Source organism: Ancylobacter vacuolatus (assembly GCF_030813595.1).
In the GTDB taxonomy this organism is placed as follows: domain Bacteria; phylum Pseudomonadota; class Alphaproteobacteria; order Rhizobiales; family Xanthobacteraceae; genus Ancylobacter; species Ancylobacter vacuolatus.
Window position 1 is genome coordinate 55312 of sequence record NZ_JAUSUH010000011.1, and the last position, 112507, is coordinate 167818.

Here is a 112507-nt window from a genome sequence, read left to right on the forward strand (position 1 = left end):
GAATACCGGCATCGTCAAGGCGCTCGGCGCCGTGCCGGACCGCTGGGTGTTTCCGATGGCGATGCTGCGCAAGCTGCGCCTGGAGGGCAAGGGGCCGTTCCCGCTCTCGCCCGAAAGCCCCTATGCGCAGGTGATCGAAATCGAGGGGCCGCACGGGCCGGTGCCGCTGCGCATCCTCACCCCGCCGGCCCCGCCCAAAGGGGTCTATCTCCATCTGCATGGCGGCGGCTGGTGCCTCGGCTCGGCGCGCGAGAATGACGGGCTGAACCATCGCTTCGTCGAGCGCACCGGCTTTGCCGTGGTCTCGGTCGACTACCGGCTGGCGCCGGAAATCCCCTATCCAGCCGCCCCGGACGATTGCGAGGCCGCCGCGCTCTGGCTGCTGCGCGAGGGGCCGGCGCGCTTCGGCACCGACCGCTTCGCCATTGGCGGGGAATCGGCCGGCGCCAATCTCTCGGTCGCCACGCTGCTGCGCCTGCGCGACCGGCACGGGCTCACCCCTTTCCGCGCCGCCAATCTCAATGCCGGCGCCTATGATCTCGCCCTGACGCCGAGCGCGCGCAACTGGGGCGACGAGCCGCTGGTGCTGAACACGCGGGACATCAATGTCTTCGTCGGCCATTATCTGCGCGAGGGCGGCGATGTCGCCTCCAGCGATGTCTCGCCGCTGCATGCCGATCTCACCGGCCTGCCGCCGGCGCTGTTCACCATCGGCACCCGCGACGCGCTGCTCGACGACACGCTGTTCATGGCGCCGCGCTGGCTTGCCGCCGGCAATGGGGCGGAACTCGCCGTCTATCCCGGCGGCTGCCATGTCTTTGTCGGCTTTCCCGGCTCGCTGGCCGACCAGGCGCTGGCCCGCATCCACGCCTTTATCGGCACCTGCTGAAGCTAGAACGGCTCGCCCTTCGGGGGCAGCGGTGCCGGCGGCCCGTCCGGCGGCAGGTCCTTGCGCAGGCGCTCGACCATCTCGACGAAGCGCCGGAAGGCATGTTCGGCAAGGTCCATCGCCTGGTCGAGACGCTGGCGCGCCTGTGCCGGCAGCTCCCCGTCGGCCCCGGGCGAAGGTGCGGCGGCGGGCGGCGAGGCGTCGGGGCGAGCCGCGTCGGGGCGAGCCGCGTCGGGCGGCGTCGCGTCGGGGGGCGTCGTCTGCGGCGGGGCCATGATGTCGGGCACGCCGGCACCGCCCGAGGCGCGGTTCTTCTCCAGCGCCGCGAGGCGGGCCTGCAGCCGGCTGATTTCCGCCTCCAGCGCGGCGCGGTCGTCCGGCACCGCCTCGCAGGCCCAGCCGCCGGCACGCTGGGTGCAGAACGACAGGGCGCCGGTTTGCGTGTCGAGCCGCATCAGCCCGCCCTCCACCGTCTGCACGGTGAAGCGGACCGGTTCGGCGGCGGCGGGATCGGCCGGCTGCGCCTGCGCACCGCCGGCAACCAGAACCGCGCCCGCGAGAAGCGCCGCGCGCCCCAGACTTTTCACTGAACCGTTGGTCCGCCGCATGCTTCGCCTCCTTCGCCGTCCGGGGCGGGGCGCTCTCAGCGTCAAGGCGTGAAAGGCGCCCGCCCGCTGGTCAACGCACCGTCGAGCAGTTCGATCCGGTCCTGGCCCCAGAACACCTCGCCATCGAGCACATAGGCAGGCGAGCCGAACACGTCAGCCTCGATGGCGGCATCGTGATTGGCCTGGTAGATCGTCGCGGTGCGGTCCTGCGCCGCGGCCTCCAGCAGTTCGGCCGGCAGGCCGAGCTCCGCCAGCACGGCGGCCAAAGTCGCCGGCTCGGCCAGGTTTTCCTCGCGCTGCCAGACACCGGACATCATCCGCGCGGCCAACGGCCCCACATCATGCCCGGCGATCTGCGCCGCGATGATCAGCCGGTCGGCCGGCTTGGGATCGAACGGCCAATGGGCCGGCTTGATGTTGAGCTCGATCCCGCGCGCCTCGCGCCAGCGCTTGAGCTCCAGCAGCCGGTAGCGCTGCCGGGCCGGGTGGCGCTTGGCCAGCGGCAGCCCGCCGGTTTCGGCGAACAGATCGCCCAGCTGGACGGGTAGGAAATTCACCCGCGCGCCATGGCGGCGCGCCAGAGCGAGGAAAGGGTCATGGCCGATGAAGGCCCAGGGACTGACGACGGAGAAATAGTAGTCGATGGAACGGGACATGCGGGCACTCGGCAGAGCGGGTTGATCTGGACCTTGCCGCCCACGCTAAAGCACACTGGCGCCGGTGGGAATGCACACCCCACAAAAGCGAACGGCGCCCATTGGGGCGCCGCTCAAGGTTCGACGAGGAAGAGGATGAAAGCTCAGGCGGCGCTGCGGGCGGAGAAGGCGGCAACCATCTGGCGCAGTTCGCCAATGGCTTCCTCGATCTCGACCTTCTGCTGCTCCAGCAGGGCGAGCTGCTCGACGCATTTCTCGGCGGTGAGGGCGAGGCCGCCGGCCGGCACCGCGCTGCCTTCGCGCAGGGCGACCATGGCCTTGATCTCCGCCAGGGTGAAGCCGAGCTTCTTGCCCTTGAGGATGATGGCGAGGCGGGAGCGCTCGGCGGCGCTGTAGAGCCGGGTGAGGCCTTCGCGACGCGGGGCGAGCAGGCCCTTGTCCTCATAGAAGCGCAGGGCGCGCAGCGTCACGCCGAACTCGCGGGCGAGATCGCCAATGGTGAAAAAACCGCTCTCGCCTGACGAAGCGAGGGCGATGTCGGTGGTGCGTTCGGCCTCGTAGGAGGTGAAATCCATCTGGGCAACTCCGGGAAAACGACGGGTAACGCGACAGCGATGTTGCCCCACTCTCGCAGACAGGTTGCCGCAAGGGGAGAAAGTCACACCCGACGTTAGGGAAACTTACTGTTAAATGGAAATCTATCCGATTGATTTCATGTCGTTTTTTTGATTCCTCCTCTCGCCCTCCCCGCCCGCGCTAAGCGCCTCACGGCCGGTTTAGCCGGAGGTCTGGTCGCCCGCCGGCAGGGCGACGCGCCCCGCCGAGGCACGGGATGACCGCCCCGCCCGGCGCGCAGAGGGGCTACCCGCCGCCGGGGGCGGACCCGTGCGGCGTGGGGGTCGTTAACGCGCCCTTTACCAAGATTCGTAACAGTTGCGGCAGGCAGCCTCCCGCGGTCGCCGCGGTGATTCCTGCCGCCATTCGTGCCGGAGCGACGGAGACCAAGGTGAGGCAAGAGGCCCCTTCGACAACCGGACAGATCGCTCCCGAAGCGTGGCGTGCCATGGGCGAGGCGGCCCAGAGGGCTGGGCTGCCGCTCGACCAGTGGCTGCGCGGGCAGCTGATGGGCACCACCGCCGCCGGCACGCCGCCGGTCGGCATTGACGGGCTGAACAATTTGGCCGAGCTGCGGCGGCGCATTGAAGAACTCGCCGGCCAGATCGGCCGGACCGACCTTGCCGCCCCGGCCGAGCGTCCTGTCGCCTCCCCCCCGGCCGAGGCGCCCGCACCGCAGCCGCCAGCCCGCGTCGCGGCGCCGGAGAGGCCGCGCGCACCGTCTTCCACCGGCTCAGCCTATGCCGATGAACGGCTCGCCGCCGCAATGCGCGAGATCGACCAGCGGCTGGAGGCGCTTCAGCTCAGCCGCCGCCGCGTGGCGACGCCCGAAGAAGCCCCCAGCCCCGCCGCCATCGAGGCCGCCGTGGCCGAAATTGCCGCCCGCCAGAGCGAACTGGATCGCGACGGCCCGCGTCGGCGTGGCGAGAGCCCCACGAAACGGCACGAGCCCACGCCGCGGGAAGCTTTCACACCCGCCGCGCCGACGCTCGCCTCCTTCGTGCCCCCATCCTTTGAGCCCGAACCCCTCGTGCCGGAGGCGGCGGAGCGCCCGCCGGCCCCCTCCCCGGCGCCGCTGCCACAGGAGGCGCTCACCGCCCTCCAGCACGAACTGTCCAGCCTGCGGCAGGCCGTCGCTACCCTGGCGCCGCGCCAGGCGGTCGACGAGCTCCAGCGCGTGGTGCAGCAGCTGGTCGAGCGGGTCGAGCGCTCCGACACGCACGACGAGGGGCTGCGTGCCACGCTGGCCGCGCTGCGCGAGATGATCGGCGGTCTCCGGCTGCCCGAGCCGCCGGACCTGCTGCTCGGGCGCATCAGCGCGCTGGAACGCAAGATCGACATCGTCAATGCCAAGGTGGTGGACGGCGCCACCGTCGCCCGCCTGCAGGCGCAGATCAGCGAGATTCGCGAGCTGCTGGCGCGGGCGCTGTCGTCGGATTCGGTGCGGCTGCTGGCCGAGCAGGTATCGCTGCTCGCCAGCCGCGTGGCCGAGATGGCGGCAAACGAGGACGAGGCCCTCCGCACCGCCTTCGGTTCGCTGGAGCGGCGCATCGAGACGCTGTCGGACCGGATCGGCACGCCCTCTCCCCTGCCGCTCGACGACCTGCTGGGCCGCCTCGACGCCATCCAGAGCGATCTCGCCAGTGCCCGGCACGAGCTGCCCGCCGGCATGGAGACGCTGATCAGGGGCCTGTCCGAGCGCATCGAGCGCATCGAGCGGCCGCTGCCGCCGGTGGATGACGGCGCCCGCTTCGAGGCGCTCAGCCGGCAGATCGAGGAACTTTCGCGCCGGATCGGCGCCGGGATGAGCGAAGCCGGGCTCGGCGGCACGGAAGCCTCCCGCCCGCTTGCCAGCCAGCTTGCCGGCCAACTTGCCGGCATCGAGCGGGCGGTCAACGACCTGTTCATTCAGATGGAAGAGACGCGGGCGAGCCTGCTGGCGGCCTCCCGCCCTCGCCCGCCCTCCGGTTCCGGCGGCGAGCCCGACAGCGTCACCGCCCTCATCCGGCGAGAGATCGCCGCGCTGGAGGGAAGGCGCACGGCCGAGAAGCCGACGGAGCGTGGGTCCGTCTCCGCCGCCGCCGAAGCGGCGGTCGCGGCCGAGCTGGCCAGCCTCGCCGCCGCGCCTGCTGCGCCACGCCCGGCCGCACCGCACCCTGCCGCACCGCACCCGCTGAAGGCCGGCGCGGCGGCCGCGCAGGAGGTTGTGTTCACCCCGGCGCCGGCCTCGATCCCGAAGGCGTTCGAGCCGCAGCTGATGCGCGCCGCGCTGGAAGCGCTCAGCCGCACCTCCGCCGCAACCCGCCGCACCGTGGCACCGGTCGCCGAGATCGAGAGCGAAACCGCCGCCCCGGCGGCGCCGGACGCAGCGGGCGACAACGCCCCGCGCCGCACCGCCTTCATCGCCCAGGCCCGGCGCGCCGCAAGCCCGGCGGCGAGCCCCGTGGCCAGCCACGCCGCCAATCGGCCCCAGCCGGGCGCCCCGGTGGAACTGCGCAGCCATATCGGCACGCGCGCGGCCCCCCCGCCCGGCCGCTGGCTGGCGCGCATCCGCGCCACGCTGGTGATCGCGCTGTGCGGCTCGGCGCTGGCCTATGGCTCCTGGCACCTCGTGGCCCAGCTGCGGCAGGAGCAGCTGCGCGCCGCCGGCCCCGCCACGGTGCCGGGGCCCGAGGACATCACCGGCTCGGTCGGTGGCACCGCCCCGCGCGCCCCGGCCGCTCCGTCCAGCCTCTTCTTCTCGCGTTAAAGCGTGATCCGAGCCGGATCAGCGGTCCGGCAGGCAGGCATGGTGGGCGATGCGGTAGGTGCGCGCCGCCCCCACCAGATGCGCGTCGAACGCGCCGCCGAACAGGCCCGCCAGCGCCGCGTCGCGAATGTTCAGCCCGCCGGCATAGGCGCCGAGCGCCGGCATGACGAGGCGGCCCCCATCGGTGGCGAAGCAGCGCCGGCGCAGGCTGCGCCCGCGCAGCACCAGCCGCGCGACGGGATGGAAATGCCCGGCGATCTCGCCGTCCCCCGCCTCTGCGGCAGGCTCGTGGCGCAGCGTCAGCCGTCCGAGCTTGAGCTCCCCGGCATGCAGGCCGCCGATGTCCGGCATCGGCTCGGGATCGTGATTGCCGGCGATCCACACCATGTCGCGCCCGCGCCCCAGCAGGGCGAGGCTGGCGCGCTCCTCCGCGCCGAGCCGGCCGGCGCCGCCGCGATCATGGAAGCTGTCGCCCAGCGCGATCAGCGTGCGCGGCAGCCACCGCGCGACCATCCGTTCCAGCAGCGCAAGCGTGGCGCGGGTGTCGTAGGGCGGCAGCGGCACGCCGCGCGCGGCGAAGGCGGAGCCCTTTTCCAGATGCAGATCGGCGACGATCAGCGCCCGCTCGGCCGGCCACCACAGCGCGCCGGCCGGGTCGAGCACGAGGCGCGCGCCGGCGAGGCCGATCTCGCTCTCGCCCACACGCTCATCGGCGGGGCCCGCTGTCATCGTCGCCGGCACGCATCGCCTCCCTGATCAGTTCGTCCTCGGCCTCGGCCAGCAGCGCGTCGGACGCGCCGCCCGCGACCATCTCCCGGCCGATCTCCAGCATAACAGGCACCGCCAGCGGCGAGACGCGCGTCAAAGCGAGATGGTCGATTCGGCCCTTTACCCGCGTGAGCATGTCGGAGAGCCGGCGAATGTCCAAGAGCCCGGTCGCCGCATCCGCCCGCGCCGCGCGCAGCAGCACATGGCCCGGCTCGTGCCGGCGCAGCACGTCATAGACGAGGTCGGTCGACATCGTCACCTGGCGGGAGTTCTTCTCCTTGCCGGGAAAGCGCCGCTCGATCAGCCCGGCGATGACAGCGCACTGGCGGAAGGTGCGCTTCATCAAGGCGGATTCCGCCAGCCATTCCTCCAGATCGTCGCCCAGCATGTCGGCGTCGAACAGCGCGTCGAGCGAGAGGCGGCCCTGCGCGATCGCCAGCGACATGTCGGAGACGCCGTAGATGACAAGCGCATAGTCATTGGCCATGAAGCCCAGCGGGTGCAGCCCGGCGCGGTCCAGCCTTCGGGTCAGCAGCATGCCGAGCGTCTGGTGGGCGAGCCGTCCCTCGAACGGGTAGGCGACGAGATGGTAGCGGTCGCCGCGCGGAAAGGTCTCGACCAGCAGATCTTCCCGCCCCGGCAGGCGCGAGCGCAGCTTCTGCAGCTCCAGCCAGTCGCGCACCTGGCCCGGCAGGCTCTGCCATCGCTCGGGCTCGGAGAGCAGCGCCCGCACCCGCGCGGCGAGGAAGGTGGAGAGCGGGAACTTGCCGCCGGCATAGGAGGGCACCCGCGGCTCCTTGGCGCTGGTGCGGGCGACGCGGACCTCGTTCTCGTGGATGGTCAGATATTCCAGCACCTCGCCGGCGAAGACGAAGGTGTCGCCCGGGCTCATCGTCTCGACGAAATACTCCTCCACCTCGCCGAGCACCCGCCCGCCGAAGCGCGACTTGGCGCTGGCGAGCCGCACTTTCAGCATGGTGGATTCGACGATGGTGCCGACATTCAGCCGGTATTGCTGCGCCACCTGCGGGTTGGCGACGCGCCAGCGGCCGTCCTTCATCTGGCGGATGCGGGCGAAGCGCTCATAGGCGCGCAGCGCATAGCCGCCATTGGCATTGAACCCCACCACATCGTCGAAGTCGGCGCGGGCGAGGTCGGCATAGGGCTCGGCGGAGGTGACTTCCCGGTAAAGATCGTCGGCGTCGAACGGGGTGGCGCAGGCCATGCCGAGCACATGCTGCGCCAGCACGTCGAGCGCGCCGGAGCGCACCACCGCGCTGTCCTGCGCCCCCGCCCGCACCGCTTCCAGCGCGGCGCGACATTCCAGCACCTCGAAGCGGTTGGCCGGCACCAGAACCGCGCGGCTCGGCTCGTCCAGCCGGTGATTGGCGCGGCCGATGCGCTGCATCAGCCGCGAGGAGCCCTTCGGCGCGCCGACATTGACCACAAGGTCCACCGCGCCCCAGTCGATGCCGAGGTCGAGCGAGGAGGTGCACACCACCGCCTTCAGCTTGCCCTCGCCCATCGCCGCCTCCACCCGGCGGCGCTGCGAGACGTCGAGCGAGCCGTGATGCAGCGCGATCGGCAGGTTGGCGTCGTTGATGTGCCAGAGCTCCTGGAACAACAGTTCCGCCTGCATGCGGGTGTTGACGAAGACCAGCGTCGTGGTGTGCCGCGCGATCAGGCCGTAGATCTCTTTCAGCGAATGGCGCGCCGTATGCCCGGCCCAGGGCACATGGGCGGCGCTGTCGAGCATCGAAAGATCCGGCGCGGCGCCGGGATCGGCGATCACCAGCTCGCCCATTTCGCCGTTCCCGCGCTGCGGCACCAGCCAGCGGCGCAGCGTGTCCGGGTCGGCCACGGTGGCGGAGAGGCCGACCGTCTGCGCCATGGGGGCGATCGCGCGCAGCCGGGCGAGGCCGAGGCTCAGCAGATCGCCGCGCTTGGAGCCGGCAAGCGCATGGAGTTCGTCCAGCACGATGCGCTTCAGGTCCGCGAACAGCGGCTCGGCATCGTCGGAGGCCAGCAGCAGCGCGATCTGCTCCGGCGTGGTGAGCAATATGTCAGGCGGGTCGCGCCTCTGGCGCTGGCGGCGCGAGGCCGGGGTGTCGCCGGTGCGGGTCTCGATGCGGACGGCCAAGCCCATTTCCTGCGCCGGCCGTTCCAGATTGCGGGCGACATCGACGGCCAGCGCCTTCAGCGGCGAGATGTAGAGCGTGTGCAGGCCGGGCGGGCGGGCGCTGTTGCGCGGGGTGGGACGGCCGGCGAGCTCGACGAGGCTCGGCAGGAAGCCGGCCAGCGTCTTGCCCGCGCCGGTGGGGGCGATGAGCAGGGTGGAGCGGCCCGCGCGGGCCTGCGCCAGCAGTTCCAGCTGGTGCGCGCGCGGCGCCCAGCCCCTGCCGGCAAACCAGCTGCGGAACGGCTCGGGCAGAAGATCGTCGGGCGCGGCATCAATGTCAGGCACGGCAACAAGCTAATGCCTCGGCGCGCAATTGCGAGGGGGGGAGGCCGCGCCCGGCCCGCCGGCGACGGCTAGATATCGACGCCCTTGCCCGGCCCCGCCGGCAGCGCCGTTGGCGCGAGACGGTCGATGTGCGTCCACAGTGCCGTGGCGGCCGCGCCGATTTCCTGCGCGGCATAGTGCCAGACGATCAGGCTGAGCGCGATATTGAGTGCCGCCACCAGCGCCGGCCCTTGCCACGCCCGGTCATGCAGACGCTGCGGCTGCTGCGAGACCTTCAGCCCGATGATGGCCAAAGCGGCGATGGGCGGGCCGACCAGCAGCGGCACCCACGCCAGAATGCGGGCGATCTCCAGAAGGCTCAGGCTGCCGAGCGGCCGCCCGAGCAGCGTCGCCACGGCATTGCTGACGACCCCGCTGCCGGCGAGTTCGGCCACCGGGATGACCGCCCCGCAATTCTCGCACACCGTCGTGCGGGCGGCGATGCGGAACCCGCAGGCCGGGCAATGCAGGCTGGTGCGTAGGCGCTCGACGCTCAACGAAGGATCCCCGCGGCGAGATTGCGGAGATAGCGCTCGTTCATGGCCTTGGCGGTCTGGTAGGCGTCGATCCACGACCAGATGTTGATGATCCATCCGAGAAGCACGAACCAGAGCAGAATGCAGGCGAAGAACATGAGAATGCCCTTGCCGATCTGCCCATTATACAGCTGGCCCAGCCCGACGATGAGAATGGAGAGGATCAGCGCCGTGCCGGCGGATTTCGGCTTGGCGATGCCCGGATCGAGGATCACCACCTGCTGGGGGCGCGGCTCGCTGGTGATGTTGTTCGTCACCTGAACCACGGTGGCACCAGCCTCCGCCCGCACCGGACCCGCGGGCGGCGGGGCAGGCAGAGCGGCGCGGGGGAACAGCGAGACGAGCGCGGGGTCGTCGACCGCCCGGGTCCAGGTCTCCGCTCCCAGCCGCACCACCTGCGTCTCGGCACCGACCCGCTCCTCCTGGGTGAAGCCGCGCAGCTGGTGGCCGGTGAAGGGGCCGAACACCTGGCCGTCGAGATGGACATACCATTCGCCGTCGAGCGGGTGCGGCGGCGGCTTCGGCACCGCCGCGCCGAGGCCAGGCGCCGCCGGAGCGACGGGATGCGTGCCGGCCGGCTTGTTCTCATTGTCCATGCGTCCACCCCACCCTTTGGTACCATCATTCTGCGGGGCCGCGCGCGCGTCAACCAGAGGGGCAGGAGAGATGGGGGACATCTTGGGGTCGGCGTAGCGCGCCCCTCACCCCTCGCGCAGCGCCACCACCACGAGCCCGGCGACCGGCTGGTCCTTTTCCTTGCGCACCGACACCGGGTCCAGCGTCAGCGGCGTCAGCCCGGCGGCGATCAGGGTGGCGCGGACATAATCCCTTGCATGGGCGAAGCGCAGCGTGGCGCGCAGCAGCACGTCCTCGCCGTCATGGGTCTCGGTGGTGAAGGCGAGCAGCCCACCCGGCTCCAGCACGCGGCGGGTCTCGGTGAGGATGGGGCCGAGATCGTCGAGATAGCAGAAAGCGTCGCCGGCGAAGACCAGATCGACCTCGCGCGCCGGGCGCCCGCGCAGGAAGGCGACCATCTCGCCGGCCACCAGCGCGTCATAGATGCCCCGGCGCCTGGCATGGGCCACCATGTTGGGCGAGAGATCGACGCCCTCCATCATGCCGATGCGGTCGACGAGGCGGGCGCCGACCAGCCCGGTGCCGCAGCCGAGATCCAGCCCGTGCGCGAAGGCGTAGGGCCGGCGAAGGCGGGCGCAAGCATCGGCCAGCGCCGCGTCGATCACCTCCGGCCCGCGATAGTCGAGCCGGGCCAGCGCCGCCTCGAAGCGGTCGGCATATTGGTCGAACAACACCCGCACATAGGCCGGGCTCATGCCCGCCACCTCGCCCTCCAGCCGGGCGAGGCGCAGCGTGGCGCCCAGCGTGTCGGCGGGATCGAGGGCGAGCACTTCCTCGAAGGCGACGCGCGCGCCGGGCGTATCGCCGGCCGCCTCGCGCGCCTCGCCGAGCAGGAACCAGCCCGGCGCGTACTGGCCGGCGCGGGCCACCGCCTCGGTCAGAAGCTCGGCCGCGTCGGCGGCATTGCCCTCCTCCAGCAGGGCGCGCGCCCAGTCGATCCGGCGATCGACCGTGGGGTCGCCGGAGGAAAGAATGAGCCGGCCGGAGGCCATGGGCGGGATGTCTCGCGAAAAAGCTGGAGGGCGCCCTATATAGGTTCCACCATGCGCCCGGAAGAGCTTCTCCACACCACCCCACAGGGGCTTTATTCGCCGGCCGGCGACTTCTTCATCGACCCGACGCGGCCAGTGGCGCGGGCGCTGATCACCCATGGCCATTCCGACCATGCCCGCGCCGGCCATGGCGCCGTCATGGCGACGCGCCAGACGCTCGACATCATGGCCATCCGCTATGGCGAGGCCTTCGCCGGCACGGTGCAGGCGGCCGATTATGGCGCACGGATCGAGGTCAACGGCGTCGGCGTCGGCTTCCATCCCGCCGGCCATATTCTCGGCAGCGCGCAGATCGCGCTGGACTGGCGCGGCTGCACCATTGTCGCCTCCGGCGACTACAAGCCCGGCGCCGACCCCACCGCCCTGCCCTTCGCGCCGGTGCCCTGCCATGTCTTCATCTCCGAGGCGACCTTCGGCCTGCCGGTGTTCCGCCATCCCGCGCCGGCCGACGAGATCGCCAAGCTCATGAGCTCGCTGGCGCTGTTTCCCGAGCGGGCGCATCTGGTCGGCGCCTATGCGCTCGGCAAGGCGCAGCGGGTGATGGCGCTGCTGCGCGCCGCCGGGCACGACCGGCCGATCCTGCTGCACGGCGCCATGGAGAAGCTGACCGCCTATTACCGCACCCAGGGCATCGATCTCGGCGAGACCCGCCCCGCCCGCGACGCCGGCCCGGCTGAGCGCGCCGGGGCGGTGGTGCTGTGCCCGCCGGGCGCGTTGGCGGATGTGTGGTCGCGGCGCTTTCCCGATCCCGTCACCGCCTTCGCCTCGGGCTGGATGCGGATCCGCGCCCGCGCCCGGCAGAACGGCGTCGAGCTGCCGCTGATCCTTTCCGACCATGCCGACTGGGACGAATTGCAGGTCGCCATCCGCGCCACCGGCTGCGAGGAGCTGTGGGTCACGCATGGGCAGGAGGACGCGCTGGTGCACTGGGCGACGCAGGAAGGGCTCCGCGCCCGCCCGCTGCACATGGTCGGTTATGGCGAGGAAGAGGGCGAGGGCGCCACGCCGGACGCCCCCGCCGACGCGCCGGCCCCCGATGCTCCCGCTGGCGTCAACCCGGAGGTGGCGCCGTGAACCGCTTCGCCGCCTTGCTCGACCGCCTCGCCTATGAGCCGCGCCGCAATGGCAAGATCCGGCTCATCGCCGATTATTTCCGCCACACGCCCGACCCCGAGCGCGGCTGGGCGCTGGCGGCGCTCACCGGGGCGCTGTCCTTCCGCAATGCCAAGCCCGGCCTCATCCGCCAGCTCATCGGCGAGCGCACCGACCCGGTGCTGTTCGCCCTCTCCTATGATTATGTCGGCGACCTCTCGGAGACGGTGGCGCTGATGTGGCCGGCGCCGCACGGCCTCAACGACACCGAGCCGCCGTCGCTCGAAGCCATCGTCCACGCCTTCACCCATATGGGCCGCGCCGAGATGCCGGCGGTGCTGACCTCCCTGCTCGACCGGCTGGACGAGACCGGCCGCTGGGCGCTGCTGAAGCTCATCACCGGCGGCCTGCGCATCGGCGTCTCGGCGCGCCTCGCCAAGACCGCGGTGGCGGCGCTGGGCGACCACGCGCCGGATGCGATCGAGCTGGTCTGGCCGGGGCTGGCCCCGCCTTATGCGGAGTTGTTCGCCTGGGCCGAGGGGCATGGGCCGAAGCCCGAAACCGAAGACCCCGCCCCGTTCCGGCCGGTGATGCTCTCCCATCCCTTGGAGGAGGCGGATGTCGAAAAACTCGACCCGGCCGCTTTCCGCGCCGAATGGAAATGGGACGGCATCCGCGTGCAGGCGGCACGCGCCGCCGGGCCGGACGGGCGGCATGTGACGCGGCTCTACAGCCGCACCGGCGAGGATATCTCAGGCGCCTTCCCCGACCTTGCCGAGGCGCTGGCCTTCGACGGGGTGGTGGACGGCGAATTGCTGATCCTGCGCGAGGAACGGGTGCAGTCCTTCAACGTGCTGCAGCAGCGGCTGAACCGGAAGACCGTCTCGGCCAAGCTCATGCTGGAGTTCCCCGCCCATATCCGCGCCTACGACCTGCTGGTCGATGAGGGCGAGGATCTGCGCGAGCAGCCCTTCGACGCCCGCCGGGCGCGGCTGGAGGCGCTGATATCAGCCCATCCGGCGGAAGGACGGCTCGACCTCTCCCCGCTCGTGCCCTTCCCGAGCTGGGACGCGCTGGCGCAGGCCCGCGCCGACCCGGCCGCCCATGGTGCCGGCGCCGATGCCGAGGCGGTGGAAGGGGTGATGCTGAAGCGCGCCGACAGCCTCTATCTGCCCGGCCGCCCCAAGGGGCCGTGGTGGAAATGGAAGCGCGACCCGCACAGCGTCGATGCCGTGCTGATGTATGCCCAGCGCGGCCACGGCAAGCGCTCCTCCTATTATTCCGACTACACGTTCGGGGTGTGGACGGGAGAGACCTCCGGCACGGGCGAACTGGTGCCGGTCGGCAAGGCCTATTTCGGCTTCACCGATGCCGAGCTGATCGAGATCGACCGCTTCGTGCGCCGCCACACGGTGAACCGCTTCGGCCCGGTGCGCGAGGTGGTGCACACGCCGACCGAGGGGCTGGTGGTGGAAGTGGCGTTTGAGGGGCTGGCCCGCTCCACCCGCCACCGCTCCGGGCTCGCCATGCGGTTTCCCCGCATCGCCCGGTTGCGCTGGGACAAGCCTCCTGGCGAGGCCGACCGGCTGGAGACGCTGGAGAAGATGATCGGTGACGAAAGCCATGCTCCCCGCACGCCCGCCGCCGTGCTAGGGAAGCAGCGTTCGCCTGCCGGGGAAATGTGAGTCATGGCCGATAATCAGCTTGCCCGCTGGATGGGCGGTTCGCCCTTCTGGGTCCTCCTGCGGCTCATCGCGCTCTCGGTGGTGGTCGGCGTCATCCTCGCCGCGCTCGGGCTCGACCCGTTCAACATTCTCTCCAGCATTGAGAGCCTGCTGCGGCATCTGTTCAATTTCAGCTTCGAGGCGATCGAGCGGCTGTGGCGCTATTTCGTCCTCGGCGCCGTGATCGTGATCCCGCTCTGGCTGATCCTGCGCATCGCCAGCCGCGGCCGCTGATCCCGTGAACGTCACGGTCGCTGGCCGGGTCGAAGTCACGTCCCGGCGCTTCCTCGCCATCGCGCTGCCGGCGACGCTGGCGCAGATGACCACGCCCGTGCTCGGGCTGGTCGCGACAGGCGCCATCGGCCGGCTGGGCGATGCGGTGCTGCTCGGCGCCGTGGCGCTGGGCGCGCTGCTGTTCGATTTCGCCTTCTGGATCTTCGGCTCGATCCGCATGGGCACGGCCGGCCTCACCGCGCAGGCGCTGGGGCGCGGCGAGAGCGTGGAGCTGCGCGCCGTGCTGATCCGGGCGCTGCTGATCTCAGCCGCCATCGGCCTTGTCCTCATCGTGCTGCACGCCCCGCTCGCCGACCTCGCCTTTCTCGGCATGGGCGCCAGCGAGGGGGTGCGGAGCGCGGCGACGGTCTATTTCTCCATCCGCATCCTGTCAGCGCCCTTCGCCATCGGCAATTTCGCCGTGCTCGGCTGGCTGGTCGGCATCGCCCGCACCGATATCGGCCTCGGCCTGCAGATCCTGATCGCCGCCGTGAATGCCGTGGCGACGTTGCTGCTGGTGCTGTGGTGGGATTTCGGCATTGCCGGCGCGGCCATCGCCAATGTGCTGGCGGAGATCACCGGCACGGCGTTCGGCCTCCTCGCCGCCGCCCGGCTAGTGGGGCGCGACTGGCGCGTGCCGTGGCGCACGGTGATCGCCCGCGCCCGGCTGATCGAGACGGTGGCGGTGAACCGCGACATCATGATCCGCACCGCGCTGATCATGAGCGTGATCCTGTTCTTCACCGCGCAGGGGGCGCGGCATGACGACGTGACGCTCGCCGCCAATGCGGTGCTCTACAACATCGTCATGGTCTCGGCCTTTTTCCTCGATGGCTTCTCCACCGCCGCCGAGCAGATCTGCGGCCAGAGCGTCGGGGCGAAGGACCGTGCGGGCTTCCGCCGCGCGGTGCGGCTGGTGCTGTTCTGGGGCTTCGGCTTCGCCGCGCCGGCCACCGCGCTTCTGCTGGTCGGCGGCGGGCCGCTGATCGACCTGCTGTCAGCGAATGAACAGGTGCGCGAGGTCGGCCGCGCCTTCCTGCCGCTGGCGGCGCTCACCCCGCTGCTCGGCGTCGCCGCCTTCGCCTATGACGGCATCTATGCCGGCGCCACCTGGGCTCGCGACATGCGCAACATGATGATCCCGGCGGTGGCGCTGTTCTTCCTCGCCTGGTGGCTGACGCTGCCGCTTGGCAATAGCGGCCTGTGGCTCGCCTATCTCACCTTCATCGCCGGGCGCGGGGTGTTTCTCGCGCTGCGGCTGCCGGCGCTGGAGCGGGGCACCTTCGGCTAACCCGGGAACGGCGCCGCCACCAGCTCGCGCGCGCGACGCCCGGTAAGCGCCGTGAGCGTGGTGTTCTCGCGCGTGAGCTTTACCTGCAGGCCCTGCTTGATCTTGTCCACCAGGCCCAGCCCCTCATAGACCAGCCCGGAATAGAGCTGGATCAGGCTCGCCCCGGCCTCGATCTTGGCCAGCGCTGTGGCGGCGCTGTCGATGCCGCCGACGCCGATGAGCGGGAAGGCGCCGTCCACACGCACATAGGTCTCGGCCAGCATGCGGGTGGAGAGGGCAAAGAGCGGCCGGCCCGAGAGACCGCCGGTCTCGCCCTTGAAGGGCGAGCGCAGGCTCGGGGGGCGGGAGAGTGTGGTGTTGGAGACGATCAACCCGTCGATCCGCCGCCGCCGCGCCACACTCACCACGCCGTCGAGATGCGGCAAAGCCAGATCGGGCGCGATCTTCAGCAGCAGCGGCACGCCGGGCGCGGCCTCATCACGCGCCGCGATCACCCGCGCCAGCAGCTCGTCGAGCGCGTGCTCCTCCTGCAGGTCGCGCAGGCCCGGCGTGTTGGGCGAGGAGACATTGGCGGTGAAATAGCCCGCCACCCCGGCAAAGGCGCGGATGCCGGAGACGTAATCGGCGGCACGGTCGGTGGAATCCTTGTTGGCCCCGACATTCACCCCGACGATCCCCGGCGCCCCGCGCTTTGTGCGGGCGGTGAGGCGGGAAAGCGCCGGGCCATGGCCGCCGCTGTTGAAGCCATAGCGGTTGATCACCGCGCGGTCCTCGACCAGGCGGAAATTGCGCGGGCGCGGATTGCCGGGCTGCGGGCGCGGGGTGATCGTTCCCACCTCGACGAAGCCGAAACCGGCGCCGAGCATCGCGTCCGGCACTTCCGCCTCCTTGTCGAACCCCGCCGCCAGCCCCACCGGGTTGGCAAAGGCGAGGCCGAAGGCCGAAACGTTGAGGCGTGAATCGTCCACCGGCGCCGCGCGCGGCGGCAGGCAGGCGAGCGCGCGCAGGGACAGGCCGTGCGCGGTCTCCGGGTCCAGCATCCGGGCGAAGGGAAGGGCGAGGTCGAGCAGGCGGCTCATGGGATCAACCTTCCAGCGCGGGGAACACATGCCGCCCGTGCGAGCCGAGCGGCAGGTCTCGCACATAGGCCACGGCGTCGAGGGCCAGAGGGCCGTAGAGATGGGGGAACAGGTCGCCGCCGCGCGAGGGCTCCCAGCGCAGCCGCGCCGGATCGAGCCGCTCGGTGCGGATCGCGACCAGCAGCAGATCGTCCTGCCCGGCAAAATGCTTCGCGGCGGTCTCCGCCACCTGCCCGGCGGTGGAGAAATGGATGAAGCCATCCGCCACATCCACCGGCGCGCCGTCGAACCGTCCGGCGCTCTCGGCCGCCTGCCAGAGCGTGCGCGGCGCGATCTTGTAGATGAGGCTTGCCTGCGCTGCCGCCATGTCCATCTCCCCCCGCTTTGCCGTCGGGGTCCGTCCTACAGGGCCCCGGCCGCACTGGCAACGCGGCGCCAGGCGTGGATGATCGCCTGCGCCGAGAGGCGGATATCGTCATCGGTGGTCGAGCCGCCGATCACCGACAGCCGCAGGATCCAGCGCCCCCGCCAGGAAGCCCCGGCGGCGAAGCAGGTGCCCTCCTCCTGCACCGCCGCGAGGGTGGCGCGGGTCAGCGCATCGCCGGCGCCCTCGTCCGCCGCACCGCCGAAGCGCACCGCCACCTGGTTCAGCACCACCTCGTTCAGCACCATGACGCCCGGTTCCTGCGCCAGCAGGTCCGCCAGCCGCCGCGCCTGCGCGCAATGGCGCTCGACCATGGCGGCGATGCCGGTGCGGCCGAAATGGCGCAGCAGTGCCCAGGTGGCGAAGCCGCGGGCCCGGCGCGACAGCTCCGGCACGTAATGGGAAGGGTCGCGCTCATGCTCGCTCACCGGCGGCAGATAGCTCGCCGCGATCGTCATCGCCCGGCGATGGGCGCCCGCATTGCGCACGATGGCATAGCCGCAATCGAACGGCGTCTGCAGCCATTTATGGCCGTCGGTGGCCCAGGAATCCGCGCCCTCGACGCCGTTCGCGAGGGGCGCGCGTGTGGGGCAGGCCCGCGCCCACAGGCCGAAGGCGCCATCCACATGCACCCAGCCGCCGCGCGCATGGGCCAGAGGGACGATCCGCTCATGCGCATCGGTGGCGCCGCTATGAATGTGCCCGGCCTGCGTCACCACGATCAGCGGCGCGCCCTCGGGCACGTCGCGCGCCAGTCTCTCCGCGAAGGCATCCGGCTCCATGACGCCCTGCGCGTCGGCCGGCACGCGGATCAGGCTCGCCTTGCCGAAGCCGAGATACTGCAGGGCGGAAAACACGCTGGCATGGGCCTCTTCGCCGATCAGCACCCGCACCGGCGGGGCGCCGAACAGGCCCTGCGCCTCCACATCCCACCCCGCCCGCGCCAGCACCTCGCCGCGCGCGGCGGCGAGGGCGACGAAGCTCGCCATGGTGGCGCCGGTGACGAAACCGACCGAGCTTTCCGCCGGCAGGCGCAGCACTTCCAGCAGCCAGCGCGCCGCCACGGTCTCGGCAGCGGCGGCGGCGGGCGCGGCGAAGTGATTGGCGGTGTTCTGGCCCCAGGCAGCGGTCAGCCAGTCCGCCGCGACACCGACCGGGTGGGAATTGCCGATGACCCAGCCGAAGAAGCGCGGCCCGGTGGCGGCGTGCAGGCCCGGCTCTGCCCGCGCCACCAGTGCCGCCAGAACGTCCGGTGCCGCCTCGCCCTCCTCGGGCAGTGGGTCGTCGAAGGCGGCGACGCAGGCGGCATAGCCCGCCTCGGCGCGCTGGTGCGCCGGCAGCGCCGTGCGATAGGCAATGGCTTGGTGCGCCGCCGCCAGCAGCAGCCGCTCCGTGTCATCGTCTGGCGCGTCGTCGCGTGTCATCCCGGCCCCTGCCCCGAAAGGGCAGCCATCCTAGGCAGCACGCGCGCCCTGTCCAGCGCCGGGCAAGGACGGCGCGCAAAGGGCCGCGCAGCGGCTGGACAGCGGCAAGAATAGGGTATAATTCCTATCCATCCGATAAAATTCCGAGCGGCGAATCATGCTGAGCCACGCGCATATCTGGCGCGCCCTGGACACGCTGGCGGAGCGGCTGGGCCTCAGCGCCTCGGCGCTGGCCCGCCGCGCCGGGCTGGACGCTACAACCTTCAACCGCTCCAAGCGCGAGGCGCCGGACGGGCGGCCGCGCTGGCCCTCCACCGAGAGCATCGCCAAGGTGCTGGCCGCCACCGGCACCAGCCTCGACGAGTTCATGGCGCTGATGGACGGCGCGGGAAGCGGGCGCCGCGCCATCCCGCTGATCGGCTTCGCGCAGGCGGGCGAAGGCGGCTTTTTCGACGATGCCGGCTTCCCGGTCGGCGGCGCCTGGGACGAGATCGCCTTTCCCAATGTCGGCGACGAACACGCCTATGCCTTGGAGATATCAGGCGATTCCATGCTGCCGCTGTACCGCGACGGCGATATTGTGGTAGTCTCGCCGGCAGCGCCGATCCGGCGCGGCGACCGGGTGGTGGTGAAGACCCGCGAGGGTGAGGTGCTGGCCAAGGAGCTGAAGCGCCAGACCGCCAAGACCGTGGAACTGCGCTCGCTCAACCCTGAGCATCCCGACCGGCTGTTGCAGGACGGCGAGATCGCCTGGATCGCCCGCGTGCTATGGGCGAGCCAATAGCCGCGCAAGAAAACGGCCCCGCTGGGGGGCCGTCTCTCGAAATTGTCTGTCGCCTGCGGTCAGCAGCGCACCGCCACGCGGCGGCCATAGCGATCATAGGCGTAGCAGTCGCCGGGCGAGGTCGCCGCGCCGATCAGCGCGCCGGTGCCGGCACCCACGCCCGCCCCGATCGCCGCGCCGGTGCCGCCGCCGGCGATGCCGCCGATCACAGCTCCCGTGCCGCCGCCGATCAGCGCGCCGCCGGCCGCGCGGCGTTCGGTGGTGGTGCAAGCAGCGATGCTGAGCGTGGCCAGCGAAAGCACAACGATCTTGAGCATGATCCCTCTCCTTTTGAGCATGCCGGACCTGCCCAGCAGATCACGACGGCAATTCCCCGATGTCGACGGCGCCCCGCGCCACCGCGTCGGCTGCGGCGGAGCACTTAGGGGGTAACGTGTTCTGCGCCTGCCAGTTCCACTGTCATGGAGTATGAGTAGGATCACGCTTCCAAAACGCCGTCGCGCCGATTATGCTATAAAAATAATAGATTTCTCACGGGAGTTCGTCATGACCATCCGCCTTGGGGACGTCGTTCCCGATTTCACCGCCGAGACCACCGAGGGCCCGATCCGCTTTCATGAATGGCTCGGCGATTCATGGGGCGTGCTGTTCTCGCACCCGAAGAACTTCACCCCGGTCTGCACCACCGAGCTCGGGCAGGTGGCACGGCTGAAGCCGGAATTCGACCGCCGCCATGTGAAGGTGATCGGCCTCTCGGTCGATCCGCTCGACGCGCACGCCAAATGGGCGGAAGACATCGCCGAGACGCAGGGCTACGCCCCCAATTTCCCGCTGATCGCCGACCCGGACCGCACCGTCTCGGGCCTGTACGACATGATCCACCCCAACGCCTCCGACACGATGACGGTGCGCTCGGTGTTCGTCGTCGGGCCGGACAAGAAGCTGAAGCTCTCCCTCACCTACCCCGCCAGCGCCGGGCGCAATTTCGACGAGATATTGCGGGTGATCGACTCGCTCCAGCTCACCGCCCAGCATGCCGTGGCGACGCCGGCGAACTGGAAGGACGGCGAGGACGTGATCATCGTCCCCTCGGTCAGCGACGAGGCGGCGAAGGAGAAGTTTCCCGGCGGCTGGAAGACGCTCAAGCCCTATCTGCGCATGGTCCCGCAGCCGGGGAAATGAGGGCGGCCGCCTCTTGCGAGAGGCACCGTCTTCCCGCCGGAACAACGTCATCCCCGGGCTTGACCCGGGGAGCCACGAACGTCGGGTCAAGCCCGGCCATGACGGCGTGAGGCGGTGTCACGCGATCCCGGATCGGCCTTGCGGCCGTCCGGGATGACGGTGCCGTGCGGCACCCCCCTCAGGGCGCCAGCGGCTTGCGGTACTGGATGAAACCGGTGCGCTCGGCCACGCTATTATAGAGCCGCTGCGCCGTCAGGTTGGTCTCGTGGGTGAGCCAGTAGACCTTCGGGCTGCCCTTGGCCGTGGCGTCGGCCGCGACATGCTCGATCAGCCGGCGGCCGAGGCCCTGCCCGCGCTGGCTCGCGTCGACATACAGGTCGTTGAGGTAGCACACCTCGCCCACCGTCCAGGTGGAGCAGTGGAACAGCCAGTGCGCCAGCCCCACGGCCTGCCCACCGGCATCGAAGGCCAGCGCGCCATGCACCGGCTCGGCAGGGTCGAGCAGGCGCTGCCACGTCGTCTGCGTCACCTCGTCCGGCAGCGTCGCCTCATAGAAGACGAGATAGGCCTGCCAGAGCGGCAGCCAGAGAGCATGATCGTCCGGGTTAAGCGCGCGTATCTCTGTCATGTCACCACCATGCCCGCGGCGAGATCGCTGCCGCGTAAGAACTCATCCGCCGCCATCGCCCGGCTGCCGGCCTTCTGGACCTCGACCAGCCGCACCGCCCCCGCCCCGCAGGCGATGGTGAGCGCCGCGTCCAGCAGCGTGCCGGGCGCGCCTGTTCCCTCGACACGTGTCGAGCGCAGCACCTTCACCCGCGTGCCGGCGAGATCAAACCACGCGCCGGGGAAGGGCGAAAGGCCGCGAATATGGTCGTGCACCGCCTGCGCCGGCCTTGCCCAGTCAATCCGGGTCTCGCCCTTGTCGATCTTGGCGGCATAGGTCACGCCCTCGGTCGGCTGCGGCGTGAAGGAGAGCGCCCCGCGCTCCAGCGCCGCCAGCGCCCGGCCCATCAGGTCGCCGCCGACGATCATCAGCCGGTCGTGCAGCTCGCCCGCCGTCATGTCAGGCCCGATGGTGACGCGCTCCACCAGCCCGACCGGCCCGGTGTCGAGCCCGGCCTCCATCTTCATCACGGCGACGCCGGTCTCGGCATCGCCGGCCATGATGGCGCGCTGGATCGGCGCGGCGCCGCGCCAGCGCGGCAGCAGCGAGGCGTGCAGGTTGAGGCAGCCCAGCGCCGGCAGATCGAGAATCTCCTGCGGCAGGATACGCCCATAGGCGACCACCACGGCGGCGTCCGCCTCATGCGCGGCGAAGGTCTCGGCCGCCTCCTGCGTGCGCAAGGTCGACGGGGTCAGCACCGGAATGCCGAGCCGCTCGGCCGCGCGGTGCACCGGCGAGGGCACCAGATCGAGCCCGCGCCGCCCGGCCGGCGCCGGGGCGCGCGTATAGGCCGCCACCACCTCGTGGCCGGCGCCGACGATCTCGACCAGCGTGGAAACCGCGAAATCGGGCGTGCCCATGAAGACGATGCGCATGCGGCTCTCCGCTGGAATGTGGAAACGAAGCGTCGCGAGCGGCGGGGGTCAGTCCCCGACCCGCTCCTTCTTCGCCAGCTTGGTGAACTTGGTGATCACCCGGTCGCGCTTGAGCTTGGAGATATGGTCGATGAACAGCACGCCGTTGAGATGGTCGATCTCGTGCTGCACGCAGGTGGCGAGCAGGCCATCGGCGTCGATTTCCTGCGTCTCGCCATTGAGGTCCATATAGCGGACCTTCACCCGCGCCGGGCGTTCGACATCGGCGTAATATTCCGGGATCGACAGGCAGCCCTCGGAATAGACCGACAATTCCTGCGACGAGGCGATGATTTCCGGGTTGATCAGCGCCAGCGGGTGCTTTTCGCGCTCGGCCTCCTCGTCGTCGGCGCCTTCGGCCCTGGCTTCGCGCGGGCCGACATCGACGGTGACGATGCGTTCGGGAATGCCGACCTGGATCGCCGCCAGCCCGATGCCGGGCGCGTCATACATGGTCTCGAACATGTCCTCGACGATCGCGCGCACGCGCGCATCCACCCGCACGATCGGATCGGAGAGCTGGCGCAGGCGGGTATCGGGGAGGATCACGAGCGGACGTATCGACATGCCGTCCAGATAATCGCTGGCCGAGCTTCGGTCAACGGAACGAATGCACGGTTCCGGCGGGATGTTCACTCTACGTTCGCGTGCCGTGTCGAATCTGCTAGAAGCGGATCATGGATCAGGTTCTGTTCGTCATCGGCGCGCAGCCCGTGACGCTGGCGCAACTGCTGGCCGGCGCGGGCGCGCTCGCCTTTCTGCTGCTGGTGGCGGTGCTGCGCGCGGTCTCCCGCAGCGCCCGGCAGAACGCCGCCGAGGCGGACGAGCAGGCGCGCCGCGCCGAGGAGCTGGAGGAACGCCTCGCCGACCTCGCCCGCACGCAGGCGGAAACCATCGGCCGGGTGCAGTCCATGGCCGAAGTTCTGGCGCACCGGCAGGGCGAACTCGCCCGCGCGGTGGCGGAACGCCTCGACGCCTCCTCCCACCGCATGGGCGAAAGCCTGGCGCGGGCCAGCGAGGCGACGCATGAAAACCTCGCCCGGCTCAATGATCGCCTCGCCATCGTCGACCAGGCGCGGGCCAGCCTTGGCGAACTCTCGGGGCAGGTGATGAGCCTGCGCGAGACCCTCTCCAACAAGCAGGCGCGCGGCGCCTTCGGCGAGGGCCGGCTGCAGGCGATCATCGCCGACGCGCTGCCGCGCGACAGCTTCGCCTTCCAGCACACGCTGGGCAACGGAAGGCGCGCCGATTGCGCGATCTTCCTGCCCGGCGACAAGCGTCCACTGCTGGTCGATTCCAAATTTCCGCTGGAGGCGATCACCGCCTTTCGCGAGGCGCAGACGCCGGAGGCCCGCAAGCCGGCCGAAGCGCGGCTGAAGGGCGATGTCGGCCGGCATGTGAAGGACATTGCCGAGCGCTACCTCGTCAGCGGCGAGACGCAGGACGTGGCGCTGATGTTCGTGCCGTCGGAATCGGTCTATGGCGAGCTGCACGAGCATTTCGACGACATCATCCAGCAGGCGTTCCGCGCCCGCGTCATCCTCGTCTCGCCCTCGCTGCTGATGCTGGCGGTGCAGGTGGTGCAGTCCATCTGCAAAGATGCCCGCATGCGCGAGCAGGCCGACCTCATCCGCGCGGAATGCGGCAAGCTGGTCGCCGATGTGGTCCGGCTGCGCGAGCGGGTCGGCAATCTGCAGCGGCATTTCGGCCAGATGAACGAGGATGTGGCGCAGGCGCTGACCTCCGCCGACAAGATCGCCAAGCGCGGCGAGCGGATCGAGCAGCTCGAATTCGAGGCGGATGGGCCGGCCGGCGATCCCGGGCTGGCGGAGTTGCTGCCGACCCTCCCGCTTTCCACATCTTCGTTACGCGGCGCGGCGGAATAGCGCGCCGGTCTTTAATCCGTCCAATTCGCAAGGACTGGCTTTTCTGATAGTTTGATAGAACGTTTCTATCGTTACGTCTCAGAAAGCCTCCCGCGTGATCGACCGTTTCGAACTTCTGCTCGCCCTCGCCAAGGAGCGCCATTTCGGCCGCGCCGCCGAGTCCTGCGGCGTCACCCAGCCCACCCTCTCGGCCGGCCTCAAGCAGCTTGAGGAGCAGTTGGGCGTGCGCCTGGTCGAGCGCGGCTCGCGCTTCATCGGCTTCACCCCGGAAGGCGAGCGGGCGCTGCAATGGGCGCGGCGGGTCATTGGCGATGTGCGCGCCATGCGGCAGGAAATCGCCGGCATGCGCAAGGGGCTTTCCGGCCATCTGCGCATCGCCGCCATTCCCACCGCCATGCCGATGCTGTCGGAACTCACCACGCCATTCCATGCCAAGCATGCCGATGTGCGCTTCACCCTCATTTCCGCCTCCTCCAACGAGGTGCTGCGGCTGATCGAGAATCTGGAGGCCGATGCCGGCATCACCTATCTCGACAATGACCCGCTCGGCCGGCTGAAGACCGTGCCGCTCTACAAGGAGGGGTACCGCTTCCTCACCTCCGTCGACGCCCCGCTGGGCGACCGGGCCAAGGTGACGTGGGAAGATGTCGCGCAGGTGCCACTCTGCCTGCTCACCCCCGACATGCAGAACCGGCGGATCGTCGACAAGCAGCTCGCCGAGGCGGGCCACGCGACGATTCCCATGCTGGAGGCCAATTCCACCATCGCGCTGCTCTCGCATGTGCGGACCGGCAAATGGGCGAGCGTGGTGGCCAACACGCTGGCGGACGTGTTCGCCTTTCCCCCCAGCATCCGCTCCATCCCGATCGAGGGGCCGGAGGTGCTGCACCAGATGGGCCTCGTCGTGCTCGACCGCGAGCCGATGACGCCGATCGTCGCTGCCCTGCTCACCGAGGCCCGCGCCGTCGCTCCGGGACTGACCGAGCGGATCTGACGCGCGCCGCCGCGCAGGGCGACACCGGAGGGCGCTCCGATCCGCTCACGCCCTGCGCCGCGGCGCCTCCGGGCCGATCTGGGAAGCGACCGGCGGATAGACCGGCCCTTTCTCAAGTATCACCAGCGAGTCGTGGACGTGAATGCCAGTGCAGCGCTCGCTCACCGCCGGATGGATCACCCCGTGCCGATGATACCAGCGGTGCATGTCGGCGATGACCTCGCCGACATAGCGAAAGAAATTGCGCCGGCTGCGATAGCCTCCGCCAAAGTCGCGCCAATAGGCGGTGTGCAGGTCCTCGATCATATAGAGCCCGCCGTCGGACAAACGGCCGAAAAGCGTCTCCAGCGTCACACGCAGATGGCTCATCCGGTGGCTGCCATCGTCGAGCACGATGTCGACGCCGCCCATCTCGTCGACGACGGATTTCAGGAAGGCCGTGTCATCCTGCGACCCGATCCGGACCGCCCCGGCGACTCCGTCATACTTGATGCATTCGGGGTCAATATCGATGCCGTAGATGATGGCGTCAGGGCCGAAATACTTACGCCACATCTGCAAGCTTCCGCCCTTGCTGACGCCTATCTCCAGAAATCTTACTCTACTCCCTCGAAACGGGGAAAAATATCTATCGTATAATGGAATGTAATGATGCCACTTATGAACAACACCCGCTTCATTATCTGAGAAATATCTCAGCAAATCCCCTTTATAATCATATTTACGTGCAATATCATTGTGAACATCTTCCACGTCCGTATAAGAAAATTCATAAGCACTTATTTCACTAGGAAATCTCTTCCGTTTCCACTGAACAATGACATCTGGAATAAAAGGCCTAATTTTCGCCCTGACACTCATATGCATTTACCTTCACCGACGCCCTCATGGACCACCATCCTACACGCGCGTGGGCTGGCAAACAGACAGATCGCCACATCTGGCGGAGGCCCGGCTCACTCTCCTGCAGCGCGGGCGGAACTGTCGCCGGTCTGAACGGTTTACCCCGCGACGCGGCGCATGCCGCGAAACGACGTGGAGGCTTACATGCTGGGTTGGGCGCTGACCTTTCTCGTGGTGGCTCTGATCGCCGCCGTTCTCGGCTTCGGCGGCATCGCCGGAACCGCCATCGAGATCGCCAAGATCATCTTTTTCGTCGCCATCATCCTGTTCCTGGTGTCGGCGGTATTCGGCTTCATGCGACGCGGCCGGGCGCCCTGACCAGGCGCGCAGCCGGATCGGCACCGAACGCAAGACGCCCCCGGCGGCAAACCGGGGGCGTTCTCGCATCAGGGGCGCGAGCTGAACGCAAGACGCCCCCGGCGGCAAACCGGGGGCGTCCTCGCGTGAGGGGCGCGAGCTGAACTGGAATGTCTTTTAAGGGCTCGGTCGTCGGAATAAGGCGGGTGCGTGCGTCGACAGTGCCGCCGCTCAGGTGCGCTCGGCGGCAAGAACCGCCCGCGTGGTCTTGTCGGGACCGAAATCGCTGGCATCGTCCAGCGCCAGCATTTCCCCAAGGCGCTTGCGTGCCCGGTTCACCCGGCTCTTGATGGTGCCCACCGCGCATTGGCAGATGTCGGCGGCTTCCTCATAGGAAAAGCCGGAGGCGCCCACCAGCACCAGCGCCTCGCGCTGGTCGGAAGGCAGCTGTTCGAGGGCGGCGCGGAAATCCTCGAAATCCAGATGGGTGTTCTGGTCGGGATTGCTGGTCAGCGTGGCGGCGAACGCCCCATCGGAATCAGGCACTTCCCGCCGGCGCTTGCGGTATTCCGAGCGGAACAAATTGCGCAGGATGGTGAAGAGCCAGGCCGGCAGGTTGGTCCCCGGCCGGAAGCTGGAAATATTGGCGAAGGCGCGCAGAAGCGTCTCCTGCACAAGGTCATCGGCGCGGTCGACGCTGCCCGACAGCGATATGGCGAAGGCTCGCAGGTTGGGAATGGCTGCGATGATCTCGTCGCGCAATGTCGGATCGAATCTGCTCACTTGCGCCCTCCGCCCTCGCCGGACGTGGGGTCCGCCTTGTCGAGCTTGGAAAGCAGGTCCATGAACCGGTCCGGCACGCCCTGGCGCACCACGTCGTCATACATGGCCCGCAGATGCTGGCCGATCTTAGCCTGGATATCGCTGCCGAGGACGGTTTCCTTACCGCCTTCATGATGCGAGGAGAGCCCACCCGCCGCAGCGGACGCGCTCTCGGAATGATCGTCACTCATCAGTTTCTTTCCCGACATTGAGCCCCCGGAATGGTCGAGAGGAGTTGGCTCCGTCGCTACATACGCAGTCACAACGGGCCAGTTGCGAAACGGTTCCGGCCAATTGTCGATGTGACGCATAAATTTTTCGCCTACCCCGGAACCGATCGGTCCATGATGCGTTATCAGGCGCTTCACACATGCAGCTTCGGGGAGACGCGAGTGAGCACTTCTCAACTTGTCGCGCAGCACCTGCCCTTTCTGCGCCGCTATGCGCGCGCACTCAGTGGCAGCCAATCGGCTGGCGACGCCTATGTCACGGCCATGCTCGAGACCCTTATCGCCGATCCCGGCACGCTCGACCGGACCGTGGATCCCCGCGTGGCGCTCTACAGCCTGCTCACCCGCCTGTGGGATTCGGTGACCCTGAACGCGCAGGTGGACGCCGCCCCCGCCCCGCTGCAGGGCGAACGCCGTCTCGGCCACATCACGCCGGTGGTGCGGCAGGCCTTTCTTCTCGTGTCCCTTGAAGGGTTCTCGGAGGAGGAGGCGGCCAGCATCCTTGAGATCGACGTGCCGACCCTGCGCAATTTGGTGGAAGATGCCGGGCGCGAACTGGCGGCCGAAATCGCCACCGACGTGCTCATCATCGAGGACGAGCCCTTCATCGCGCTCGATCTGGAAGGCCTCGTGGAAGGCCTTGGCCACCGCGTCACCGGCATCGCCCGCACCCACACCGAGGCGGTGGACCTGGCCCGCCGCAAGGCGCCCGGCCTGATCCTCGCCGATATCCAGCTGGCCGATGGCTCGTCCGGGCTCGACGCGGTGAACGAGCTGATCGAGAAGACCGAAGTCCCGGTCATCTTCATAACAGCTTATCCCGAGCGCTTCCTCACCGGCGTCCGCCCCGAGCCGGCCTTCCTGATCGCCAAGCCGTTCCAGCCGTCGACCGTCGCCGCCGTGATCAGCCAGGCGCTGTTCTTCGAGCGACGCGCCCGCCCCCGGGAGCAGCGCGCCACCGCCTGAGCGCAGATAAATGCCCCTGCCTGACATCGCTTTCGTCGACAACGCGGCACGCTGGATCACGGTCCTGTCGTCGCTGGCGATTTTCGTGGGGCTCGTGCGGCTGCTGCACGTGCGCCGCAATCTTTCCCTGCGCACGCGGCTCCTGGGTCTGCTGCTGGCGACCCTGGTGCTGATGTTCGGCCTGCTGTCGCTGCTCGTCATCTTCGACACCGGCGACACCTTCCCGATGGCGCCGACGGCGGTGCGGCTGGGCATCGGCCTGCTGAACCTGCTCGGGGCGGTGGCGCTGTGGTCGAACTACGCGGCGCTGCTCGACATGCCGACGCCGCGCCACGCGGTGAGCGAGCAACGCCGGCTGACGCTGGAGCTGGCCACCGCCCTGCAGCGCTATGAGATGGCGCTGCGCGGCTCCAATGTCGCGATCTTCACCCAGGATCGCGAGCTTCGCTACACCTCGGTCAGCAAGCCGCTCTTCGGCTTTCCGGTCGAGCAGGTGCTCGGCTCCAGCGATGCCGACCTGCTCGGCGAGGCACAGGCGCAGGCGCTGACCCTTTTGAAGCGCGAGGCGCTGGCCACCTCATCCTCGCGCAAGGGCGAGATCGAGATCGAGGAGGCCGGCCGCAAATGCTGGTACGACATCCATATCGATCCGCTGCGCGATCTCGCCGGCACCACGGTGGGGCTGACCGGCGCCGCCGTCGACGTCACCGAGCGCAAGGAGAATGAGCAGCATCTGCGCCTTCTCATGCGCGAACTGACCCACCGCTCGAAGAACCTGCTGGCGGTGATCCAGGCCATGGCGCGGCAGACCGCCCGCCATGCCGGCTCGATTGACGGTTTCGTGGAAATCTTCAGCGCCCGGCTGCAGGCGCTGTCCAAGTCGCACGACCTTCTGGTGCAGGAGAGCTGGTATGGCGCCTCGCTCGCCGACATGGTGCGCTCCCAGCTCGGCCACCATCTCGACCGCGAGAACAGCCAGTTCACCATTAAGGGGCCGAACCTCTTCCTCAAGCCGGAAGCGGCGCAGAATATCGGCCTCGCCATTCACGAACTGTCCACCAATGCCGCCAAATATGGCGCGCTATCGGTGCCGACCGGCCATGTTGATATCACCTGGGCGCGGCGCACGCCGGAGGCCGGCGGTGGTTTCGAGCTGGCCTGGCACGAGCGCGGCGGGCCGCCCGTCACCAAGCCGGCCGGGCGTGGCTTCGGTTCGCTGGTGATCGAGCGCAATCTGGCGCGCGCTCTTGATGGAACGGTCGAGCTCGACTTCGCGCCCTCCGGCCTCGTCTGCACCGTCAGCGTGCCCGAGAACCACCTGATCCCGGACCGCTGAGCGCACCGGTCCGGCCCTTCCGCGACGGTTTCCTCGGCGACGCCTTCTCCGCCCGCGCGCGAAAACGTGATCGCGGGCGGGAACGCGATCCCTTCCCGCGCATTAACCTTAAGAAGGCGGCGACACGGTCGCCGCGAGATTTCACCGAAGCAAACGTCTGCGGACAAGCTCCGGCGGCGGCGTGGTTCACGTCGCCCTGCCGATGGCGGCTGCCTGCGGATACCAGCCGGAAGGGGAAGCCGTGATGACGGGCATCGACAGCATCTTCAAGGGTTCCGCCTATCTTATCGGCGCCGTCACCGGCGTCGCGCTCATGGTGCCGCTCACCGCCGGCGCCCTCGCCACCGGCTCGATGACGCGGCTGGCCCCCCAGGCCATGGCGATCGACGCCTTCGGGCCCGGCACCGGCGCAATGCAGTCGCATCTCGTCAACCGCACCGCCAAGGCCTCGCGCTTGGATAGCGCGCCGCGCCCGGCGGCCGCCTCCCCCGCTCCGAGGGTGACCGTGCCGGCCCGCGCGCCCGCACCCGCGCCCGCCGCGACGCCGGCAAGGGCCATCGTCAACAATCTGCCCGAGCCGGCCCCGGTGACGCCGAGCCGCGCCACGCGGACCCCCAAGGGCTGCCTCTCGGCGCTGGGCGTGACGAAGTCCAGTCTATCGACTGAGGAGCTGACGGTCTGCGTCGCCGATGCCTCGATGATCAGTCGGGGCTGACGTACTCTTAACTATATACCTCTCGACGCAAATTGAAAAATCGTCGGAACTTCTGGCAAGGTATTTCGTTTTTTCTACAGACGGTTGAACGATCGACCTGACTTAAGAAATCTTGAACCACGACGGAGAAGACGATGACCAGCAAGCTTGCGACACTCACCGCCGCCGCTGCACTGGCGCTCGCCCCGGCGGTTGCCTTCGCCCAGAGCCCGGCTCCCCAGACCACCACGCCGCCGGCCGCCAGCCCGGTGCAGCCGGATGCCGGCAATCCGCAGGCCCCGGCTTCCGAGATGCCCGCGACCACTCCCACCCCCGGCACCACCGATAGCGCCGCCCCCGCAACCTCGGCGATGGCGACCCCGGCCATGCCGAAATTCGTCAGCGCGCAGAGCTCGGGCCAGTGGCTCGGCTCGGACCTGACCGGCACTGAAGTGGTCACGTCCAGCGATGAGAAGCTCGGCTCGATCAGCGACGTGCTCGTCGAGCGCGATGGCAGCATCGTCGCCGTGGTGATCGATGTCGGTGGCTTCCTTGGCCTCGGCGCCAAGCCGGTTGCGGTGTCCTTCGACTCGCTGACCGCCACCCCGACCGATGATGGCGAGAAGGTAGTCGTCACGCTGACCAAGGAAGAGCTGAACGCGGCGCCGGAGTTCAAGAGCCTGGAGCAGGCCCGCGCGGAGACGCCCAGCACCGGCGCCACCACGACCACCACCAACTGATCCAGCCCCTAACGGTTCGGCCGCCGCGCGCGGCCCTCGCCTAGCGACCGCCGGCGCCAGCCGTGCCGTCAGGATGGACATGCCCGGCCCTCGCGCCGGGCATGTCTCGTTCAAGGACCTTGCCCGGCCCTCGCGCCGGGCAGGTCTCGTTCAAGGGCCTTGCCCGGCCCTCGCGCCGGGCATGTCTCGTTCAAGGATCTTGCCCGGCCCTCGCGCCGGGCATGTCTCGTTCAAGGATCTTGCCCGGCCCTCGCGCCAGGCATGTCTCGTTCAAGGACCTTGCCCGGCCCTCGCGCCGGGCATGTCTCGTTCAAGGACCTTGCCCGGCCCTCGCGCCGGGCAGGACTCGTTCAAGGACCTTGCCCGGCCCTCGCGCCGGGCAGGTCTCGTTCAAGGACCTTGCCCGGCCCTCGCGCCGGGCATGTCTCGTTCAAGGACCTGGCCCGGCCCTCGCGCCGGGCAGGTCTCGTTTTTGCCTATGGCAGCGCACGATGACGGCGCGCGCCGGATCGGGTAAAGCGGGTATCCGACCAGCCGGACCCCGCCATGACCGAACCCCGCCGCCGCCCCGACCATCCCTTCAAGGACCTGTTCGACATCGACGCCATGCGCGTCGAGCTCGGCGCGCTGGCGCGCGAGGTGCTTGGGCGGGGACAACCCGGCCGCGAGATCGAATTGCGCACGCAATTGGCGCGTCGACTGAAGGCCGCCTATCAGCACGGCCACCAGGTCGCCGAGCGCTGGCTGATGGTGGAAGGCTCCGGCCGGCGCTGCGCCGAGCGGCTATCGCGGCTGCAGGACGAGATCATCACGCTGGTGCACGAGCTGGCGGTGAAGACGCTCTACCCCTCCGACAACCCCTCCACCTCCGAGCGCATGGCGATCGTCGCCGTCGGCGGCTATGGCCGCGGGCTGATGGCGCCGGGCTCGGACACCGATATCCTGTTCCTGCTGCCCTACAAGCAGACCGCCTGGGGCGAGAGCGTCGCCGAGGCCATTCTCTATGTGCTGTGGGACATGGGGCTGAAGGTCGGCCATGCCACGCGCTCGGTCGACGAGTGCATCCGCCAGGCGCGCGGCGACATGACCATCCGCACCTCGCTGCTGGAAGCGCGGCTGCTGATCGGCGAGCGCAAGCTGTTCGACGAGCTGGTCGAGCGCTTCGACAAGGACGTGGTGCAGGGCACGGCGGTGGAATTCGTCGCCGCCAAGCTGAACGAGCGCGAAGAGCGGCTCAAGCGCGCCGGCCAGTCGCGCTATGTCGTCGAGCCCAATGTGAAGGACGGCAAGGGCGGCCTGCGTGACCTGCACACGCTGTTCTGGATCGCCAAATATGTCTACCGCGTGCATGAGACGCGCGAACTGGTGGCCAAGGGCGTGTTCACGCCGGAAGAAGCCAAGATCTTCCGCCGCTGCGAGAACTTCCTCTGGTCGGTGCGCTGCCACCTGCACTTTCTCACCGGCAAGGCGGAGGAGCGCCTGTCCTTCGACCTGCAGCGCGAAATGGCCGAGCGCCTCGGCTACCTCGCCCATCCCGGGCTGAAGGATGTCGAGCGCTTCATGAAGCACTATTTCCTGGTGGCGAAGGACGTCGGCGATCTCACCGCCATTGTCTCCGCCGCGCTGGAAGAGCGCCACGACAAGCCGGTGCCGCGTCTCGACCGGATGATCGCCCGGCTGCGCCGCTCGGGCCGGCGCACGCTGAAGGAAAGCGCCGATTTCATCGTCGACAATGACCGGATCAATGTCGCCGATGCCAGCGCCTTCGGCCGCGATCCGCTCAATCTCATCCGCATCTTCCATCTCGCCGGCAAGCACGGGCTGAACTTCCACCCCGACGCGATGCGCCTCGCCACGCGCTCGCTCAAGCTGATCGACCACACGCTGCGCGAGAGCCCGGAGGCCAACCGGCTGTTCGTCGAGATCCTGTGCTCGAAGGAGAGCCCGGAAATCGTGCTGCGGCGGATGAACGAAACCGGCGTGCTCGGCCGCTTCATCCCGGAATTCGGCCGCATCGTCGCGATGATGCAGTTCAACATGTATCATTCCTACACGGTGGACGAGCACCTCATCCGCTCCATCGGCGCGCTCTCGCGCATCGAGCGCGGCGACCGGCCCGATTACGGCCTCGCCAACGAGCTGATGCCGACGATCAAGAACCGCCAGCTGCTCTATATCGCGGTGCTGCTGCACGACATCGCCAAGGGCCGGCCGGAGGACCATTCCACCGCCGGCGCCCGCGTCGCCCGCCGGCTGTGCCCGCGCTTCGGCCTCAGCCCGGTCGACACCGACACGGTGGCCTGGCTGATCGAACAGCACCTCACCATGTCGACCATCGCCCAGTCGCGCGACCTCTCCGACCGCAAGACGATCGAGAACTTCGCCGCCGTGGTGCAGAATCTGGAGCGGATGAAGCTGCTGCTCATCCTCACCACCGCCGATATCCGCGCCGTCGGGCCGGGGGTGTGGAACAACTGGAAGTCGCAGCTGCTGCGCACGCTCTATCACGAGACCGAGCCTGTCATCACCGGCGGCTTCTCGGAGAGCAACCGCAATCTGCGCGTCGCCCGCGCCCAGGCCGAGCTGCGTACCGCCCTCACCGATTGGGATGCCGCCGCGCTCGACGCCTATATGGGGCGCCACTACCCCACCTACTGGCTGCAGACCGACCGCACGCACCAGATGGAGCATGCCCGCTTCATCCGCGAGACCGAGGAACGGGGCAAGGCGCTGGCCACCCGCGCCAAGACCGACCCCAAGCGCGGCATCACCGAGCTCACCGTCTTCGCGCCCGACCATCCCAAGCTGCTGGCGGTGATCGCCGGCGCCTGCGCCAGCGCCGGGGCGCACATTGTCGACGCCCAGATCAGCACCACCACGGATGGGCGGGCGCTCGACACCATCTCGCTGACCCGCGCCTTCGAGCAGGACGAGGACGAGGTGCGCCGCGCCGACCGCATCGCCGGCGCCATCGAGAAGGCACTGGCCGGCGAGATCAAGCTCCCCGAGGTGGTGGCCCGCCGCATCCCGAAGCGCCCGCGCGCCTTCACTGTCGAGCCCGAGGTCACGCTCAACAATTCCTGGTCGAACCGCCACACCGTGATCGAGGTGTCCGGGCTCGACCGGCCGGGCCTGCTCTACGGGCTGACGCAGACGCTCTCGCGGCTCAACCTCAACATCGCCTCCGCCCATATCGCCACCTTCGGCGAGCGGGCGGTGGACGTGTTCTACGTCACCGACCTGATGGGGGCGAAGATCATGGGCGCCGCCCGCCACTCCGCCATCCGCCGCGCTTTGCTGCAGGTGCTCGACGCCGACGACGAGGCCAATGCGGCGTGAGGCCCCTTCCCGAAATGGCCCCTTAACCCCCGCTTAAAAGCCCTGATTTAGAGTTCGTTTACCGGCTCAACATCAGGTGCCCTCGGGGGCGGAGGTTCATGTTCGGACGACGCGGCGACAGGGAGAGACGCGAACCGGTGCTGGGCACGCCCGGCTTCGACGGCGACCTGCGCCTGAATGCCGACGACCGCCCGACGATTCCGACCGCCCCGCTGGAGCGCGAGCGCGCCCGCACCCCGCGCAAGGCGCCTCCGAAAGCGCTGCCCACGCCGCGTCCGCCGGCGCAGTCCAGCCGCCGCAACCGACATGACGACTGGTCCGACGCGGAAGAGGCCGATTACGAGGACGAGCCGCGCAGGGCCCGCAGCAGCCGCAGCCGTGACCGGGACCGCGATGACCGACGCAATCGCGACACCGGCCGCGGCGGCGGGCGCCGCCGCAAGCCCAGGCGCGGCCTGTTGGGCCGGCTGGTCTATTGGGGCGTGGTGCTCGGCCTGTGGGGGGTGATCGGGCTCGCCGGCCTCATCTTCTACGAGGCCAGCCAACTGCCGCCGATCCAGAATCTGGCCATTCCCGACCGCCCGCCCACCGTCATCATCCAGGGCGCGGACGGGCAGGCGATTGCCACGCGCGGCGAGATGGGCGGCACCAATGTGCCGCTGCGGGCGCTGCCGCCCTATCTGCCGCAGGCTTTTGTGGCGATCGAGGACCGGCGCTTCTACTCTCATTTCGGCCTCGACCCGCTGGGCCTGGCCCGCGCGGTGGTGGTCAACCTCACCCAGGGGCGGCTGCGCGAGGGCGGCTCGACCCTGACCCAGCAGCTGGCCAAGAACCTGTTCCTCACCCAGGAGCGCACCCTCTCGCGCAAGGTGCAGGAGCTCATTCTCTCGCTGTGGCTGGAGGCCAAATACTCCAAGAACGAGATCCTCGAACTCTATATGAACCGCGTCTATTTCGGTGCCGGCGCCTATGGGGTGGAAGCCGCCGCGCAGCGCTATTTCGGCGTGTCGGCGCGGCAGGTGTCGCTCTCGCAGGCCGCCATGCTCGCCGGGCTGGTCAAATCCCCCTCGGCGCTCGCCCCCACCCGCAATCTGGAGGGCGCGCAGGCCCGGGCGGAAGTGGTGCTGGGCGCGATGCAGGAGGCCGGATTCATCACGCCGGAAATGCGCCAGACCGCGCTGGCCCGGCCCGCCACCGTCGCCAAGGCGCAGGGGCCGGATTCCTACGGCTATGTCGCCGACTGGGTGCTGGAGCAGGTGAAGACGCTGGTCGGCCCGGTGACGCAGGACCTGATCGTCCAGACCACCATCGACCCCGCCCTCCAGAGCGCCGCCGACAAGGCGCTGAAGGACGCGCTGGCGAAATCAGGCAAGAAGCTGGGCGTCGAGCAGGGCGCGCTTGTGGTGATGGACACGGGCGGCGGGGTGCGGGCGCTGGTCGGCGGGCGCTCCTATGAGGAGAGCCAGTACAACCGCGCCGTCACCGCGCGCCGGCAGCCCGGTTCCTCGTTCAAGCCCTTCGTCTATCTCACCGCGATGGAGCGCGGCCTGACGCCCGAGACCGTGCGCGCCGACGCGCCGATCCAGCTCAAGGGCTGGAAGCCGGAGAATTTCTCGCGCGAATATCGCGGCGCGGTGGACCTGAAGACCGCGCTGGCGCTCTCGCTCAACACCGTCTCGGTGCGGCTGGCGCTGGAAGTGGGGCCGGACGAGGTGGTGAAGACCGCGCACCGCCTCGGCATCCATTCCAAGCTGGAGCCCAACGCCTCGATCGCGCTCGGCACGTCCGAGGTGTCGGTGCTGGAGATGGCAAGCGCCTATGCGCCCTTCGCCAATGGCGGCGTCGGCGTCACGCCGCACATCATCGAGCGGGTGCGCGACAAGAGCGGCACCCTGCTCTACGCCTATGCCGAGGCCGGGCGCGGCCTGGTGATGGCGCCGCCGCATGTGGCGATGATGAACCGCATGCTGCAGGACGTGCTCACCATCGGCACCGCCCGCCGCGCCGATTTGCCGGGCTGGCCCGCCGCCGGCAAGACCGGCACCAGCCAGGATTACCGCGACGCCTGGTTCGTCGGCTATACCGGCCGCTTCGTCACCAGCGTCTGGCTCGGCAATGACGATTCATCGCCGACCAAGAAAGCCGGCGGCTCCGGCCTGCCGGTGGACATCTGGAGCCAGGTGATGAAGGTGGCGCATAAGGACCAGCCGGTCGTCGCCCTGCCCGGCACCGACCTTGCTGCCCCCGTCGCCGGCGGCCAGCTGCCGCCCGGCGTGGTGCCGGAGGAGCCGGTTGTCACCGGCGGCCCGCAGCGCGCCCCCGCCGCCCCGCGCCCGAGCCTCGACAACTGGCTGCTCGACAAGCTGTTCGGAAGTGGCTGAGGCGGGTAGTTCTCTCGTCATCCCGGCCGCGCTCAACGTCATCCCCGGGCGTGACGCGGCGCGGGCGCGCCTATGTCAGTCGCCCGCCCCGTAGCGGTGCAGGCCGGCGCCGTGCTTCTTCAGCCAGGCCTCGGCGGCGTGGCGTTCGGGGAACAGCGCGTCCACCGTCGCCCAGAAGCGCGGCCCGTGGTTCATCTCGCGCCGGTGCGCCACCTCATGGGCGGCGAGATAATCCAGCACCGAGGGCGGGGCGAGGATCAGCCGCCACGAGAAGGAAAGCGCGCCGGCACTGGAGCAGGAGCCCCAGCGGCTCGCCGTGTCGCGCAGGGTGACGCGGGCGAGGCTGACACCCAGCGCGCGGGCATGGCGCTGGGCCGCCTCGACCAGATCGCGCCGCGCCTCGCGCTTGAGGAAATCGCCCACCCGCCGCGCCACATGCGCGCCATCGCCGGCGACAAAGAGCATGAACTCGCCGTCCTCGCTGCCGGTCCACACCGTGCCGCGCGCGTCGGGCCGATGGACGATGCGGTGCGGGGTGCCGCGCAGCGGCAGGAGCGCGCCGGGGGCGAAGAGCACCGCCTGGGGCAGGCGGGCGAGGCGCACCTCCACCCAGCCGGCATGGCGGCGGGCAAAGTCCAGCGCCTCCGGCAGCGTGCCGCGTGCAGGAAGGGTGAGCATCACGTCGCGCGTCGCCGCCCGGACCCGCAGCGTGTAGCGCCGGGCGCGCGGGTTACGGCGCAGCTGGACGACGACCTCCTCGGCCGTCAGCCGCAGCGTGAAATGGCCGGGCTCAGGCGCGGCCGGTGTCTTGCGTCGGGCGGAGGTGAGGGCGCGGAAGAGCATGAAACGACCGGGCCGGGAAAGTTGGTCCCAATTATGGCACCGGCTGGCACGCAGGCGCCAGCCTCGTCCTTCGCCCGCCCGTCAGGCGATGCGGGCGCGCCTCAGCGCGCGAGGCGGCGCCGGTTGCGGTCCTGCACCGGCTGATAGGCGATGCGGGCGTGATAGGCGCAATAGGGCAGGCCGGTCTTGGAGCGGCTGCCGCAATAGTGGAAATCGCCCTTGCCGGGGTCGCCGACCGGCCAGCGGCAGGTGAACTCGGTCAGGTCGAGAATGGTGCAGCCCCCGCCCATCGGGATCACCTTGGCGATCGGGTCGGCCGCGACCTCGGGCTCCGGCGCCGTCACCGTCTCGACAACAGGCGCCAGCGCCGTGTTGCCCTGCACCATCGGCCGCATGACCTGGGTGGTGGCGGCGGGACGCGGCTTGCGAGGACGGGGTGCCGGCGAGGCGGCTGCCTTGGCGCGGCCGGAAAGGCCAAGCCGATGCACCTTGCCGATGACCGCGTTACGGGTCACGCCGCCGAGTTCCGCCGCGATCTGGCTCGCCGAGAGTCCTTCCGACCAGAGTTTCTTGAGCAGCTCGACGCGCTCGTCCGTCCAGTTCATTGCATGGCCTCCTTCGTGCCGACCGGGAGGCGGAATCCCTCACCCCTTCGGCAAGTCAACTTGCCGAAGCCAACGCCCGCAAACGCCACCAGGGAATTGCCGCCGCACGAGATGTCGTATCTCACTGGGGGGATGCTACAATATGCGCGGACTCGGGGCGAGTAGGTTCAGGGCCGAAACGATCGTTTTCCCCAGCTAGAGTCCGCGCTGCAACACTCCCCTGTGAACGAGAGTCGCATCAAGCACTTGGCAGCGCCCTGCTCGCGGGCGCCGGGGCAACCTTTAGCATTCCGGCGCACATCAGCCATGCGTGAGCGTGGGAACTCAACGGATTTCTTCCGGTTTGTACGACACGCTCGGCCATTGCCTTTTGCCGTGGCGACGGGTGTGGGGGGGGGGTGCATCCCGCTCTCAGTGAAGATGTCGATCAATCCGCGTGCCAAGGTGGATCTTCGAGGCCGAGCAGGAATAGCGCGCGCCGCCCGCAAGGCCCGGCGGCAATTCGCGCCCGCAAGGCCGGCCTAATATTGACCACACGTCCCCAATAGATAGAATTGCCGCCATCGGGTGCCGCCCCCGCAAGGGCGGCACGTTTCGTTTTGGGGCAGGCGCAGGCCGATCAGGGGCGCCGCAAGCTTGAGAGAGGGAGGGGCGCGGTGATCACCCCGATCCTGCCGACCTATAACCGTGTCGACCTCGTCTTCGAGCGGGGCGAAGGCGCCTGGCTGTACACCAAGGACGGCGAGCGTTATCTCGACTTCACCGCCGGCATCGCGGTGAACGTGCTCGGCCATGCCCATCCTTATCTCGTGGCGGCGCTGACCGAGCAGGCCGGCAAGCTCTGGCACCTGTCCAATCTCTTCCGCATCGAGGGCGGCGAGCGCCTGGCCGCGCGCCTTGTCGCGGCGACCTTCGCCGACACGATGTTCTTCACCAATTCCGGGGCGGAGGCGCTGGAATGCGCCATCAAGATGGCGCGCAAGTACCATTCCGCGAATGGCCGGCCCGAGCGCGCCCGCATCATCACCTTCGAGGGCGCCTTCCACGGCCGCACGCTCGCCACCATCGCCGCCGGCGGCAACCCGAAATATCTGGAGGGCTTCGGCCCGGCCATGCCCGGCTTCGACCAGGTGCCGTTCGGCGATCTCGACGCGGTGAAGGCGGCGATCGGCCCCGAGACCGGCGCCATCCTCATCGAGCCGGTGCAGGGCGAGGGCGGCGTGCGCGCGGCCCCCTGGGCCTTCCTGCGCGAGCTGCGGGCGCTGTGCGACGAACACGGCATGCTGCTCATCCTCGACGAGGTGCAGTGCGGCGTCGGGCGCACCGGCAAGTTCTTCGCCCATGAATGGGCCGGCATCACGCCTGACATCATGGCGGTGGCCAAGGGCATTGGCGGCGGCTTCCCGGTCGGCGCCTGCCTCGCCACGCAGGAGGCGGCCAAGGGCATGACGGCGGGCACCCATGGCTCGACCTATGGCGGCAACCCGCTGGCCATGAGCGTCGCCAATGCGGTGCTCGATGTGGTTCTGGAAGAGGGCTTCTTCGAGCGCGTGCTCGCCACCTCCACCCGGCTGCGCCAGCGCCTCGCCGAGCTGAAGGACCGCCACCCCTTGGTGATCGCGGAAGTGCGCGGCGAGGGGCTGCTGCTCGGCCTGCGCACCGTGGTGCCGAACACCGACCTCATCGCCGCCATGCGGGCCGAGGGCATGCTCGCCCCCTCGGCGGCGGAGAATGTGGTGCGCCTGCTGCCGCCGCTGACCATTGGCAATGCCGAGATCGACGCGGCGTTCGAGAAGCTCGACGCCGCCTGTGCGCGGATCGAGCAGGGCCTGAAGGCCGATACCGCAAAGGGAGCGGCCGCATGAACGCGATGAATCCAGGCACCGTGAAGCATTTCCTCGACCTCGACCAGCTGCCGGCCGGGGATCTGCGCGCGGTGATGGAACTGTCGAAGGACCTCAAGAGCCGTCGGCGCGAAGTGGCGCTGGAGAAGCCTTTCGCCGGCAAAGTTCTGGCGATGGTGTTCGACCAGCCCTCCACCCGCACACGCATTTCCTTCGACCTCGCCATGCGCCAGCTCGGCGGCGAGACCCTCATGCTGACCGGCGCCGAGATGCAGCTCGGGCGCGGCGAGACCATCGCCGACACCGCCCGCGTGCTCTCGCGCTATGTCGACGCGATCATGATCCGCATCCTCGACCACGCCGCGCTGGCCGAGCTGGCCGCGCACGCCACCGTGCCTGTCATCAACGGGCTGACGCGCGAATCCCATCCCTGCCAGGTGATGGCCGATGTGCTCACCTTCGAGGAGCATCGCGGGCCGATCACGGGTCGCACCGTCGCCTGGACCGGCGACGCCAATAATGTGCTGGTGTCCTGGGTGCATGCCGCCCAGCGCTTCGACTTCGCGCTGAACGTCGCCACCCCGCCGGAGCTTTCCCCGCGCCCGGCGCTGGTGAACTGGGTGCGCGAGACCGGCGCCAAGGTGAGCTTCGGCCACGCCGCCGAGGCGGCGGTGGAGGGGGCGGACTGCGTCGTCACCGACACCTGGGTGTCGATGGGCGACGCCGAGGCCGAGCGCCGGCACAATCTGCTCAAGCCCTACCAGGTCAATGGCGCGCTGATGCGCCGGGCGGCGCCGGACGCGCTGTTCATGCACTGCCTGCCGGCCCATCGCGGCGAGGAAGTCACCGACGAGGTGATGGACGGCCCGCAATCGGTGGTGTTCGACGAGGCGGAGAACCGGCTGCACGCGCAGAAGGGCATCCTCGCCTGGTGCCTGGAAGGCGCCGCCGGCTGAGCCGACACGGAAGGCCTACCCTGCCACGGCAGGGGCGGGCCGCGCCGCATGCCCGAACGCGGCGGCCCCTCGCAGAGTTCCCCTCGCGCTCCTATATGGGCGGGCGACATGACAACACATTCCGCTTCCCCCTCCCCCGCCCCCCGTGGGCCCGATCCGCGCGCGGTCGATGACCGCGTCACCCCGTTCCACATCGACGGGCTCGATGTGCGCGGGCGCGTCGTGCGTCTGGGCACCAGCCTCGACGCCGTGCTCGCCCATCATGACTACCCCGCCGCCGTCAAACGCCTGCTGGGCGAGGCGGTGGCGCTCACCGTGCTGCTCGGCTCGACGCTGAAGATCCAGGGCCGCTTCATCCTGCAGACCCGCACCGACGGGCCGGTCGACCTGCTGGTGGTGGATTTCACCGCCCCGCACGATGTGCGCGCCTATGCCCGCTTCGATCTGGAGCGGCTGCAGGCGATGCAGGCCGGCCTTCCCGCCGGCGCCGGCTTCGACAGCGGCGCGCTGCTCGGCCATGGCCATCTCGCCATGACCATCGACCAGGGGCTGAGCGTCAACCGCTACCAGGGCGTCGTCGCGCTGGAAGGCGGCGGGCTGGAAGCCGCCGCGCACCAGTATTTCACCCAGTCGGAGCAGATCCCCACCCGCGTGCGCCTCGCCGTGGCGGAGGAGATGCGCCCGGGCGGGGCGCCCTCCTCCTGGCGCGCCGGCGGGCTGATGGTGCAGTTCCTGCCCACCGAGGGCGGGCGGGTGCGCCCGGTCGACCTGCATCCCGGCGATGCCCCGGAAGGCACCGATCTTCCCGAGACGGAGGAGGACGATTCCTGGGTCGAGGCGCTGTCGCTGGTCGGCACGGTGGAGGATGTCGAGCTGGTCGACGCCGATCTGTCCAGCGAGCGGCTGCTGTTCCGGCTGTTTCACGAGCGCGGCGTGCGGGTGTTCGAGACCGAAAACGTGGTCGCCAAATGCTCCTGCTCGCGCGACCGGGTGATGAACGTGCTCGCCAGCTTCACGCCGGAAGAGCGCACCAGCCTGGTCGAAAACGACAAGATCGCCGTCACCTGCGAATTCTGCGGCCGCACCTACGACTTCAAGGCCGAGGAGATCGTCGACGTCGCTGAGGACGGCTCCGGCGACAGCGACGCCGCGGCGCAGGGCTGAAGCGCCCGGTCCCTCCCGCACAACCTCATCCCCGGGCTGGGCCCGGGGATCCACGGCTTGGCCGTCAGATGCGGCGCTGCGCGCCGAGGGACCTTGCCCCCTACCCCACGCACTCCGCGATGAGCCCGGCGAGAAACCGCTCGCAGGCGCGCAGCTGGCTGATTTCGATATATTCGTCCGGCTTGTGCGCCTGGTCGATCGAGCCCGGCCCGCAGATGATGGTGGGAATGCCCTGCGCCTGGAAATGCCCGCCCTCAGTGCCATAGGCCACCGTATAGGTGCGGTTCTGGCCGGCGAGGCGCAGCGCCAGAAGTTCGGCTTCTGACCCGGTTTCAGGCGCCAGCGGCGGCACCTTGTAGATGAAATCGGTGGTGATCGCCGCGTCCGGCGCGGTCTCCAGCAGGCCGGGCAGCACCTTCTCGCGGCCGAAGCGCTCGAAGCGCTCCAGCAGCGCGTCCTCGTCGAAGCCCGGCAAGCCGCGCACATTCCAGCGGATGGCGCATTGGCGCGGCACGATGTTGCCGGCGGTGCCGCCATTCACGACAGTCACCTGCACGGTGGTGCTGGGCGGGTCGAAGCGGCCGGTGGGATCGCCGGCCTCGATCAGCTCGGCGCGGATGCGGTCGAGCTCGCCGATCAGCGCGGCGGCGGCGAAAATGGCGTTGGCCCCCAGCTGCGGCATGGAGGAATGCGCCTCCCGGCCGGTAACGGTGGTGAGATAGGCGAAGCCGGATTTGTGCGCGTCCACCACCCGCATCGAGGTCGGCTCGCCGACAATGCACGCGCGCGGCAAGGGCAGGTCCACCCCCAGCCGGCGCACCGCCGGCACCACGCCGGTGCAGCCGATCTCCTCGTCATAGGACACCAGCAGATGGATCGGCGTCGCCAGCGGCGCCGCCACCATTTGCGGCACCATGGCAAGGCAGCAGGCGAGAAAGCCCTTCATGTCGCAGGCGCCGCGGCCATAAACGCGATCATCGAGCGGCGTCAGCGTGAAGGGGTCGGTGCTCCAGGGCTGGCCGTCCACCGACACCACGTCGGAATGGCCGGAAAGGCACACGCCGCCGACACCGGCCGGGCCGATCGTGGCGAACAGGCTGGCCTTGTCGCCGGCCTCGCTCGGCACGATGACGCTCTCGACGCCGAACGCCGCGAGGTAATCGCGCACGAAGGCGATGAGGTCGAGATTGGAATTACGGCTCGTCGTGTCGAAAGCGACCAGATAGGCCAGAAGTTCCTCGGTCGTCGTACGTACGGCCAGCATGGAGAATCCCCGTCGCGAAGTGAGCGCCAGCATACCGGGTTATGCTGCAGCGCCCAACTAGCGCCGCCAGAAACTCGGCAGGAAGAGCACGAGAACGGTGAACAGTTCCAGCCGCCCCACCAGCATGCCCAGCGACAGGAGCCAGATCACGCTGTCCGGCAGGCTGGCGAAGTTCTGCGCCGGGCCCACCACCGGGCCGAGGCCGGGGCCGACATTGGCCAGGGCGGTGATCGAGGCGGAGAACGAGGTGATGAGGTCAAACCCCAGCACGTTGATGGCGATGCCGATCAGCAGGAAGGTGGTGAGGTAGAGAAAGGCGAAGGAGAGCACCGAGGCCACCACATCGTCACCGATCGGCTTGCCGCCATAGAGCACGGGAAACACCCCGTTGGGATAGATGACGCGCCGGAGATGCTGTTTCAGCGCCGAGCCGAGAATGGCGATACGAAAGCTCTTCATGCCGCCGGCGGTGGACCCGGTGCAGGCCCCCAGAAACAGAACGATGAAATACAGCGCCTCGGTCGGCGGGCCCCAATTGGTGTAGTCGTCGGCGACGAAGCCGGTGGTGGACATGATCGACACCACATTGAACAGGCCGTTGCGCAGCGCCGTCTCGCCCTGGTTGATCTGCCCGCCCACCTGCTGAATGGTGGAGATCACCGTGAACAGCGCCACCAGCGACAGGAACAGCCGCACCTCCGGATTGGCCAGCACGCGGCTGAAGTCGCCGGCCAGCACGCGCACATAGAGCACGAAGGGCAGCGAGCCGGAGAGCATGAAGAAGATGGCGGCATATTCGATCGCCGGGCTGTTGAAATAGCCGATCGAGGCGTCGTGGGTGGAAAAGCCGCCGGTAGAGATCGTCGCCATCGCATGGGCGACGGCGTCGAACACGCTCATGCCGCAAAAGGCATAGGTGAGCGCGCAGGCGAAGGTGAGGAAGAGATAGGAGGCGAGGATGCCCTTGGCCATCTGCGCCGCGCGCGGCAGCATCTTTTCCGATTTGTCGGAGGATTCGGCGCGGAACAGCTGCATGCCGCCGATCTGCATCATCGGCAGTAGCGCGATCGCCATGACGATGATGCCGATGCCGCCATACCAGTGCAGGAAGGCGCGCCAGATCAGCAGGCCGGGCGGGCGCTTGTCGAGGCCGCCAATCACCGTCGCGCCAGTCGTGGTCAGCCCGCTCATCGCCTCGAAATAGGCGTCGGCCAGCGACAGGTCGCTCTCCGCCCACATGAACGGGATCGCGGCGAAGGCGGAAAGCAGGACCCAGCTCAGCGTGGTGAGCACGAAGGCCTGGCGCAGCGACAGCCGCTCCACCTCGCCCGAGCGGCCGGCCAGCCACAGCGACAGGCCGACGAACACGGTGATGACGGAGGAGGCGGTATAGGCGAGGAAGTCGCCCCGGCCGGCGACGAGGTCGACCAGCGCCGGAATCATCATCATCGTGCCGAGAATGGCGAGCAGGACGCCGAGAATGGCGGCGATCGGGCGAAAGTCGATCACGGGATCAGAAGACCGTTCGGCGCGGCGGGAAGCTCACGGCGTGGAAGCTGCCGCCACCATAGCTGCTTCGCCGCAGGGCCGGAAGCGCCAAGCGCGCGCCGCCACCCGCTTAGTTCAGCGTGCGGGCCTCGCCCGGCACATCGAGCGAGAAGGCCGGCACCGCGGCCTCGAAACCCTCGCCGGCCGTCGTCACCAGGCTGTAGCTGCCTTCCATGATGCCGGTGGAGGTCGGCAGCGGCACGCCGCTGGTGTATTCGAAATGCCCGCCGGGCGGCAGCACCGGCTGTTCGCCCACCACCCCGGCCCCGCGCACTTCCTGCACCCGGCCGAGCGCGTCGGTAATGACCCAGTGGCGGGATTTGAGCTGCACCGTATCGACGCCGAGATTGAGAATCTCGACCGTATAGGCCCAGAAATACTGGCTACGCTCGGGATCGGAGCGCTCGGGTGCGAAGCGCGGCGTCACCGTCACCTGCACGCCTTTCGTCGTCGCCCGATACATGCCCGCTCCCCTGCGCCTCCCGAATCGCTCAAGTGCCACTACTGAAAGGCTTTTGCCCGGAGAGGGCAAGGCGGCGGGGCTTCACGCCTGCGTTTGTGCACCGCCGCCCGATACCCCAGCTCACACCGCCTGCAGCGCGCGGGTGATGTCGTCGGTGAGGTCGTCGACATGCTCCAGCCCGACCGAGAGCCGCACCATGCCGTCGAAAATGCCCATCTCGGCCCGCGCCTCGGGGCTGAAGCGCTGGTGCGTGGTGGTGGCGGGGTGGGTGACGAGGCTCTTGGCATCGCCGAGATTGTTGGAGATCCGCGCCAGTTTCAGCCCATTGAGAAAGCGGAACGCCCCGGCCTTGCCGCCCTCGACCTCGAAGGTCACCAGCGTGCCGCCGCCCCGCATCTGGCGGATCGCCAGCTCATACTGCTTGTGGTCGGCGCGGTAGGGATAGATCACCCGCGTGATCCCCGGCAGCTCGGCCATCCGGTCCGCCAGCAGCGCCGCGCTGGCCTGCGAGCGCTCGACCCGCAGCGGCAGCGTTTCCAGCCCCTTCAGCATCACCCAGGCGTTGAAGGGCGAGATCGACGGGCCGGTCTGGCGCAGGAAGGTCTGCAGATGATCGGTGAGGAACTTCTCCGAGCACAGCACCACGCCGGCGAGGCACCGCCCCTGCCCGTCAATATGCTTGGTGGCGGAATAGACCACCACATCGGCGCCCAGCGCCAGCGGGCTCTGCAGCATCGGGGTGGCGAACACATTGTCGACGATCAGGCAGGCGCCGGCCGCCTTGGAGATCTCCGCCACCGCGGCGATGTCGACCAGTTCCAGCGTCGGGTTGGTCGGGCTCTCCAGGAACAACACCTTCGTTTCCGGCCGCACCGCCGCCTTCCAGGCCGCAAGGTCAGTGCCGTCGACCAGCGTCGAGGTGACGCCGAAGCGCGGCAGCAATTCCTCGATCACATAGCGGCAGGAGCCGAACAGCGCCCGCGCCGCCACCACATGGTCGCCGGCTTTGAGCTGGCACAGCAGCGAGGCGGTGACCGCCGCCATGCCCGAGGCGGTGCCGCGCGCCACTTCCGCGCCTTCCAGCAGCGCGAGGCGGGTCTCGAACATCGCCGCCGTCGGGTTGGAATAGCGGGTGTAGATAAAGCCGGGGTCCTCGCCCTTGAAGCGGGCTTCGGCCTGCTCGGCGCTCTCATAGACATAGCCCTGGGTGAGGTAGAGCGCCTCCGCCGTCTCGCCGAAGGGCGAGCGCAGGATGCCCCCCTGCACGAGGCGGGTCTCGGGCCGCAGCTGGGCGATGTCGGCGGCGGAAAGCTTGGGTGTCTCGGTCATCTGCGGCTCCGGTCTCTCGCATCAACCGGGGTCGCCCGCGCGTCATGTCGCGCGGCCCCGGCCTGTTTAGCAACCTTGTTTAGCGTGGCGGCAAGCCGGCCGGCTCAAATGACCACGTCGTGCTTTTCGCTTACTCCCAGGCCAGAGGTGCCGTCAAGCCGCACTTGGCTCTTACCGGCCCGTCCGGTAAAGCCAACGGCACAAGTGAACAGCCATCATCAGCGGAGCGGCGCGCGTGGCCGAGAACGGCATGACAGTTTCGGGCACGGCGACATCCGGGCTGGCCGGCGCGGGCATCCTGCCCGGCCACGCCATCGAGGCGCTGGCCGCGCGCGGCGCCATCCGCACCGCTCGCCCCTTCGATGCCGACCAGGTGCAGCCCGCCAGCCTCGATCTGCGGCTCGGCCCGGTCGCCTGGCGCATCCGCGCCAGCTTCCTGCCCGGCCCGAACGAGACGGTGGCGGACCGCCTCACCCGGCTCGGCCTGCACCAGCTGGACCTGACCGGCGGCGAGGTGCTGGAAACCGGCTGCGTCTATCTGGTCGAGCTGGAAGAGGCGCTGGCGCTGCCCGCCGACATCGCCGCTTCCGCCAACCCGAAAAGCTCCACCGGCCGGCTCGACGTGTTCACCCGCGTCATCGCCGATCGCTCGCGCGCCTTCGACATCGTGCCCGCCGGCTATGCCGGCAAGCTCTATCTGGAAATCAGCCCGCGCACCTTCCCGATCCTGGTGCGGCAGGGCTCGCGCCTGTCGCAGATCCGCTTCCGGCGCGGCGACGCGCGCCTCGACGAGGCCGGCATCGCCGCGCTCAACGCCAGTGAGCGGCTGGTCGACGCCCCGCTCGCCGATGTCGCCGGCGGCGGCATCGCGGTCAGCGTCGATCTCTCGGGCGAGGGATTTGGCGGGCTGCTCGGCTTCCGCGCCAAGCGCCACACCGGGGTGATCGATGTCGACCGCCGCGCCGCCTGCGAGGTCGAGGATTTCTGGGAGCCGCTGGTGACGCGCGGCCGGCGCGAACTGGTGCTGGACCCGGACGCCTTCTACATCCTCGCCTCCAAGGAGGCGGTGCATGTGCCGCCCAGCCATGCGGCGGAGATGGTGCCGTTCGACCCGCTGGTCGGCGAGTTCCGCGTGCATTATGCCGGCTTCTTCGATCCCGGCTTCGGCCATGACGCCGCCGGCGGGCGAGGGGCCCGCGCCGTGCTGGAAGTGCGCTCGCGCGAGGTGCCGTTCATCCTGGAGGACGGCCAGATCGTCGGCCGCCTCGTCTATGAGACCATGCTGGAGCGCCCGCGCACCCTCTATGGCGAGGGCCTCGGCTCCAACTACCAGGCGCAGGGGCTGAAGCTCTCCAAGCATTTCAAGGCCTGGACGCGGGACTGAGCGCCGTCAGGCCGGACGCGCCACAAACACCTCGCGGGCGGCGAACAACCCGTTGAGGGCGGCGGGGAAGCCGGCATAGACGGCCATCTGCATGAGGATTTCGATGATTTCCTCACGGCTGAGGCCGACATTCAGCCCGGCCTCGATATGCACTTTCAGCTGCGGCGCGGCATTGCCCAGCGCGGCGAGCGCGGCAATGGTCGCCACCTCGCGCAGGCGCAGGTCCAGCCCCGGGCGGGTGTAGATGTCGCCGAAGGGGAACTCGATCAGCAGCCGACCGAAATCCGGGGCGATGTCGCTCAGCTGGTCCACCACTCGGGTGCCGGCCTCGCCGTCGATCCGCGCCAGCGCCGCCCATCCGGCCGCGTAGCGGGCATTGGTGTCACTGTCGGCGTTCGGCGTCGGGCGCGGGGCCGGGGCGTTGATCGTCGGGGTCATGGTTCACGTCCTCACGGTTGGCGCCGGCATAGCCGGCGATCTTGGTGTCGAGGACATCCAGGCAGGCGTGAAGCTCGTCCACATGCGCCTGTACCACCGCGCGATGATGCGTGAGCAACGCACCGCGCGCGGCGGCGGTTTCCTCACCCTGCGCCCGCAGCGCGGCATAGCGCACCATGTCGCGGATCGGCATTCCCGTGGTTTTCAGCCGCCGGAGAAAAGCAATCCAGGTGAGGATGGACGGGTCATAGTCGCGCTGGCGCGCCGCGTTCCGGTCGGCGCGCGGGAGCAGGCCGATGCGCTCGTAATAGCGGATCGTGTCCATGCTCAATCCCGTGCGCCGGGCCAGTTCGCCGATCTTCATCTCTGTCTCGAATGTTACGACGCTCATGGGTCTAGGTGCTGGAGCGCACTCCAGGTCAAGCGCTTTCTCGCCACGCCCACTCCACGAACCGCGCCGGGGCGCACCGGCCGGTCGGCTCACCCCGCCGGCGGGTCTTTCCCCTCGACGAAGGCGCGCAGCAGATGGTGCGCGATCGCCATGCGCGGCGGCGCCACCAGCCCGTCCGGGTGGGTGCGGGTGAGCAGCAGCCGCGCCTCGTCGCGCGAGAACCAGCGCGCGCCCTCAAGCTCGTTCGGGTCGATGGCGATCTCGCGTGACGCCGCTACGGCATGGAATCCGGTCATAACAGACATCGGGAACGGCCAGGGCTGCGAGCACAGATAGCGCACCGCGCCGGTGGCGATGCCCGCCTCCTCCAGCGTTTCGCGCCGCACCGCGTCCTCGAAGGTCTCGCCCGGCTCGACGAAACCGGCGAGGCAGGACCACATGCCGGGCGCGAAGCGGGCGGAGCGGCCGAGCAGGCAGTCGTCGCCATCCACCGTGAGCATGATGACGACCGGATCGGTGCGCGGAAAATGCTGCGCGCCGCAGGCTGGGCAGTCGCGCCGCCAGCCGGCCTCCGCCATGCCGAGCCGCCCGCCGCAATTGGAGCAGAAGCTGCGCCGCGCGTGCCAGGCCAGCATCGCCTTGGCGGTGGCGAGCTGGCCGGTCTCCTCCACGCTGGCGAGTTCGCGCGTGGCAATGGAACGCAGATCGATCACCAGCAGGTCGGGCCGCAGCTCCGGCCGCTCGGTCAGCGCGCCCAAGGCGGCGGCGGGAAGCGGCAGCACGAGATGGGGAACCTCGCCATCCAGCCCCAGCAGGCAGGCCTCGCCGAGCCGCCCTCCCAGCGCCACCGCCTCGGCCAGCGGAAACAGCGCGGTGCAGGAGCCCGGCCCTTCCTCCATGCCGGCGATGAAACCCGGCAGGCGGCGCAGGACGACGCTCTCGCCGGAAATCACGCAGGCCCGCGCGTGCGGGTCGGCGAGGAAGCTCTCCATCTCGCCGCGCCGCAGGCCGGCCCGGTCCAGCCGTGCGCCGGTATAGCCAAGATGCGGCCAGAGCCCGAGCGAGGTGTCGTCGGTGGAGGCCAGGTCTGTGGTGACGATCGCGCTCATGCTGCCAGCGCCCCGCGCAGCTGGCCCACCAGCCGCATCGCCTGCGGCGCGCCATAGGTCTGGCGCTCGCCGCCCGCGCCCCACACCGCGCCCGGCCAGGCGGCGTCCCGCTCGAAGCGGGCGATGACATGGATGTGCAGCTGCCGCACCATATTGCCGAGCGCGGCGACGTTCAGCTTGTCGCAGGTGGTGAGGGCTTTGAGCGCCCGGCTCACCGCGTCGATCTCGCCCCACAGCGTCGCGCGGGCCTCGGAATCGAGGTCGATCAGCTCGGCGAGGCCGGGCCGGCGCGGCACCAGGATCGCCCAGGGAAAGCGCGCATCGTCCATCAGCCGCACGGTGGCGAGGGTGAGGTCGAGCACCGGGAAGCTGTCGCCCTCAAGGCGCGGGTCGAGGACGAAGGTCGAGGCATCGCTCATGCTGGCGCACGCTCCCATGCCCGGCCGGACTGCGGGCGCGGGAAAGCTATAGCGCCGGGCGGGGCGCCTTTCCATCGCGGCCCGGCCGCAAACGGGGCGGATCAGCTCCCCGCAGGCGGCAATTGTCGGCCGCGGCGCCATGGCCTAGAGAGAAGGCCGCGCCCCCGTAGAACGCGCCCCGTAGAAGCAGCGTGCCATGACCCTCTCCGTGCCGGTCGATTCCCTGCGCCGCACCGCCCTGCCGGTGCTCGTCGCGCTCAGCGCCGCGCATTTCCTCAATGACATGATCCAGTCGCTGATCCCGGCGATCTACCCGCTGATCAAGGACGCCTACGCGCTGGACTTCGCCCAGATCGGCGTCATCACCCTCACTTTCCAGATTTCCGCCTCGCTGCTGCAGCCGGTGATCGGCCTGTATACCGACCGCCACCCCATGCCCTATTCGACGATTGTGGGCATGGGGTTCACCCTTGTCGGCCTGATCGGCCTCGCCCATGCCGGCACCTACCCGCTGCTGCTGGTCGCGGCGGCCTTTGTCGGCATCGGCTCGTCGATCTTCCACCCCGAGGCGACGCGGATGGCGCGCAAGGCGTCGGGCGGGCGGCACGGCTTCGCGCAGGGGCTGTTCCAGGTCGGCGGGCAGACCGGCGGCGCCATCGGCCCGCTGCTCGCGGCCTTCATCATCGTGCCGAACGGCCAGTCGAGCCTCGCCTGGTTCTGCGCCGCCGCGCTCATCGCCATGCCGCTGCTGTTCTGGACCGCGCGCCACCGCGCGCTGGCCGTGCCGTTTCGTCCGGCGGGACAGCGGGCCGAGCCGGAGGTGGCGCACAAGCCGTTCCGCGAGGTCGCCTTTCCGCTGGCGATCCTGATCGTGCTGCTGTGCTCGAAGACCGCCTATACCGCGAGCTTCACCTCGTTCTACACCTTCTACCTGATCGAGCGTTTCGGCGTGTCGGTGCAGGTCTCGCAGCTGATGCTGTTCCTGTTCCTCGTCTCCTCGGCGGCGGGCGTGCTGTTCGGCGGCATGCTGGGCGACCGCATCGGGCGCAACAAGATCATCTGGTTCTCCATTCTCGGCGCCCTGCCCTTCACTTTGGCGCTGCCCTATGCCGGCCTGTTCGGCACCGCCATCCTCACCGTCCTGATCAACCTCATCATGTCGAGCGCCTTCGCCGCCATACTGGTCTATGCCATTGACCTGATGCCGCACCGCATCGGCCTTGTCGGCGGGTTCTTCTACGGGCTGGTGTTCGGCCTTGGCGGGCTGGCGGCGGCGGCGCTGGGGATCTTCGCGGACCGCTACGGCATCGATGCGGTCTACCAGATCTGCGCCTTCCTGCCGGCCTTCGGCCTGCTCGCCTTCCTGCTGCCGAGCCTGCGCGGCGCGCGGGTGTCTTGAACCTCCCAACAATGGCCCCACCCATGAGCGAACTGCGCAGCCTCTACCCGCCGATCGACCCCTTCGAGACCGGCATGCTCGATGTCGGCAACGGCCATTCCATCTATTGGGAGCGCGCGGGGACCCCGGGCGGCAAGCCCGCCGTGTTCCTGCATGGCGGCCCGGGCGGCGGCATTTCGCCCGCCCACCGCTCGCTGTTCGATCCCGCCCGCTATGAGGTGATCCTGTTCGACCAGCGCGGCTGCGGCCGCTCCACCCCCTATGCCGAGCTGGAACACAACACGACCTGGGACCTCGTCGCCGATATTGAGCGGCTGCGCGAAACCTTTGGCTTCGAGACATGGCAGGTGTTCGGCGGCTCCTGGGGCTCGACGCTGGCGCTCGCCTATGCCGAAACCCACCCTGAGCGCGTCAGCGAACTCATCCTGCGCGGGGTCTACACCCTCACCCAGGCCGAGCTCGACTGGTATTACCGCTTCGGCGTCTCCGAGATGTTCCCCGACAAATGGGAGCGCTTCCTCGAGCCGCTGAAGACCGAGGAAGAACGCGCCGACCCGGTGACGGCCTATCGCGCTTTGCTCACCGGCGCGGACGAGACGGCCAGGCTGGAAGCCGCCAAGGCGTGGTCGACCTGGGAAGGCGAGACCATCACCCTGCTGCCGGATGCCGGCTATTCCGCCGCCTTCAGCGACGGGCATTTCGCCCTCGCCTTCGCCCGCATCGAGAACCACTATTTCGTTCACAAGGCGTGGCTGCGCGAGCGCCAGCTGCTCGACGACGCCCATAAGCTCAAGGGCATTCCCGGCGTGATCGTGCATGGGCGCTACGACATGCCCTGCCCGGCGCGCTATGCGTGGGAGCTGTCGAAGATCTGGACCGATGCCGAGCTGCATCTGATCGAAGGCGCCGGCCATGCCTATTCCGAGCCCGGCATTCTCGACCGCCTCATCCGCGCCACGGACACATTCGCGCGCTAGTGGGCAGGTGTCCGTGCCAGAGAGGTTCCGATGATCACATTGTCCCGCCGCGCTCTGCTCGCGTCCACCCTTCTGCCGCTCGGCGCCGCGCTGGCGCCGGCCCGCGCGCAAAGCGCGCCGGATTTCGGCAAGGTGGCGCCGCCGATCTTCAGCGCGCTGGCCAAGGCGAACGACATTCCCGGCCTTGTCGTCGGCATCACCCGCAAGGGCGAGCACGAAATCCTCGCCATCGGCCAGACCGCCCGCACGGGCGGGCAGCCGGTGGATGGCGATACGCTGTTCGAGCTGGGATCGGTGAGCAAGACTTTCATCGTGGCGCTGGCCGCGCTGGCGGCGGAACGCGGGCAGCTCGATCTCAATGCGCCTCTGGAAAAGGTGGCGCAGCGGCTCACCGGCACCGCCTTCGGCGCGCTCACCCCGCTCGATCTCGCCACCCATGCCACGGGCGGCATGCCGCTGCAGCTTCCCGACAGCATCCGCAACGAGAAGGAACTGGTCGAGTGGCTCGCCGCCTGGAAACCGGCCGCGCCGCCGGCGACGCGCCGGGCCTATTCCAATATCAGCATCGGCGTGCTCGGCCTTGTCACCGCCACCGCGCTCGGCGTCAGCTTCCCCCGCGCGGCGCAGCGCGACCTGTTCCCGCTGCTCGGGCTGAACAGCACCTATATCGACGTTCCCGAGGATGCGATGGCGCGCTATGCCATGGGCACCACCAAGGACAACAAGCCGGCCCGCCTCACCCCGGGCCTGCTGGGCCCGGAAGCCTATGGCGTGAAGTCCACCGCGCTCGACATGCTCACCTTCCTCGACGCCAATATGGGCGTCGGCACGGTGGAGCCTGACATGGCCCGGGCGCTGGCCCGCACCCATACCGGCTATTTCGAGACCAAGAGCTATGTGCAGGAGATGGTCTGGGAACGCTATCCCTGGCCGGTCGGGCGCGACCGGCTGCTCGCCGGCAATTCGGCCGACATGGCGATGAAGCCGCAGCCCATCACCCGGCTCGACCCGCCCTCCCCGCCGGCGCCGGCGAGCTTCATCAACAAGACCGGCTCAACCAATGGCTTCGGCAGCTATGTGGTGATGCTGCCGGCGGAAAAGCTCGGCATCGTCGTGCTCGCCAACCGGAACTATCCGAACGAGGAGCGGGTAAAGGCGGTCTACGCGCTGGTGGAAGGGCTGCGGGGGGCGTGATGCAGGGGCCCTTAGAGCCCTGTCTGGTCGGCGAGTTCGCGCCGCCGGCTGCGAACAAGCCCTCGCCACACAGCTCCCATGGCCTCCTTCACCCCGTTGACCGGGCTCAGCGCGATAACGTGTAGCGCTGCAATGGTGAGGGAAACCGGCGTTCGAAGGGATTTGAGAGTCATGCAATGGCGAAAGAAATAGTACTGCTGGTCCGCAGCCGATACTTGGCCCTTGGTTAGCTTAAACCACTCGACCGTCGCCAGGTATCCCTTTTTCTGCAAGCTAACCCGGTCTGGATTATCACCCAGGATGTAATCCGACAGGGCTTGGTGCTGATAGACAAGCGGAACGCCGGCCTGCTGCAATCTCAACACGAAATCCCAGTCTTGATGCCGCTTCAGGCCCGCTCTGAATCCAATCTCTTTCGCCCGCGCTGCAGGGACGATGAGGGTAGATGTCTGGAGCGCACCACCTTCGCGAAGCAGAAACGTGCTCAAGGACCTGTCGAGGTCCGGCGGCCTCGCGTTGCAGAGCCTCCTCCCGCCCTTCCGAACCAGCATGCAATTGGAAGCGAAGAAGGATCCGTGATGATCGGCGTCGACATCAAGCTGTGTTTCCAGCTTGGTCGGGTACCACAGGTCGTCTGCATCGATAAAGGCGATCAGTGTGCCCTGCGCCGCATCTATACCGGTGTTGCGAGCGACGGAGCCGCCGCTATTCCTTGAATGATCGATGATGCTTATGTTCCCGCCGAGCTGAGCAAGTGCAGAGATTTCCGGCCTGCCAGCGCCGCTGTCATTCACCAGAATGATTTCAAACGCCGGCCATGTCTGGTCCAGCACGCTCTGCAACGAAGCTCGTATGATTTGCACAGGCTCTCGGTAAACGGTCATGACCACCGTAACGAAAGGCCGCCCGGGATTATTTGCCAATGCAGACATCAATATTCTCAAATATATCAGATAAACAGTAACATTCTGTATTTATTCGTCATTATGATAAACTGAAACGACATTCCAAATATGCACTTCACGAAGAATTCTACATTTGCCTCTCGAAGCATATTCATCACCTCAGCGATCGTCTCTTTTTCGCCTGGTCGCTCCGCGTCATCGAAAACGATGATGAACTCCCGCCCGGCCATTCGTTCGATCATCGGACCGGCGCCCCAACGTGAGCGGTGCGGCGCTCCGATCGGTCCGTCGACAATCAGGACGTCGGCGTCAAAGGAATCCAGCGCCGTCACGGGAAATCCCTTGGCAATATGGCCCCGAAATGAAATCTCTTCCAAATCGATGAGCCTGACTTCATGGCGCACGGATGCGCTGACCGAAGAAGCCCAGGCCGCATCATGCTCAATCGTGAGCACAGAGAACGGCTGGACATCCCGCATGCTGTCCAGGAATATAGACGATTGACCTGCGCCCAGCTCGGCAATACGTGTCGGTTTCCCATCCCGAACGATTCGATAGATGACATAAAGCAGGCTGTAGTTCGCCGCGGCCGCCACAGGCAAAGGTATATACTTAAAACTATGAAAATTTACTATATGATTTAATATATTTTGATAGTAAATTTCTCTCTGAAGTTGAAGGCCTGTGAAATTGGCAATTTTTAGTTTTAATTTCGAAGAGTATCCAACAAAATCACGAATATTGGAAAGAGACCGCGGATCGAGGCCATCCGAGCTAATGTGGGCCACGGAAACACTTCCCTTGCAAAAACGGCTCATTACAGGGCGCTGTCATCGCACAAGCTTGACACAGGGGATAGCGTTTATCTAGCTTGATCACCCCGCGCACAGGTGCGTTTCGTCGCCTTTGAAATAGTGCCGTCCAGCCCCGCCGATCGAGGCATCACCGGGAGAGCCTGCGCTCGGTGGCCGTTCACGCCCCCCTGGCGGGCGCACCGCTCAGCCTTATGAAGGGCACGCCGACCAGCAGCACGCCGACGCCGACCAGAGCGCCATAGCCGGTATAGGCGATGCTGGCATACAGCAGATAGGCGCAGGTGAGACAGAACAGCGCCGGGGTCAGCGGGTAGAGCGGCGCGCGGAAGCGGTCGGTCCGGCCACTCTCGCGCGTGCGGAGAATGAAGAACGACACCCCGACCAGCAGCAGGAAGAACCAGAACACCGGGGCGGTATATTCCACCATCGCCTGGAAGCCGACGCGCGTGCTGGCGCCGAACACGACAAGCGCCAGCGCGATGGCGCTCTGGGCGAGAATGGCGTTCACCGGCATGTTGCTGCGCTCCTCCCACAGGCCGATGCGACCGAGAAGCGGCAGTTCCCGCCCCAGCGAGTAATAGAGCCGGGCCCCGGTGAAGATGGTGGCGTTCATCGTGCTCAGCGCGGCAAAGCACACCAGCAGCGCCACCGCCAGCGAGGCGCCGGGCCCGAAGAGCTGGTGCAGCGTGTCGGCCGCCACCACGTCGCTGGCGCGCAGCCCTTCGAGGCCGAGAACGTTGAGATAGGCGAGATTGATGAGGAAATACAAAGCGGTAATGATCGCGACGCTCGTCACCAGCACGCGCGGCATGTTGCGGCGCACATTCTTCATTTCGCCCGAGAGATAGGCCACCTCGTTCCAGCCGCCATAGGTCAGCAGGATCAGAACCATCGCCAGCCCGAACGCGCCGCTGGCCGAGCCGGCGTCCGGTGCCGGGGCGAGTGTCGGGGCGCTGCCCAGCGCCAGGCCGAAGCCGGAGACAAGGACGATGGCGAGGATGATGAGGACAGTGAAGACAATCTGCAGCGTGCGGCTCTGCTTCGATCCGGTCAGGTTGATGGCGGTGAAGACCAGGATCGCCCCCGCCGCATAGAGTGCCGAGCCCCAGGGCCCGAGCGGCAGGATACCCTGCGCGTAGTCGCCGAACACGAAGGCCACCGCCGCGATGGCGCCGGTCTGGATCACGGTGAGCCGGGCCCAGGCGAAAAGCAGCGCCACCGGCCGCCCAAGCGCCCGGCGCAGATAATGATACTCGCCGCCGGCATGGGGATAGGCCGAGCCGAGTTCGGCATAGACGAAGGCGCCGATCAGCGTGACGGCGCCGCCGATCAGCCAGAAGGCGACAAAGGCCCATTCGCTCGACACGTTGAGGGCGACGATCTGCGGGGTGCGGAAAATGCCGATGCCGACCACGATGCCGACCAGCATGGCGATGCCGTCGAGCGCCGACAGGCTCGACGTCGGGGTGCCCTGCGGCCCGCCCCGCGCCGCCAAAGCGGGGTCGGCAGCCACGGCGGAATCGCGCGCAATCGCGAGGGGCTTCACGGAGCACTCTCCAGTTTCTAACGGGGAATAGCGGCGCCGGGCCGCCGGCAGGCGCGCGCCGGCACGAGGCGCGCCAGGACGAGGCGCGCCCGAACATGGCGCGCCGGAACAGCCGGGCGGCGCGGGAGCCGCCGCCCGGGAGCGCGCGGGGGGGGGCCTCAGCTGCGGATGGCGGTCCAGTTCCGCACCGGACCGTCCGAGGCGGTGCCCGAGAGGCTGTTGCCGACCACGGCGCCGACATAATCGATACCGCCGGCGGTGAAGTGCAGTTCCTTGCCGACCACGCGGCCCTTCTCGATCGGCGTGCCACCGAGGTCGCCGGTGACCTTCTGGTAGGTCTGCTCCAGCCGCAGCGGCTGCTCGCCGAGGCGCCAGTCGCCCTCCACCTTGGCCGGCACGATCCACATCAGCGCCGTGCACCACTGGCTGCAGTTATCGTCGAGGCGGTCGACCCGGTCGGCCTCCCAGTCGCCCATGGCGAAACTGTTGGAGACCACGCGGGTGCCGGGCTCAAGTTCGAGAATCTGCGGGCGCAGGCGCTCGTTCAGCTCCGGCAGCAGGAACAGGGTGAGCACCTGCGCCTTGGAGAAATCGGTCTCGAAGATATCGGCCTGCTCGAAGGTCGCGCGGTCGGCGACGCCGGACGACTCGGCCCGCCGCTTGGCCAGCGTCACCATGTCGGGATTATACTCGATGCCATGGGCGCGCAGGCCGCGCTGCGCCGCCGCGATCACGGTGCGCCCATCGCCGGAGCCGAGATCGATCAGGTAGTCCTGCGGGCCGACCGCCGCCATGTCGAGCATGCGCTCGACCAGGCTGTCGGGCGTCGGCACCCACACCACATCCTTGCCGGGCTGGCCGGATTTGGGATCGTAGCCCTCCGCCGCCGGGGCGATGATATCAGGCGGGGCGGCGGCCGGCGGCGGGGCGAGGGCCGGGGGCGCCGTCTGCGCCAGTGCCGGAGTGGCCAGGGCGAGAGCCCCGGTGGACATCACCACCGCGATGGCGCCCGCCAGAAGGCCGGAACGCGGCACACGTCGTGACACGCGCCTCGGCGTCACGATCAATGCATGACTATCTCTTCTATTGATACAATTTGATACAGTTGATTCGTCGTCGATTGCCCGTAACAACTTACCTCTCCTTCGGTTGATACTTGACTTGTCGACCTCTATTGCGACTTTCCGTTTGGGTAACATTCTAGATTGTCACGTACCACTCAATTAACGTTGAGGAATTTTAGTTCACAACGGTTTGAGGTCAGGCTTTACGGATGGCGCCAGTGCCCTAGACCGTGCGCCGCCCACATTGGAGAAGGCGCGCGCGGCAGCGGACGGACCGCCATCGCGTGGCCGTGCTTTCCCGCCTCTTGCATCCCCCGCGCATCTGGACGATATAGGCGGCGGGAGGTTGGCGGTGGACGAGCCACTCGCCAACCGGGTCAGGTCCGGAAGGAAGCAGCCCCAACGAGCCCGGATCGGGTCTCTGTCCAGCCTCCCACCCTCTTCCAGCGCTGATGCCCTGAGAGCCCGCACCCTGCGGGCTGTCCTCTTGGTGCGCGTGGCCGGCGCATGAGCGCCTCCCGCCGCCTCCCCCTTTGCCGATTTTTCCCCACCCGGCCGGCGGCGCGGTTGCCCTATGGGTGCTGCGCGATGATATGAAGGGGCCAGCAGCGAGGGACCATGAGCGCGGACAGCCCTGATTTTCCGGCGACAGCGGACGACGCCCGCGATGTCGACGCCCGCGATGTCGACGCCCCCTTGGGCTTCGACCTTGGCGCCGTGCCGGCCGTGCCCGCTGCCGTGCCGGCCGCCGCCACCCCCTATCGCGTGCTCGCCCGCAAATACCGGCCGCAGACCTTCGCCGACCTGATCGGCCAGGAGGCGATGGTCCGCACGTTGAGCAACGCCTTCACCTCCGGGCGCATCGCGCAGGCCTATATCCTCACCGGCGTGCGCGGCGTCGGCAAGACCACCACCGCTCGCATCCTCGCCCGCGCTCTCAATTACGAGCCGGCGGACGGCCCGGTCGGCGGCGGGCAGCCGACGCTCGACATGCCGGTGCTCGGCCGCCATTGCCGCGACATCATCGAGAGCCGCCATGTCGACGTGCAGGAAATGGACGCCGCGTCCAATACCGGCATCGGCGATATCCGCGAGATCATCGAGGCGGCGCGCTACAAGCCGGTGCTGGCGCGCTACAAGGTCTTCATCATCGACGAAGTGCACATGCTCTCCACGGCGGCCTTCAACGGGCTGCTGAAGACGCTGGAAGAGCCGCCCGAGCATGTGAAGTTCATCTTCGCCACCACCGAAATCCGCAAGGTGCCGGTGACGGTGCTCTCGCGCACCCAGCGCTTCGATTTGCGCCGGGTCGAGGCCGGCGTGCTGGCGCGCCACCTGCACGGCATCTGCACGGCGGAGGGCGTGAACATCGACGCCGAGGCGCTGAGCCTCATCGCCCGCGCGGCGGAAGGCTCGGTGCGCGACGCGCTCTCGCTGCTCGACCAGGCGATCGCCCATTCCGGCGGGCAGGCGACCGGCGGCATGGTGCATGGCGAGCAGGTGCGGGCGCTGCTCGGCCTCGCCGATCGCGGCCGGGTCATCGACCTGTTCGAGGCGCTGATGAAGGGCGACATCGCGAAGGCGCTGACTGAGCTGCGCGAACAGTATGATTCCGGCGCCGACCCGGCGGTGGTGATCGCCGACCTCGCCGAGTTCACCCACCTCGTCACACGGATGAAGATCCTGCCCGAGACCGGCGACGACGCCGCTTTGGTGGAGGCCGAGCGCATGCGCGGGCGCGATTTCGCCCGCGGCCTGTCGATGCGGGTGCTCTCGCGCGCCTGGCAGATGCTGACCAAGGGGCTCACCGAGGTGCAGCAGGCGGCAAAGCCGATGCAGGCAGCGGAAATGGTGCTGGTGCGCCTCGCCTATGCCAGCGACCTGCCGACCCCGGACGAAGCGCTGCGCCGCCTGCGCGACGGCGCGCCCGAGGCGCCCGCCGGCCGGCCTTCCGGCGGCGCAAGCATGGGCGGTGGCTCGGGCGGTGGCGGCTCGGCGATGGCCGCAATGGCCCCGCGCAGCTATGCCGCGCCGGTCTCCGTCCCCGTCTCGGCTCCCTCGGCCGCCCCCAGCGCGGCGAGCCATCTCTCGGTCGCCTCCCGCAGCGCCCCGCGCCCGGCCGCGCCGGCCGTTTCGCCGGCGGCAGCGCCCGCCCCCGCCCCGGGCCTCGCCGTGGCGACCTTCGAGGATCTCGTCGCGCTCGCCGCCGCCCGGCGCGACCTCAAGCTCAAATTCGCGCTGGAGAACCATCTGCGACTGGTCGACTTCGAGGATGGAAGGCTGGAAGTGGCGCTGGCCCCCGGCGGCTCGCCCAATCTGATCCAGGAACTGCAGTCGAAGATTTCCGAATGGACGGGAAAACGCTGGCTGGTCGCCCTGTCGCGCGAGGAGGGCGAGCCCACTCTGGCCGAGAAGGCCGCCGCCCAGCGCCACGCGATGATGACCGGCGTGCGCGCCGACCCGTTGGTGGCGGCGGCGCTGGCCCGCTTTCCCGGCGCCTCGATCGTCGATGTGCGTTCGCTCGCAACCGAAGAGCCTGCCGGCGCCTTCACCACCGATACCAACGACGCCGATCTGATGGCCGCCCGCGATGACGGGCCGGGCGCGGACGACGAGATCGAATTCTGACACAGGAGTCCCGGATGAAAGACCTTCTCGGCATCATGTCCAAGGTGAAGGAGATGCAGTCCAAGATGGAGCAGCTCCAGGCGGAGCTGGAAGCCATCGAGGTCGAGGGCGCGGCCGGCGGCGGCATGGTCACGGTGCGCCTCTCCGCCAAGGGCGCGCTGAAGGCGATCCATGTCGACCCCAGCCTGCTCAACCCCGAGGAAGCGGAAATCCTCGAAGACCTGATCGTCGCCGCCCATGCCGATGCCCGCGCCAAGGGCGATCGCATCGTGCAGGAAAAGACCCAGGCAATCACCGCCGGCCTGCCGATCCCGCCCGGCATGAAGCTGTTCTGAGACGGGCGCCGCGCGACTTCGAGGGCGACGGCTCCCTCTCCCCGTGGGGGAGAGGGTTGGGGTGAGGGGCCCGCCTGTTGCGCGGGCCCGCCCGGGGGGGGGGGGGGGCGGCGGGGGGGGGGCGGGGCGGCGCCGCGCCCGCGAGCGCGGGGCGCGGCCGGGGGGGGGGGGGGGGGGGGGGGGGGGCGGGGGGGGGGGGGGGGGGGGGGGGGGGGGGGGGGGGGGGGGCGCCCCCCCCCCCCCCCCCGCCTGTTGCGCGGGCCCGCCCGCTCCCCTCACCCGCCGCTGCGCGGCGACCTCTCCCCCACGGGGAGAGGTGAGAACGGCAAGGCCCGTTTTGACACAGAACGGCGCCGGCTCCCTCTCCCCCACGGGGAGAGGTAAAGAACAGCTGGCCGGCGCCCCCCTTATCCCTTCAGTGCCGCCTCCACGATGCCCAGCACCGCCGCCGCGATCTCAGGCGCCTGCGCCATCAACGGCGCGTTGATCCGGCCATAGAGCGCGAACACCGCCGGCTGCACCACGCAGCCGAGCGCCAGCGCGCTCGCCAGCGTCACCCGCGCCTCCGGCACGCCGGCGCCGCGCAGCATCTGCGCCACCGCCTCCACCACATTCGCCTCCGGCGCGTCCGGCACGGTGCCCAGATGCTCGTGCTGGTGGATGAGCAGATAGGCGAACAACGCCGGCTCGGCATCGAACAGCGCGCAGGCCAGACCGACCACTGCCCGCAGCTTGCGCTCCAGCTCCCGCTCCCCGGCATCGATGGCGCAGATCTCCGCCGCCAGCGTCGCGTAGCGGGTGAGGAACAGCTCGCGGGCGAGCTTCTCCTTCGAGGGGAAATGCCGGTACAGCGCCCCCTCGCTCACCCCGACCCCGAGCGCGATGTCGCGCACCGAGGTGCCGGCCACGCCCTTCTGCGCGAACAGCTCCAGCGCCACCGCCTCGATCCGCGCGCGGGTATCCGCGCCGTCGCGGCCGCGACGTGCGGGCGCCGCGCTCACGCACCCTCTCCCGGCCCGGTGCCGCGCGCGGCGAGCATTTCCAGCGCGATGGCGCGCGCCTTGGTGAAGTCCACCTTGCCCGAGCCCAGCAGCGGCAGCTCGTCCATACGCAGGATCTCGGCTGGGACCATCAGCTCGGTCACGCCGCGCTCGCGGGCATGGCCCTGCAGCGCCGCGCGGGTGAGGTCCGGCGCGGTGCTCATCAATATGATGCGCTCGCCGCGCCGCGCGTCCGGCACCGCCACCGCCACATGCTCGGCATCCGGGCGCAGCGCGGCGACCATGGTGTCGATGGCGGCGAGCGAGATCATCTCGCCGGCGATCTTGGCGAAGCGCTTCACGCGGCCGCGAATGGCGACGAAACCTTCGTCGTCAAAGGTGACGATGTCGCCAGTGTCGTACCAGCCCATCTCAGGCGGCTCGATCACGCCGGGCTTCTCGGCGCGGAGATAGCCGAGCATCACGTTCGGCCCGCGCACCTGCAGCCGCCCGCCTTCCTCGATGCCGGCCATGGTCTCCAGTCGGTGGTGAATGCCCGGCAGCATCCGCCCCACCGTGCCGACGCGGTTGAACATCGGCGTGTTCACCGCCAGCACCGGCGCGCATTCGGTGACGCCATAGCCCTCCAGAATGCGGTGGCCGAACTTCTCCATCCACACCCGACGCGTTTCCGCCTTCACCGGCTCGGCGCCCGCCACCACGAAGCGCAGCGAGCGGAAGTCGTAAGGGTTGGCAGTGCGGGCATAGCCCATGAGGAAGGTGTCGGTGCCGACAATGGCGGTGGCATTGGTGGCGTAGACCAGTTCCGGGATGATCCGGTAATGCAGCGGCGAGGGGTAGAGATAGGTCTTCAGCCCCGACACCATCGGCAGCACCAGCCCGCCGGTGAGGCCGAAGGAATGGAAGACGGGCAGCACGTTGAACATGATGTCGGCGGGCGAGAAGTCGATCCGCGCCGCCACCTGCGCCACATTGGTGAGGATGTTGCGATGGGAGAGTACGACGCCCTTCGGCGTGCCTTCCGAGCCCGAGGTGAACAGCACGAAGGCCGGATCGTCGGGATGGGCGGGCTTCGGCGCGGGCAGCGGCAGCAGGGCGCGGATCTTGTCCGGCGTGGTGACGGAGGCGCGGATGTCCTCGCTCATCAGCACCCGCACATGCTTTTCCAGCTCCGCGACTTCCGCCTCCAGCCGCGCCTTCTCGATGAAGGCGCGCGAAGCGACCACCAGCTTCACCTCCGCCGCCTTGCAGGCAGTGACGAGATTGGTGGCGCCGGCGGTGTAGTTGAGCATGACCGGCACGCGGCCATGGCGCGAGAGCCCCAGCAGCACCACGGCGATGCCGGCGGCGTTGGGCAGCAACACGCCGACCTTCTCGCCCGGCGCGGTTTCCTTAGCCAGCTTGTCACCGAGGATCTTCGCCCCCAGCAGCAGCTTGCGATAGGACAGGATGCTGCCGAGCGGGTCCTCCAGCACGATGCGCTTCATGCCGAGCCGGATCGCCGCGTCCTCCACCGCCTGATAGACGGTGACATTGGTGTGGCTGGTCTCGAAGACGAGATCGCTCATCACGTCATAGAGCGCCGCGCCCGCCGCCCGCCGGCGCTTGCGGCCGAACAGCTCGCGATCGACCTTCAGCTTGCGCGGCGGCAGGATGGTGACGCGCACCTTGGGGAACAGCCGCTTGCGGGTCTGGTGGCCGTCGAGGCGGGAGAAATAGGTCTGCTCCAACCCCTCGATCCGCACCGGCACCACGGGCGCGTCCGCCTTATCGGCGATCAGCGCCGAGCCGTCATAGATCTTCATGATCGAGCCGGTGACGGTGATCCGCCCCTCGGGGAAGATCACCAATTGCTCGCCCTGCTGCACCTGGCGGATCAGGTCGCGGGTGGCCATCGGCTTGGTCGGGTCGAGCGGGAAGGCGCGCACCAGCTTCAGGAACGGCTTCACCCACCAGGCCTCCGCAATGGCGCGGTCGACGGCGAAGACCGGGTCATTGTCGAGCAGCGCCATGATGAGCGGCGCGTCGAGGAAGCTGACATGGTTGATGGCGATCACCGAGCCGGGGCCGGCGGCCTTCAGGTGCTCCGCCCCCGTCACCTCGACCCGGAACAGCACCCGGAACACCAGCTTGATCAGGTCGCGCAGCACCTGGCCCTGGAAGGCGCGCCCGGCGAGAATGGCGACGACGAGGCTCGCCGCGCCGAGCAGGCCGAGCAGCGCCGGGGCGCCGAATCCCGCGAATTGCAGCCCGGCGACGATGACCGCGCCCGCCACCATGAAGGCGGCGTTGAGCACATTATTGCCGGCGATCACCCGGGCGCGGCGGTCCTCGTCGGCGGCCGCCTGCACAAAGGCGAAGGTCGGCACCACGAAGGCGCCACCGGCGGCGGCAAGGCCGATCAGCCCGATGGCGGCGTGCACACCCGCGCCCGAGGTGAGGAAGTCATACCAGCCAATCGGCGGCGCGGCGGGGGCGAGCGTGCCCATCATGAAGGCGAGATCGATGGCGAAGACGCCCATCAGCAGCCCCGCCGCCGGCACCAGCGCCAGCAGGATGCGCCCTTCCGACAGCTTGGCGGCGAGCGTCGAGCCGATGGCGACGCCGATGGTGAACAGAACGAGGAACAGGGTGACGACGCTTTCCAGCCCGCCAATGCTGTCCTTCACCAGCGTCGGCAGCAGCGAGAGCACCACGCCGCCGACCAGCCAGAACCAGGAGACGATCAGCGCCCCGCGCCAGATCGGCTTCTCGGCGCGGATATCGGCCAGCAGCGTCATCGTGCTGCGCCAGACATTGTGGTCGATCTTGAGGTCCGGCGCGCCCGGCAGCGTGTGGGGGATGCCCCGGGCCGACAGCCAGGCGATCACCGCCAGCACGAAGGTGAAGCCGGCCACCGCCCATTCCCCGGTATGGGTGAAGGCCAGCGCCCCGCCCACCGTGCCGCCGAGAATGGCGGCGAAGGTCGCCATCTCGATCAGGGCATTGCCGGAGACGAGTTCGTCCTTGGCGAGGTGATCGGGCAGGATGCCGTATTTCACCGGCCCGAACAGCGCGCTCAGCGTACCCATGAAGAACAGGCCGACGAACAGCAGCGGGATGGACTGGATGACGAAGCCGGCGCTGGCGATCAGCACGATCCAGATTTCGGCGAATTTCACCCGCCGGGCGATCAGCGACTTGTCGTAGCGGTCGGCCAGCTGGCCGCCGAGGCTGGAGAACAGGAAGAAGGGCAGGATGAAGATGCCCCCCGCCAGCGTCACCAGCGCGCCGCCATTCACATGGGCGATGCCGTAAAGGATCAGCAGCGCCATCGCGTTCTTCACGAAATTGTCGTTGAAGGCCGCGAAGAACTGGCACCAGAACAGCGGCGCGAACCGCCGGGCCGTCATCAGCCGTGTGAACATGCTCGATCCCTCACCGCATTGTCAGTGAGCGATCACTTACATAAAGACGCGAAGGCGTCAACATCTCCCACAAGGCCGGCATCTCGGCCGAGCGACGCGAGAGCCGGGATCGCTCCCCCATGGCACGCGATCCCGGATCGGCCTGCGGCCGTCCGGGATGACGGGAGACGTGAGGGCTAAACCAGCACGCCCGCCAGCGCTGCGGCGAGCAGTAGCCCGTCATGCACGCCGAGCTGCAGCCGGGAGGGCGTGCCCGCGCCGTGCAGCATCAGGGTCGTGGCGAGGCTCGCCAGCGCCCAGCCGGCGCCCACCGCGAGGAAGGCGAGGGAAATCGTCACCGCCTCATTGGCCTGCGCCACCATCAGCGCCGCCCCGATGCAGAGCGCGAGCGCCAGCAGCGCCAGCGGCGCCGCGCCGATCCACCGCGCCAGCGCCCCGCCCGCCAGCGCCGGCGCGTACATCGCCACCACATGCCAGGCGACCACGCCCGAAATCAACGGCACACCCACGCCGCAGCCGGCCAGCGACAGCGGCGCGCCGGCCATCGCCGAGGTCATCGCCCCCCAGGCGAGAGCGCCGATCAGCGTCGGCAGGACGAGCGCCCGCCAGGCCAGCGGCGCGGGGCGCTCCTGCGGCTGCGCCACCGCCATCGCCTCGACGGTGAGTTCGGCATGGGAAAAGCGCGCTTCCGGCAGCGACACGGCAAAGCCGAGCGCGCCGAGCTGGGCCAGCGCCGCGAGGATCAGCGTGCCGGCGAAGGTGTAGGGGGCGAAGGCCGCCTCCGCCATGCCGGCCAGCAGCGGCCCGGCAAAGCCGGCCAGCGCGCCGGCACCGAGGAGCCGCGCCACCATGCCCGCCCGCAGCCCCGAGGCCGCGCCGAAGGCCGCCGCGTGGCGGTAGAACATGCCAAAACCCTGTGCCGCGCCGAGCCAGGCGGCGCCCAGCACCAGCATCGGGAAGGCGCCGAGCATCAGCGCATAGGCCGCCACCAGCCCGCCGGCGACGCCGAGGCTGGCGCCGAGCGCGAAGGCGGCCCGCCGGCCGAACGTGTCGAGCAGGAAGCTGGCGGGAAGGCTCGCCAGCGCCGCGCCGAGCAGCAGGGCGGCGAGCGGCAGGGCGGCGAGTTCCGGGCGCGGGGCCAGCATGGCGCCGGCCAGCGGCAGGACGCCCAGCGTCAGCGCCTGCGCCAGCACCACAAGGGCGAAGCCGCCGGCCAGCCGCCCGATGCCGAGCGACCGGCGCAGCGCGCGCGGCGCGTCTTCCGGGCAGGCGCAGCCGAGCCGGCCGGCGCGGGCCGCTTCCGCCTCGGCGTCGAAATAATCACTGGCGCTCATGCGGGGCGGTCCCGCTCGACGGGGCGCCCCTCAGGCGGCGCGCGCAGATCGTCATCCGAGAGCACGCGCACCGCCGCCCCTTCAATGTCGTCATACTGGCCAGCCCGCAGCGTCCACAGGAAGGCGACCAGCCCGAGCAGGCCGAGGCTCAGCGCCGCCGGCACCAGATAGAGAAGCACGCTCATGCCGCCTCCTTTGCCTTTTCCAGTGCGCGCCCGCCCTGCCGCGCCCGCAGCGCGTTCAGCGTCACGATGATGGAGGAGCCGGACATGGCGAGCGCCGCCACCAGCGGCGTCACGGCGCCGGCCACCGCCAGCGGCACGGCGATGAGATTATAGACCACGGCGATCATCAGGTTCTGCCGCATCAAATGCCGCGCCCGGCGCGCCACCTTCAGCGCGATGGCGACGGGGGCCAGCTTCTCGCCGAGGAACACCGCGTCGGCCTGCGCCCGCGTCACATCGGCGGCGCTGATCGGCGAGAGCGAGACATGGGCGCTGGCGAGCGAGGGCGCGTCATTGATGCCGTCGCCCACCATCAGCACGCCATGCCCCTTGGCATCGAGGCTTTCCAGCACGGCGATCTTGTCGCCCGGCCGCATCTGCGCCCACCAGTCCGTCACCCCGAGCCGCGCCGCCACCGGCGCCACCGCCGCGCGGCGGTCGCCCGAGAGCAGCACGATGGCGAGGCCGGCGTCGCGCAGCTCGTCCATCACCGCGCGCGCATCGCTGCGCAGCGCCTGCCGGATCTCAAGCACGGCGCAGGCCTCACCCAGCCGCACCGCGACCAGCGAGGCATCGGGCGCCGCATCGGCCCGCGCGGCCGCCAGCGCCTCGCAGCCGCAAAAGGCGGGGCTGCCGAGCCGCGCCGTCACCCCGTCGATCTCCGCCTCCACCCCCGCGCCGGGCACTTCGCGCACCTCGGCCAGCGGCAAAGCGTCGGGATGGGCGACGGCGATCGCCCGCGCCAGCGGATGGGTGCTCGCCAGAGCGAGCCGCGCGGCGGCGGCCAGCAGCGGCGCCGGCACGTGAGAGGTGTCGGAAAGGCTGGGATCGGGCAGGGTCAGCGTGCCTGTTTTGTCGAAAGCGACAGTGTCGATCTCGGCCAGCCGCTCGAAGGTGTCGCCGGAATTGATCAGCACGCCGGCCCGCATCAGCGTGCCGGCCGCCACCACCTGCACCGCCGGCACGGCGAGCGCCAGCGCGCAGGGGCAGGTGATGATGAGCACCGCCACCGCGATCAGCACCGCCTGATGCAGCGACGCGCCGGCGATCAGCCAGCCGATCAGCGCCAGCAGCGCGGTGGTATGCACCATCGGCGCGTAGAGCCGGGCGGCACGGTCGGCGAGCCTGATATAGCGCCCGCGCGCGGTCGACGCCTTGTCGAGCAGGCGCTCGATCTCGTCGAGGAACGTGTCTTCCCCCGCCGCCGTGGTGCGCAGCCGCAGCACGCCGTCATGAATGAGGCTGCCGGCATGCACCGTGCCGCCGACGCCCACGTGGCGCGGCAGCGTCTCGCCCGTCACCAGGCTCTCATCCACCGAGGCGGTGCCGGAAAGCACCCTCCCGTCCACCGGCGCACGCTCGCCCGCCCGCAGCATCACCTCGTCGCCGGGCTTCACGGCGGCAGCGGGCACGGTGACGAGCCTTCCATCCGCTTCGATGCGGTTGGCCGAGACCGCCTTCAGCGCGGCGAGATTGCCCGCCTCCGCCCGCGTGCGCCGGCGCATCGCGTGGTCGAGATAGCGCCCGGCGAGCAGGAAGAACAGCAGCATGACCGCCGAATCGAAATAGGCGTGCTCGGCATGGTGCAGCGTCTCGTACACCGAGACACTGAGCGCCAGCAGCACGCCGAGCGTGATCGGCACATCCATGTTGAGCGAGCGCGCCTTCAACGCCCGCAAGGCGCTCTGGAAGAAGGGCTGGCCGGCATAGGCGGCGGCCGGCAGCGCGATCAGCGCCGAGAGCCAGTGGAAGAAGTCGCGCGTCTCGGGGGTGATGTCGGTGACATTGCCCGACCAGACCGAGACCGAAAGCAGCATGATGTTCATCGCCGCGAAGCCGGCGACGCCGAGGCAGCGCAGCAGATGGCGCGAGGTGGCGTTGTCGATCTCCTCCAGCCGATCGGCCTCGAACGGCCAGGCGCGATAGCCCGCCTTCGCCAGCGCCTCCAGCACCCGCGCGGGCGCCGGCTCGGCGCGGGCGTCCCAGCCAATGGTGAGGCGGTGGGTGGTGTAGTTCAGCCGCGCGCGGACGATGCCGGGCAGCGCCTCGCACCCGTCCTCGATCTCGTCGATGCAGGCGGCGCAGTCGATGCCCTCGACCGCAAACGCCATCTCCGCCTGCCCGGCGGGGTCGCGGCGCAGGAACAGCGAAAAATCCTGGGCGGGCGCTTCCGTCCGTGCCCGGTCATCCCCCGGCTTGCCCCGGGCATCCACGTCCTGAACCGGCGCGCCCGGCCATGACGCGCCGGCAAGGGCTGTGACGTTGGGGGCCAGGGTTTCGCTCGCCATCGTCGCTACCGGATGATGACGCGGTTGGTGGAGCGGAACAGACGCTCGCCGTCGCGGTTGAGTTCGATCACCAGCTCCCATTGCCCTGAGGCCACCGTGTCGGTGGCGCGCCACTGGCCCGCGCTCACCCGCACCGGGTCGAGCGGCACGTCAAGCCGGCGGTCGGTCGGGTGCTGCAGCGTCGCCACCAGAGCGACATCGGTCAGCGGCCGGCCGTCGGCATCGTGGGCGGCGACATCGAGCCGCCCGGGCTCGATATGCGCGTCGACCTGCCAGTGGCGGGCATCCTGCGCCGCCGCCGCCTCGCTCTCGGCGCGGAAGGCGAGCCCGGCCTTGTAGGAGCTTTCCGTCTCCACCCCGCCAAAGCTCGTCACCGCCGCCCGCACGAGGAAGAAATTGGCGGTGAAGACGACACCGAAGAAGCCGATGAAGCAGACAAGCACGGTGCGGCCGGTAATCGGCCGGCCCTTCCCCTTATCTGATGCGTTGCGGCGTGCGGCCATGATCGTCCTCCGGTCGGCGCTCAGGGACCCTTGAAATGGTCGGGCGCGGTGGTGGTCTCGCCGCCGATCACATCGGTGACGGAGAAGGTGACGGGCAGCGAGGCGCTGGCCGGCAGCTTGGCGTGGGTGGAAACCAGCGCCCGCAGCTCATAGGTCTGGTCCGGCCCGACCTCGACCACGGGATGGCCATTCTCGGTTTCCGAGATGCCGCCGACGATTTCGAGCTGCGCTTCCGGCACCCCGTCCACCGCGATGGCGAAACGGCGCGGCAGCGACTGCTTGTTGACGATGCGCAGCGTGTAGGCATTGCGCAGCGATCCGTCCGAGAGCCGGACAAAGAGCGGGTTGCGGTCATGGATGACGGAGACGCCCTCCGAGCCGCGCATCGCCAGCGTCGCCACCATGATGCCGCCGACGACGACGATCAGCCCGGCATAGAGAAGGGTGCGGGCGCGGAAAACCTTCGCCACCGGCGCCAGGCCCTGCTGGCGGCGCTCGACATTCATCTCGGTGTCGTAGGCGATCAGCCCGGTCGGGCGGCCCACCTTGTTCATCACCGTATCGCAGGCGTCGATGCACAGGCCGCACTGGATGCAGGCGAGCTGGCTGCCGAGGCGGATGTCGACGCCCGTCGGGCAGGCAGCGACGCATTGCTTGCAGTCGATGCAGTCGCCCGAGGGCACGCCGGCCGCGCGCAGCGCCTCGCTCTTCTTGAACGAGCCGCGCGGCTCGCCGCGGTCATAGCGATAGGTGACGTTGAAGGCGTATTCGTCGGTCAGCGCCGCCTGGATGCGCGGCCAGGGGCACATATAGGTGCACACCTGCTCGCGCATATGGCCGGCGAGCACATAGGTGGTGAAGGTGAGGATGGCGATCCAGAGATAGGCGACCAGCGGCGCCGTGCCGGTGAAGAGCTGCCAGACCAGTGTCGGCGCATCGGCGAAATAGAGCACCCAGGCGCCACCCGTCCACCACGCCACCATCAGCCACAGCGTGTGCTTGGCGGCGGCCTCGAACACGCGCTGGGTGCGCGAGGCGGTCTTCAGCTTCTCGCGCCGCTCGCGCGGGTCGCCCTCGACCATGCGCTCGATCGCCTGGAACAGGTCGGTCCACACGGTCTGCGGGCAGAGATAGCCGCACCAGAGCCGGCCGGCCACCGCGTTCATCAGGAACAGCACCAGCGCGGCGAGGATCAGCAGGCCGGTGACGTAGTAGATTTCCTGCGGCCAGATCTCGATGAAGAAGAAATAGAACCGCCCATTGGCGAGATCGACCAGTACCGCCTGCGAGGGGGCATTGGGGCCACGGTCCCAGCGCAGGAAGGGCAGCAGATAATAGATGCCCAGCGTGACGATGAGCAGCGCCCATTTGATGCGGCGGAAGGTGCCGTGCACGGCGATCGGGTAGATCTTGCGACGGGCCTCGTAGAGCGGGGCGTCGTCGTCATATTCCGGCTCTTCAAGCCGTTCCACCTTGGTCGCCATGTTCATGTCGGTCCCCGGAGCGTGCGCTACGCGCCTCTAAGCGGTTCGCGCCTGTCATGGAGGCTTTCTAAACCCGCCCTTCGCGGCCGTTGATCCGGGGCTTGCCGGGCGGAAAAATGCTTATGCGGCGGGACGTCGCGGAAGGACTCCCCCGCACACCCCGCCGCATCGCCTCACTCCGTCAAGCGCAGGCGTTACTTCCCGCCCCCGAGCGCATGCACATAGACGGTGAGCGCCTTGATGGTGGTCGGGTCGAGACGACCTCCCCAGGCCGGCATGATGCCGGCGCGGCCATTGGTGATCGAGGCGATCACATTGTCGCGGCCCGAGCCGTAGAGCCAGATGCCGTCGGTGAGGTTCGGGGCGCCGAGCTCGATATTGCCCTTGCCGTCCGCCCCGTGGCAGGCGGCGCAATTGGTCTCGAACACCTCCTTGCCCTTGGCGAGATCGGGGGTGACCCCGGCCGGCACCGGCAGATTGGAGAGCGAGCGCACATAATCCGCCGCCGCCACGATCTCCGGGCGCGGCAGCATGGCGTCGCGGCCGAAGGCGGGCATGTCGCCGACATGGGCGTCGGCATCGGTGGAGCGGATGCCGTGCAGCAGCGTCTGCTGGATCTGCTCCAGCGAGCCGCCCCACATCCAGTCATCATCGTTCAGGTTGGGGTAGCCGACCGAGCCGGCGGCCCCGGTGCCGTGGCACGGCGCGCAATTGTCGCCGAAGGCCGCCCGGCCCTGGGCGCGGGCGAAGGACAGCAGTTCGGGGTTGGCCTCGATCTCGGCGAGCGACGCCTGCTGCAGCTTCTCGGCGAACGCGCCGCGCTGGGTGCGCAGATCGGCAAGCTGCACCTCGATGGCGTCGCGCGACTTCCAGCCGAGCACGCCGGAGGTGTAGCCGGAGACGAGCGGCCAGGCGGGATAGGCGATCCAGTAGACCACCGCCCAGACGATGCAGGCATAGAAGGTCCACAGCCACCAGCGCGGCAGCGGGTTGTTCAGTTCGCGAATGCCGTCCCACTCGTGGCCGGTCGTCGACACGCCGGTGACGGCGTCCACGTTCTTTTGATGCTCGGCCATGGTCAATCCTCGCGCAGCGGCATGCGGGCGGCGTCTTCAAACTGCTTGCCGCGCCGGGGCGAAAGCGCATAGGCGAGCACGCAGAGGAAGATGCCGACGAAGTAGAGAAGCCCCCAGGTCTGGGCGAATTCGGCGAGGGCGCGATAGGTCTCGTTCATCCCGGCCTCCTCAGCGGATGTTTGCCTTGTCGTCGTAAAGCTTGAAGTCGACCATGGTGCCGAGCGCCTGCAGATAGGCGATCAGCGCATCCGCCTCGGAGACAACCTTGGGGTTGCCGTCGAAGTCGCGCTGCTGCGCGCCGGGATAGCGCTCGACCAGCCCGTCGCCATCGGCGTCGGGGGTGGCCTGCGCCTTCAGGTCGGCCAGCGCCTCGGCAATCATCGCTTCCGAATAGGGCACGCCGAGCACGGCGTTGACCTTCATGTCGTCGGCGATCTCGTAGGTCTTGAGCGGGGTCTGCGCCAGGAAGGGGTAGCCGGGCATGATCGAGCCCGGCACCACCGAGCGCGGATCGGCAAGGTGCTGGCGCTGCCATTCGTCGGAGTACTTGTTGCCGACGCGGGCGAGATCCGGCCCGGTGCGCTTGGAGCCCCACTGGAACGGGCGGTCATACATGCTCTCGGCCGCCAGCGAATAGTGGCCGTAGCGTTCCACCTCGTCGCGCAGCGGGCGGATCATCTGCGAGTGGCAATTGTAGCAGCCCTCGCGGACATAGATATTGCGGCCGGCCAGTTCCAGCGGCGACCAGGGCCGCACGCCGGAGACCTTCTCGATCGTGCTCTTGAGGTAGAACAGCGGCACGATCTCGACGAGGCCGCCAATGGCGACCACGAGCAGGATGCCGATCATCAGCCAGATCGAGTTCCGTTCGAGGAAGGCGTGCTTGGCCCAGAGGGACTTTTTCGGAGCGGCGGCTTCAGCCATGATCTTGCGTCCTCACTCAGCCGGCACGAGGGAAGGGTTGCGCGCGCCGGTGTCGGCCTCAGCCGTCTCCGGCTGCCGGATGGTCATGAAGATGTTGAACGCCATGATCAGCCCGCCGACGAGGAACAGCACGCCACCCAAAGCGCGGATGATGTAGAAGGGGTGCATCGCCTCGACGGTCTCGATGAAGGAGTATTCGAGGAAGCCGAGCGAGGTGTAGGCGCGCCACATCAGGCCCTGCAGGATGCCCGCCACCCACATCGCCGAGATGTAGAAGACAATGCCGATGGTCGAGATCCAGAAGTGCCAGTTGACGAGGCGCAGCGAATACAGCTCCCGCTTCTGCCAGAGCCACGGCACGAGGCAGTAGATGGCGCCGAAGGAGATGTAGGCGACCCAGCCCAGCGCGCCGGAATGCACGTGGCCGATGGTCCAGTCGGTGTAGTGGCTGAGCGAGTTGACCGACTTCACCGACATCAGCGGACCCTCGAAGGTCGACATGCCGTAGAAGGCGACCGAAACCACCATCATGCGCAGCACCGGGTCGGTGCGCAGCTTGTCCCAGGCGCCCGAGAGCGTCATCAGGCCGTTGATCATGCCGCCCCAGGAGGGCATCCACAGGATGATCGAGAAGGTCATGCCCAGCGTCTGCGCCCAGTCCGGCAGCGCGGTGTAGTGCAGATGATGCGGGCCGGCCCAGATGTAGATGAAGATCAGCGCCCAGAAGTGGATGATCGACAGCCGGTAGGAATAGACCGGCCGGTCGGCCCGCTTGGGGATGAAATAATACATGATGGCGAGGAAGCCGGCGGTGAGGAAGAAGCCGACCGCGTTGTGGCCATACCACCACTGCACCATGGCATCCTGCACGCCCGACCAGACGATGTAGGATTTGGGCGAGAACACCGAGACCGGGATGCTGGCATTATTGCCGAGATGCAGCATCGCGATGGTGACGATGAAGGCGAGGTAGAACCAGTTCGCCACATAGATGTGGGGTTCCTGCCGGCGCCACAGCGTGGCGAGATAGACCAGCAGATACGTCACCCACACCACGGTCAGCCACAGATCGGCGTACCATTCCGGCTCGGCATATTCCTTCGACTGGGTGATGCCCAGCAGATAGCCCGTGCCGGCGATGACGATGAAGAAATTATAGCCCAGCACCACGAACCACGGCGCGAGATAGCCGGCGAGGCGGGCGCGCGAGGTGCGCTGCACCACATAGAACGAGGTGCCGATCAGCACATTGCCGCCAAAGGCGAAGATCACCGCCGAGGTGTGCAGCGGCCGCAGCCGGCCGAACGCCGTCCAGGGCAAATCGAGGTTCAGCCAGGGGAAGGCCAGCTGGAAGGCGATGATGACGCCGATCAGGAAGCCGGCAATGCCCCAGAACATCGCCGCGAGGGTGGCGAACTTCACCGGGCCGAAATTGTAGTTCGGCTTGCCCTCGATCTCCCGCGCCGGCAGGGCCGCCGGGCGGTCCGCATAGCGGTTGAGGATGACGAACACCGCCGCCAGGCTGGCGAAGGCGGAGAGATAGGCGTGGAAGGCATAGGCCGCGTCGTGGGTCTTGGCCGCCACGGTGATGCAGGACAGCGTCAGGACCGCGAAGACAAAGGCGAGCCCGCCCTCGCCAAAGGTCATTTTCTTTCCGCTCTGGTCGACGCCGGGCTCGGTGGCACCCGAGCCGCGTCCCTCGCCAGCGGAGCTGTGTAGCTGCGTCATTCGACCCTCCACGTTCCGATCGGCCGATCTGGAACGACTCCATGATGTGGAGGGAGCTTTCGCGCCACTGGAGGTCGACAACCTTGATCCACATCAAGGCTAAGGGTCTTCACGGACGCGGGAGCCGGCGGCGCAACGCCGCGCGAAGCGGCGGGCGGGCGGGCGTTGCAGCGGGTGGCGGCGCCCCCGCCACCCGGCGCGGGGGCCTTGCCTCCCCCGCCCGCCCCGCCTACAGACGGTCGGACGCGACAGATGCGCCCTTCGCGCACGAGGACCGGGACGCCGCATGATCCGCTTTTTCTTCCGCTTCGTCGGGCTGTGGGTTCTCGCCGGCGCCTTTGTCGCCCTGGTGCTGGACGGCGTGCGCTCCATCGCCTCGTCGGAAATCGTCACCACCCCGCTCGGCGTCACCTGGCTGGCGGTGAGCCCGGATTCGCTGGCGCGCTTCCAGGCCTTCATCACGCGCAGCCTGTCAGCGACGGTGTGGGACTATCTCGTCGTGCCGGTGCTCGGCGCGCCGCTCTTCGCGGTGCTCGGCATCGCCGGCGCGCTGCTGCTGCTGATCGGCCGCCGGCCCGCCGTGCAAGGGCCACGTGCGTGATGCCTCGCACCTTGATGCCGCGCACCTGATGCCGCGTGCGTGATGGCGCCCGCCCTCGCGCAAGGGCACGCCACGCCCCATATTGGCGCCAGTCCATGAAGGGATTTGCCCCATGTTCTTCTTCAAGAAGAGTGCCGAACTGCCCACCGCCGCGCAGGCGCTGCCCGGCCGCGCCCGCCCGCTGCCCACCGCCGAAACCCATTTCGTCAACGGCCACGCCCTTAAGGGCCCCTACCCGGAAGGGTTCGAGACCGCCATTTTCGGGCTCGGCTGCTTCTGGGGCGCCGAGCGCAAGTTCTGGCAGACGCCCGGCGTCTATGTGACCGCCGTCGGCTACATCAACGGCATCACCCCGAACCCGACCTATGAGGAAACCTGCACCGGCCTGACCGGCCATGCCGAGGCGGTGCTGGTGGTCTTTGACCCGGCCAAGATCAGCTATGCGCAGCTGCTCAAGCTGTTCTGGGAGATCCACGACCCGACCCAGGGCATGCGCCAGGGCAATGATGTCGGCACCACCTACCGCTCCGGCCTCTATGTCACCTCGGCCGAGCAGCGGGCGCAGGCGGAAGCCAGCCTCGCCGCCTATGACGTCGCCCTGCAGGCGAAGGGTTTCCCGGCGATCACCACCGAGATTGTCGACGCCCCGCATTTCTACTTCGCCGAGGAATACCACCAGCAGTACCTCGCCAAGAACCCGAACGGGTACTGCGCCCTCAGCGGCACCGGCGTCTCCTGCCCGATCGGCACCGGCGTCGCCGCCTGACGAGGACAGGTGCGGCGGCATTTCCCGCCGCGCCCCCGCGTCTCGCGCAACGGGGCGCCCTGTCTATTCTTGATCGCATCGCATGGCCGTCTTCCCTCGCCCGGCACCCGCGCCGTAACGTTCGCGCCTCGCCGACGTAACGAGGAACGACCGTGACCTCATCTTCCCGCTCCCGCCTTTCCGCCCTGTTCGCTTTGCTGGTTCCGCTGACCGGCGGCGCCGCGGTGGCGCAGCAGCCGGCGCCGACGCCGAAGCTGCCGGCCGTGCTGCGCGATGCGCGCTATTGCGAGCTGGTGGCGGTGCATCTCACCCTGGACGGCCTCAAGGCCTCCGTCTTCAACACGCTCGGCTTCGACGACTGCCCGGCCGACAAATGGGACGCGCTCACACGGCGCGAGCTGCTCGCGCAGTTCGACACGCTCGCCGTGGTCATGAACGGGCCGCGCCATTTCATCATGGACGGCATCTCCGCCTCGGGCGACACCAAGACCGGCGAGATCATCACGGTCGGCGGCATCGTCATGGCCAAGCGGGCCGAGGTGTCGCTCTCGCTGCACCAGGCGATGGGGCCGGCCTATACCGAGCAGACCATCGACCGCAACACCACCTATCGCTTCGACGCCGGCAAGCCGGTGTTCCAGCTCACCGCCCCGGATGGCGCGGTCTATGTGATGCAGTCCTACGCCCAGATCGTCGACCCCGCGCTCACCTATGCCGACCTCGCCGGCCTCGGCAGCCGGCTGAAGCCGCCGGCGGGCTGGCACTACAGCACCCGCACCCCGGACACGGACCTGCTTCTGGTCGCCAAGGGCACGGCCATCGTCATTCAGGACGAGATGAAGAACACCTACCAGAAGGTGGTTGCGAACTGAACGAGGTGGACGCGCCCGCCGGCGGGCGCGCTACCGATAGAAGCCCTGCCGGAGATTGAGGCCATGTTCGAGCCAGGCCTTCATCGCGCAGAGCATGCCGGTCCAGCCTTCGCAATTGCCGTAGGAGGCCTTCCAGCCTGCCGCGCTCGGTGACCATCCGCGCTCGCTGATGCGCACCAGCGTGCGCCCGTCCTCCAGCGGCTCGAAGGTCATCGTCACCGTGGTCTGGCGCGCCCCGGATGCGTCCGGGGTCGCGGTCCCTTCCGGCGCGTCCCACCGCAGCACGATGCGCCGGTCCTGCACCACCTCGACCACATGGACGGGACAGGCGCCGGGAAATTCATGGAAATCCCATGTCACCACCGCGCCCGTCGCGAGCCGGCCGGTGGCCCCGCCAGTGGTGAAGAACTGCGACAGAAGGCCAGGATCGACCACAGCTTCGAACACCTCATGCACCGGCCTGTCGATGCGCCCGCCCACGGTGAATTCCGGTTCCATAAGCTTTCCCCCTCTTGCGACAGGCACGATATGTTATATATTTATAACATGTCAATCGACGACGCCGACGACACCCTGTTCAAGGCCCTTGGCCATCGCGCCCGGCGGCACTTGCTGGACGCGCTGAAGGCAGGGCCGCGCACGACAGGCATGTTGTGCCTGTCGATGCCCGAACTCGACCGCTGCACGGTGATGCAGCACCTCAAAGTGCTGGAGGAGGCCGGTCTCGTCGTCGTCGAGCGGCGCGGGCGCGAGCGGTGGAACCATCTCGACGCGCTGCCGATCCATGCCCTCCATGAGCGCTGGATCGGCCCCTACGCCGCCTATGCGGCCTCCATGCTCGGCCGGCTGAAGCGCAGCGTCGAGGCTGCGCCCGTCAGGGAAGAGCTCTGACGCGCGATGGGGCCGCCGGGGCCGGCCGGGTGCCTCGCTTGTTGCCCCGCTTTCTTGCCCCGCTTTCTTGCCCCTTGCCGCTGACGCGGCGCCGTGGCACCCCTCTCGCAGCCGCGAGAAGCGGGGTCAGGCCGGGGTGACGGACGCATGGAAAAGGTCATCGAACGCATCATTCTGCTCAGCCGCTGGATCATGGCCCCGTTCTATCTCGGGCTGGTGATCGCGCTGGCGGTGCTGCTGTACAAATTCGGCGTCGAGCTGTTCCATTTCGTCACCCATGCCACGCAGTTCGACGAGAGCGACACCATTCTCGGCATATTGGCGCTGGTCGACCTCACCTTCACCGGCAGCCTGGTCATCATCGTCATCTTCTCCGGCTATGAGAATTTCGTCGCCAAGATCGACGGCTCCGGCCATGCCGCCTGGCCGGAATGGATGACCAAGGTCGATTTCGCCGGCCTCAAGCAGAAGCTGCTGGCCTCCATCGTCGCCATCTCCGCCATCGCGCTGTTGAAAGCCTTCATGAATCTCGACCGCGGCGTCGATGAGAAGCAGCTGATGTGGCTGGTCATCATCCATGTCGTGTTCGTGCTGTCAGGCGTGGTGCTGGCCTGGACCGACCGGCTGTCGGAAAAGAGCCACTGACATTTTCCGCAATATTTTAGTTCATTGACTTTAATGGACGTGGATTTTGTGTGATAAGTCGACAGTGCTCTTTCGGACGACCGCCGCGATGACCGATTCCGCCTCCCCCACTCCCGCCACTGAGCGCCGCGCTGCCCGCGCGCCGGCGCGCATGGCCCCGCTCGCCCGCCTGCCGGTGTTCTTCGCCCTCACCGGGCGCCGGGTGGTGCTGGCCGGCGGCTCGGAGGCGGCGGCATGGAAGGCGGAACTGCTCTCCGCCGCCGGCGCGCGGGTGGACGTGTTCGCCATCGACCCCTGCGAGGACCTGCTGGCGCTGGCCGCCGCCCCGCCCGACGGCGAGCTGATCCTCATCGCCCGCGACTGGACGCTGGAAGACCTTGCCGGCGCCGCGCTCGCCATCGGCGCGATCGAAGACGATGACGAATGCGCCCGTTTCGCGCAGGCCGCCCACACCGCCGGCGTGCCGGTCAATGTGGTCGACAAGCCGGCCTTCTGCGATTTCGCCTTCGGCGCCATCGTCAACCGTTCGCCCCTCGTGGTCGGCATTTCCACCGATGGCGCCGCCCCGGTCTTCGGCCAGGCGGTGCGGGCCAAGATCGAGGCGGTGATCCCGCAGGGCTTCAAGCGCTGGGCCGAGGCCGCGCGCAGCTGGCGCCCGGCGGTGTCCGCCCTCGCCCTGTCCTATCAGGGCCGCCGCGGCTTCTGGGAGCGCTTCACCCGCGCCGCGCTGGAGACCCCCGAGGACGAACCGTCCGAGGCGCTGCGCGAACAGTTTCTCGCTCGCGCCGAAATGGAGCGCACCGACACGCCGCGCGGCTCGGTCGCCCTTGTCGGCGCCGGCCCGGGCGACCCGGAACTGCTGACGCTGAAGGCGGTGCGGGTGCTGCAATCGGCCGATGTCGTGCTCTATGACGATCTCGTCGCCCCGGCGGTGCTGGATGTCGCCCGCCGCGAGGCACGCAAGATGCTGGTCGGCAAGACCGGCTACAAGGCCTCCTGCAAGCAGGACGACATCAATGCGCTGATGGTCTCGCTGGCGAAGCAGGGCAAGCGGGTGGTGCGGCTGAAGGGCGGCGACCCGATGGTGTTCGGCCGCGCCGGCGAGGAAATCACCGCGGCGCGCAAGGCTGGCCTGCCGGTGGAAGTGGTGCCGGGCATCACCGCGGCGCAGGGGGCGGCGAGCCGGCTCACCACCTCGCTCACCCATCGCGACCATGCCCGCCGGCTGCAATTCGTCACCGCCCATGCGCGCGACGGCAAGCTGCCGCGCGATCTCGACTGGCAGGCGCTGGCCGACCCCGCCGCCACCACCGTGGTCTACATGCCCCAGCGCACCTGGGGCGAACTGGCGGCCAAGGCGATGGCGGCCGGGCTCGACCCGGCGACGCCGGCCATCGCGCTGTTCTCCGCCACCCGGCCGGAAGAGCGGCAGGTGCCCGCCACCGTCGCCACGCTGCAGGGCGCGCTGGAGCGGGCCGTGGCCGACGGCGCCAGCGGGCCCTGCCTCGTGCTGTTCGGCCACGCCATCGGCGAGGCGGCGGCCTTCGCGCTGCCGGAAGTGGCGGAGACGGCGCAGGCCGCCCAGGGCTGATCTCTCATCCTTGAACGTCATCCCGGACGGCCGAAGGCCGATCCGGGATCCACGTCTTGAGTGGGGAGCAGGGCGAGTGGCCGCCTGCGTCCTTCGAGGCCCCGGCGGCGCCGGGGCACCTCAGGATGACGAACGCCCCACTCCCGAAGCTCCCGTCATGCTGAGGTGCGAGCGCAAGCGAGCCTCGAAGCACGCAGGCCCGGCACGCAGGCCCGCGCGGCGAAGACCCTAGCCGATCCGCGCTTCCAGCTTTTCGTAAAGCGGGTTCTCGGCGGCGAACACATAGTCGAGCGGGCCGACCGACACCGTCGCCGCGCCCTGCTCGCGCAGAAACACCGCCAGAGCGTGCAGCGTGTCCGGCGGGCAGTGCAGTGTCACCATGCCGGAGGAGGTCGGCGCGCCGAAGGGCGCCACGGCGCGGAAGCGGCGCACCGCCTCCTGCACCACCCCGGCATCGCAGGCGGCAAAGCGCGTCTTCACCTCGCGCATGGTGGCGGCGCGCTTGGCCGCCGTCACCCGGTCGAGCAGCGCCCGCGCCGCCGCCTTCGCGGTGGGGTTCCAGTCCGCATGCAGCGAGGCGACCAGATTGGCCTCCGAGCGCAGCATCACCCCGTCATCGATCACCTTCAGCGCATTGGCCGCCAGCGTCGAGCCCGTGGTGGTGATGTCGACGATCAGCTCCGCCGTGCCCGCCGCCGGCGTGCCCTCGGTGGCGCCCAGGCTCTCGACGATGCGGTAGTCGACAATGCCGTGGCGGGCGAAGAAGCCGCGCGTGAGGTTGAGATATTTCGTCGCCACCCGCACCCGCCGGCCGCGCGTGGCGTGGAAATGCGTCGCCACATCGTCGAGGTCGCGCATGGTGCGCACGTCGATCCAGGCCTGCGGCACCGCCACCACCACATTGGCGTGGCCAAAGCCCAGCCCTTCCACCAGCAGCACCTTGGAATCGGCGTCGGGAATGCTCTCGCGCACCAGATCCTCGCCGGTGACGCCGAGATGCACGGCGCCGGCGGCCAGCTGGCTGGCGATCTCGGAGGCGGAGAGATAGGCCACTTCCACCCCCTCCACCCCGGTCAGCGTGCCGCGATAGTCGCGCACGCCGCGCGACTGGGTCAGCGACATGCCGGCGCGGGCGAAGAAGCCGGTGGCGTTTTCCTGCAGCCGGCCCTTGGACGGCACGGCGATGATCAGCGGCGCACTCATCAGCGGGCCTCCACGGCGTCGAGCCGGCCAAGCCAGACGGCGAAGCCGACGGCGGGGATGGGTTCCCCGGCGCCGAGCCGGCCGAGCAGCCCGTCATAGCGCCCGCCGGCCACCAAGGGCGCACCCGCGCCGTTCTCGTGCAGCTCGAACACCATGCCGGAGTAATAATCGAGCGGCCGGCCGAAGGCGGTGGCGAAGGAAAGCCGTTCCGGCTCGATGCCCTGCGCGGCGATGAAATGGGTGCGGTTCTCGAAGGCGTCGAGCGCGCGGGCGAGATCCAGCCCCGCTTCCTCGACCAGCGCCCGCAGGCTCGCCGCCGCCTGGTCGGGCGTGCCGGCAATGGCGAGATAGCGCTCGATCACCGCGACCTTTTCCGCCGACAGCCCCTCGCCGTCGCCCGGCGCGGCCTGTTCGAGAAAGCGCTCGGCGATTTCCGACACGCTGCGCCCGCCGACGGTGGAGATGCCGGCGATGGAGAGCAGGTCCGTCACCAGCGCCCGCGCCGCGTCGGGGTCCGAGCCCGCCAGCGCCGAGAGCACGCCGGCATGGGCGGTGACGCCGCCTTCTTCCGGGCGCTGCTTGAGCAGAGCGAGATCGGCGCCGAGATCGCCGGAGCGGGCGAAATCCTTGATCAGCCGTCGCCGCCAGACGGGGGGCAGGTTCAGCGCGTCGAGCAAAGTGGCGAACAGGCCGGCATCGCCGAGCCGTATCGTCGGGTCGATCACCCCCCACAGCGCCGCCGTCTCCAGCCCCAGCGCCAGCAGGTCGGCATCGGCCGCCTCGCGGTCCTGCCGGCCGAAGGATTCGACGCCGGCCTGCAGGAGTTCCCCGCCCGGCACGTCGGAACGGAACACCGGGCCGAGATAGGCGAAATCGCGCATCTGCGCGGCGCCTTCCGCGATGTAATGGCGGCACACCGGCAAGGTGAGGTCCGGCCGCAGGCACAGCTCGCGCCCGTCCGGGTCCATGGTGATGAACATGGTGCGCCGCATCTCCTCGCCCGAGAGGTCGAGAAAGGCATCGGCGGGCTGGAGCACCGGCGGCTCGACGCGCGCGAAGCCGGCGCGCGCATAGAGCGCGAGCAGTTCCTCGGCGTGGCTTTGGTCGGCGGGCATGGGCGGGTCCGGTCTGCGGTAAATGGGCGTTGGATAAAGCTGCGCGCTTCTAGCAAAGGGGACCGTCCGGGTCCATGCGCGGGGTGCGAGATGGTTTGCGGGCGGGAGTCTCCCGGACCAGCGACGCCCCAGGCGGCCGCACGGGCCGGAGCGCGACGGCCCATCCTTCGAGGCGCGCTGCGCGCGCACCTCAGGATGACGACGCTCCCGGACAGTGCGGACGGTCAGGCCCTCGTCATGCTGAGGCGCCCGGCAACGCCGGGCCTCGAAGCACGCAGCCCCCTCACCCCCGCGCGGCGCCGTGCGGGACGCCGTGATGGTCGAGCAGCTCGCGCACCTTGTCGACCAGCTCGCCCTCGGTGCAGGCGAACTGCGCCGGGCGGGTCTCGCGCCACTCGGCATTGTCGGTGATGGCGGCGGCGGCCTTGGCGCCCTCGATCAGATCCTTGATCTGCACCTGGCCATTGGCGCGCTCATCCGAGCCCTGAATGACCACGCAAGGCGAATTGCGGCGGTCGGCATATTTGAACTGGTTGCCGAGATTTTTCGGGTTGCCGAGATACATTTCGGCGCGGATGCCGGCCTGCCGCAGCGTGGCGACGAGGCCCATATAATGCGCCGTCTGGTCGCGATCCATCACCACCACCACGACCGGGCCGAATTCCGGCGTGGCGTCGGTCTTGAGATAGGACAGCGCGGAAGCCAGCCGCGAGACGCCGATGGAGAAACCCGTAGCCGGCACAGCTTCGCCACGGAAGCGCCCGACCAGCCCGTCATAGCGCCCGCCGCCACCGACCGAACCGAAGCGCACCGGGCGGCCCTTCTCGTCCTTCACCTCGAAGGTCAGCTCCGCCTCAAAGACCGGGCCGGTATAGTATTCGAGGCCACGGACGACGGAGGGGTCGATCTTCACCCGATCCCCATAGCCGGCGGCGTTCACCAGCGCGCCAATCTCGTCGAGTTCCGCCCTGCCGGCACGGTAGGCCTCGTTCTCGGCGGCTTGGCCCGCGCCGGGATTGAGAGACGCCAGCACGATGTCCGCCTGCCCCTCATCCAGCCCCGCGCCCTTGGTGAAGTCGCCGCTCTTGGCTTCGGGGTTCTCCCAGCGGCCTGCGCCGAGCAGGTCGCGCACGCCCGAGATGCCGACCTTGTCGAACTTGTCGATGGCGCGCAGAACCGTTAGCCGGCGGCCGGCATTCTCGTCGCCACCGAGGCCGATCGCCTCCAGCACGCCGTCCAGAACCTTGCGGTTATTGACCTTGATGACGTACTTGCCCTTGAGCCCAAGCGCCTCCAGCGTGTCCGCCATCATCATGCAGATCTCGGCATCGGCGGCCACGGTCGGCGCCCCCACCGTATCGGCGTCGAACTGCATGAACTGGCGGAAGCGGCCGGGGCCGGGCTTCTCGTTGCGAAACACCCAGCCGGCGCGGTAGCTGCGGAAAGGCTTGGGAAGCTTGTCGAAATTCTCCGCCACATGGCGGGCGAGCGGCGCGGTCAGATCATAGCGCAGCGACAGCCACTGCTCGTCATCGTCCTGGAACGAGAACACGCCCTCATTCGGCCGGTCCTGGTCCGGCAGAAATTTGCCCAGCGCGTCGGTATATTCGATGAAGGGGGTTTCCAGCGCCTCGAAGCCGTAAAGCTCATAGACCTTGCGGATCGTCTCCAGCATCGCCCGCGTCGGCACGAGCTCGCCCGGCCCGCGATCGGCAAAGCCGCGCGGCATGCGGGCGCGAAGCTTGGTGGGTTTGTCCTTGGCCATGGGCGCCGTCCTTCACGAGTGTCGGCGCGGGTTTAGAGGATGGGGCGCCGTGCGGCAATGCCGGCGCTTCAGTCGAACAGTTCCGCCATCGCCTCCTCGGCGATCGCGAAGCCGGTGGAGGCGCCGGTGCCGCTGGTCACCACCACGAGGCGGATATGCTCGTGTGGCCGGTCGATGAAGGCGAGCCGGTCGGGGGCCGAGGCATAGGTGCCGATCCAGCGTTCGCTGACCTGCGGCCGGCGGCCGAACAGAGCGGCGTATTCGTCGAGGATCAGCTCGTCGACGAAATCGGGCGCGAACGGGTCCGGCGTCGCGCCATAATGATGGCTGTCGCCCACGACCAGCGAGCCATCGGCCGACTGCACCACGATGAGATGCACGCCATGCGTGAGGTGGTCGGCCTGCTCGGCCTCCAGCACGCGCTTCAGCGCTTCGGCTTCGGGCAGTTCGGCATAGCCGAGATAGCGCCCGAGCGAGAGGTCGGTCATCACGGAGCCCGGCAGCATGCCCAGCGCCGGGTCGCTCACGCGCAGCATGTGCAGCTTGCAGCGGGTGACGCCATAGGCCTTGAAACGGTCCTCGAACAGGGTGTGGAAATCATCGCCCGGCGCCACCACGATGCGCGACGCCGTCACCGTGCCGGACGAGGTGACGACCCGGCCCGGCTCGACCACTGTGACCGCGCTCTCGCGGCGGAATTCCACGCCCTCGCTGGCCAGCCAGGCGGCGAGGCGGGGGATGGCGTCGCGCGATTCCACCCGCATGTCGTGCGGGCTCCACAGCCCGCCGGAAAGCGCGCCGGTGAGCGCCGGCAGCCGCTCGCGCGTCGCCTCAGGCGTGAGGAGTTCGCAGCCCTCGCCCATTTCGGTGGCGCGGAAGGCTTCCAGCACCGGCAGCGCCTCGGCGCGCCGCACCGCCACCAGCAGGCCGCGATGCACCACCTCGATGCCGGCCCGGGGCGCTATTTCGGCCCAGATGTCGCGCGAGCGCATCGCCCGGCGCCAGCACTCGCCGCGCTGCTGGCCGGTGACGGTGACGAAGCCGAAATTGCGCACCGAGGCGCCATTGGCCTGCGCGTCACGGTCGATGACAACCGTCTTCAGCCCGCGCCGCCGCGCCGCTATGGCGTGGCCGAGACCGACGACGCCCGCACCGACAATGGCGAGATCGAAACTGTCCGACATGAGAAAGGTCCGCGTGGAGGGGAGATCCGGGAAGCGGCCCAGCCTATAGCCGCTCTCGCCCGCCCGCGCCACGCGACCTTGTGCGCGCCGGCCCGGCGCCCGCCGATTTCAGTTCGCGGCGGCGGAATCGCGCAGCTTCAGGCCGAGATCAGCGAGATCGGCCCGCACCTTGCGGGCGACGCCGGCATCGGGAAAGAAGCGGCGGATCATGGTGTCCGGCTCGCTCGCCCAGCCCGGCGCGATCGCCACCAGCTTGGCGAGGTCGGCCCGCGCCTCGTCATCCTCGCCGGCGAGATGGCTGGCCAGCGCCCGCGCCAGCAGCCCCGGCGCGTAGCCCTCGCCCATCAGATGGTCCGCCGCCGCGGCGGCGGCCACCGCATCGCCCCTGAGATAGGCGGCGATGACGCGGTGATAATCCACCCAGGGCGGCATGCCCGGCGCCGCATGGGCGGCCTGCGCCAGCATTGCCTCGCCGCGCGCGCTGTCGCCCAAAGCGACCAGCCGCCCGCCAAAATCCGCCAATATGTCGACATCATAGGGGTTGAGCTCCAGCGCGCTCGCCCCCGCCGCCAGCGTGGCCGCGCGCTCGCCCCGGAAGAAATGCACATCCATCAGCACCCGGCGGGCGAAGGCGCTGGTCGGGGCCAGCTCCACCGCCTGCTCCGCCGCCGCCAGCGCGCGGTTGAGCGCCGGGGTCGCGGCGCGCGGCGGGACGCCGGCGCGGATCTCGTCGAGATTGAGTTCCGCCAGCAGCGCGTAGCCGAGCGCGAAGGTGCGGTCCGCCGCCACCGCCTTCTCCAGACAGTCGCGCGCCGCCTCGTGCTCGGCCGGCAGATAGGAGCGCCAATAGGAATAGGCGATGAGCACGCAGCCATAGGGCCCCGCGATCGCCGGCCCGCCGGCGGCGGTGACGCGGGCCCGCGCCCGCGCCTGGATCACCCCATAGGGCTCGGCGATGGCCGCCATGATGTCGCGCACCAGTCCGATTTCCAGCGCCGTGGCGTCGCCGCCGCGCCGGAGGCTGTCGAACTCCCGCGACCAGACGATGGTGCCGTCGCACAGGTCGGAGAGGCGCAGCAGCACGGAAAGCGTGCCGTCATCATGATTCTCCACCAGCCCGCCCAGCGCGAAGGCGGAGCTGGGCGAGGCCTCCTCGCCCGCACAGCGCAGCGCCGGGCGCGCGTCCGGGCTCGCCAGCACGTCGAGCAGGTCGAAGCGGGCCAGCGCGTCGCGCACCCGCACCTCGATCGCCTCGGCGGTGAAGTCGCCGCTGCCCGCCGCGCCGGCACGGGCGGGCGTGTCGCCGGGCGGCAGCACCGGGCCGCCGGTGGATTCGAAGTTGCGCACCTCGATCATCGGTATGCCAAGCCGGTTGGCCCGCTCCAGCGGCTCCAACTGGGAGCCCGCCAGCACGCCGCGCAGCCCAAGCGGGTCGAGACTGCCGAGCGCAAGGCCGGAGACGACAAGGACCACCGCAGCCAGAAGCACACCGAACGCCAGGCCGACGCCGATGCGGCGGCGCGGCACGGCGACCGGCAGCGGGGCGGCAACCGGCTCGGCCGGCCGCTCAGCCGGATTTCCGCGCGAAAGGCCGTCCAGGAAAGCGTCGGCACCCGCCAGATCGGCCAGCGCCTCCGGCGCCTCTTCCGCTGTCGCGGGCGCTGGCGCTGGCGCGGGCGCCATGGCCCCCGCCGCCGGCCGTGGCAGGAAATGCGGCACATAGCTGCCGCGCGGAATGGCGATTTCGAGGTCGTCGGCGGCGCCGGCGCCAGCGTAATAGCGCTCCAGCGCCCGGCGCAGCCGCGTGGCCTCCACCCGCACGATCGGGTCGGTCTGCGGATCGAAGGAGGGGTCGCGCCCCAGCGCCTCGACAGCGATGGTGTAGCCCTTGATCGCCTCCCGGCGCCCATCCAGCGTCGCCTCGACGACGAAGCGCAGGATGTTGGCGAGCTGCGGCGAGGAACGCAGCTCATCGGAGGCGAGCACATGCGCCAGCGCGCGCCGCACCGCATCGGGGGAGGCCGCGTCGGCTCCGGGCGTCTCGACTGTCGTGCTCTCGGGCACCGCAACGTCCTATCCTGCGCCGTCCCGGGCGACCCCGCCCCGGACCGGCAGAAACGCCCTCACATGGGAGGCGCCGCGCTCACCCCCGCTGACGCAGCGTGAACGCCTCCATCTCTGCCGTGCGTTGATGGCCGCGATGAGGCCGCCGGGTCAAGCCGGCCAATGACGCCGCCGGCCCGGCAGAAAGGAAAGTGATCACATCATGATTATTTCTCGTGAGCGCAACCTGCTTACGTATTATACATGACTAAAAAAGCGCGGCTTGTCCCCTTCGCCGTATCAGCCGGAGTCATTCATGTCTGCTTACTCTTCCGCAGCCGCCAGCCCGAACGACCTTGAGGCGTTCTTCATGCCCTTCACGCCCAACCGGGCGTTCAAGGCGAAGCCGCGCCTGCTCTCGCGCTCCAAGGACATGCACTACTACACGCCGGAAGGGCGCGCGGTGCTTGATGCTACCGCCGGTCTGTGGTGCGCCAATGCCGGCCATAACCGCGACCCGATCGTCGAGGCGATCCAGCACCAGGCGGCGGAAATGGATTTCGCCCCGCCCTTCCAGTACGGCCACCCCAAGGCCTTCGCCGTCGCCGCCCGCATCGCCGCGCTGGCGCCGGGCGATCTCGACCATGTGTTCCTGTGCAATTCCGGCTCGGAAGCCGGCGACAGCGCGCTGAAGATCGCGCTCGCCTATCACGCCACCACGGGCAATGCGACGCGCACCCGCCTCATCGGCCGCGAGCGCGGCTATCACGGCGTCGGCTTCGGCGGCATCTCGGTCGGCGGCATGTCGCCCAACCGCAAGATGTTCGGCTCGCTGCTGCCGGGTGTCGACCATCTGCCGCACACCTATAATCGCGAGAAGCAGGCCTTTTCCAAGGGCGAGCCGGAGTGGGGCGCCGAGCGCGCCGACGCGCTGGAGAACCTCGTCGCCCTGCACGACGCCTCCACCATCGCCGCCGTCATCGTCGAGCCGATGGCCGGCTCCACCGGCGCCATTCCCGCCCCGGTCGGCTATCTCAAGCGCCTGCGCGAGCTCTGCGACAAATACGGCATCCTGCTGATCTTCGACGAGGTCATCACCGGCTTCGGCCGTCTCGGCTATGCCTTCGCCGCCGAGCGCTACGGCGTGGTGCCCGACATGATCACCTTCGCCAAGGGCGTCACCTCGGGCGCGGTGCCGATGGGCGGCGTGCTGGTGCGCAAGCACATTTACGACGCCTTCGTGAAGAGCGACGCGCCTGTCATCGACCTGTTCCACGGCTACACCTATTCGGCGCACCCGCTGGCCTGCGCCGCCTCGCTGGCCACGCTCGACCTCTACCGCGAGGAAGGCCTGTTCGAGCGGGCGCGGGCGCTGGAGCCGATCTGGGCCGATGCCTTCCACTCGCTGCGCTCCAAGCCCGGCGTGCTCGACATCCGCACGGTCGGCCTGGTCGGCGCGGTGGACTTCGAATCGCGCGCCGACGGCGTCGGCCGTCGCGCCTATGAAGGCATGGAGCGGCTGTTCCACGACGAGGGCATGATGGTGCGCACCGCCGGCGACACCTTCGCCGTCAGCCCGCCGCTGATCGTCAGCGAGAGCCAGATGGGCGAGATCGTCGAGAAGATCGGCCGCACGCTCGACGCCATCTTCTGAGCGGGCGGTCGGACGTGACTTTCCTCTCCCCTTGGGGGAGAGGTGGCCCGCGAAGCGGGTCGGTGAGGGGGCACGCTCGCGGAGCGTCGAAGAGGGCGGCCCCCCCCCCCCCCCCCCCCCGGGGGGGGGGGGGGGGGGGGCGGCGGGGGGGGGGGGGGGCGCCCCCCCACGCTCGCGGAGCGTCGAAGACCCCTCACCCCAACCCTCTCCCCGTCGGGGAGAGGGAGACAGGGCCCTTCCGGGATGGCGTGCCCGGCAGCAGTTCCGGGATCGGGCAACAGGCTGTATAGCCCTGCGCCATGCCCGCGCCCCTCTCGCCCCTGCCCATTGACGACGCCCTGCCGGAACTGACCGCCGCCCTGCGCGCGGGTCCTTCCGCCGTGCTCGTCGCCCCGCCCGGCGCGGGCAAGACCACGCGGGTGCCTCTGGCGCTTCTCGACCAGCCCTGGGTGGGCGGTCGCAAGATCCTCGTGCTGGAGCCGCGCCGCCTCGCCGCCCGCGCCGCCGCCACCCGGATGGCGCAAACGCTGGGCGAGGAAGCCGGGCAGACGGTCGGCTACCGCGCCCGCTTCGGCTCGAAAATCGGCCGGAACACCCGCATCGAGGTCATCACCGAGGGCATCTTCACCCGGATGATGCTGGATGACCCGGAGCTTTCCGGCGTCGCCGCCGTGCTGTTTGACGAGTTCCACGAGCGCAGCCTCGACGCCGATCTTGGTTTGGCGCTGGCGCTCGACGCCCAAGCCGCGCTGCGCGAGGACCTGCGCATCCTCGTCATGTCGGCGACGCTGGACGGCGCCCGCGTCGCCCGGCTGCTGGCCGGCGCGCCTGTCGTCGAGAGCCTGGGGCGGGCCTTCCCGGTGGAAACCCGCTATGCCGGACGCACACCGGGCGCGCCGATCGAGCGGCAGATGGCGGAGCTCATCGCCCGCGCGCTGCGCGAGGAGACCGGCTCGCTGCTCGCCTTCCTGCCCGGCGCGTCTGAGATCCGCCGCACCGAGCGTTTTCTGCGCGAGGCCGTGCGCGATCCCGCCATCGATATCGCCCCGCTCTATGGCGCGCTCACCCCCGCCGAGCAGGACCGCGCCATCGCCCCCGCCCCGCCGGGGCGGCGCAAGGTGGTGCTCGCCACCTCGATCGCGGAGACCAGCCTCACCATCGAGGGCGTGCGCCTCGTCATCGACAGCGGCCTCGCCCGGGTGCCGCGCTTCGAGCCCGGCGTCGGCCTCACCCGGCTGGAGACCGTGCGGGTGTCCCGCGCCGCCGCCGACCAGCGGCGCGGCCGCGCCGGGCGTACCGAGCCCGGCGTATGCCTGCGCCTGTGGCACGAGCCGGAGACCGCGAGCCTGCCGGCTTTCGCCACGCCGGAAATCCTCGCCGCCGACCTCTCGCGCCTCGTGCTCGATCTCGCCGTCTGGGGCGCGCGCGATCCCGCGAGCCTCGCCTTTCTCGATCCGCCGCCCGCTCCGGCGGTGACGGAGGCACGGGCGCTGCTCGGCGCGCTCGGCGCCTTCGCTACGGACGGGCAGGTGAGCCCGCTCGGCCGCGCCATGGCCCGGCTGCCGCTGGAGCCGCGCCTCGCCCGCATGGTGATCGAAGGCGCGCGGCGCGGCGCCGGCGAAGAGGCGGCGCGCATCGCCGCCCTCGTCTCCGAGCGCGGGCTCGGCGGCGACGCCCCCGACCTCGCCCACCGGCTGATGGATTTCGCCCGCGACCGCTCCCGCCGCAGCGAGGAAGCCCGGCGGCTGGTCGAACGCTGGGCCGGGGAGGCGGAACGGCAGGTTTCCGGCACCCGGATGGCCGGCGATGCGCCCTCCCCCGCCGTTCTGCTGGCGCTGGCCTTCCCCGACCGGGTGGCGCGCGGGCGCGGCGACGGGCGGCGCTTCGTGCTGGCGAATGGGCGCGGCGCGGCGCTGGACCCCGCCTCCTCACTCGCCCGCGCCCGCTTCCTCGCCATCGCCGAACTCACCGGCACGGCGGATGAGGCGCGCATCCTGCTCGCCGCCGAGCTCACCGAGGCCGAGATCGAGGCGGAGTTCGGCGACGCCATCACCGAGGGCGTGGAAACCGCCTTCGATGTCGCCTCCGGCGCGCTGCGCGCGCGCCATGTGCGCCGGCTCGGCGCGCTTGTTCTGGCCGAGCGCACCGCCGCGCTGAAGCCGGGGGAAGACACCGCCCGGGCGCTGGCCCGCGCCGCCGCCGCGCGCGGGCTGGAGCGGCTGAACTGGTCCGATGCGCAGCGGCAATGGCTTGATCGCGCCCGCTTCCTCCACGCCAGCGCCCCCGATCTCTGGCCGGACCTGTCCTGGACGGCCCTCACGGAAACCGTCGAGGAGTGGCTGGCGCCTGTCCTGGGCGACATCACCGCGCTCGGCGCGCTCGATACTGAGCGACTCGGCCGTGCCCTCACCTTGCTGCTGCCCTGGGAGCAGGCGCGGCGCATGGAGGCCGAGGCGCCGACCCATTATGAGGTGCCGACCGGCTCGCGCCTGCCGATCGACTACGCCACGGATGGCGGCCCGACGCTGCATGTGCGGGTGCAGGAGCTGTTCGGCCTCACCACCCATCCCAGCATCGCCGGCGGGCGGGTGGCGCTGATCCTGTCGCTGCTCTCGCCGGCGCACCGGCCGATCCAGCTGACCCGCGACCTGCCGGCCTTCTGGGCCGGCTCCTGGCGCGACGTGCGCGCCGAGATGCGCGGGCGCTATCCCCGCCACCCCTGGCCGGAAGACCCGGCCCAGGCCGAGCCGACGCGCCGGGCAAAGCCGCGCAGTTGATCGGGTTTAGAGACGCCGAGGGAGACCGTCATCCCCGGGCCTGACCCGGGGATGACGGCTTCTGTCGGAAGGCGCGCCAGCAAAGTCGTGCAGGACCGGGCCAGGCCCGGTCCTGACGGCGCTCCGTGTCACGCCGGGCCAAGCGCAGCCAAGACGGCCCTCCTGCCTGCCCGTCAGATGACGCCCGGCCGATGGTCGCGGTCGTGAAGTATTAACCATCCCCCACCGGCAAACATTAACCACACGCCAAGAGGATTGGCGGCCTGCGCCGGCTTTAACGTGCGGTCAAGGTGTGGGGCGCAAGGTGTCCTCATAACAAGATCTGTCCCAAGACAGATGTCATGCGGATGTATTCAAGCAGAGACAGGTCCATGCGCGAAATGGTGGAACGGGAAATGGTCGGGCAGTCGATGGCATCGCGCCGCCGCACCGCCGTCGCACGCCGGCCCCACGGCACCGGCCTCGAATATGGCCTCATCGCCGCGGCGCTGGCCGTTGCCATCGTCACCGTCGTCGTCGGCGTCGGCACCCGCTATGGCGGGCTGCCGGCGTCCACGCCGGCGCTTTCGGTCGACGCCAGCATCCGCTGAGCCGCCGGCGGCTCAGCCCAGCAGCGGCGCCCGCCGCCGGGGCACCACGGCGCGCTGCACCAGCAGCTTGTCGACGCGCCGTCCGTCCATGTCGACCACCTCGAAGCGCCAGCCCATCGTCTCGAAGGTGGCACCTTCCTGCGGCAGCGCCTTCAATTCGTGCAGCACCAGACCGGCGGCGGTGTGGAAGCCGGCATCCTGCGGGATGCGGATGCCCAGCACCTCGGAGAGCTCGTCGAGCGGGGTCGAGCCGGCGACGAGATAGCTGCCATCCGCCCGCTCCACCACGTCGGGCTTGGCCTGGCCGTCCTCGTCAAGCACCACGGTGCCGGCGATCGCGTCCAGAAGGTCGGCCGGGGTGAGGATGCCGACCATCGAACCATACTCGTCCACCACCAGCGCCAGCGGCGATTCCCCGTGGCGCAGCGATTTCATCGCGCCGAGCGCCCCGGCGGTCTCCACCATCACCACCGCCGGCTTGACGAAGCGGCGCGGGTCCGGCGTCTCGCCATTGAGATAGGCCTCCAGCAGGTCGCGAATGTCGATGACGCCGACCGCCTCCTCCGGCGTGCCCTCGCAGGCCGGCATGCGGGTGTGGCGTGTCTCGCGGATCGTCTGGCGCACCGCGTCGGGCTCGTCGGTGAGGTCGATCCAGTCGACATCGGTGCGCGGCGTCATCACCGCCCGCACCGGCCGGTCGGCGAGGCGCATCACCCCGGCGATCATCTTGCGCTCGTCCGGGTCGATCACGCCGGCGGTCTCCGCCTCCATCACGATGGCGCGGATTTCCTCGTCGGTCACATTATTGTCGTCGCTGGTGCCGTGCTCGCCCAGCAGGCGCAGCACGAGGCGCGAGGAAATGTCGAGCAGCCACACCGCGGGCGCGCCGATGCGCGCCAGCATCACCATCCCTGGCGCGACCAGGCTGGCGAGCTTTTCCGGGCTGCGCAGCGCCAGGCGCTTGGGGATCAGCTCGCCGATGATCAGCGAGACATAGGTGATCGCCGCCACGACGAGCGAATAGCCAAGGCCGCCGGCGAGACCGGGCGAGACGCCCTGCTCCCGCAGCCATTCGCCCAGCATGCCGCCGAGCGTGGCGCCGGAGAAGGCGCCGGCGAGAATGCCGATCAGGGTGATGCCGATCTGCACGGTGGAGAGGAAGCGGCCGGGGTCGGAGGCCAGCTGCAGCGCCATGCGGGCGCCGTGGGAGCCATTATCGGCCAGTGAGCGCAGACGCGCCGGGCGGGCGGACACGACGGAAAGCTCGGCCATGGCGAGCACGCCATTGATCAGGACGAGCAGGACGACAACGGCGATTTCAAAAAGGGGCATCGGCTCGGGGTTGGCAATCAGGGATTGACACTCTCTAGCATGATTGGCGCCATTCTCCATGGCGGACCCCTCTTCCGCGACGGACGGGGCCGGCCAAGGCGTGTTTGACGCCCGCCGCGCGGGCGCCTAGAAGCGCCGGGCCCCTCCCCTGTCGCCGGCGGAACCGCTATGTCCTTCAACAGTTTCGGCCACCTCTTCCGCGTCACCACCTTTGGCGAGAGCCATGGGCCCGCCATTGGCGGGGTGATCGACGGCTGCCCGCCCGGCCTGCGCTTCCGGCTCGACGAGGTGCAGGCCGCGCTGGATCGTCGCCGGCCCGGCCAGTCGCGCTTCACCACCCAGCGCCGCGAGCCGGACGAGGTGCGCATCCTCTCCGGCACGCTGGCGGAGGAAGACGGCACGCTCATTTCCACCGGCACGCCGATCGCCTTTCTGATCGAGAATGTCGACCAGCGCTCCAAGGACTATTCGGCGATTTCCGAGAGCTACCGCCCCGGCCATGCCGATTATGCCTATGACGTGAAATACGGCCTGCGCGACCATCGCGGCGGCGGGCGCTCCTCCGCGCGCGAGACGGCGGTGCGTGTCGCCGCCGGCGCCATCGCCGCCAAGGTGCTGCCTGATGTGACGATCACCGGCGCGCTGGTGCAGATGGGCGAGATCGGCATCGACCGCGCCAATTGGGACAGCGCCGAGATCGGCCGCAACCCGTTCTTCTGCCCGGACGCGCAGGCGGCCGCACGCATGGCGGATTATCTCGACGGCATCCGCAAGTCCGGCTCTTCCGTCGGCGCGGTGATCGAGGTGGTGGCCGAGGGCGTGCCGCCGGGCCTTGGCGCGCCGCTCTATGGCAAGCTCGACGCGGACCTCGCGGCGGCGCTGATGAGCATCAATGCGGTGAAGGGCGTGGAGATCGGCGAGGGCTTCGCCAGCGCCACGCTGACCGGCGAGGACAATGCCGACGAGATGCGGATGGGCAATGATGGCCGCCCGGTCTTCCTCGCCAACCATGCCGGCGGCGTGCTCGGCGGCATTTCCACCGGCCAGCCGGTGGTGGTGCGCTTCGCGGTGAAGCCGACCTCCTCCATCCTCACCCCGCGCCGCACCGTGACGCGCCATGGCGAGGATGCGGAAATCGTCACAAAGGGAAGGCACGACCCCTGCGTCGGCATCCGCGCCGTCCCCGTGGGCGAGGCGATGGTGGCCTGCGTGCTGGCCGACCATTTCCTGCGCCAGCGCGGCCAGGTCGGCACGCCCCCGGCCTGGCCGTTCCCGCGCTGAGCCTCGTCCTCCCGGCCGGAACGCAGCGAAGGACCGCGCCAACACAATTCTATCCGCCCCCCCTGCCCCCGGCGCGATAATCCCCCCACCTCATCCCGACGAAGGGGGCGCAACCGGAGCGGCCGGCTCGCGCGGGATGGGGGGCGGTGGCCGAGTGGCGGGGATAACGCACCCCGGCGTCCGGCGGCCCAAGCCATGCGTCCCCGGTCGGTCTTCCCACCGGCCACGGGGCGACGCGTGCCGTCCGCCCGCAAGGGCGCGCCGGTGCGTCACGCACCCCACAGGGGAGGATAGAAAGTGACAGTCCTCCCGGGCGCGCATGGAGCAAGCCTAGAAACACCGCGTTGCGGGGCGCTGGAGACGGCGCGTCGGACGGTTGACGACCTGCTTGCACCACCTTTTCACACACGGTGCAGGCGACCGCCGGGGCTCCCGTCCCGGCGCCCCGCACGCCCCTTGATCTAAGGGGCGAAGGCGACGTGCCGGCCCGCAGCTCCGCGCCAGAGAAGGCGACGGGGCGCTTCAGCCTGCCTACGCGCCGGGCGCATTTCAGTATCGCTGAAACGATCTACAATTTTCATTGCCAGTGAATATTCGCAGCTTTATCGTCGGGTCATGAAACTCGCGGACTGGCTCACCACCACAGGCACGACCAAGAGCGCCTTCGCGCGCGCCGTCGGCCTGTCACCGGCCAGCATCACCGCGCTGTGCAAGGACGAAACGGCCTGGATCTCGCGGGAAGCGGGCGGGCGCATCGCCGCCGCTACCGGCGGCGCGGTGACGCCGAACGATTTCCTCGGGCTCGCGAGCGTGGAGGCGATACTCATGACCGACAATCTGCAGGCCCGCGTCGAAGCGGCGATCGAAGCCTTTGCCCGTGGCGAGATGCTCGTCGTCACCGATGATGACGACCGCGAGAATGAGGGCGACCTCATCGTCGCCGCCCAGTTCGCCACGCCGGAAAAGCTGGCCTTCATCGTGCGCCACACCTCGGGCATCGTCTGCACCCCGCTCACCGCCGAACATGCCAAGCGGCTGCGGCTCAACCCGATGGTGACGGACAACGACGCCCCCCACTCCACCGCCTTCACCATCTCGGTCGATTACCGCCACGGCACCACGACGGGCATTTCCGCCGAGGACCGCACCGCCACCGTGCGCGGCCTCGCCAACCCGAATGCCGGCGCGGTGGATTTCGTCCGCCCCGGCCACATTTTCCCGCTCATCGCGAGGGAAGGCGGCGTGCTCATGCGCTCGGGCCACACCGAGGCGGCGGTGGATCTGTGCCGGCTGGCCAATCTGGAGCCGGTCGGCGTCATCTGCGAACTGGTGAACGATGACGGCTCGGTGATGCGGGGGCCGAAAGTCACCGAATTCGCCGGCACCCACAAGCTCACCCGGATCTCGGTGGCCGATCTCATCGCCTATCGCCAGCTGCGCGAGAAGCTGGTCAGCCGCACCGCCGAATTCGCCGCGCCGACGGCGGTGGGCGAGATGCACGCCATTTCCTATGTCACGCCGTTCGAGCCGGTGAACCACCTCGCGCTCATCCACGGCAAGATCGGCGATGGACGCGACGTGCTGGTGCGCCTGCACCGGGCCGACCCGATCGGCGATGTGTTCACCGGCGGCAAGGCGATCCGCGCCTCGCTGGAGCGGATCAAGGCGGAAGGGCGCGGCGTGCTGGTCTATCTGCGCGACGGCACGACAGGCGTGCCGGCCGCCACCATGGGCGACGAGGAACGGATTGAGAGCGCCAAGATGCGCGACCAGAACTGGCGCGAGGTCGGGCTCGGGGCGCAGATCCTGCGCGATCTCGGCATCTCCTCCATCCGCCTGCTGGCGTCGCGCGCGCGCACCTATGTCGGCGTCGCCGGCTTCGGCATCGAGATAACCGACACCGAGACGCTGGACGTGTGACGCGCGCGGGCGCTCTCTACTCCGGTAGCGGGGTGCGCCGCTACCCCGGTAGCGTTCGCTCACGCGAACGGCATCGGGTCGGGGCGCCCGCCCACACTTTCGGCTCGTGCCCCCGCCCCCCTCATGTCACCATGGGCATGACGGTTCTCTGACACGTCGAGGTCCCGTCACCGACGGAGGTCGCGATGTCGCGCGTGCGTGCGTTTCTCGCCCTGATCGCCGCCCTGTGCAGCCTCACGGCAGCAGGCGGCGCCCGCGCCGATGACATCGTCGATGTCGAGCTGGTGCTGGCGGTCGACGTGTCCTATTCGATGGACCTGGACGAGCTCGCCTTGCAGCGCGAAGGCTATATGCAGGCCGTCACCTCGCCGGAATTTCTCAGCGCGCTGCGGCTCGGCCCCAATGGCCGCATCGCCATCGCCTATGTCGAATGGGCGGGCGCGGACGAGCAGAAGCTGGTGGTCGACTGGACGCTGGTCGGCAGCGCCGGCGAGGCGCGCGCCTTTGCCGCCGCCATCGGCGCGGCACCGCTGCGCCGCGTCTACCGCACCTCGATTTCCAGCGCGATGAATTTCAGCGCCGACCTCATCGAGGGTAACGGCATTCGCGGCCTCCGGCGGGTGATCGACATATCAGGCGACGGCACCAATAATCAGGGCCCGCTGGTGGATGTGACGCGCGACGCCATCGCCGCGCGCGGCATCACCATCAACGGCCTGCCGCTGATGCTGAAGCAGGCCAGCGGCTCGCTGCTCGATATTGGCGACCTCGACATCTATTACGAGGACTGCGTCATCGGTGGCCCCGGCGCCTTCGTCATTCCGGTGCGCGGCCCGCATGAATTCGCCGACGCCATCAAGACCAAGCTGGTGCTGGAGATCGCCGGAGTCAAACCGCCGAAGCCGGCGCTGATCCGCCCCGCCGGCGCCGAGGAGCCGCGCGTGTCCTGCTCCATCGGCGAGCGCATGTGGATGGAGCGCTGGGGCAATTGAGAAGGGTTCGCGACCGCACCCCTGCCGCCGTCATCCCGGCCGGCGCGAAGCGCAGAGCCGGGATCGCTCTCCCTGCCGGCCAGCGTCTATTTTTTCAGCGCGGCGGCCAGCTCGTAGCACATGCCGAGATGCATCTCGATGGTGGGAAGGGTCGCCTTGGCGAAAGCCTTCATCACCGGATTGGCGCCGCCTTTCGCATAACCCGCGAACAGGCCGACGGCGGCCTGATGCCCCTTGGTCTGGGCGGCAACGTATTCCGCCTCGAAGGCGGGACCATAGAGGCCGCGCAACCGCGCCATCTCCGCGTCGAGATCGGCGCCGAGGCCGGGCGGCGGCACGATACCGGTGTCCGCCTTGCCGAGCGCGGCGACGAACGCCGTCCCGATGCGGCTGTGGTCCGTGATCATCTTGGCCGCGAAGGCCCGGATCCTGGGATTGAACGACTTCAGCAGCGCGAGCCGGCTCGACGCGATCTCGAACTGGTTCGCGGCGGCGGCGGTGTTGATGAAGGCCGCAGTCGACGGCACCTTCGCGGCCTTGGCAAGCGCCTGCGGCGTCGGCCCGCCCATGGAGGGCATGGTCATGGAGGACATGGTCTCGGCCTGCACGCAGGTCGAACCCACGGCCAGTGCAAGTACCGAAGCAATAAGCAGAGCCTTCACGATGTCCTCCCGGAACGCGGTTTAGGGCTATCCTCGCCCGCCCCGCGGGCGAACGCCAGCACATTTGCCGTCCTCCCGGCCGGCGCGTGCCGACGTGGTTACCGTCGGAACACCCCAACCAGCTCCACATGGGCGGAATAGAGGAACTGGTCGACCGGGGTGACACGTTCCAGCCGGTAGCCGCCCTCGATCAGGATCTGCGCGTCGCGGGCGAAGGTGGTTGTGTCGCAGGACACGCCGATCACCAGCGGCACGGCGCTCGCCCCCAGCTGGCGCGCCTGCGCCTCCGCGCCCTGGCGCGGCGGGTCGAACACCGCCACATCCACGCCCTTCATCTCCTGCGCCAGCAGCGGGCGGCGGAACAGGTCGCGCACCTCGCCCGTCACCGGCTTCAACCCGGCCGCGCCGCGCACGGCCTTGGTCAGCGCCTCGATGGCAGATGCCGAGGATTCATAGGCCGTCACCCGCACCCGCTCGCCAAGCCGCAACGCGAAGGTGCCGACACCCGAGAACAGGTCGACCGCGCGCGCCGCGCCTTTGGCGCCGTCCACCGCCTCCGTCACTAGCCGCACGAGCGCCGCCTCGCCGGCCGCCGTCGCCTGCAGGAAGGAGCCCGGCGGCAGGGCAACCCGCGCGCGGCCCATGGTGAGCATGGGCGGCTCGCGCTGCAGTACCAGTTCGCCATGGCGGGTGAGGCGCGCCAGCCCATGCTCGCCGGCGATCTGCGCCAAGGCGACGACACGGTTCGGTTTCAGCGGGCCACTGCCGCGCACATCCATGTCCAGCCCGGTTTCCGTCGCCGTCACCTGGATGTCGAGCGGCTTGGCGATCGGCACCAGTTCCTGCGCCACCGCCCAGGCCGCCTTGAGCGCACCATCAAGGCCGGGCGCGAGAATGGGGCAGGCGTCGATCGCCACCACCGCATGGCTGCGCCGGCCGGCGAAGCCCACCGCCAGCACGTCCCGCCCTTTTGGCGCGCTGCCGCCCGTGCCGCGCGCGTGGAAGGTTGCCCGCCGGCGCCCCTCGCCATGAGCGGCAACCAGCGGCGCCACCTCGGTTTCGATCCCGGCCCGCTCCAGCGTCTCGACAACGAGAGCGCGCTTCCAGGCCTCATAGGGCGCGGGCGCCCAATGCTGGAGCGCGCAGCCGCCGCACGGTCCGAAATGCGGACAGATCGGCGCGATCCGGTCGGGGCTGGGCGCGAGCACCGCCAGCAGCCGTGCCCGGTCATGCTCGCGCTCAACCTCAACCACCTCGCCGGGCAGGGTCAGCGGCACGAAGACCGTTCCCTCCGTCGTGTCGGCAACGCCATCGCCCCGGTGGCCGATCCGCGCAATATCGAGCTTGGTCATGCTCATCCGGGCTTCACCTCTATCATGATCCATAAGTTATAATGTATTTGAGAGCAAATATCACCCAGAGCGCAGACAATGACTACAATCCGCATGCTGATCTCAAGAATCTACGCTAATATAAGAGTGGCTGATTCCGTTTATTCAAATGGACAGCGTCGTTTACTTAGCACATGCACATAATAATAAGTCTCTAAACAACCAAAAGGGGGAAAGAATGCCGCTTGTTTCCGCACTTGCCATCAGCGTTGGCGTCCTTGGGGGCCTCGCTACCTGGCTGTTTCTCGGGCCTCTCGCTGGTGGCCTGCAAATCTGGGCCGCCTTCATCGCCTGGGCCTGTTTCTTCCACTGCGGTGGCAAGGAAGCCGGGCTCAAGGCCACCATCCTCGCCAACATCGCGGGCGCGGTCATGGCGTGGCTGACCCTGCTGGCGGTCAGCCGCGGCGGGCTCGGCGATACGCTCGGCCTGCCCGTATGGGCCGGCATCTGCGTCGGCGTCGGCGTGCTGGTGATGATCCTGCTCGGCCATCTGCCGGCCTTCGCCGCCATTCCGGCGATGGTCTACGGCTTTGCCGCCATGGCCGGCTACACGCTGCTGACGGCGGACGGCCTCGCCAACCTCACCGCCGCCAGCCTCGCCAACCCGTTGGTCACGATCGTGCTGTCGATGATCGTCGGCGCCGCGCTCGGCTATGTCTCTGAGAAGGTCGCGGGGATGCTGGTCGCCAGTGGCGGCCAGACGCGGCGCGCCTGACCGGTGCCACTCATGGGGTAAAGGCGCGGGCGGCATCACTCCGCCCGCGCCGCTACGAGGAGACTTTCCTCATTGCCGTCCCCGCCCAGCACGGGCGAGACGAGCCGATGCGTCACCTTCCAGCCGTGCTCTTCCAGCAGATCGGCGATGCGCGCCGCTGCCTCGGCGCGGGCCTCGGCGTCCTTCACGATGCCGCCCTTGGACAGCTTGTCGCGACCGACCTCGAATTGCGGCTTCACCAGCGCCACCAGATGCGCCTTTGCCGCCGCATGAGGGAGCAATGCCGGCAGCACCTGGTGCAGCGAGATGAACGACACATCCACCGTCAGGATGCCGGCTGCCGGCACCTCGCCCGGCGCGACGTTGCGAATGTCGGTCCCCTCTCGGGAGACAAGGCGCGGATGGCCCCGCAGCCGGGGATGCAGCTGGTCGCGCCCGACATCGATGGCGTGCACCCGCAAAGCGCCGCGCGCCAACAGCACCTCCGTAAAGCCGCCGGTCGAAGCGCCGACATCCAGCGCCTCCAGCCCCGCAACGCTAAGCCCGGCGGCATCGAGCGCCGCTTCCAGTTTCAGCCCGGCCCGCGACACCCATTCATACGCCTCGCGTGCCGCGATGGCGGCGCTGGCGGAAATCGTCTCGGAGGGCTTGGCGACCCGCTTGCCATCGGCTGTGACGAGGCCAGCCTCGATCGCCGCCTGGGCGCGGGCGCGGCTGTCGAACAAGCCACGCTCCACGAGCACCCGGTCGGCGCGGTCGCGGCGGGAGGATGAGGGGGGCGGCTTTGCAGCGGACGGCGGGCGCATCGCCGGTCGGTCCGGCTCAGCCGCGCAGCAGGGCGAGCGCGGCTTCTTCCTCGCGCCCGAGGGCATTGAAGACACCGCGCACGATGCCTTCGACGTCGAGGCCGGCCTCGTGCATCTGGCTGGAAGGGGAATCCTGCTCGATGAAACGGTCAGGCAAGGCGAGGGTGCGGATCTTGAGGCCGCGATCGAGCGCTCCCGCCTCGGCCAGCAGGGTCAGCACATGGCTGCCGAAACCGCCGACGGCGCCCTCTTCCACTACGACAAGCACCTCGTGCTCGCGGGCCAGCCGCAGCACCAGATCGCGGTCGATCGGCTTGGCGAAGCGCGCATCGGCCACTGTGGTCGCCAGGCCGAAGCCGGCGAGCTGGTCAGCGGCGGAAAGGCATGCGGCGAGCCGCGTGCCGAGCGAGAGCAGGGCGATCTTCGAGCCCTCGCGCACCACCCGTCCACGGCCGATCTCCAGCGGCGTGCCGCGCGCGGGGCGCTCCACGCCCACACCCTCGCCGCGCGGGTAGCGGAAGGCGATCGGGCCTTCATCATAAGCCGCAGCCGTGGCGACCATATGCATCAGCTCGGCCTCGTCGGCCGCCGCCATCACGACCATGCCCGGCAGGGTGGCGAGCATCGGCACGTCGAAGGCGCCGACATGGGTGGCGCCGTCCGCCCCCACCAGACCGGCGCGATCGATGGCGAAGCGCACCGGCAGGCGCTGGATCGCCACATCATGGACGATCTGGTCATAAGCCCGCTGCAGGAAGGTCGAGTAAATGGCGCAGAACGGCTTGTAGCCCTCGGTTGCCAGCCCGGCGGCGAAGGTCACAGCATGCTGCTCGGCGATGCCGACATCGAAGGAGCGCTCGGGAAAGACCTCGCCAAACAGGTCGAGCCCGGTGCCGGCCGGCATGGCGGCATTGATGGCGACAATCTTGTCGTCGTGGCGGGCTTCCTCGATCAGGCTCTCGGCGAAGACCCGCGTGAAGCTCGGGGCGTTGGACGCCGCCTTCTTCTGCGCGCCCGTGGCGACATCGAAGCGCTGCACGCCGTGATACTTGTCGGCGGAAGCTTCCGCCGGCGGATAGCCCTTGCCCTTCTGGGTGACGACATGAACCAGCACTGGGCCGGTCTCGGCGTCGCGCACATTACGCAGGATCGGCAGCAGGTGGCTGAGATTGTGGCCGTCGATCGGCCCGACATAATAGAAGCCGAGTTCCTCGAAGAGCGTGCCGCCGGTCCAGAAGCCGCGTGCGAACTCCTCCGCCCGCGCCGCCTGCCGGCCGAAGAATTTCGGCAGATTGCCGGCGAGCTGCTTGGCGGTCTCACGAAGGGAGCGATAGGTCCGCCCGGACAGCAGCCGCGCCAGATAGGCCGACATGGCCCCCACCGGCGGGGCGATCGACATGTCGTTGTCGTTAAGGATGACGATGAGGCGCGAATCCATCGCCCCGGCATTGTTCATCGCCTCATAGGCCATGCCGGCAGACATGGCGCCGTCGCCGATCACGCACACCACGTTGCGCTGGCCGCCGGCGAGGTCGCGCGCCACCGCCATGCCGAGCCCGGCCGAGATCGAGGTCGAGGAATGGCCGGCGCCGAAGGGATCATATTCGCTCTCGGCCCGGTTGGTGAAGCCGGAAAGCCCGCCGCCCTGGCGCAGCGTTCGCATGCGCTCGCGCCGCCCGGTGAGGATCTTGTGCGGGTAGCATTGGTGGCCGACGTCCCAGATCAGCCGGTCATTGGGCGTGTCGAACACATGATGCAGCGCCACCGTCAGCTCAACAACGCCGAGCCCGGCGCCGAGATGGCCGCCGGTAACGGAAACTGCGTCGATCATCTCCTCGCGCAATTCCGCCGCGATCTGCGGCAACTGCTCCTCCGGCAAGCGGCGCAGATCGGCCGGCTCGCGGATCGTGTCGAGTAGCGGCGTCGAGGGACGGGTCAAGAACGGCTCCGAAAACACACTCGCCGACGGCGCGCACACAGGGGCACGCGCCGCCGGGCGAAGTCCAACGGCATACACAAGGACGGCGGGGCGCGCAACGCACGCTCGCGCGACCCGGGCGCCACCTCTGGCGGGGTGCCGCGCGCAACCGCATGTGGAGACCGCACCCGCAGGCCGACGCGGCGTTGGCCTCGGGGCCCGGCTTCCTTTAAAAACGCGGCATGGACACACGAGTCGCGACGTCGACGCACAGGGACGACAGACCGGGGGAAGCCGCCGGCGCGGGTGCGGCCATCGTCGCCTCCCTCGTCGACAAGGCGGGCGCTGACACGCCGGCCAGGCAGGCATTCCGGCGACTGGTGCTGTTCTTCCCTGGCCATGACCCGACTGACATGGATTATCACCATGGCCGCTTCGCCAACCAGGCGGAGCGGTTCGGCAAGCTGTGGTCGGTGGAAGTCAGCGTGACGCCCCGGCTCGACGACGGCGCGCAGCCCTATGCCCGCTGGGAGGCCACTGCACGCGGCCCCAACTGGTCGACCCGCACCGAGTACCGCATCCTGCGCTGGGAGGACATCATCGGCGCGCTGGACGCACGGCCCGACCCGGTGCGGCTGTGGCGCGGCTTTGGCGGGCTGTGGGACTTTCTGCGCGGCGGCGCGGCGCGGGGCTATTTCCGCGCCAGCCCGCGCTATGGCTTGTTCTTCTTCTTTCCCTATCTCATCTGCGCGCTATTTGTCGCCGGGGGATTTCTCGCCGGGGCGCTGGTGCTGTGGGGGTTGGGGTCGGTCCTCCCCGCCCCGTTCGCCTGGCTCGCGGCCCTCGCCACCGGCACTGCCATCTTCTTCGCCCTGTTCCACCGGCCGGGACGCGACTGGCGCCTGCATCAGGCGCTCGACGACTGGGACCTGGCGCGCGACTATCTGCACGACAGCACGCCAACCCTCGACGCCCGGCTCGACCGCTTCGCCGAGGTACTGGTGGAGGCGGTCCGCGCCGGCGCGCATGACGAGATCATCCTCGTCGGGCATAGTCTAGGGGCGACGCTGATGCTCGGCGTGATTGACCGCGCGCTCGATCGCGATCCCGGCCTGGCGGATGGGCCGACACGGGTCAACCTGCTCACCTGCGGCGCGACCATCCCGAAGCTCGCCCTGCACGCCAAGGGCGGCAAGGTGCGCCGGCAGGCTACCCGCATCGCGCAGACGCCCGGCCTCACCTGGGTCGAGTACCAGGCGCGGCACGACGCTATCAATTTCTACAAGTTTCACCCGGTGACGCTGCGCCGCGCCGGTTTCGAGCATGCCGAGCCCAGCCCGCCTTTGCTGCGCAACGCCAACATCAAGGAAATGCTCACCCACGCCAAGCTGAAGCGGCTGCGTTGGCACGCCATGCGGCTGCACTACCAGTTCCTGCTGGCGAATGAGCAGAAGGCGCCCTACGACTATTTCATGTTCGCCCTCGGCCCGCTGTCCTTCCCCGACCTGTCCGCGCGCGCGGAGGGGCCGGTCGGTCGCTTCGCGGCGGATGGCTCCCTGATCGCCTGAACCAACGGACGCTTCATGACCCTTATCGTCGCCGCAAAGATCGTGTGGGCCGCCGGCTGCATCGGCTGGTATGTCATCCGCCTGCCCTTCGAGCGCAAGGTGAAGCGCGAGCGCGTAATCGACGCCCGCGACCGGCTGCGCGAGCTGGTGCTGCTCTCCTGCTCGACAATGGGCCTCGGTATCGTCCCGCTGCTGTGGGCGACCTCCCCCATCTTCAACGGCGCCGACTACCCCTATTCCGGAGTGCAGTTCGCGCTTGGCACCCTCACCTTCGTGTTCTCGCTCTGGCTGTTCCGCCGCACCCACCGCGACCTCGGCAAGAACTGGTCGGTAACACTGGAGATCAAGGACACGCACAAGCTCATCACCGGTGGCGTGTACCGGCATGTGCGCCACCCGATGTATTCAGCCTTCTTCCTGTGGGCGCTGGCGCAGCTCATCCTGATCCCGAACTGGATCGCCGGCCCGGCCGGCCTCATCGGCTTCGGAATCCTCTATGCCTTCCGCATCGGCCGCGAGGAGAAGATGATGCTCGACACCTTCGGCGACGAGTACCGCGCCTACAGCGCCCGCACGGCGCGGCTGATCCCCGGCGTGTACTGAGCGGGGTCCAGATGCTCGAGCTTCGGCCGAATTGCGAATGCTGCAACCGCGACCTGCCGCCGGCCTCGCGCGAGGCGCTGATCTGCACGTTTGAGTGCACCTTCTGCGCCGATTGCGCCGCGCAGGTGCTGGGCGGCAGCTGCCCCAATTGCGCGGGCGAGTTGGTGCGCCGCCCGGTGCGGCCCGAGGCGGCGCTGGCCCGCCACCCCGCCTCGACGGTGCGGGTGTTCAATCCGGCGTGCCATAGCCACCGGACGGGCTGAAGCCTGCGCCTGCGAGCCGCGTTCCCGCAAAACCCTGACCGGCGATCTGGGTACAGAAATCCGACCATTGGCACCCCGCGCAGGCGGCGCGGATGCCGCCTTCCGCAAAGGCCCGGCGCATCCGCCCGACCCGCGCCTCCGTGAGGGCGATTGCCCTGCCAGGCTCGAGCGGGTGGCCGAGAAGTCCAGCAAGGACCGCGCGGGCCTGCGTGTCGCGCAGGGCCACGCTGGCATTGCGGCAATGGTGGTCGGACTCGCCCAGCATCGGCGCGCAGATATCGTCTGGCCCTTCCACCAGTTCCACCGCCTCGCCTTCATTCAACCGGGCGACAATCCGCCGATACTGCGCGGTGAAGGCGGGTGTGTAGCCCTTCCCGACAAAGGTCAGTAGGCAGAGCAGGTGGTGGGGGCGCAGCCGCACGGTCATGGGGCGCGGCCCGCGCCTATTCCCCATCCAGCGGCTGGGTGCCGGCCGGGCGGCCATCGGCGCTGAGCGTGATTTTCTCGACCCGCGCCTCGGCATCCTTCAGCAGCGTGTCGCAGCGGGCCTTCAGCGCCTCGCCTCGGGCATAGAGCGCGATGGATTCCTCCAGCGGGACATTGCCACCCTCGAGCTTGGCGACGATGGTCTCCAGCTCGGCGAGCGCCTTCTCGAAGCTCAGCGCGTTCACATCCGCCGCATCGACCATTGCGTCATCCCTCCATGAGTCGGGGCCCCTTATACAGGCAGGAACCGCCGTTCTCACCCCCTCGCGGTCAGCCGCGCATCAGCGCCATGACATGGGCGGAGGCGGATCGGGCCAGCCCCTCGAGATCGTAGCCGCCTTCCAGTACCGAGACGATCCTGCCGCCGCAATGCGTGTCGGCGATGTCCATCAGCTTCTTCGTCACCCAGGTATAGTCGTCTTCCAGCAGGTTGATATTGCCGAGCGGGTCGCGCGTATGAGCGTCGAAACCGGCGGAAATGATCAGGAGCTCCGGCCCGAAAGCCTGCAGGCGCGGCAAAATGCGGCTCTCGAACGCCTGGCGGAAATGCTCGCCATCGTCACCCGAGCGCAGCGGCGCATTGACGATGTTATCGGTGGTGCCGCGCTCGCCCACCGCGCCGGTGCCGGGAAAAAGCGGCATCTGGTGGGTGGAGGCATACATCACGCTCGGGTCCGAAAAGAAGATCTCCTGCGTACCATTGCCGTGATGCACGTCGAAATCGACGATGGCGACGCGGCCGATGCCATGCACCTTCTGGGCGTGGCGCGCGGCGATGGCGACATTGTTAAATAGGCAGAAGCCCATGGGGGTGCGGGTTTCAGCGTGGTGACCGGGCGGGCGCATCGAGACAAAGGCGTTGTCCACCTTGCCCGACAGCACCTCGTCGACCCCGAGTACCGCGCCGCCGACCCCGCGCCAGATCGCCTCGCCGGTGCCAGGCGACATCACCGTGTCGCCGTCGATCCGCACCATCCCCTCATCCGGCATCGCTTCTTCAAGCGCTGCCACGTAATCCTCGGGATGGACACGCACGATATCCTCGCGCGCCGCTACCGGGGCCTGTTCGCGCGCCAGTGTGGCGAACTGCTCGCCCTCGAACACCCGGTTCAGCACCCGCACCCGGTCGGGACGCTCGGGGTGGCCGGAGGGCGTGAGGTGTTCGAGGCAGGCGTCGTGCGCGATCAGCAATGTGGTCATGGCGTTCCTTTGGCAGATCCTTGGTCGTGCTGGTCATTGGCTCTCAGGGCCTGGCAAGCGGTGGACGATAGGCCACGCCGCCGGAGGGGGCCAGCCATGCGCGGGGCGTTTTTTCCGCCTCCTGCCCCCGCCAGCTCCGGCACGCCGTTGACCCGCCAGGCCGGAGCGCCTATCCGAGCGCGCCTGAGCGGGAGATGCAAGCGTGGCGACAAGCACGAGCGGGCGGCCGGCGTCGATGACGCCCACGCCCCGGCGGACGACCCGGGTGCTGCCGTCGGACGCCGCCGGCATCGCTGAAGCCGTACGCCTGCTGCGAGCCGGGGGGCTGGTGGCGCTGCCGACGGAGACCGTCTACGGCCTCGGCTGCGACGCGACCGATCCTCTTGCCGTTGCCAGCCTCTACGCCGCCAAGGGCCGGCCGAGCTTCAATCCGCTCATCGCCCATGTACCAGACCTTGCGGCGGCGCAGCGTGTCGGCATCCTCACCCCGGCCGCCGAGAGGCTCGCGGCCCGCTTCTGGCCGGGCCCCCTGACATTGGTGGTGCCGGCTCTTGAGGGTGCCACCTGCGAGCTTGCCCGCGCTGGCCTCGCCAGCGTCGCCATCCGCGTGCCCGCCCATCCGGCGGCGCAATCGGTGCTGGCGGCTGCCGCGCGGCCCATCGCGGCCCCGAGCGCCAATCGCTCCGGCCACGTCTCACCCACAACGGCCGCCCATGTCCTCGCCGATCTCAACGGGCGTATCGACCTGATCCTTGATGCAGGCCCCTGCGCGGTCGGGGTGGAGTCGACCATTCTGGACTGCACCGGCGACACGCCTGTCCTGCTGCGCCCAGGCGGGCTGGCACGGGAGGCGATCGAGGCGGTGCTCGGCTTGTCCCTGTCAGCCGCCCCGCTTGCCCCGGAGACATATGATCCGGAGACCGCGCCGCTCGCCCCCGGAATGCTCGCCTCGCATTATGCCCCCTCGGTTCCCGTACGTCTCGACGTCACCGAGGTTCGGCACGGCGAGGCGCTGCTGAGCTTCGCCGGCGCCCGCCCGCCAGGCAGCGAGAGGGCTGCGCTGCTGCGCGACCTAAGCCCCGCTGGTGATCTGGTCGAGGCGGCTTCCCGCCTGTTCGCTCTGCTGCGGGAGCTGGATGCGGCCGGGGCCGAAGGCATCGCCGTGGTGCCGCTGCCGCGCCACAATCTCGGCGAGGCGATCGCCGACCGCCTGCGCCGGGCCGCCGCACCCCGCCCCGACTGAACGACGGAGAAGCGCCATCCACCTGCCGCTGCGGCATTAACGCTCGGGCAAGGTTAATGCGCGACAACTACAGGGCCAGATGCGCTCGCCCTTGCCTGTGGCGAAGCGGGCACGCGTGGCGGGTTCAGTTGCGTGATGATACGTGGGCGTCGGGTGAACATGCGAAATTCCACGCGCGTTCGGAATATGGGCAGGACCGGCGCCGCTGCGCTCGCGCTCTTTTTCGTCTGCTCCTCGACCATCGGCCTGCAGGACGTGCGGAGCCGGCTGGCCGGCCAGCCCGGCGTCGCCGAACGCGCCCGCATCTCCATCCTCGGCGGGCCGGTGCATCTGCTGAAGGCCTCCACATTCGCCTGGCCCTCCCGTTCCGCCCTGCTGGCCCCTTCCGAAATCACCGTCCCGCCGCTGGCCGCCCTGGCTGTCGACATCAACCGCGCCAGCAAGGCGGACCGGCTGGCGCTCACCCCGGTAGCGCCGCTCGATGCGGATCCGCTCGCCGTCTCCGGCGTGGCCACGCCCGCCAGCCTAGCCGGTGCTGGCACCGGGACGATCGCCAGTGCCACCCCCCTTCTCACCACGGACGCCGGCATCGGCACACAGGCAGCCGGCTTCTTCGGCACCGGGACCGATCCGCTGGAAGAAGAAGACGACGCCGAACTTGCCGCCGCGCAAACGGACGGCCTTTACGCCATAGCGGCCGGCGACCCGACCGGCGATCCCGCCCAGTTGGAGCCGGAGGGCGCGAGCCTCGATGGCGACGACACCGAGATCCGCGTACCCGGCAATGGCGCGCTGGCCGCGGCATTGGATGGCACCCAGGCCGGGCCCGCCCCGACATTCGACTCCGACCCCTCCCTACCGCTCTATCGCCAGAGCGCCTTCATCTTCGGGCTGGACGAGACGGCCCTTCCGCCGCAGCCTTTCATGCACATGAGCGCCCTGCCGGGCGGCGACAGCGGCACCACGGAAGCGCAGAAGGCCGAGGCCGACTCCCGGCGCGTCACGGACGGTCCCTCGCCGGCCGAGCGTCTGGGCCTCGCCGGCAAGCGGCGCGAGCGGGCGGAAAAATGCCTCGCCGAAGCGGTCTATTTCGAGAGCCGGGGCGAGCCCCGGCGCGGACAGGTGGCCGTGGCGCAGGTGGTGATGAACCGCGTCTTCTCCGGCTATTACCCCGCCGACATCTGCCGCGCCGTTTACCAGAACGCACACCGCCGGCTTGCCTGCCAGTTCACCTTCGCCTGCGACAATGTCCGCGACGTGGTCACCGAGCCGGAACTGTGGAATCAGGCGAAGGAGATTGCCGCTGACATGCTGGAGGGGCATGTCTGGGACGAAAAGGTCGGTCGGGCGACGCATTACCACGCGCGTTCGGTACGCCCGAACTGGATCCGCGAGATGCGCAAGCTCGACCGCATCGGCGAGCACACCTTCTACCGTCCTCGCCGCTGGACCAGTTGAGGCGGTGGGTCGGCACGCGACGTCAGCCTGAGGGCAGCTTCCCCCGGCAACATTGCCGCTTCGGCGGTGCGGCCCGATGGGACCGGATTGGCACCGCCGTCCGTAAAACCCGTCAGTCGTGCCTGTCCCCGGCCGGGGACGCGCCGTTGCCAAGGACCGTCTCCCTCATGTGCCAAGATTGCATCACCCGTGTCGCATTGTCGCGCCGGTCGCTCCTGCGCGGCGCGACATCCGCCACCCTTTCCGCCGGCGCCCTGTTCTGGGCGGGCCGGGCGGCTGCCACAGCGAGCGCCGAGCCCGCGCCAACCCCCGATCATGTGATGAACGAACTGGTGGCTGGCAATACCCGCCACGTCCGTGGCGTGCAGACCTGCACCGACTTCCTCGCCAACAGGGCTGCCCTCGCCAAGGGCCAGCATCCGCTCGCGATCGTCCTTGCCTGCGCCGATTCGCGGGTGGCGCCGGAATATGTGTTCGATCAGGCACCCGGCCGACTGTTCACGGTTCGCGTTGCCGGTAATTTCGTCGACGTGGAAGGGCTGGCCAGCATGGAGTACGCGGTCGATCACCTCGGCGTCCCGGTGATCGTCGTGCTCGGCCATTCCAGCTGCGGCGCGCTCACGGCCGCCGTCGGGGTCGAGCAGAACCATACGGCGCTTCCTGGCCATCTGTCGGCGCTGACGGATCAGCTCAGCATCCCGGTCCGCGCCGCTCTCGCAGGCAACCCGGCCGATCCGGTCGCCGCAGCCATCCGGCAGAACGTGGTCTACTCCATGGAGCGGCTTGCGAACGGGCCGTCAATCGTTGCAACGGCGGTCGCGGCCGGCAAGGTCAAGATCGTGGGGGGAATCTATGACCTCTCGACTGGCGGGGTGGCTCTGGTCAGCCGCTAAGAACGGGCCCCCCCGAGAACGCAGCGCGATACATATGACAAAAGCCCGGTCTCTCGACCGGGCTTTTCGTTTTCTCGAATCAACAGCAGTTGCCGCAGCGGGCAAGCGGCTTAGTTGAGCTTCGAAGTTACCTCGGCCACGGCCGCATCGAGCACCCGATCGGCGGCGCTGCCGACAAGCTGGGTGGTCAGAAGAAGCTCGGAAGCCTTCACCGCCGCGTCGGCGGCAGCGGCCTTCACTTCGGCGAGCGCCTGCGCCTCGGCCTGGGCGATCTTCTGCTCGGCCATCTTGGTGCGGCGGACGATGAGGTCCTCCAGCTTCTGCTTGGTTTCGGCGGCAAGACGCTCGGCCTCAGCCTTGGCGGTGGTGATGATCGCCTCGGCCTCTTCCTCGGCCTCCCGCTGGCGCCGCTTGTACTCGGCGACGAGCTTCTGCGCCTCTTCCTTCAGTCGGCGCGCCTCTTCCAACTCGTGCCGGATGCGGTCGCCGCGCGCGTCGAGCTTGGACAGGATGCCCGAAAAGGCCCCTGCCCGGGCGAGCAGGAGGAAGAAGATCACGAAGGCGACGGCGACCCAGAAAGTATCACTACCCATGGTGCGCTCCTCAGCCCTTGATGGCGGTATCTACCGCCTCTTCGACCGCGCCCGACGTGGGCGTGGTGCCGATCAGCGTGTTGACGATGGCGCTAGCCGCCTCGACGGCGATGCCGCGTACATTGGCCATAGCCGCTGTCTTGGTGGCAGCGATCTGCACTTCGGCCGCTGCCAGCTTGACGTTCAGATCGGCCTCCAGCGACTTGCGGCGCGTCTCGGCTTCCGCCGCTAGCGTGTCGCGCGTCTCGGTGGCGATGCCATGGGCCTTGGTGCGGGCGCTGGCGAGGGCCTTTTCGTAAGCCTCGGCCGCCGCCTCGCTCTCCGCCTTCAGCTTGCCCGCTTCCTCGATGTCGTCGGCAATTCGGTCATGCCGTTCTTCAAGGATGGTGGCGATGCGCGGCAGAGCCACGCGGCTCATCAGCAGGTAGAGCGCGGCGAAGGCG

General features: G+C 69.1%; 104 protein-coding genes, 1 other RNA gene and 1 riboswitch (2 of these 106 running past the window's edge). Of the genes, 46 read left to right on the forward strand and 59 right to left on the reverse strand.

What is annotated here, in order from left to right; translation table 11 throughout:
* Window positions 1-889 carry the 3' portion of an alpha/beta hydrolase gene (locus J2S76_RS19465; RefSeq protein WP_307063177.1) on the forward strand. It extends 107 nt beyond the left edge of the window, so 889 of the gene's 996 nt are visible here — the last part of the coding sequence; its start codon lies off the left edge, out of view; its stop codon occupies window positions 887-889.
* Between the two features lie 2 nt (window positions 890-891).
* Here the strand turns inward: J2S76_RS19465 and J2S76_RS19470 are convergent, their stop codons facing one another.
* The 3 genes from J2S76_RS19470 to J2S76_RS19480 all read right to left on the reverse strand — a co-directional run bounded on the left by J2S76_RS19470 (window position 892) and on the right by J2S76_RS19480 (window position 2728).
* Window positions 892-1497, reverse strand: coding sequence for a hypothetical protein (locus J2S76_RS19470; RefSeq protein WP_307063179.1), 606 nt, complete (start codon window positions 1495-1497; stop codon window positions 892-894).
* A gap of 41 nt (window positions 1498-1538) precedes the next feature.
* Window positions 1539-2153 carry a 2-hydroxychromene-2-carboxylate isomerase gene (locus tag J2S76_RS19475; RefSeq protein WP_307063181.1) on the reverse strand — a complete coding sequence of 205 codons (615 nt, stop codon included), beginning with the start codon at window positions 2151-2153 and terminating at the stop codon, window positions 1539-1541.
* A 143-nt stretch (window positions 2154-2296) separates the two neighbouring features.
* Window positions 2297-2728, reverse strand: a complete 432-nt coding sequence (locus J2S76_RS19480) for a MerR family transcriptional regulator (RefSeq protein WP_307063183.1) — start codon at window positions 2726-2728, stop codon at window positions 2297-2299.
* Window positions 2729-3216: 488 nt separating this feature from the next.
* On the opposite strand from J2S76_RS19480, the gene J2S76_RS19485 reads away from it, so the two are divergent.
* Window positions 3217-5517, forward strand: coding sequence for a hypothetical protein (locus J2S76_RS19485; protein ID WP_307063185.1), 2301 nt, complete (start codon window positions 3217-3219; stop codon window positions 5515-5517).
* A gap of 18 nt (window positions 5518-5535) precedes the next feature.
* Here J2S76_RS19485 and pdeM read toward each other — a convergent pair whose 3' ends face one another.
* The 5 genes from pdeM to J2S76_RS19510 form a co-directional block, all read right to left on the reverse strand.
* Window positions 5536-6258, reverse strand: a complete 723-nt coding sequence (gene pdeM, locus J2S76_RS19490; protein ID WP_307063187.1) for a ligase-associated DNA damage response endonuclease PdeM — start codon at window positions 6256-6258, stop codon at window positions 5536-5538.
* Window positions 6224-8749, reverse strand: coding sequence for a ligase-associated DNA damage response DEXH box helicase (locus J2S76_RS19495; protein ID WP_307063189.1), 2526 nt, complete (start codon window positions 8747-8749; stop codon window positions 6224-6226). Before J2S76_RS19495 ends, pdeM begins: the two co-directional genes overlap by 35 nt.
* A gap of 68 nt (window positions 8750-8817) precedes the next feature.
* The gene (locus tag J2S76_RS19500) at window positions 8818-9285 is read right to left on the reverse strand and encodes a hypothetical protein (protein ID WP_307063191.1); all 468 of its coding nucleotides are present in this window, start codon (window positions 9283-9285) and stop codon (window positions 8818-8820) included.
* Window positions 9282-9920, reverse strand: coding sequence for a GYF domain-containing protein (locus J2S76_RS19505; RefSeq protein ID WP_307063193.1), 639 nt, complete (start codon window positions 9918-9920; stop codon window positions 9282-9284). Before J2S76_RS19505 ends, J2S76_RS19500 begins: the two co-directional genes overlap by 4 nt.
* A gap of 105 nt (window positions 9921-10025) precedes the next feature.
* A complete protein-coding gene (locus J2S76_RS19510) occupies window positions 10026-10952 on the reverse strand; it encodes a class I SAM-dependent methyltransferase (RefSeq protein WP_307063195.1) in 927 nt (308 codons plus the stop codon).
* 51 nt (window positions 10953-11003) lie between these two features.
* On the opposite strand from J2S76_RS19510, the gene J2S76_RS19515 reads away from it, so the two are divergent.
* Genes J2S76_RS19515 through J2S76_RS19530 form a run of 4 tightly spaced genes read left to right on the forward strand, consistent with a single transcriptional unit; the run spans window position 11004 to window position 15392 of the window.
* Window positions 11004-12086, forward strand: a complete 1083-nt coding sequence (locus J2S76_RS19515; protein WP_307063197.1) for a ligase-associated DNA damage response exonuclease — start codon at window positions 11004-11006, stop codon at window positions 12084-12086.
* Window positions 12083-13789, forward strand: a complete 1707-nt coding sequence (locus J2S76_RS19520; protein ID WP_307063199.1) for a cisplatin damage response ATP-dependent DNA ligase — start codon at window positions 12083-12085, stop codon at window positions 13787-13789. The genes J2S76_RS19515 and J2S76_RS19520 overlap by 4 nt, the downstream gene beginning before the upstream one ends.
* A gap of 3 nt (window positions 13790-13792) precedes the next feature.
* The gene (locus J2S76_RS19525) at window positions 13793-14062 is read left to right on the forward strand and encodes a DUF6460 domain-containing protein (RefSeq protein WP_307063201.1); all 270 of its coding nucleotides are present in this window, start codon (window positions 13793-13795) and stop codon (window positions 14060-14062) included.
* 4 nt (window positions 14063-14066) lie between these two features.
* The gene (locus tag J2S76_RS19530) at window positions 14067-15392 is read left to right on the forward strand and encodes an MATE family efflux transporter (protein ID WP_307063203.1); all 1326 of its coding nucleotides are present in this window, start codon (window positions 14067-14069) and stop codon (window positions 15390-15392) included.
* On the opposite strand, the gene J2S76_RS19535 is transcribed toward J2S76_RS19530, so the two are convergent.
* Genes J2S76_RS19535 through J2S76_RS19545 form a run of 3 tightly spaced genes read right to left on the reverse strand, consistent with a single transcriptional unit; the run spans window position 15389 to window position 18319 of the window.
* Window positions 15389-16471 (reverse strand): quinone-dependent dihydroorotate dehydrogenase, encoded by a 1083-nt coding sequence (locus J2S76_RS19535; RefSeq protein WP_307063205.1) that lies wholly within the window; start codon window positions 16469-16471, stop codon window positions 15389-15391. The genes J2S76_RS19530 and J2S76_RS19535 overlap by 4 nt on opposite strands.
* A 4-nt stretch (window positions 16472-16475) precedes the next feature.
* Entirely contained in the window at window positions 16476-16838 is a 363-nt protein-coding gene (locus J2S76_RS19540; RefSeq protein ID WP_307063207.1) for a DUF952 domain-containing protein, read from the reverse strand.
* Between the two features lie 35 nt (window positions 16839-16873).
* Window positions 16874-18319: a pyridoxal phosphate-dependent decarboxylase family protein gene (locus J2S76_RS19545; protein ID WP_307063209.1), complete on the reverse strand. Its 1446-nt coding sequence runs from the start codon at window positions 18317-18319 to the stop codon at window positions 16874-16876.
* A gap of 157 nt (window positions 18320-18476) precedes the next feature.
* On the opposite strand from J2S76_RS19545, the gene J2S76_RS19550 reads away from it, so the two are divergent.
* Window positions 18477-19103 carry a S24 family peptidase gene (locus J2S76_RS19550; RefSeq protein WP_307063211.1) on the forward strand — a complete coding sequence of 209 codons (627 nt, stop codon included), beginning with the start codon at window positions 18477-18479 and terminating at the stop codon, window positions 19101-19103.
* Between the two features lie 59 nt (window positions 19104-19162).
* On the opposite strand, the gene J2S76_RS19555 is transcribed toward J2S76_RS19550, so the two are convergent.
* Window positions 19163-19420, reverse strand: coding sequence for a YMGG-like glycine zipper-containing protein (locus tag J2S76_RS19555; RefSeq protein WP_307063213.1), 258 nt, complete (start codon window positions 19418-19420; stop codon window positions 19163-19165).
* Between the two features lie 229 nt (window positions 19421-19649).
* Here J2S76_RS19555 and J2S76_RS19560 point away from each other — a divergent pair, with 229 nt between their 5' ends.
* Complete coding sequence (locus J2S76_RS19560; protein WP_307063215.1) at window positions 19650-20285, forward strand: peroxiredoxin; 636 nt, start codon at window positions 19650-19652, stop codon at window positions 20283-20285.
* A 178-nt stretch (window positions 20286-20463) separates the two neighbouring features.
* Here J2S76_RS19560 and J2S76_RS19565 read toward each other — a convergent pair whose 3' ends face one another.
* The 3 genes from J2S76_RS19565 to def are packed head-to-tail and all read right to left on the reverse strand — an operon-like array spanning window position 20464 to window position 22433.
* On the reverse strand, window positions 20464-20913 hold the full coding sequence (locus J2S76_RS19565) for a GNAT family N-acetyltransferase (RefSeq protein ID WP_307063217.1): 450 nt from the start codon (window positions 20911-20913) through the stop codon (window positions 20464-20466).
* Window positions 20910-21827: a methionyl-tRNA formyltransferase gene (fmt, locus tag J2S76_RS19570; RefSeq protein ID WP_307063219.1), complete on the reverse strand. Its 918-nt coding sequence runs from the start codon at window positions 21825-21827 to the stop codon at window positions 20910-20912. Before fmt ends, J2S76_RS19565 begins: the two co-directional genes overlap by 4 nt.
* Before the next feature lie 48 nt (window positions 21828-21875).
* The gene (gene def / locus J2S76_RS19575; protein ID WP_307063222.1) at window positions 21876-22433 is read right to left on the reverse strand and encodes a peptide deformylase; all 558 of its coding nucleotides are present in this window, start codon (window positions 22431-22433) and stop codon (window positions 21876-21878) included.
* Between the two features lie 110 nt (window positions 22434-22543).
* Here def and J2S76_RS19580 point away from each other — a divergent pair, with 110 nt between their 5' ends.
* Together J2S76_RS19580 and J2S76_RS19585 are read left to right on the forward strand one after the other, a co-directional pair.
* Complete coding sequence (locus J2S76_RS19580; protein ID WP_307063224.1) at window positions 22544-23752, forward strand: DNA recombination protein RmuC; 1209 nt, start codon at window positions 22544-22546, stop codon at window positions 23750-23752.
* A 94-nt stretch (window positions 23753-23846) separates the two neighbouring features.
* Window positions 23847-24746 carry a LysR family transcriptional regulator gene (locus J2S76_RS19585; protein ID WP_307063226.1) on the forward strand — a complete coding sequence of 300 codons (900 nt, stop codon included), beginning with the start codon at window positions 23847-23849 and terminating at the stop codon, window positions 24744-24746.
* Window positions 24747-24791: 45 nt separating this feature from the next.
* Here the strand turns inward: J2S76_RS19585 and J2S76_RS23200 are convergent, their stop codons facing one another.
* On the reverse strand, window positions 24792-25613 hold the full coding sequence (locus J2S76_RS23200) for a class I SAM-dependent methyltransferase (protein WP_370874797.1): 822 nt from the start codon (window positions 25611-25613) through the stop codon (window positions 24792-24794).
* Between the two features lie 180 nt (window positions 25614-25793).
* Between J2S76_RS23200 and J2S76_RS19595 the strand changes: the two genes are divergently transcribed.
* Complete coding sequence (locus J2S76_RS19595) at window positions 25794-25967, forward strand: DUF1328 domain-containing protein (protein ID WP_018389091.1); 174 nt, start codon at window positions 25794-25796, stop codon at window positions 25965-25967.
* A 210-nt stretch (window positions 25968-26177) separates the two neighbouring features.
* Here J2S76_RS19595 and J2S76_RS19600 read toward each other — a convergent pair whose 3' ends face one another.
* Both J2S76_RS19600 and J2S76_RS19605 read right to left on the reverse strand, forming a co-directional pair.
* A complete protein-coding gene (locus J2S76_RS19600) occupies window positions 26178-26729 on the reverse strand; it encodes a sigma-70 family RNA polymerase sigma factor (protein ID WP_026221278.1) in 552 nt (183 codons plus the stop codon).
* Window positions 26726-26959 (reverse strand): NepR family anti-sigma factor, encoded by a 234-nt coding sequence (locus J2S76_RS19605; protein ID WP_307063229.1) that lies wholly within the window; start codon window positions 26957-26959, stop codon window positions 26726-26728. Before J2S76_RS19605 ends, J2S76_RS19600 begins: the two co-directional genes overlap by 4 nt.
* A gap of 201 nt (window positions 26960-27160) precedes the next feature.
* Here J2S76_RS19605 and J2S76_RS19610 point away from each other — a divergent pair, with 201 nt between their 5' ends.
* From J2S76_RS19610 to J2S76_RS19635, 6 genes are all read left to right on the forward strand, one after another.
* Complete coding sequence (locus tag J2S76_RS19610; protein ID WP_307063231.1) at window positions 27161-27964, forward strand: response regulator; 804 nt, start codon at window positions 27161-27163, stop codon at window positions 27962-27964.
* Between the two features lie 10 nt (window positions 27965-27974).
* Window positions 27975-29300: a sensor histidine kinase gene (locus tag J2S76_RS19615; protein WP_307063232.1), complete on the forward strand. Its 1326-nt coding sequence runs from the start codon at window positions 27975-27977 to the stop codon at window positions 29298-29300.
* A gap of 244 nt (window positions 29301-29544) precedes the next feature.
* On the forward strand, window positions 29545-30015 hold the full coding sequence (locus J2S76_RS19620; protein ID WP_307063234.1) for a hypothetical protein: 471 nt from the start codon (window positions 29545-29547) through the stop codon (window positions 30013-30015).
* Between the two features lie 134 nt (window positions 30016-30149).
* Window positions 30150-30734 carry a PRC-barrel domain-containing protein gene (locus J2S76_RS19625; RefSeq protein ID WP_307063235.1) on the forward strand — a complete coding sequence of 195 codons (585 nt, stop codon included), beginning with the start codon at window positions 30150-30152 and terminating at the stop codon, window positions 30732-30734.
* Window positions 30735-31280: 546 nt separating this feature from the next.
* Complete coding sequence (locus J2S76_RS19630) at window positions 31281-34073, forward strand: [protein-PII] uridylyltransferase (RefSeq protein ID WP_307063237.1); 2793 nt, start codon at window positions 31281-31283, stop codon at window positions 34071-34073.
* Window positions 34074-34171: 98 nt separating this feature from the next.
* On the forward strand, window positions 34172-36454 hold the full coding sequence (locus J2S76_RS19635) for a transglycosylase domain-containing protein (RefSeq protein ID WP_307063239.1): 2283 nt from the start codon (window positions 34172-34174) through the stop codon (window positions 36452-36454).
* A gap of 75 nt (window positions 36455-36529) precedes the next feature.
* Here J2S76_RS19635 and J2S76_RS19640 read toward each other — a convergent pair whose 3' ends face one another.
* A complete protein-coding gene (locus tag J2S76_RS19640) occupies window positions 36530-37297 on the reverse strand; it encodes a M48 family metallopeptidase (RefSeq protein WP_307063241.1) in 768 nt (255 codons plus the stop codon).
* A 101-nt stretch (window positions 37298-37398) separates the two neighbouring features.
* A complete protein-coding gene (locus tag J2S76_RS19645) occupies window positions 37399-37902 on the reverse strand; it encodes a GcrA family cell cycle regulator (protein WP_307063243.1) in 504 nt (167 codons plus the stop codon).
* A gap of 656 nt (window positions 37903-38558) precedes the next feature.
* On the opposite strand from J2S76_RS19645, the gene J2S76_RS19650 reads away from it, so the two are divergent.
* The 3 genes from J2S76_RS19650 to J2S76_RS19660 all read left to right on the forward strand — a co-directional run bounded on the left by J2S76_RS19650 (window position 38559) and on the right by J2S76_RS19660 (window position 41866).
* Window positions 38559-39767, forward strand: coding sequence for an aspartate aminotransferase family protein (locus J2S76_RS19650; protein WP_307063245.1), 1209 nt, complete (start codon window positions 38559-38561; stop codon window positions 39765-39767).
* The gene (gene argF / locus J2S76_RS19655) at window positions 39764-40702 is read left to right on the forward strand and encodes an ornithine carbamoyltransferase (RefSeq protein WP_307063247.1); all 939 of its coding nucleotides are present in this window, start codon (window positions 39764-39766) and stop codon (window positions 40700-40702) included. The genes J2S76_RS19650 and argF overlap by 4 nt, the downstream gene beginning before the upstream one ends.
* Before the next feature lie 108 nt (window positions 40703-40810).
* Window positions 40811-41866 carry an Hsp33 family molecular chaperone gene (locus tag J2S76_RS19660; protein WP_307063249.1) on the forward strand — a complete coding sequence of 352 codons (1056 nt, stop codon included), beginning with the start codon at window positions 40811-40813 and terminating at the stop codon, window positions 41864-41866.
* A 100-nt stretch (window positions 41867-41966) separates the two neighbouring features.
* Here J2S76_RS19660 and argE read toward each other — a convergent pair whose 3' ends face one another.
* The 4 genes from argE to J2S76_RS19680 form a co-directional block, all read right to left on the reverse strand.
* Window positions 41967-43130, reverse strand: a complete 1164-nt coding sequence (gene argE, locus J2S76_RS19665; RefSeq protein WP_307063251.1) for an acetylornithine deacetylase — start codon at window positions 43128-43130, stop codon at window positions 41967-41969.
* 57 nt (window positions 43131-43187) lie between these two features.
* Window positions 43188-44639, reverse strand: a complete 1452-nt coding sequence (locus J2S76_RS19670; protein WP_307063252.1) for a TrkH family potassium uptake protein — start codon at window positions 44637-44639, stop codon at window positions 43188-43190.
* A 109-nt stretch (window positions 44640-44748) separates the two neighbouring features.
* On the reverse strand, window positions 44749-45141 hold the full coding sequence (gene apaG / locus J2S76_RS19675; protein ID WP_307063254.1) for a Co2+/Mg2+ efflux facilitator ApaG/CorD: 393 nt from the start codon (window positions 45139-45141) through the stop codon (window positions 44749-44751).
* A gap of 120 nt (window positions 45142-45261) precedes the next feature.
* Window positions 45262-46470, reverse strand: a complete 1209-nt coding sequence (locus J2S76_RS19680) for an O-succinylhomoserine sulfhydrylase (protein WP_307063255.1) — start codon at window positions 46468-46470, stop codon at window positions 45262-45264.
* Window positions 46471-46515: 45 nt separating this feature from the next.
* Window positions 46516-46596, reverse strand: a riboswitch (SAM riboswitch).
* A 124-nt stretch (window positions 46597-46720) separates the two neighbouring features.
* Between J2S76_RS19680 and J2S76_RS19685 the strand changes: the two genes are divergently transcribed.
* Window positions 46721-47854, forward strand: a complete 1134-nt coding sequence (locus tag J2S76_RS19685) for a 2'-deoxycytidine 5'-triphosphate deaminase (protein WP_307063257.1) — start codon at window positions 46721-46723, stop codon at window positions 47852-47854.
* Window positions 47855-47860: 6 nt separating this feature from the next.
* Here J2S76_RS19685 and J2S76_RS19690 read toward each other — a convergent pair whose 3' ends face one another.
* From J2S76_RS19690 to J2S76_RS19705, 4 genes are all read right to left on the reverse strand, one after another.
* On the reverse strand, window positions 47861-48292 hold the full coding sequence (locus tag J2S76_RS19690) for a carboxymuconolactone decarboxylase family protein (protein WP_307063259.1): 432 nt from the start codon (window positions 48290-48292) through the stop codon (window positions 47861-47863).
* A complete protein-coding gene (locus tag J2S76_RS19695) occupies window positions 48237-48656 on the reverse strand; it encodes a MerR family transcriptional regulator (RefSeq protein ID WP_307063261.1) in 420 nt (139 codons plus the stop codon). The genes J2S76_RS19690 and J2S76_RS19695 overlap by 56 nt, the downstream gene beginning before the upstream one ends.
* Window positions 48657-48772: 116 nt before the next feature.
* Window positions 48773-49792: an NAD(+) diphosphatase gene (gene nudC, locus J2S76_RS19700; RefSeq protein WP_307063264.1), complete on the reverse strand. Its 1020-nt coding sequence runs from the start codon at window positions 49790-49792 to the stop codon at window positions 48773-48775.
* A complete protein-coding gene (locus tag J2S76_RS19705; RefSeq protein WP_307063266.1) occupies window positions 49789-50211 on the reverse strand; it encodes an HIT domain-containing protein in 423 nt (140 codons plus the stop codon). Before J2S76_RS19705 ends, nudC begins: the two co-directional genes overlap by 4 nt.
* A gap of 196 nt (window positions 50212-50407) precedes the next feature.
* Here J2S76_RS19705 and J2S76_RS19710 point away from each other — a divergent pair, with 196 nt between their 5' ends.
* Genes J2S76_RS19710 through ampC form a run of 3 tightly spaced genes read left to right on the forward strand, consistent with a single transcriptional unit; the run spans window position 50408 to window position 53781 of the window.
* Window positions 50408-51610 (forward strand): MFS transporter, encoded by a 1203-nt coding sequence (locus J2S76_RS19710; protein ID WP_307063268.1) that lies wholly within the window; start codon window positions 50408-50410, stop codon window positions 51608-51610.
* A 23-nt stretch (window positions 51611-51633) separates the two neighbouring features.
* Window positions 51634-52587 carry a prolyl aminopeptidase gene (pip, locus tag J2S76_RS19715; RefSeq protein WP_307063269.1) on the forward strand — a complete coding sequence of 318 codons (954 nt, stop codon included), beginning with the start codon at window positions 51634-51636 and terminating at the stop codon, window positions 52585-52587.
* Window positions 52588-52617: 30 nt separating this feature from the next.
* A complete protein-coding gene (ampC, locus tag J2S76_RS19720; RefSeq protein WP_307063270.1) occupies window positions 52618-53781 on the forward strand; it encodes a class C beta-lactamase in 1164 nt (387 codons plus the stop codon).
* An 11-nt stretch (window positions 53782-53792) separates the two neighbouring features.
* Here the strand turns inward: ampC and J2S76_RS19725 are convergent, their stop codons facing one another.
* From J2S76_RS19725 to J2S76_RS19740, 4 genes are all read right to left on the reverse strand, one after another.
* Window positions 53793-54713 carry a glycosyltransferase family 2 protein gene (locus tag J2S76_RS19725; RefSeq protein WP_307063271.1) on the reverse strand — a complete coding sequence of 307 codons (921 nt, stop codon included), beginning with the start codon at window positions 54711-54713 and terminating at the stop codon, window positions 53793-53795.
* Between the two features lie 17 nt (window positions 54714-54730).
* Window positions 54731-55474: a hypothetical protein gene (locus tag J2S76_RS19730; protein ID WP_307063272.1), complete on the reverse strand. Its 744-nt coding sequence runs from the start codon at window positions 55472-55474 to the stop codon at window positions 54731-54733.
* A 184-nt stretch (window positions 55475-55658) separates the two neighbouring features.
* Window positions 55659-57047 carry an APC family permease gene (locus tag J2S76_RS19735; protein WP_307063273.1) on the reverse strand — a complete coding sequence of 463 codons (1389 nt, stop codon included), beginning with the start codon at window positions 57045-57047 and terminating at the stop codon, window positions 55659-55661.
* Between the two features lie 158 nt (window positions 57048-57205).
* Complete coding sequence (locus J2S76_RS19740) at window positions 57206-58093, reverse strand: class I SAM-dependent methyltransferase (RefSeq protein WP_307063275.1); 888 nt, start codon at window positions 58091-58093, stop codon at window positions 57206-57208.
* Window positions 58094-58451: 358 nt separating this feature from the next.
* Here J2S76_RS19740 and ffs point away from each other — a divergent pair.
* The 3 genes from ffs (at window position 58452) to J2S76_RS19755 (ending at window position 61074) form a co-directional block, all read left to right on the forward strand.
* Window positions 58452-58549: signal recognition particle sRNA small type (ffs, locus tag J2S76_RS19745), an RNA gene on the forward strand.
* Between the two features lie 180 nt (window positions 58550-58729).
* A complete protein-coding gene (locus J2S76_RS19750; protein ID WP_307063276.1) occupies window positions 58730-60739 on the forward strand; it encodes a DNA polymerase III subunit gamma/tau in 2010 nt (669 codons plus the stop codon).
* 14 nt (window positions 60740-60753) lie between these two features.
* Window positions 60754-61074: a YbaB/EbfC family nucleoid-associated protein gene (locus tag J2S76_RS19755; protein ID WP_307063278.1), complete on the forward strand. Its 321-nt coding sequence runs from the start codon at window positions 60754-60756 to the stop codon at window positions 61072-61074.
* A gap of 407 nt (window positions 61075-61481) precedes the next feature.
* On the opposite strand, the gene J2S76_RS19760 is transcribed toward J2S76_RS19755, so the two are convergent.
* From J2S76_RS19760 to ccoN, 11 genes are all read right to left on the reverse strand, one after another.
* On the reverse strand, window positions 61482-62075 hold the full coding sequence (locus J2S76_RS19760; RefSeq protein ID WP_307063280.1) for a TetR/AcrR family transcriptional regulator: 594 nt from the start codon (window positions 62073-62075) through the stop codon (window positions 61482-61484).
* Complete coding sequence (locus J2S76_RS19765) at window positions 62072-65482, reverse strand: acyl-[ACP]--phospholipid O-acyltransferase (RefSeq protein WP_307063281.1); 3411 nt, start codon at window positions 65480-65482, stop codon at window positions 62072-62074. The genes J2S76_RS19760 and J2S76_RS19765 overlap by 4 nt, the downstream gene beginning before the upstream one ends.
* 176 nt (window positions 65483-65658) lie before the next feature.
* On the reverse strand, window positions 65659-66816 hold the full coding sequence (locus J2S76_RS19770) for a hypothetical protein (protein WP_307063283.1): 1158 nt from the start codon (window positions 66814-66816) through the stop codon (window positions 65659-65661).
* Window positions 66813-67001: a cbb3-type cytochrome oxidase assembly protein CcoS gene (gene ccoS, locus J2S76_RS19775; RefSeq protein ID WP_307063286.1), complete on the reverse strand. Its 189-nt coding sequence runs from the start codon at window positions 66999-67001 to the stop codon at window positions 66813-66815. Before ccoS ends, J2S76_RS19770 begins: the two co-directional genes overlap by 4 nt.
* Window positions 66998-69328: a heavy metal translocating P-type ATPase gene (locus J2S76_RS19780; RefSeq protein WP_307063288.1), complete on the reverse strand. Its 2331-nt coding sequence runs from the start codon at window positions 69326-69328 to the stop codon at window positions 66998-67000. The genes ccoS and J2S76_RS19780 overlap by 4 nt, the downstream gene beginning before the upstream one ends.
* 5 nt (window positions 69329-69333) lie before the next feature.
* Window positions 69334-69831 carry a FixH family protein gene (locus tag J2S76_RS19785; protein WP_307063290.1) on the reverse strand — a complete coding sequence of 166 codons (498 nt, stop codon included), beginning with the start codon at window positions 69829-69831 and terminating at the stop codon, window positions 69334-69336.
* A gap of 20 nt (window positions 69832-69851) precedes the next feature.
* Window positions 69852-71321, reverse strand: a complete 1470-nt coding sequence (gene ccoG / locus J2S76_RS19790; RefSeq protein WP_307063292.1) for a cytochrome c oxidase accessory protein CcoG — start codon at window positions 71319-71321, stop codon at window positions 69852-69854.
* 188 nt (window positions 71322-71509) lie between these two features.
* On the reverse strand, window positions 71510-72391 hold the full coding sequence (ccoP, locus tag J2S76_RS19795) for a cytochrome-c oxidase, cbb3-type subunit III (RefSeq protein WP_307063295.1): 882 nt from the start codon (window positions 72389-72391) through the stop codon (window positions 71510-71512).
* Between the two features lie 2 nt (window positions 72392-72393).
* Window positions 72394-72549 carry a cbb3-type cytochrome c oxidase subunit 3 gene (locus J2S76_RS19800; protein ID WP_131833824.1) on the reverse strand — a complete coding sequence of 52 codons (156 nt, stop codon included), beginning with the start codon at window positions 72547-72549 and terminating at the stop codon, window positions 72394-72396.
* A gap of 10 nt (window positions 72550-72559) precedes the next feature.
* On the reverse strand, window positions 72560-73315 hold the full coding sequence (gene ccoO, locus J2S76_RS19805) for a cytochrome-c oxidase, cbb3-type subunit II (protein WP_307063297.1): 756 nt from the start codon (window positions 73313-73315) through the stop codon (window positions 72560-72562).
* A gap of 12 nt (window positions 73316-73327) precedes the next feature.
* Window positions 73328-74962, reverse strand: a complete 1635-nt coding sequence (ccoN, locus tag J2S76_RS19810) for a cytochrome-c oxidase, cbb3-type subunit I (protein ID WP_307063456.1) — start codon at window positions 74960-74962, stop codon at window positions 73328-73330.
* Between the two features lie 367 nt (window positions 74963-75329).
* Between ccoN and J2S76_RS19815 the strand changes: the two genes are divergently transcribed.
* The 3 genes from J2S76_RS19815 (at window position 75330) to J2S76_RS19825 (ending at window position 77282) form a co-directional block, all read left to right on the forward strand.
* On the forward strand, window positions 75330-75644 hold the full coding sequence (locus J2S76_RS19815; protein WP_307063299.1) for a hypothetical protein: 315 nt from the start codon (window positions 75330-75332) through the stop codon (window positions 75642-75644).
* A 112-nt stretch (window positions 75645-75756) separates the two neighbouring features.
* Complete coding sequence (gene msrA / locus J2S76_RS19820; protein WP_307063301.1) at window positions 75757-76410, forward strand: peptide-methionine (S)-S-oxide reductase MsrA; 654 nt, start codon at window positions 75757-75759, stop codon at window positions 76408-76410.
* A 152-nt stretch (window positions 76411-76562) separates the two neighbouring features.
* A complete protein-coding gene (locus tag J2S76_RS19825; protein WP_307063304.1) occupies window positions 76563-77282 on the forward strand; it encodes a hypothetical protein in 720 nt (239 codons plus the stop codon).
* A 30-nt stretch (window positions 77283-77312) separates the two neighbouring features.
* Here J2S76_RS19825 and J2S76_RS19830 read toward each other — a convergent pair whose 3' ends face one another.
* Window positions 77313-77780 carry an SRPBCC family protein gene (locus tag J2S76_RS19830; protein WP_307063306.1) on the reverse strand — a complete coding sequence of 156 codons (468 nt, stop codon included), beginning with the start codon at window positions 77778-77780 and terminating at the stop codon, window positions 77313-77315.
* A gap of 48 nt (window positions 77781-77828) precedes the next feature.
* On the opposite strand from J2S76_RS19830, the gene J2S76_RS19835 reads away from it, so the two are divergent.
* The 3 genes from J2S76_RS19835 to cysG all read left to right on the forward strand — a co-directional run bounded on the left by J2S76_RS19835 (window position 77829) and on the right by cysG (window position 80409).
* Entirely contained in the window at window positions 77829-78173 is a 345-nt protein-coding gene (locus J2S76_RS19835) for an ArsR/SmtB family transcription factor (protein ID WP_307063308.1), read from the forward strand.
* A 147-nt stretch (window positions 78174-78320) separates the two neighbouring features.
* On the forward strand, window positions 78321-78818 hold the full coding sequence (locus J2S76_RS19840; protein WP_307063310.1) for a TIGR00645 family protein: 498 nt from the start codon (window positions 78321-78323) through the stop codon (window positions 78816-78818).
* A gap of 88 nt (window positions 78819-78906) precedes the next feature.
* On the forward strand, window positions 78907-80409 hold the full coding sequence (gene cysG / locus J2S76_RS19845; protein ID WP_307063312.1) for a siroheme synthase CysG: 1503 nt from the start codon (window positions 78907-78909) through the stop codon (window positions 80407-80409).
* Window positions 80410-80637: 228 nt separating this feature from the next.
* Here the strand turns inward: cysG and hisG are convergent, their stop codons facing one another.
* The 5 genes from hisG to J2S76_RS19870 all read right to left on the reverse strand — a co-directional run bounded on the left by hisG (window position 80638) and on the right by J2S76_RS19870 (window position 87740).
* Entirely contained in the window at window positions 80638-81612 is a 975-nt protein-coding gene (hisG, locus tag J2S76_RS19850) for an ATP phosphoribosyltransferase (RefSeq protein ID WP_307063313.1), read from the reverse strand.
* Complete coding sequence (locus tag J2S76_RS19855; RefSeq protein ID WP_307063315.1) at window positions 81612-82727, reverse strand: ATP phosphoribosyltransferase regulatory subunit; 1116 nt, start codon at window positions 82725-82727, stop codon at window positions 81612-81614. The genes hisG and J2S76_RS19855 overlap by 1 nt, the downstream gene beginning before the upstream one ends.
* Before the next feature lie 283 nt (window positions 82728-83010).
* Complete coding sequence (hisS, locus tag J2S76_RS19860; protein ID WP_307063317.1) at window positions 83011-84492, reverse strand: histidine--tRNA ligase; 1482 nt, start codon at window positions 84490-84492, stop codon at window positions 83011-83013.
* A 68-nt stretch (window positions 84493-84560) separates the two neighbouring features.
* Window positions 84561-85676 carry a TIGR03364 family FAD-dependent oxidoreductase gene (locus J2S76_RS19865; RefSeq protein ID WP_307063319.1) on the reverse strand — a complete coding sequence of 372 codons (1116 nt, stop codon included), beginning with the start codon at window positions 85674-85676 and terminating at the stop codon, window positions 84561-84563.
* 108 nt (window positions 85677-85784) lie between these two features.
* A complete protein-coding gene (locus J2S76_RS19870) occupies window positions 85785-87740 on the reverse strand; it encodes a tetratricopeptide repeat protein (RefSeq protein ID WP_307063321.1) in 1956 nt (651 codons plus the stop codon).
* Window positions 87741-88035: 295 nt separating this feature from the next.
* Between J2S76_RS19870 and aptA the strand changes: the two genes are divergently transcribed.
* The 3 genes from aptA to J2S76_RS19885 all read left to right on the forward strand — a co-directional run bounded on the left by aptA (window position 88036) and on the right by J2S76_RS19885 (window position 92740).
* A complete protein-coding gene (gene aptA, locus J2S76_RS19875; protein WP_307063322.1) occupies window positions 88036-89373 on the forward strand; it encodes an omega-aminotransferase AptA in 1338 nt (445 codons plus the stop codon).
* A 299-nt stretch (window positions 89374-89672) separates the two neighbouring features.
* Window positions 89673-92150, forward strand: a complete 2478-nt coding sequence (hrpB, locus tag J2S76_RS19880) for an ATP-dependent helicase HrpB (protein WP_307063323.1) — start codon at window positions 89673-89675, stop codon at window positions 92148-92150.
* Window positions 92151-92521: 371 nt separating this feature from the next.
* Window positions 92522-92740 carry a hypothetical protein gene (locus J2S76_RS19885; RefSeq protein WP_307063325.1) on the forward strand — a complete coding sequence of 73 codons (219 nt, stop codon included), beginning with the start codon at window positions 92522-92524 and terminating at the stop codon, window positions 92738-92740.
* Between the two features lie 12 nt (window positions 92741-92752).
* Here J2S76_RS19885 and J2S76_RS19890 read toward each other — a convergent pair whose 3' ends face one another.
* Window positions 92753-94072: a hemolysin family protein gene (locus tag J2S76_RS19890; RefSeq protein ID WP_307063327.1), complete on the reverse strand. Its 1320-nt coding sequence runs from the start codon at window positions 94070-94072 to the stop codon at window positions 92753-92755.
* Window positions 94073-94240: 168 nt separating this feature from the next.
* Here J2S76_RS19890 and aroC point away from each other — a divergent pair, with 168 nt between their 5' ends.
* The 3 genes from aroC to J2S76_RS19905 all read left to right on the forward strand — a co-directional run bounded on the left by aroC (window position 94241) and on the right by J2S76_RS19905 (window position 98265).
* Window positions 94241-95353, forward strand: coding sequence for a chorismate synthase (aroC, locus tag J2S76_RS19895; protein ID WP_307063329.1), 1113 nt, complete (start codon window positions 94241-94243; stop codon window positions 95351-95353).
* Window positions 95354-95968: 615 nt separating this feature from the next.
* A complete protein-coding gene (ribB, locus tag J2S76_RS19900) occupies window positions 95969-97273 on the forward strand; it encodes a 3,4-dihydroxy-2-butanone-4-phosphate synthase (protein WP_307063331.1) in 1305 nt (434 codons plus the stop codon).
* Window positions 97274-97458: 185 nt separating this feature from the next.
* Window positions 97459-98265 (forward strand): DUF1194 domain-containing protein, encoded by an 807-nt coding sequence (locus tag J2S76_RS19905; protein WP_307063333.1) that lies wholly within the window; start codon window positions 97459-97461, stop codon window positions 98263-98265.
* A gap of 86 nt (window positions 98266-98351) precedes the next feature.
* Here the strand turns inward: J2S76_RS19905 and J2S76_RS19910 are convergent, their stop codons facing one another.
* Window positions 98352-98834, reverse strand: a complete 483-nt coding sequence (locus J2S76_RS19910) for a DUF4142 domain-containing protein (RefSeq protein ID WP_307063335.1) — start codon at window positions 98832-98834, stop codon at window positions 98352-98354.
* Window positions 98835-99025: 191 nt separating this feature from the next.
* The gene (locus J2S76_RS19915; RefSeq protein WP_307063337.1) at window positions 99026-100285 is read right to left on the reverse strand and encodes a class I SAM-dependent RNA methyltransferase; all 1260 of its coding nucleotides are present in this window, start codon (window positions 100283-100285) and stop codon (window positions 99026-99028) included.
* 211 nt (window positions 100286-100496) lie between these two features.
* On the opposite strand from J2S76_RS19915, the gene J2S76_RS19920 reads away from it, so the two are divergent.
* On the forward strand, window positions 100497-101033 hold the full coding sequence (locus J2S76_RS19920) for a DUF1097 domain-containing protein (RefSeq protein WP_307063339.1): 537 nt from the start codon (window positions 100497-100499) through the stop codon (window positions 101031-101033).
* Between the two features lie 35 nt (window positions 101034-101068).
* Here the strand turns inward: J2S76_RS19920 and J2S76_RS19925 are convergent, their stop codons facing one another.
* A complete protein-coding gene (locus J2S76_RS19925; RefSeq protein WP_307063341.1) occupies window positions 101069-101839 on the reverse strand; it encodes a TlyA family RNA methyltransferase in 771 nt (256 codons plus the stop codon).
* 16 nt (window positions 101840-101855) lie between these two features.
* On the reverse strand, window positions 101856-103778 hold the full coding sequence (gene dxs / locus J2S76_RS19930) for a 1-deoxy-D-xylulose-5-phosphate synthase (protein WP_307063344.1): 1923 nt from the start codon (window positions 103776-103778) through the stop codon (window positions 101856-101858).
* Window positions 103779-103999: 221 nt separating this feature from the next.
* On the opposite strand from dxs, the gene J2S76_RS19935 reads away from it, so the two are divergent.
* The 3 genes from J2S76_RS19935 to J2S76_RS19945 are packed head-to-tail and all read left to right on the forward strand — an operon-like array spanning window position 104000 to window position 106191.
* On the forward strand, window positions 104000-105325 hold the full coding sequence (locus J2S76_RS19935) for a hypothetical protein (protein ID WP_307063346.1): 1326 nt from the start codon (window positions 104000-104002) through the stop codon (window positions 105323-105325).
* Window positions 105326-105340: 15 nt separating this feature from the next.
* The gene (locus J2S76_RS19940) at window positions 105341-105928 is read left to right on the forward strand and encodes a protein-S-isoprenylcysteine O-methyltransferase (protein ID WP_307063348.1); all 588 of its coding nucleotides are present in this window, start codon (window positions 105341-105343) and stop codon (window positions 105926-105928) included.
* Window positions 105929-105939: 11 nt separating this feature from the next.
* Window positions 105940-106191 (forward strand): DUF1272 domain-containing protein, encoded by a 252-nt coding sequence (locus tag J2S76_RS19945; RefSeq protein WP_307063350.1) that lies wholly within the window; start codon window positions 105940-105942, stop codon window positions 106189-106191.
* On the opposite strand, the gene J2S76_RS19950 is transcribed toward J2S76_RS19945, so the two are convergent.
* From J2S76_RS19950 to J2S76_RS19960, 3 genes are all read right to left on the reverse strand, one after another.
* A complete protein-coding gene (locus J2S76_RS19950; RefSeq protein ID WP_307063352.1) occupies window positions 106157-106618 on the reverse strand; it encodes a DUF1284 domain-containing protein in 462 nt (153 codons plus the stop codon). The two genes, J2S76_RS19945 and J2S76_RS19950, sit on opposite strands and share 35 nt — an antisense overlap.
* Before the next feature lie 16 nt (window positions 106619-106634).
* Window positions 106635-106880: an exodeoxyribonuclease VII small subunit gene (locus J2S76_RS19955; protein ID WP_307063354.1), complete on the reverse strand. Its 246-nt coding sequence runs from the start codon at window positions 106878-106880 to the stop codon at window positions 106635-106637.
* Window positions 106881-106947: 67 nt separating this feature from the next.
* Window positions 106948-107877, reverse strand: a complete 930-nt coding sequence (locus tag J2S76_RS19960; RefSeq protein WP_307063356.1) for a histone deacetylase family protein — start codon at window positions 107875-107877, stop codon at window positions 106948-106950.
* Window positions 107878-108112: 235 nt separating this feature from the next.
* On the opposite strand from J2S76_RS19960, the gene J2S76_RS19965 reads away from it, so the two are divergent.
* The 3 genes from J2S76_RS19965 (at window position 108113) to J2S76_RS19975 (ending at window position 111471) form a co-directional block, all read left to right on the forward strand.
* A complete protein-coding gene (locus J2S76_RS19965) occupies window positions 108113-109120 on the forward strand; it encodes an L-threonylcarbamoyladenylate synthase (RefSeq protein WP_307063458.1) in 1008 nt (335 codons plus the stop codon).
* A 186-nt stretch (window positions 109121-109306) separates the two neighbouring features.
* Window positions 109307-110578 (forward strand): cell wall hydrolase, encoded by a 1272-nt coding sequence (locus J2S76_RS19970; protein WP_307063359.1) that lies wholly within the window; start codon window positions 109307-109309, stop codon window positions 110576-110578.
* 320 nt (window positions 110579-110898) lie between these two features.
* The gene (locus tag J2S76_RS19975; RefSeq protein ID WP_307063361.1) at window positions 110899-111471 is read left to right on the forward strand and encodes a carbonic anhydrase; all 573 of its coding nucleotides are present in this window, start codon (window positions 110899-110901) and stop codon (window positions 111469-111471) included.
* Window positions 111472-111581: 110 nt separating this feature from the next.
* Here J2S76_RS19975 and J2S76_RS19980 read toward each other — a convergent pair whose 3' ends face one another.
* The gene (locus J2S76_RS19980) at window positions 111582-112064 is read right to left on the reverse strand and encodes a F0F1 ATP synthase subunit B family protein (protein WP_018389012.1); all 483 of its coding nucleotides are present in this window, start codon (window positions 112062-112064) and stop codon (window positions 111582-111584) included.
* A 10-nt stretch (window positions 112065-112074) separates the two neighbouring features.
* Window positions 112075-112507, reverse strand: the 3' portion of a protein-coding gene (locus tag J2S76_RS19985; protein ID WP_370874798.1) for a F0F1 ATP synthase subunit B. The gene runs 170 nt beyond the window's last position; only the last 433 of its 603 coding nucleotides appear in the window; its start codon lies off the right edge, out of view; its stop codon occupies window positions 112075-112077.

Bases quoted from the DNA above. Each gene is read 5' to 3' on its own strand.
- J2S76_RS19470 (WP_307063179.1), bottom strand. From the start codon at position 1,497: ATGCGGCGGACCAACGGTTCAGTGAAAAGTCTGGGGCGCGCGGCGCTT.
- J2S76_RS19475 (WP_307063181.1), bottom strand. From the start codon at position 2,153: ATGTCCCGTTCCATCGACTACTATTTCTCCGTCGTCAGTCCCTGGGCC.
- J2S76_RS19480 (WP_307063183.1), bottom strand. From the start codon at position 2,728: ATGGATTTCACCTCCTACGAGGCCGAACGCACCACCGACATCGCCCTC.
- J2S76_RS19485 (WP_307063185.1), top strand. From the start codon at position 3,217: ATGGGCGAGGCGGCCCAGAGGGCTGGGCTGCCGCTCGACCAGTGGCTG.
- J2S76_RS19505 (WP_307063193.1), bottom strand. From the start codon at position 9,920: ATGGACAATGAGAACAAGCCGGCCGGCACGCATCCCGTCGCTCCGGCG.
- J2S76_RS19510 (WP_307063195.1), bottom strand. From the start codon at position 10,952: ATGGCCTCCGGCCGGCTCATTCTTTCCTCCGGCGACCCCACGGTCGAT.
- J2S76_RS19515 (WP_307063197.1), top strand. From the start codon at position 11,004: ATGCGCCCGGAAGAGCTTCTCCACACCACCCCACAGGGGCTTTATTCG.
- J2S76_RS19525 (WP_307063201.1), top strand. From the start codon at position 13,793: ATGGCCGATAATCAGCTTGCCCGCTGGATGGGCGGTTCGCCCTTCTGG.
- J2S76_RS19535 (WP_307063205.1), bottom strand. From the start codon at position 16,471: ATGAGCCGCCTGCTCGACCTCGCCCTTCCCTTCGCCCGGATGCTGGAC.
- J2S76_RS19540 (WP_307063207.1), bottom strand. From the start codon at position 16,838: ATGGCGGCAGCGCAGGCAAGCCTCATCTACAAGATCGCGCCGCGCACG.
- J2S76_RS19545 (WP_307063209.1), bottom strand. From the start codon at position 18,319: ATGACACGCGACGACGCGCCAGACGATGACACGGAGCGGCTGCTGCTG.
- J2S76_RS19550 (WP_307063211.1), top strand. From the start codon at position 18,477: ATGCTGAGCCACGCGCATATCTGGCGCGCCCTGGACACGCTGGCGGAG.
- J2S76_RS19555 (WP_307063213.1), bottom strand. From the start codon at position 19,420: ATGCTCAAGATCGTTGTGCTTTCGCTGGCCACGCTCAGCATCGCTGCT.
- J2S76_RS19560 (WP_307063215.1), top strand. From the start codon at position 19,650: ATGACCATCCGCCTTGGGGACGTCGTTCCCGATTTCACCGCCGAGACC.
- J2S76_RS19565 (WP_307063217.1), bottom strand. From the start codon at position 20,913: ATGACAGAGATACGCGCGCTTAACCCGGACGATCATGCTCTCTGGCTG.
- fmt (WP_307063219.1), bottom strand. From the start codon at position 21,827: ATGCGCATCGTCTTCATGGGCACGCCCGATTTCGCGGTTTCCACGCTG.
- def (WP_307063222.1), bottom strand. From the start codon at position 22,433: ATGTCGATACGTCCGCTCGTGATCCTCCCCGATACCCGCCTGCGCCAG.
- J2S76_RS19580 (WP_307063224.1), top strand. From the start codon at position 22,544: ATGGATCAGGTTCTGTTCGTCATCGGCGCGCAGCCCGTGACGCTGGCG.
- J2S76_RS23200 (WP_370874797.1), bottom strand. From the start codon at position 25,613: ATGCATATGAGTGTCAGGGCGAAAATTAGGCCTTTTATTCCAGATGTC.
- J2S76_RS19595 (WP_018389091.1), top strand. From the start codon at position 25,794: ATGCTGGGTTGGGCGCTGACCTTTCTCGTGGTGGCTCTGATCGCCGCC.
- J2S76_RS19605 (WP_307063229.1), bottom strand. From the start codon at position 26,959: ATGAGTGACGATCATTCCGAGAGCGCGTCCGCTGCGGCGGGTGGGCTC.
- J2S76_RS19615 (WP_307063232.1), top strand. From the start codon at position 27,975: ATGCCCCTGCCTGACATCGCTTTCGTCGACAACGCGGCACGCTGGATC.
- J2S76_RS19620 (WP_307063234.1), top strand. From the start codon at position 29,545: ATGACGGGCATCGACAGCATCTTCAAGGGTTCCGCCTATCTTATCGGC.
- J2S76_RS19625 (WP_307063235.1), top strand. From the start codon at position 30,150: ATGACCAGCAAGCTTGCGACACTCACCGCCGCCGCTGCACTGGCGCTC.
- J2S76_RS19630 (WP_307063237.1), top strand. From the start codon at position 31,281: ATGACCGAACCCCGCCGCCGCCCCGACCATCCCTTCAAGGACCTGTTC.
- J2S76_RS19635 (WP_307063239.1), top strand. From the start codon at position 34,172: ATGTTCGGACGACGCGGCGACAGGGAGAGACGCGAACCGGTGCTGGGC.
- J2S76_RS19640 (WP_307063241.1), bottom strand. From the start codon at position 37,297: ATGCTCTTCCGCGCCCTCACCTCCGCCCGACGCAAGACACCGGCCGCG.
- J2S76_RS19645 (WP_307063243.1), bottom strand. From the start codon at position 37,902: ATGAACTGGACGGACGAGCGCGTCGAGCTGCTCAAGAAACTCTGGTCG.
- argF (WP_307063247.1), top strand. From the start codon at position 39,764: ATGAACGCGATGAATCCAGGCACCGTGAAGCATTTCCTCGACCTCGAC.
- J2S76_RS19660 (WP_307063249.1), top strand. From the start codon at position 40,811: ATGACAACACATTCCGCTTCCCCCTCCCCCGCCCCCCGTGGGCCCGAT.
- argE (WP_307063251.1), bottom strand. From the start codon at position 43,130: ATGCTGGCCGTACGTACGACGACCGAGGAACTTCTGGCCTATCTGGTC.
- apaG (WP_307063254.1), bottom strand. From the start codon at position 45,141: ATGTATCGGGCGACGACGAAAGGCGTGCAGGTGACGGTGACGCCGCGC.
- J2S76_RS19680 (WP_307063255.1), bottom strand. From the start codon at position 46,470: ATGACCGAGACACCCAAGCTTTCCGCCGCCGACATCGCCCAGCTGCGG.
- J2S76_RS19685 (WP_307063257.1), top strand. From the start codon at position 46,721: ATGACAGTTTCGGGCACGGCGACATCCGGGCTGGCCGGCGCGGGCATC.
- J2S76_RS19690 (WP_307063259.1), bottom strand. From the start codon at position 48,292: ATGACCCCGACGATCAACGCCCCGGCCCCGCGCCCGACGCCGAACGCC.
- J2S76_RS19695 (WP_307063261.1), bottom strand. From the start codon at position 48,656: ATGAAGATCGGCGAACTGGCCCGGCGCACGGGATTGAGCATGGACACG.
- nudC (WP_307063264.1), bottom strand. From the start codon at position 49,792: ATGAGCGCGATCGTCACCACAGACCTGGCCTCCACCGACGACACCTCG.
- J2S76_RS19705 (WP_307063266.1), bottom strand. From the start codon at position 50,211: ATGAGCGATGCCTCGACCTTCGTCCTCGACCCGCGCCTTGAGGGCGAC.
- J2S76_RS19710 (WP_307063268.1), top strand. From the start codon at position 50,408: ATGACCCTCTCCGTGCCGGTCGATTCCCTGCGCCGCACCGCCCTGCCG.
- pip (WP_307063269.1), top strand. From the start codon at position 51,634: ATGAGCGAACTGCGCAGCCTCTACCCGCCGATCGACCCCTTCGAGACC.
- ampC (WP_307063270.1), top strand. From the start codon at position 52,618: ATGATCACATTGTCCCGCCGCGCTCTGCTCGCGTCCACCCTTCTGCCG.
- J2S76_RS19725 (WP_307063271.1), bottom strand. From the start codon at position 54,713: ATGTCTGCATTGGCAAATAATCCCGGGCGGCCTTTCGTTACGGTGGTC.
- J2S76_RS19750 (WP_307063276.1), top strand. From the start codon at position 58,730: ATGAGCGCGGACAGCCCTGATTTTCCGGCGACAGCGGACGACGCCCGC.
- J2S76_RS19755 (WP_307063278.1), top strand. From the start codon at position 60,754: ATGAAAGACCTTCTCGGCATCATGTCCAAGGTGAAGGAGATGCAGTCC.
- J2S76_RS19765 (WP_307063281.1), bottom strand. From the start codon at position 65,482: ATGTTCACACGGCTGATGACGGCCCGGCGGTTCGCGCCGCTGTTCTGG.
- J2S76_RS19770 (WP_307063283.1), bottom strand. From the start codon at position 66,816: ATGAGCGCCAGTGATTATTTCGACGCCGAGGCGGAAGCGGCCCGCGCC.
- ccoS (WP_307063286.1), bottom strand. From the start codon at position 67,001: ATGAGCGTGCTTCTCTATCTGGTGCCGGCGGCGCTGAGCCTCGGCCTG.
- J2S76_RS19780 (WP_307063288.1), bottom strand. From the start codon at position 69,328: ATGGCGAGCGAAACCCTGGCCCCCAACGTCACAGCCCTTGCCGGCGCG.
- J2S76_RS19785 (WP_307063290.1), bottom strand. From the start codon at position 69,831: ATGGCCGCACGCCGCAACGCATCAGATAAGGGGAAGGGCCGGCCGATT.
- ccoG (WP_307063292.1), bottom strand. From the start codon at position 71,321: ATGAACATGGCGACCAAGGTGGAACGGCTTGAAGAGCCGGAATATGAC.
- ccoP (WP_307063295.1), bottom strand. From the start codon at position 72,391: ATGGCCGAGCATCAAAAGAACGTGGACGCCGTCACCGGCGTGTCGACG.
- J2S76_RS19800 (WP_131833824.1), bottom strand. From the start codon at position 72,549: ATGAACGAGACCTATCGCGCCCTCGCCGAATTCGCCCAGACCTGGGGG.
- ccoO (WP_307063297.1), bottom strand. From the start codon at position 73,315: ATGGCTGAAGCCGCCGCTCCGAAAAAGTCCCTCTGGGCCAAGCACGCC.
- ccoN (WP_307063456.1), bottom strand. From the start codon at position 74,962: ATGACCTTTGGCGAGGGCGGGCTCGCCTTTGTCTTCGCGGTCCTGACG.
- J2S76_RS19815 (WP_307063299.1), top strand. From the start codon at position 75,330: ATGATCCGCTTTTTCTTCCGCTTCGTCGGGCTGTGGGTTCTCGCCGGC.
- msrA (WP_307063301.1), top strand. From the start codon at position 75,757: ATGTTCTTCTTCAAGAAGAGTGCCGAACTGCCCACCGCCGCGCAGGCG.
- J2S76_RS19830 (WP_307063306.1), bottom strand. From the start codon at position 77,780: ATGGAACCGGAATTCACCGTGGGCGGGCGCATCGACAGGCCGGTGCAT.
- J2S76_RS19835 (WP_307063308.1), top strand. From the start codon at position 77,829: ATGTCAATCGACGACGCCGACGACACCCTGTTCAAGGCCCTTGGCCAT.
- J2S76_RS19840 (WP_307063310.1), top strand. From the start codon at position 78,321: ATGGAAAAGGTCATCGAACGCATCATTCTGCTCAGCCGCTGGATCATG.
- cysG (WP_307063312.1), top strand. From the start codon at position 78,907: ATGACCGATTCCGCCTCCCCCACTCCCGCCACTGAGCGCCGCGCTGCC.
- hisG (WP_307063313.1), bottom strand. From the start codon at position 81,612: ATGAGTGCGCCGCTGATCATCGCCGTGCCGTCCAAGGGCCGGCTGCAG.
- J2S76_RS19855 (WP_307063315.1), bottom strand. From the start codon at position 82,727: ATGCCCGCCGACCAAAGCCACGCCGAGGAACTGCTCGCGCTCTATGCG.
- hisS (WP_307063317.1), bottom strand. From the start codon at position 84,492: ATGGCCAAGGACAAACCCACCAAGCTTCGCGCCCGCATGCCGCGCGGC.
- J2S76_RS19865 (WP_307063319.1), bottom strand. From the start codon at position 85,676: ATGTCGGACAGTTTCGATCTCGCCATTGTCGGTGCGGGCGTCGTCGGT.
- aptA (WP_307063322.1), top strand. From the start codon at position 88,036: ATGTCTGCTTACTCTTCCGCAGCCGCCAGCCCGAACGACCTTGAGGCG.
- hrpB (WP_307063323.1), top strand. From the start codon at position 89,673: ATGCCCGCGCCCCTCTCGCCCCTGCCCATTGACGACGCCCTGCCGGAA.
- J2S76_RS19885 (WP_307063325.1), top strand. From the start codon at position 92,522: ATGCGCGAAATGGTGGAACGGGAAATGGTCGGGCAGTCGATGGCATCG.
- J2S76_RS19890 (WP_307063327.1), bottom strand. From the start codon at position 94,072: ATGCCCCTTTTTGAAATCGCCGTTGTCGTCCTGCTCGTCCTGATCAAT.
- aroC (WP_307063329.1), top strand. From the start codon at position 94,241: ATGTCCTTCAACAGTTTCGGCCACCTCTTCCGCGTCACCACCTTTGGC.
- ribB (WP_307063331.1), top strand. From the start codon at position 95,969: ATGAAACTCGCGGACTGGCTCACCACCACAGGCACGACCAAGAGCGCC.
- J2S76_RS19905 (WP_307063333.1), top strand. From the start codon at position 97,459: ATGTCGCGCGTGCGTGCGTTTCTCGCCCTGATCGCCGCCCTGTGCAGC.
- J2S76_RS19910 (WP_307063335.1), bottom strand. From the start codon at position 98,834: ATGGGCGGGCCGACGCCGCAGGCGCTTGCCAAGGCCGCGAAGGTGCCG.
- J2S76_RS19915 (WP_307063337.1), bottom strand. From the start codon at position 100,285: ATGAGCATGACCAAGCTCGATATTGCGCGGATCGGCCACCGGGGCGAT.
- J2S76_RS19920 (WP_307063339.1), top strand. From the start codon at position 100,497: ATGCCGCTTGTTTCCGCACTTGCCATCAGCGTTGGCGTCCTTGGGGGC.
- J2S76_RS19925 (WP_307063341.1), bottom strand. From the start codon at position 101,839: ATGCGCCCGCCGTCCGCTGCAAAGCCGCCCCCCTCATCCTCCCGCCGC.
- J2S76_RS19935 (WP_307063346.1), top strand. From the start codon at position 104,000: ATGGACACACGAGTCGCGACGTCGACGCACAGGGACGACAGACCGGGG.
- J2S76_RS19940 (WP_307063348.1), top strand. From the start codon at position 105,341: ATGACCCTTATCGTCGCCGCAAAGATCGTGTGGGCCGCCGGCTGCATC.
- J2S76_RS19945 (WP_307063350.1), top strand. From the start codon at position 105,940: ATGCTCGAGCTTCGGCCGAATTGCGAATGCTGCAACCGCGACCTGCCG.
- J2S76_RS19950 (WP_307063352.1), bottom strand. From the start codon at position 106,618: ATGACCGTGCGGCTGCGCCCCCACCACCTGCTCTGCCTACTGACCTTT.
- J2S76_RS19955 (WP_307063354.1), bottom strand. From the start codon at position 106,880: ATGGTCGATGCGGCGGATGTGAACGCGCTGAGCTTCGAGAAGGCGCTC.
- J2S76_RS19960 (WP_307063356.1), bottom strand. From the start codon at position 107,877: ATGACCACATTGCTGATCGCGCACGACGCCTGCCTCGAACACCTCACG.
- J2S76_RS19965 (WP_307063458.1), top strand. From the start codon at position 108,113: ATGACGCCCACGCCCCGGCGGACGACCCGGGTGCTGCCGTCGGACGCC.
- J2S76_RS19970 (WP_307063359.1), top strand. From the start codon at position 109,307: ATGGGCAGGACCGGCGCCGCTGCGCTCGCGCTCTTTTTCGTCTGCTCC.
- J2S76_RS19975 (WP_307063361.1), top strand. From the start codon at position 110,899: ATGAACGAACTGGTGGCTGGCAATACCCGCCACGTCCGTGGCGTGCAG.
- J2S76_RS19980 (WP_018389012.1), bottom strand. From the start codon at position 112,064: ATGGGTAGTGATACTTTCTGGGTCGCCGTCGCCTTCGTGATCTTCTTC.